The sequence below is a fragment of the Phreatobacter sp. genome, from assembly GCF_051860605.1.
In the GTDB taxonomy this organism is placed as follows: Bacteria; Pseudomonadota; Alphaproteobacteria; order Rhizobiales; family Phreatobacteraceae; genus Phreatobacter.
On the sequence record NZ_JBHYDR010000002.1, the window covers coordinates 272,299 to 384,546 of the forward strand.

At 68.0% G+C, this 112,248-nt stretch carries 105 protein-coding genes, 1 tRNA gene and 1 riboswitch (2 of these 107 cut by a window edge); of the genes, 48 read left to right on the forward strand and 58 right to left on the reverse strand.

All coding sequences use genetic code 11. The annotated features are described in order from the left end of the window. Positions 1–231: the end of a transporter substrate-binding domain-containing protein gene (locus ACTIFS_RS04135; protein WP_439572774.1), read on the forward strand. 639 nt of this gene lie to the left of the window's left edge; only the last 231 of its 870 coding nucleotides appear in the window; its start codon lies off the left edge, out of view; its stop codon occupies positions 229–231. A 15-nt stretch (positions 232–246) separates the two neighbouring features. Here ACTIFS_RS04135 and ACTIFS_RS04140 read toward each other — a convergent pair whose 3' ends face one another. The 5 genes from ACTIFS_RS04140 to ACTIFS_RS04160 form a co-directional block, all read right to left on the reverse strand. Then, entirely contained in the window at positions 247–612 is a 366-nt protein-coding gene (locus tag ACTIFS_RS04140) for a VOC family protein (RefSeq protein ID WP_439572775.1), read from the reverse strand. Positions 613–640: 28 nt separating this feature from the next. Beyond that, on the reverse strand, positions 641–1,492 hold the full coding sequence (locus ACTIFS_RS04145; RefSeq protein ID WP_439572776.1) for a helix-turn-helix transcriptional regulator: 852 nt from the start codon (positions 1,490–1,492) through the stop codon (positions 641–643). After that, entirely contained in the window at positions 1,489–2,079 is a 591-nt protein-coding gene (locus ACTIFS_RS04150) for a methylated-DNA--[protein]-cysteine S-methyltransferase (RefSeq protein ID WP_439572777.1), read from the reverse strand. The genes ACTIFS_RS04145 and ACTIFS_RS04150 overlap by 4 nt, the downstream gene beginning before the upstream one ends. 62 nt (positions 2,080–2,141) lie before the next feature. After that, a complete protein-coding gene (locus tag ACTIFS_RS04155) occupies positions 2,142–2,714 on the reverse strand; it encodes an ActR/PrrA/RegA family redox response regulator transcription factor (RefSeq protein WP_439572778.1) in 573 nt (190 codons plus the stop codon). 84 nt (positions 2,715–2,798) lie between these two features. Then, positions 2,799–4,187: an ActS/PrrB/RegB family redox-sensitive histidine kinase gene (locus tag ACTIFS_RS04160; RefSeq protein ID WP_439572779.1), complete on the reverse strand. Its 1,389-nt coding sequence runs from the start codon at positions 4,185–4,187 to the stop codon at positions 2,799–2,801. A gap of 106 nt (positions 4,188–4,293) precedes the next feature. On the opposite strand from ACTIFS_RS04160, the gene ACTIFS_RS04165 reads away from it, so the two are divergent. Beyond that, positions 4,294–5,007, forward strand: coding sequence for an extensin-like domain-containing protein (locus ACTIFS_RS04165; protein WP_439572780.1), 714 nt, complete (start codon positions 4,294–4,296; stop codon positions 5,005–5,007). A gap of 100 nt (positions 5,008–5,107) precedes the next feature. On the opposite strand, the gene hemW is transcribed toward ACTIFS_RS04165, so the two are convergent. From hemW to yghU, 4 genes are all read right to left on the reverse strand, one after another. Next, positions 5,108–6,292, reverse strand: coding sequence for a radical SAM family heme chaperone HemW (gene hemW / locus ACTIFS_RS04170; protein ID WP_439572781.1), 1,185 nt, complete (start codon positions 6,290–6,292; stop codon positions 5,108–5,110). A gap of 263 nt (positions 6,293–6,555) precedes the next feature. Next, positions 6,556–7,191 carry a non-canonical purine NTP pyrophosphatase gene (locus ACTIFS_RS04175; RefSeq protein WP_439572782.1) on the reverse strand — a complete coding sequence of 212 codons (636 nt, stop codon included), beginning with the start codon at positions 7,189–7,191 and terminating at the stop codon, positions 6,556–6,558. Beyond that, positions 7,188–7,901, reverse strand: a complete 714-nt coding sequence (rph, locus tag ACTIFS_RS04180; protein ID WP_439572783.1) for a ribonuclease PH — start codon at positions 7,899–7,901, stop codon at positions 7,188–7,190. Before rph ends, ACTIFS_RS04175 begins: the two co-directional genes overlap by 4 nt. Positions 7,902–7,990: 89 nt before the next feature. Further along, on the reverse strand, positions 7,991–8,866 hold the full coding sequence (gene yghU, locus ACTIFS_RS04185) for a glutathione-dependent disulfide-bond oxidoreductase (protein ID WP_439572784.1): 876 nt from the start codon (positions 8,864–8,866) through the stop codon (positions 7,991–7,993). A 209-nt stretch (positions 8,867–9,075) separates the two neighbouring features. On the opposite strand from yghU, the gene ACTIFS_RS04190 reads away from it, so the two are divergent. Then, the gene (locus ACTIFS_RS04190; protein WP_439573041.1) at positions 9,076–10,269 is read left to right on the forward strand and encodes a M20/M25/M40 family metallo-hydrolase; all 1,194 of its coding nucleotides are present in this window, start codon (positions 9,076–9,078) and stop codon (positions 10,267–10,269) included. A gap of 40 nt (positions 10,270–10,309) precedes the next feature. Here ACTIFS_RS04190 and ACTIFS_RS04195 read toward each other — a convergent pair whose 3' ends face one another. Next, positions 10,310–11,053 carry an SDR family NAD(P)-dependent oxidoreductase gene (locus ACTIFS_RS04195; RefSeq protein ID WP_439572785.1) on the reverse strand — a complete coding sequence of 248 codons (744 nt, stop codon included), beginning with the start codon at positions 11,051–11,053 and terminating at the stop codon, positions 10,310–10,312. 78 nt (positions 11,054–11,131) lie between these two features. Here ACTIFS_RS04195 and ACTIFS_RS04200 point away from each other — a divergent pair, with 78 nt between their 5' ends. From ACTIFS_RS04200 to ACTIFS_RS04220, 5 genes are all read left to right on the forward strand, one after another. Next, the gene (locus tag ACTIFS_RS04200) at positions 11,132–12,052 is read left to right on the forward strand and encodes an AraC family transcriptional regulator (RefSeq protein WP_439572786.1); all 921 of its coding nucleotides are present in this window, start codon (positions 11,132–11,134) and stop codon (positions 12,050–12,052) included. 137 nt (positions 12,053–12,189) lie between these two features. Beyond that, complete coding sequence (locus ACTIFS_RS04205) at positions 12,190–13,872, forward strand: thiamine pyrophosphate-binding protein (protein ID WP_439572787.1); 1,683 nt, start codon at positions 12,190–12,192, stop codon at positions 13,870–13,872. A gap of 3 nt (positions 13,873–13,875) precedes the next feature. Further along, positions 13,876–15,036: an acetylornithine deacetylase gene (gene argE, locus ACTIFS_RS04210; protein WP_439572788.1), complete on the forward strand. Its 1,161-nt coding sequence runs from the start codon at positions 13,876–13,878 to the stop codon at positions 15,034–15,036. A 232-nt stretch (positions 15,037–15,268) separates the two neighbouring features. Next, on the forward strand, positions 15,269–16,327 hold the full coding sequence (obgE, locus tag ACTIFS_RS04215) for a GTPase ObgE (protein WP_439572789.1): 1,059 nt from the start codon (positions 15,269–15,271) through the stop codon (positions 16,325–16,327). Between the two features lie 391 nt (positions 16,328–16,718). Continuing rightward, positions 16,719–17,786, forward strand: coding sequence for an NAD(P)H-dependent flavin oxidoreductase (locus ACTIFS_RS04220; protein WP_439572790.1), 1,068 nt, complete (start codon positions 16,719–16,721; stop codon positions 17,784–17,786). 7 nt (positions 17,787–17,793) lie between these two features. Here ACTIFS_RS04220 and dnaJ read toward each other — a convergent pair whose 3' ends face one another. Both dnaJ and dnaK read right to left on the reverse strand, forming a co-directional pair. Then, entirely contained in the window at positions 17,794–18,927 is a 1,134-nt protein-coding gene (gene dnaJ / locus ACTIFS_RS04225) for a molecular chaperone DnaJ (protein WP_439572791.1), read from the reverse strand. A gap of 82 nt (positions 18,928–19,009) precedes the next feature. Then, complete coding sequence (gene dnaK / locus ACTIFS_RS04230; RefSeq protein ID WP_439572792.1) at positions 19,010–20,908, reverse strand: molecular chaperone DnaK; 1,899 nt, start codon at positions 20,906–20,908, stop codon at positions 19,010–19,012. A 354-nt stretch (positions 20,909–21,262) separates the two neighbouring features. Between dnaK and ACTIFS_RS04235 the strand changes: the two genes are divergently transcribed. Next, complete coding sequence (locus ACTIFS_RS04235) at positions 21,263–22,159, forward strand: hypothetical protein (RefSeq protein ID WP_439572793.1); 897 nt, start codon at positions 21,263–21,265, stop codon at positions 22,157–22,159. After that, positions 22,156–22,779, forward strand: a complete 624-nt coding sequence (locus ACTIFS_RS04240) for an alpha-ketoglutarate-dependent dioxygenase AlkB family protein (RefSeq protein WP_439572794.1) — start codon at positions 22,156–22,158, stop codon at positions 22,777–22,779. The genes ACTIFS_RS04235 and ACTIFS_RS04240 overlap by 4 nt, the downstream gene beginning before the upstream one ends. Positions 22,780–22,788: 9 nt before the next feature. Here the strand turns inward: ACTIFS_RS04240 and ACTIFS_RS04245 are convergent, their stop codons facing one another. The 3 genes from ACTIFS_RS04245 to ACTIFS_RS04255 all read right to left on the reverse strand — a co-directional run bounded on the left by ACTIFS_RS04245 (position 22,789) and on the right by ACTIFS_RS04255 (position 25,653). Continuing rightward, the gene (locus tag ACTIFS_RS04245) at positions 22,789–23,166 is read right to left on the reverse strand and encodes a VOC family protein (protein WP_439572795.1); all 378 of its coding nucleotides are present in this window, start codon (positions 23,164–23,166) and stop codon (positions 22,789–22,791) included. A gap of 112 nt (positions 23,167–23,278) precedes the next feature. Beyond that, positions 23,279–24,361 (reverse strand): heat-inducible transcriptional repressor HrcA, encoded by a 1,083-nt coding sequence (hrcA, locus tag ACTIFS_RS04250; protein WP_439572796.1) that lies wholly within the window; start codon positions 24,359–24,361, stop codon positions 23,279–23,281. Positions 24,362–24,471: 110 nt separating this feature from the next. Further along, positions 24,472–25,653: a DNA recombination protein RmuC gene (locus ACTIFS_RS04255; protein ID WP_439572797.1), complete on the reverse strand. Its 1,182-nt coding sequence runs from the start codon at positions 25,651–25,653 to the stop codon at positions 24,472–24,474. 122 nt (positions 25,654–25,775) lie between these two features. Continuing rightward, positions 25,776–25,897, forward strand: a riboswitch (TPP riboswitch). On the opposite strand from ACTIFS_RS04255, the gene ACTIFS_RS04260 reads away from it, so the two are divergent. Both ACTIFS_RS04260 and thiC read left to right on the forward strand, forming a co-directional pair. After that, on the forward strand, positions 25,891–26,292 hold the full coding sequence (locus ACTIFS_RS04260; RefSeq protein ID WP_439572798.1) for a hypothetical protein: 402 nt from the start codon (positions 25,891–25,893) through the stop codon (positions 26,290–26,292). Its footprint overlaps the riboswitch before it by 7 nt. 19 nt (positions 26,293–26,311) lie before the next feature. Beyond that, positions 26,312–28,210 (forward strand): phosphomethylpyrimidine synthase ThiC, encoded by a 1,899-nt coding sequence (thiC, locus tag ACTIFS_RS04265; RefSeq protein ID WP_439572799.1) that lies wholly within the window; start codon positions 26,312–26,314, stop codon positions 28,208–28,210. A gap of 150 nt (positions 28,211–28,360) precedes the next feature. Here thiC and ACTIFS_RS04270 read toward each other — a convergent pair whose 3' ends face one another. Both ACTIFS_RS04270 and ACTIFS_RS04275 read right to left on the reverse strand, forming a co-directional pair. Then, entirely contained in the window at positions 28,361–28,774 is a 414-nt protein-coding gene (locus ACTIFS_RS04270; protein WP_439572800.1) for a hypothetical protein, read from the reverse strand. 90 nt (positions 28,775–28,864) lie between these two features. Further along, a complete protein-coding gene (locus tag ACTIFS_RS04275; RefSeq protein ID WP_439573042.1) occupies positions 28,865–29,371 on the reverse strand; it encodes an MmcB family DNA repair protein in 507 nt (168 codons plus the stop codon). Positions 29,372–29,605: 234 nt separating this feature from the next. On the opposite strand from ACTIFS_RS04275, the gene rpsO reads away from it, so the two are divergent. Both rpsO and pnp read left to right on the forward strand, forming a co-directional pair. Continuing rightward, positions 29,606–29,875 carry a 30S ribosomal protein S15 gene (rpsO, locus tag ACTIFS_RS04280; RefSeq protein WP_439572801.1) on the forward strand — a complete coding sequence of 90 codons (270 nt, stop codon included), beginning with the start codon at positions 29,606–29,608 and terminating at the stop codon, positions 29,873–29,875. Positions 29,876–30,137: 262 nt separating this feature from the next. Continuing rightward, on the forward strand, positions 30,138–32,288 hold the full coding sequence (gene pnp, locus ACTIFS_RS04285) for a polyribonucleotide nucleotidyltransferase (protein WP_439572802.1): 2,151 nt from the start codon (positions 30,138–30,140) through the stop codon (positions 32,286–32,288). 98 nt (positions 32,289–32,386) lie between these two features. Here pnp and ACTIFS_RS04290 read toward each other — a convergent pair whose 3' ends face one another. After that, positions 32,387–33,214 (reverse strand): alpha/beta hydrolase, encoded by an 828-nt coding sequence (locus tag ACTIFS_RS04290; RefSeq protein ID WP_439572803.1) that lies wholly within the window; start codon positions 33,212–33,214, stop codon positions 32,387–32,389. Positions 33,215–33,451: 237 nt separating this feature from the next. Here ACTIFS_RS04290 and ACTIFS_RS04295 point away from each other — a divergent pair, with 237 nt between their 5' ends. The 3 genes from ACTIFS_RS04295 to ACTIFS_RS04305 all read left to right on the forward strand — a co-directional run bounded on the left by ACTIFS_RS04295 (position 33,452) and on the right by ACTIFS_RS04305 (position 37,110). Then, a complete protein-coding gene (locus ACTIFS_RS04295; RefSeq protein ID WP_439572804.1) occupies positions 33,452–34,369 on the forward strand; it encodes a hydroxymethylglutaryl-CoA lyase in 918 nt (305 codons plus the stop codon). 23 nt (positions 34,370–34,392) lie between these two features. Then, positions 34,393–35,364 carry a threonine dehydratase gene (locus ACTIFS_RS04300; protein WP_439573043.1) on the forward strand — a complete coding sequence of 324 codons (972 nt, stop codon included), beginning with the start codon at positions 34,393–34,395 and terminating at the stop codon, positions 35,362–35,364. Positions 35,365–35,457: 93 nt separating this feature from the next. Beyond that, on the forward strand, positions 35,458–37,110 hold the full coding sequence (locus ACTIFS_RS04305; protein ID WP_439572805.1) for a lysine--tRNA ligase: 1,653 nt from the start codon (positions 35,458–35,460) through the stop codon (positions 37,108–37,110). A 9-nt stretch (positions 37,111–37,119) separates the two neighbouring features. On the opposite strand, the gene ACTIFS_RS04310 is transcribed toward ACTIFS_RS04305, so the two are convergent. From ACTIFS_RS04310 to ACTIFS_RS04325, 4 genes are all read right to left on the reverse strand, one after another. After that, on the reverse strand, positions 37,120–37,584 hold the full coding sequence (locus tag ACTIFS_RS04310; protein ID WP_439572806.1) for a low molecular weight phosphatase family protein: 465 nt from the start codon (positions 37,582–37,584) through the stop codon (positions 37,120–37,122). A 1-nt stretch (position 37,585) separates the two neighbouring features. Continuing rightward, a complete protein-coding gene (locus ACTIFS_RS04315) occupies positions 37,586–38,083 on the reverse strand; it encodes a UPF0262 family protein (RefSeq protein WP_439572807.1) in 498 nt (165 codons plus the stop codon). A gap of 24 nt (positions 38,084–38,107) precedes the next feature. After that, entirely contained in the window at positions 38,108–39,412 is a 1,305-nt protein-coding gene (gene hisD, locus ACTIFS_RS04320; RefSeq protein WP_439572808.1) for a histidinol dehydrogenase, read from the reverse strand. A 78-nt stretch (positions 39,413–39,490) separates the two neighbouring features. Then, positions 39,491–40,201, reverse strand: a complete 711-nt coding sequence (locus tag ACTIFS_RS04325; protein WP_439572809.1) for a GGDEF domain-containing protein — start codon at positions 40,199–40,201, stop codon at positions 39,491–39,493. Positions 40,202–40,429: 228 nt separating this feature from the next. Here ACTIFS_RS04325 and ACTIFS_RS04330 point away from each other — a divergent pair, with 228 nt between their 5' ends. The 3 genes from ACTIFS_RS04330 to ACTIFS_RS04340 all read left to right on the forward strand — a co-directional run bounded on the left by ACTIFS_RS04330 (position 40,430) and on the right by ACTIFS_RS04340 (position 43,259). After that, positions 40,430–41,233 carry a HugZ family protein gene (locus tag ACTIFS_RS04330; protein ID WP_439572810.1) on the forward strand — a complete coding sequence of 268 codons (804 nt, stop codon included), beginning with the start codon at positions 40,430–40,432 and terminating at the stop codon, positions 41,231–41,233. A gap of 69 nt (positions 41,234–41,302) precedes the next feature. Continuing rightward, complete coding sequence (locus tag ACTIFS_RS04335; protein WP_439572811.1) at positions 41,303–41,980, forward strand: TetR/AcrR family transcriptional regulator; 678 nt, start codon at positions 41,303–41,305, stop codon at positions 41,978–41,980. 139 nt (positions 41,981–42,119) lie between these two features. Then, on the forward strand, positions 42,120–43,259 hold the full coding sequence (locus tag ACTIFS_RS04340; RefSeq protein WP_439573044.1) for an MFS transporter: 1,140 nt from the start codon (positions 42,120–42,122) through the stop codon (positions 43,257–43,259). A gap of 107 nt (positions 43,260–43,366) precedes the next feature. On the opposite strand, the gene ACTIFS_RS04345 is transcribed toward ACTIFS_RS04340, so the two are convergent. The 24 genes from ACTIFS_RS04345 to ACTIFS_RS04460 form a co-directional block, all read right to left on the reverse strand. Further along, positions 43,367–44,974, reverse strand: a complete 1,608-nt coding sequence (locus tag ACTIFS_RS04345) for an isochorismatase family protein (RefSeq protein ID WP_439572812.1) — start codon at positions 44,972–44,974, stop codon at positions 43,367–43,369. A gap of 50 nt (positions 44,975–45,024) precedes the next feature. Then, positions 45,025–45,873, reverse strand: coding sequence for an MBL fold metallo-hydrolase (locus ACTIFS_RS04350; protein ID WP_439572813.1), 849 nt, complete (start codon positions 45,871–45,873; stop codon positions 45,025–45,027). Positions 45,874–45,890: 17 nt separating this feature from the next. Next, positions 45,891–46,760 carry an amidohydrolase family protein gene (locus ACTIFS_RS04355; protein ID WP_439572814.1) on the reverse strand — a complete coding sequence of 290 codons (870 nt, stop codon included), beginning with the start codon at positions 46,758–46,760 and terminating at the stop codon, positions 45,891–45,893. Further along, positions 46,757–47,887: a vWA domain-containing protein gene (locus ACTIFS_RS04360; RefSeq protein WP_439572815.1), complete on the reverse strand. Its 1,131-nt coding sequence runs from the start codon at positions 47,885–47,887 to the stop codon at positions 46,757–46,759. Before ACTIFS_RS04360 ends, ACTIFS_RS04355 begins: the two co-directional genes overlap by 4 nt. Continuing rightward, positions 47,884–48,768 carry an AAA family ATPase gene (locus ACTIFS_RS04365; protein WP_439572816.1) on the reverse strand — a complete coding sequence of 295 codons (885 nt, stop codon included), beginning with the start codon at positions 48,766–48,768 and terminating at the stop codon, positions 47,884–47,886. Before ACTIFS_RS04365 ends, ACTIFS_RS04360 begins: the two co-directional genes overlap by 4 nt. Positions 48,769–48,772: 4 nt before the next feature. Continuing rightward, positions 48,773–49,807: a xanthine dehydrogenase family protein molybdopterin-binding subunit gene (locus ACTIFS_RS04370; RefSeq protein WP_439572817.1), complete on the reverse strand. Its 1,035-nt coding sequence runs from the start codon at positions 49,805–49,807 to the stop codon at positions 48,773–48,775. Between the two features lies 1 nt (position 49,808). Then, positions 49,809–51,530, reverse strand: a complete 1,722-nt coding sequence (locus tag ACTIFS_RS04375; protein WP_439572818.1) for a xanthine dehydrogenase family protein molybdopterin-binding subunit — start codon at positions 51,528–51,530, stop codon at positions 49,809–49,811. A gap of 11 nt (positions 51,531–51,541) precedes the next feature. Next, positions 51,542–52,027: a (2Fe-2S)-binding protein gene (locus tag ACTIFS_RS04380; RefSeq protein ID WP_439572819.1), complete on the reverse strand. Its 486-nt coding sequence runs from the start codon at positions 52,025–52,027 to the stop codon at positions 51,542–51,544. A gap of 10 nt (positions 52,028–52,037) precedes the next feature. Then, a complete protein-coding gene (locus tag ACTIFS_RS04385; protein WP_439572820.1) occupies positions 52,038–52,859 on the reverse strand; it encodes an FAD binding domain-containing protein in 822 nt (273 codons plus the stop codon). A gap of 3 nt (positions 52,860–52,862) precedes the next feature. After that, entirely contained in the window at positions 52,863–53,315 is a 453-nt protein-coding gene (locus ACTIFS_RS04390) for an SRPBCC family protein (protein ID WP_439572821.1), read from the reverse strand. A 1-nt stretch (position 53,316) separates the two neighbouring features. Next, positions 53,317–53,754: an SRPBCC family protein gene (locus tag ACTIFS_RS04395; RefSeq protein ID WP_439572822.1), complete on the reverse strand. Its 438-nt coding sequence runs from the start codon at positions 53,752–53,754 to the stop codon at positions 53,317–53,319. Between the two features lie 11 nt (positions 53,755–53,765). Then, positions 53,766–56,381 carry a flotillin domain-containing protein gene (locus tag ACTIFS_RS04400; RefSeq protein ID WP_439572823.1) on the reverse strand — a complete coding sequence of 872 codons (2,616 nt, stop codon included), beginning with the start codon at positions 56,379–56,381 and terminating at the stop codon, positions 53,766–53,768. A 39-nt stretch (positions 56,382–56,420) separates the two neighbouring features. Next, complete coding sequence (locus tag ACTIFS_RS04405) at positions 56,421–57,269, reverse strand: phosphoenolpyruvate hydrolase family protein (RefSeq protein ID WP_439572824.1); 849 nt, start codon at positions 57,267–57,269, stop codon at positions 56,421–56,423. A 3-nt stretch (positions 57,270–57,272) separates the two neighbouring features. Beyond that, positions 57,273–59,498, reverse strand: coding sequence for an ABC transporter permease (locus tag ACTIFS_RS04410; protein WP_439572825.1), 2,226 nt, complete (start codon positions 59,496–59,498; stop codon positions 57,273–57,275). Further along, positions 59,491–60,279: an ABC transporter ATP-binding protein gene (locus ACTIFS_RS04415; RefSeq protein WP_439572826.1), complete on the reverse strand. Its 789-nt coding sequence runs from the start codon at positions 60,277–60,279 to the stop codon at positions 59,491–59,493. Before ACTIFS_RS04415 ends, ACTIFS_RS04410 begins: the two co-directional genes overlap by 8 nt. Then, positions 60,276–61,349 (reverse strand): branched-chain amino acid ABC transporter permease, encoded by a 1,074-nt coding sequence (locus tag ACTIFS_RS04420; RefSeq protein ID WP_439572827.1) that lies wholly within the window; start codon positions 61,347–61,349, stop codon positions 60,276–60,278. Before ACTIFS_RS04420 ends, ACTIFS_RS04415 begins: the two co-directional genes overlap by 4 nt. 3 nt (positions 61,350–61,352) lie before the next feature. Then, positions 61,353–62,369 (reverse strand): branched-chain amino acid ABC transporter permease, encoded by a 1,017-nt coding sequence (locus tag ACTIFS_RS04425; protein ID WP_439572828.1) that lies wholly within the window; start codon positions 62,367–62,369, stop codon positions 61,353–61,355. A 119-nt stretch (positions 62,370–62,488) separates the two neighbouring features. Beyond that, a complete protein-coding gene (locus tag ACTIFS_RS04430; protein WP_439572829.1) occupies positions 62,489–63,259 on the reverse strand; it encodes a helix-turn-helix domain-containing protein in 771 nt (256 codons plus the stop codon). 214 nt (positions 63,260–63,473) lie between these two features. Further along, entirely contained in the window at positions 63,474–64,529 is a 1,056-nt protein-coding gene (locus tag ACTIFS_RS04435) for a hypothetical protein (RefSeq protein WP_439572830.1), read from the reverse strand. A gap of 107 nt (positions 64,530–64,636) precedes the next feature. Next, a complete protein-coding gene (locus tag ACTIFS_RS04440; protein WP_439572831.1) occupies positions 64,637–65,908 on the reverse strand; it encodes an ABC transporter substrate-binding protein in 1,272 nt (423 codons plus the stop codon). Between the two features lie 222 nt (positions 65,909–66,130). Then, a tRNA-Lys gene (locus ACTIFS_RS04445) sits at positions 66,131–66,206 on the reverse strand. Positions 66,207–66,300: 94 nt separating this feature from the next. After that, positions 66,301–67,203, reverse strand: a complete 903-nt coding sequence (locus ACTIFS_RS04450) for an ROK family protein (protein WP_439572832.1) — start codon at positions 67,201–67,203, stop codon at positions 66,301–66,303. A 21-nt stretch (positions 67,204–67,224) separates the two neighbouring features. Next, positions 67,225–68,814 carry a 2-isopropylmalate synthase gene (locus ACTIFS_RS04455; protein WP_439572833.1) on the reverse strand — a complete coding sequence of 530 codons (1,590 nt, stop codon included), beginning with the start codon at positions 68,812–68,814 and terminating at the stop codon, positions 67,225–67,227. Positions 68,815–69,388: 574 nt separating this feature from the next. Continuing rightward, complete coding sequence (locus ACTIFS_RS04460; RefSeq protein WP_439572834.1) at positions 69,389–70,279, reverse strand: DMT family transporter; 891 nt, start codon at positions 70,277–70,279, stop codon at positions 69,389–69,391. A gap of 224 nt (positions 70,280–70,503) precedes the next feature. Here ACTIFS_RS04460 and rpsT point away from each other — a divergent pair, with 224 nt between their 5' ends. From rpsT to dnaA, 3 genes are all read left to right on the forward strand, one after another. Beyond that, the gene (gene rpsT, locus ACTIFS_RS04465) at positions 70,504–70,770 is read left to right on the forward strand and encodes a 30S ribosomal protein S20 (RefSeq protein WP_439572835.1); all 267 of its coding nucleotides are present in this window, start codon (positions 70,504–70,506) and stop codon (positions 70,768–70,770) included. 797 nt (positions 70,771–71,567) lie between these two features. Further along, complete coding sequence (locus tag ACTIFS_RS04470; RefSeq protein ID WP_439572836.1) at positions 71,568–71,972, forward strand: rhodanese-like domain-containing protein; 405 nt, start codon at positions 71,568–71,570, stop codon at positions 71,970–71,972. A 133-nt stretch (positions 71,973–72,105) separates the two neighbouring features. Then, a complete protein-coding gene (dnaA, locus tag ACTIFS_RS04475; RefSeq protein ID WP_439573045.1) occupies positions 72,106–73,509 on the forward strand; it encodes a chromosomal replication initiator protein DnaA in 1,404 nt (467 codons plus the stop codon). Between the two features lie 51 nt (positions 73,510–73,560). Here dnaA and ACTIFS_RS04480 read toward each other — a convergent pair whose 3' ends face one another. Beyond that, positions 73,561–73,968 carry a hypothetical protein gene (locus ACTIFS_RS04480; protein WP_439572837.1) on the reverse strand — a complete coding sequence of 136 codons (408 nt, stop codon included), beginning with the start codon at positions 73,966–73,968 and terminating at the stop codon, positions 73,561–73,563. Between the two features lie 120 nt (positions 73,969–74,088). Then, positions 74,089–74,838, reverse strand: a complete 750-nt coding sequence (locus tag ACTIFS_RS04485) for a thioredoxin family protein (protein ID WP_439572838.1) — start codon at positions 74,836–74,838, stop codon at positions 74,089–74,091. A 272-nt stretch (positions 74,839–75,110) separates the two neighbouring features. On the opposite strand from ACTIFS_RS04485, the gene dnaN reads away from it, so the two are divergent. The 5 genes from dnaN to ACTIFS_RS04510 all read left to right on the forward strand — a co-directional run bounded on the left by dnaN (position 75,111) and on the right by ACTIFS_RS04510 (position 79,517). Next, the gene (dnaN, locus tag ACTIFS_RS04490) at positions 75,111–76,229 is read left to right on the forward strand and encodes a DNA polymerase III subunit beta (RefSeq protein ID WP_439572839.1); all 1,119 of its coding nucleotides are present in this window, start codon (positions 75,111–75,113) and stop codon (positions 76,227–76,229) included. Between the two features lie 4 nt (positions 76,230–76,233). Continuing rightward, entirely contained in the window at positions 76,234–77,142 is a 909-nt protein-coding gene (folD, locus tag ACTIFS_RS04495) for a bifunctional methylenetetrahydrofolate dehydrogenase/methenyltetrahydrofolate cyclohydrolase FolD (protein ID WP_439572840.1), read from the forward strand. A gap of 15 nt (positions 77,143–77,157) precedes the next feature. Continuing rightward, on the forward strand, positions 77,158–78,213 hold the full coding sequence (locus ACTIFS_RS04500) for a 2-dehydropantoate 2-reductase (RefSeq protein ID WP_439572841.1): 1,056 nt from the start codon (positions 77,158–77,160) through the stop codon (positions 78,211–78,213). 72 nt (positions 78,214–78,285) lie between these two features. Further along, on the forward strand, positions 78,286–78,894 hold the full coding sequence (gene grpE / locus ACTIFS_RS04505) for a nucleotide exchange factor GrpE (protein WP_439572842.1): 609 nt from the start codon (positions 78,286–78,288) through the stop codon (positions 78,892–78,894). Positions 78,895–78,899: 5 nt separating this feature from the next. After that, entirely contained in the window at positions 78,900–79,517 is a 618-nt protein-coding gene (locus tag ACTIFS_RS04510) for a trimeric intracellular cation channel family protein (protein WP_439572843.1), read from the forward strand. A gap of 7 nt (positions 79,518–79,524) precedes the next feature. Here the strand turns inward: ACTIFS_RS04510 and lepB are convergent, their stop codons facing one another. The 3 genes from lepB to ubiE form a co-directional block, all read right to left on the reverse strand. Further along, positions 79,525–80,247 (reverse strand): signal peptidase I, encoded by a 723-nt coding sequence (gene lepB, locus ACTIFS_RS04515; RefSeq protein WP_439572844.1) that lies wholly within the window; start codon positions 80,245–80,247, stop codon positions 79,525–79,527. A gap of 72 nt (positions 80,248–80,319) precedes the next feature. Continuing rightward, positions 80,320–81,888: a 2-polyprenylphenol 6-hydroxylase gene (ubiB, locus tag ACTIFS_RS04520; RefSeq protein WP_439572845.1), complete on the reverse strand. Its 1,569-nt coding sequence runs from the start codon at positions 81,886–81,888 to the stop codon at positions 80,320–80,322. A 4-nt stretch (positions 81,889–81,892) separates the two neighbouring features. Next, positions 81,893–82,648 (reverse strand): bifunctional demethylmenaquinone methyltransferase/2-methoxy-6-polyprenyl-1,4-benzoquinol methylase UbiE, encoded by a 756-nt coding sequence (gene ubiE / locus ACTIFS_RS04525; protein WP_439572846.1) that lies wholly within the window; start codon positions 82,646–82,648, stop codon positions 81,893–81,895. 98 nt (positions 82,649–82,746) lie between these two features. Here ubiE and mutM point away from each other — a divergent pair, with 98 nt between their 5' ends. The 12 genes from mutM to ACTIFS_RS04585 all read left to right on the forward strand — a co-directional run bounded on the left by mutM (position 82,747) and on the right by ACTIFS_RS04585 (position 92,497). After that, positions 82,747–83,616 (forward strand): bifunctional DNA-formamidopyrimidine glycosylase/DNA-(apurinic or apyrimidinic site) lyase, encoded by an 870-nt coding sequence (mutM, locus tag ACTIFS_RS04530; protein ID WP_439572847.1) that lies wholly within the window; start codon positions 82,747–82,749, stop codon positions 83,614–83,616. 9 nt (positions 83,617–83,625) lie between these two features. Then, the gene (locus ACTIFS_RS04535) at positions 83,626–84,243 is read left to right on the forward strand and encodes a glutathione S-transferase family protein (RefSeq protein WP_439572848.1); all 618 of its coding nucleotides are present in this window, start codon (positions 83,626–83,628) and stop codon (positions 84,241–84,243) included. Between the two features lie 54 nt (positions 84,244–84,297). Next, entirely contained in the window at positions 84,298–85,044 is a 747-nt protein-coding gene (locus ACTIFS_RS04540) for a dienelactone hydrolase family protein (RefSeq protein WP_439572849.1), read from the forward strand. Positions 85,045–85,059: 15 nt separating this feature from the next. Next, positions 85,060–85,365 (forward strand): DUF6295 family protein, encoded by a 306-nt coding sequence (locus ACTIFS_RS04545; protein WP_439572850.1) that lies wholly within the window; start codon positions 85,060–85,062, stop codon positions 85,363–85,365. A gap of 236 nt (positions 85,366–85,601) precedes the next feature. Beyond that, positions 85,602–85,736, forward strand: coding sequence for a 50S ribosomal protein L34 (gene rpmH, locus ACTIFS_RS04550; protein WP_439572851.1), 135 nt, complete (start codon positions 85,602–85,604; stop codon positions 85,734–85,736). A 45-nt stretch (positions 85,737–85,781) separates the two neighbouring features. Further along, positions 85,782–86,195 (forward strand): ribonuclease P protein component, encoded by a 414-nt coding sequence (gene rnpA, locus ACTIFS_RS04555; protein WP_439572852.1) that lies wholly within the window; start codon positions 85,782–85,784, stop codon positions 86,193–86,195. Continuing rightward, positions 86,188–88,080 carry a membrane protein insertase YidC gene (gene yidC / locus ACTIFS_RS04560; protein ID WP_439572853.1) on the forward strand — a complete coding sequence of 631 codons (1,893 nt, stop codon included), beginning with the start codon at positions 86,188–86,190 and terminating at the stop codon, positions 88,078–88,080. Before rnpA ends, yidC begins: the two co-directional genes overlap by 8 nt. Positions 88,081–88,084: 4 nt before the next feature. Further along, entirely contained in the window at positions 88,085–88,741 is a 657-nt protein-coding gene (gene yihA / locus ACTIFS_RS04565) for a ribosome biogenesis GTP-binding protein YihA/YsxC (RefSeq protein WP_439572854.1), read from the forward strand. A gap of 174 nt (positions 88,742–88,915) precedes the next feature. After that, positions 88,916–89,722 carry an ABC transporter ATP-binding protein gene (locus ACTIFS_RS04570; protein ID WP_439572855.1) on the forward strand — a complete coding sequence of 269 codons (807 nt, stop codon included), beginning with the start codon at positions 88,916–88,918 and terminating at the stop codon, positions 89,720–89,722. A 5-nt stretch (positions 89,723–89,727) separates the two neighbouring features. After that, positions 89,728–90,513, forward strand: a complete 786-nt coding sequence (locus ACTIFS_RS04575) for an ABC transporter permease (protein WP_439573046.1) — start codon at positions 89,728–89,730, stop codon at positions 90,511–90,513. A gap of 48 nt (positions 90,514–90,561) precedes the next feature. Further along, a complete protein-coding gene (locus ACTIFS_RS04580; protein ID WP_439572856.1) occupies positions 90,562–91,593 on the forward strand; it encodes an ABC transporter substrate-binding protein in 1,032 nt (343 codons plus the stop codon). Between the two features lie 127 nt (positions 91,594–91,720). Beyond that, the gene (locus ACTIFS_RS04585; protein WP_439572857.1) at positions 91,721–92,497 is read left to right on the forward strand and encodes a hypothetical protein; all 777 of its coding nucleotides are present in this window, start codon (positions 91,721–91,723) and stop codon (positions 92,495–92,497) included. A gap of 21 nt (positions 92,498–92,518) precedes the next feature. Here ACTIFS_RS04585 and polA read toward each other — a convergent pair whose 3' ends face one another. The 5 genes from polA to ACTIFS_RS04610 all read right to left on the reverse strand — a co-directional run bounded on the left by polA (position 92,519) and on the right by ACTIFS_RS04610 (position 98,547). Further along, complete coding sequence (gene polA, locus ACTIFS_RS04590) at positions 92,519–95,548, reverse strand: DNA polymerase I (RefSeq protein WP_439572858.1); 3,030 nt, start codon at positions 95,546–95,548, stop codon at positions 92,519–92,521. Between the two features lie 189 nt (positions 95,549–95,737). Continuing rightward, positions 95,738–96,514, reverse strand: a complete 777-nt coding sequence (locus tag ACTIFS_RS04595) for a cyclase family protein (protein WP_439572859.1) — start codon at positions 96,512–96,514, stop codon at positions 95,738–95,740. A 74-nt stretch (positions 96,515–96,588) separates the two neighbouring features. Beyond that, positions 96,589–97,284, reverse strand: a complete 696-nt coding sequence (locus ACTIFS_RS04600; RefSeq protein ID WP_439572860.1) for a TetR family transcriptional regulator — start codon at positions 97,282–97,284, stop codon at positions 96,589–96,591. A 76-nt stretch (positions 97,285–97,360) separates the two neighbouring features. Then, positions 97,361–97,993 (reverse strand): NrsF family protein, encoded by a 633-nt coding sequence (locus ACTIFS_RS04605; protein ID WP_439572861.1) that lies wholly within the window; start codon positions 97,991–97,993, stop codon positions 97,361–97,363. Positions 97,994–97,998: 5 nt separating this feature from the next. Continuing rightward, complete coding sequence (locus ACTIFS_RS04610) at positions 97,999–98,547, reverse strand: sigma-70 family RNA polymerase sigma factor (protein ID WP_439572862.1); 549 nt, start codon at positions 98,545–98,547, stop codon at positions 97,999–98,001. 227 nt (positions 98,548–98,774) lie between these two features. On the opposite strand from ACTIFS_RS04610, the gene ACTIFS_RS04615 reads away from it, so the two are divergent. Then, complete coding sequence (locus tag ACTIFS_RS04615) at positions 98,775–99,497, forward strand: TVP38/TMEM64 family protein (RefSeq protein ID WP_439572863.1); 723 nt, start codon at positions 98,775–98,777, stop codon at positions 99,495–99,497. A gap of 25 nt (positions 99,498–99,522) precedes the next feature. Here ACTIFS_RS04615 and ACTIFS_RS04620 read toward each other — a convergent pair whose 3' ends face one another. Both ACTIFS_RS04620 and ACTIFS_RS04625 read right to left on the reverse strand, forming a co-directional pair. Beyond that, positions 99,523–101,463, reverse strand: a complete 1,941-nt coding sequence (locus tag ACTIFS_RS04620) for a TRAP transporter permease (protein WP_439572864.1) — start codon at positions 101,461–101,463, stop codon at positions 99,523–99,525. Between the two features lie 183 nt (positions 101,464–101,646). Beyond that, positions 101,647–102,630, reverse strand: a complete 984-nt coding sequence (locus ACTIFS_RS04625) for a TAXI family TRAP transporter solute-binding subunit (RefSeq protein ID WP_439572865.1) — start codon at positions 102,628–102,630, stop codon at positions 101,647–101,649. A 227-nt stretch (positions 102,631–102,857) separates the two neighbouring features. Between ACTIFS_RS04625 and ACTIFS_RS04630 the strand changes: the two genes are divergently transcribed. The 7 genes from ACTIFS_RS04630 to atpA all read left to right on the forward strand — a co-directional run. Next, positions 102,858–103,340 (forward strand): MerR family transcriptional regulator, encoded by a 483-nt coding sequence (locus ACTIFS_RS04630; protein ID WP_439572866.1) that lies wholly within the window; start codon positions 102,858–102,860, stop codon positions 103,338–103,340. A 72-nt stretch (positions 103,341–103,412) separates the two neighbouring features. Continuing rightward, a complete protein-coding gene (locus ACTIFS_RS04635) occupies positions 103,413–105,200 on the forward strand; it encodes an acyl-CoA dehydrogenase C-terminal domain-containing protein (protein ID WP_439572867.1) in 1,788 nt (595 codons plus the stop codon). A gap of 121 nt (positions 105,201–105,321) precedes the next feature. Continuing rightward, entirely contained in the window at positions 105,322–106,479 is a 1,158-nt protein-coding gene (locus ACTIFS_RS04640) for an acyl-CoA dehydrogenase family protein (protein WP_439572868.1), read from the forward strand. Between the two features lie 39 nt (positions 106,480–106,518). Continuing rightward, the gene (locus ACTIFS_RS04645) at positions 106,519–107,730 is read left to right on the forward strand and encodes an acetyl-CoA C-acetyltransferase (protein WP_439572869.1); all 1,212 of its coding nucleotides are present in this window, start codon (positions 106,519–106,521) and stop codon (positions 107,728–107,730) included. 14 nt (positions 107,731–107,744) lie between these two features. Beyond that, positions 107,745–109,955 carry an FAD-dependent oxidoreductase gene (locus tag ACTIFS_RS04650; RefSeq protein ID WP_439572870.1) on the forward strand — a complete coding sequence of 737 codons (2,211 nt, stop codon included), beginning with the start codon at positions 107,745–107,747 and terminating at the stop codon, positions 109,953–109,955. Between the two features lie 407 nt (positions 109,956–110,362). Continuing rightward, a complete protein-coding gene (locus tag ACTIFS_RS04655) occupies positions 110,363–110,923 on the forward strand; it encodes a F0F1 ATP synthase subunit delta (RefSeq protein WP_439572871.1) in 561 nt (186 codons plus the stop codon). After that, positions 110,923–112,248, forward strand: the 5' portion of a protein-coding gene (gene atpA / locus ACTIFS_RS04660) for a F0F1 ATP synthase subunit alpha (RefSeq protein WP_439572872.1). The gene runs 204 nt beyond the window's last position; 1,326 of the gene's 1,530 nt are visible here — the first part of the coding sequence; its start codon is at positions 110,923–110,925; its stop codon lies beyond the right edge, outside the window. The genes ACTIFS_RS04655 and atpA overlap by 1 nt, the downstream gene beginning before the upstream one ends.

The window sequence follows — 112,248 nt, forward strand, 5'->3', positions numbered from 1 at the left end:
GACGGCATCACGCTGGCCTTCTGGCTGAACGGCACCACCTCCGCCGATTGCTGCCGGTTCCTCGGGGCGGCCTTCAACGAGAGCCGCTTCTTCGGTGACGGGCTTGCCGTGGTCATGCGCCGCGGCAACGAGCCTCTGCGGACCGCCATCAATCACGCCCTTCGGCGAATCTGGGAGAAGGGCATCTATGCCGACCTCTATCTGAAGGCGTTTCCGGTCGGCATCTACTGAGGTTGCGCCGCCGTCTCACCCCGTGAACACCGCTTCCAGGTTGTTGTTGTCGGCGTCTATGACGAAAGCGGCATAATAGGTCGGCGAATAGTCGGCGCGGATGCCGGGCGCGCCATTGTCCCTGGCGCCGGCAGCAAGGGCGGCTGCGTGGAACGCGTCCACCTGCGCGCGGCTGGCGGCCCGGAAGCAGACATGCACGCCGGTCGTCCCGGCATTGACGGTCGGGTGCAGCCACAGCGGGGTGGTGTCGGCGTCCGGGCCGAAGCCGGCATAGCCCTCGCCGCGGGAGCCGGGCCGGATGCCGAGCGGTGCGAGGGCGGCGGCGTAGAAATCCACCGCCTTGTCGAAATCGCGCACCCTGAGGCCGATATGGTCGAACATGCTGGTCTCCTCCGTCGAAACGAGGAGGTCAGGCTAGGACGGTCCGGCCGATCCGGTCTTGGTAGAAATTGCGCCTGTCGCGCGAGGCCTTGCGGAAGCCGCGCGGCGACACGCCGGCCGCCCTGCGGAAAGCGTTGACGAAATTGGACAGGTCGCCGAACCCGACGTCGAAGGCGATGTCGGTGACGCTTCGGCCGGGATCGGCCAGCAGGCTTGCCGCCCGCCGCAGCCGGCAGCGCACGAGGTACTGGTGCGGCGTCGCTCCGGTGACGCGGCGGAACAGCCTGAGGAAATGGAACGGGCTGAGGCCGGCAAAGGCGGCGGTCGCCTCCAGGTCGATCGGGTCGGCCGACCGGGCCTCGAGCCAAAGCGCAGCCTCCACGCAGCGCCGGCGGTCCAGCGCGCGGATCGGGGTGCGGCACTCCTCGCGCCCGGTCGCCGTTGCGATGAAGCGCGCGGCAAGCACCTGCCCGACCTCGTCGAGCCCCATATCCGACCGACCGTCGGCGGCAGCCTGGCCGAGTTCCCCGAACACCGCGAGTTCGGCGATCGGCGGGATCGCGCGGGTGCGCCAGACCTCGCCGGCCGGGCCGATGACATCGATCGCCGCGTCGGTGAACTGGAACGACAGGCAGTCGTCGCCCCCGGAATGGTGCTCGTGGGTGCATTGATAGTCGTCGCCGGGGCGGCCGACGAGGAATGCGCCGGGGACGAGATCGTAGGTCGCGCCTCTGGCCTTCAGGCCGAAACTGCCGCGCCGGACATAGGACAGCGACAGGCACGTGTGCATCTCGGCAAAGGGCCGGTCATCGGGGCCGGCCATGCAGCGATAGTCCATCACGGCCAGAGCCGGGCAGCTGCACAGAAGCCTCGCGGTCACCGGCGGCTCCCTTCCGTCCGGGTGGCGAGGCAGAAGGCCGGGTCGTCGTCGAACAGGGTCGGACCGGAGGCGGTGCGCGCCCGCTCGATCGTCAGCAGCCGCAGCTTGGTCTCGACCCCGCCATTGGCGGAAAACCCGCCGGTGCGGCCGCCTGCCGCCAGCACGCGGTGACAAGGGACGACGATCGGGAAGGGGTTCCTGCCCAGAGCCTGGCCGACGGCCTGTGCCGCGTGCGGTTCGCCGATGCGCCGGGCGATCTCGCCATAGGTCAGCGTTTCGCCGGGCTGGATGGTGAGCGCGATGTCATAGACGCGCCGGTGGAAATCCGGCACGCCGGCAAGATCGAGCGGCACCTGCGACAGGTCCACCGGCTCTCCGCCGGTCAGCCGGACAACCGCGTCGATGACGCAACGCACGGCCGGCGGCGGCTCGGCCCGGGTGGCGTTCAGAAAGCGGCGCTCAAGGCGCCTGACCGCAGCGTCCACGCTCGCTTCGGGAAGCTGCAGGCCGCAAATGCCATCGTCGCCCCAGGCGATGCCGCAGGAGCCGATGGCAGTTTCGAACAGGGCATAGCCTGAGGCCGGCATGGCGCAAGACTAGCACGTCCGCCGCCCCCGATCCTGTCAGGAGCGGGCCAGGCGTCGCGCCCTCAGCGGGGCGCGCGCTTGGCCAGGATGCGCTGGAGCGTGCGCCTGTGCATACCGAGCCGGCGCGCCGTTTCGGAGACGTTGCGGCCGCAGAGCTCGTACACGCGCTGGATATGCTCCCAGCGCACGCGATCTGCCGACATCGGGTTCTCCGGCAGGTCGACGGTCTTGCCGGGCGTGGCAAGCAGCGCGGAAAACACCTCGTCGGCGTCGGCCGGCTTGGCCAGATAGTCGACGGCGCCAAGCTTCACGGCCGTCACGGCGGTGGCGATATTGCCATAGCCGGTCAGGATGACGCCGCGCGCCTCGGGGCGGGCGCTCTTCAGGGCCGAGATGACATCCAGTCCGTTGCCATCGGCGAGCCGCATGTCCACCACGGCGAAGGCCGGCGCATGGGCGCTGACGGCGGCGAGGCCTTCGGCCACGCTTTCGGCGGCTGTCACGTCGAAGCCCCGCGCCTCCATGGCGCGGCACAGCCGCTGCAGGAACGGCCGGTCGTCATCGACGACGAGCAGCGACCGGTCCGCTGGCAGCGCGACGGGCGTCGTGGCCTGAACGGTGTCGGTCTCGGGCATCGCGGTTGTCTCCCTCAAAGGTTCCGCCGGTCCTGCGACCGTGCGATCAATATGGCTTCAGATGTAGGGCTTCCGCCCCGGTTCTCAAGTCGGAAGCTGCTCAGCCGCTGGTTCCGCGGCACCGGAATGACGCGGACCGGCACGGTCGAAGGCGGCGCGGGGCCAGGCAACTTCCACCAGCGCACCGACGTCGGGACCGGGCCGGTTGCGGTAGGTGATGCGCGCGCCGGACCGTTCCAGCAGCGTCTTGGCGATGAACACGCCAAGCCCGAGACCGGTCTCGTCATCGCCCTGCGAATCCTCGCCAAGGCCGCGCCGCCGGCGGCCCTTGCCGCGTTGCGTGACATAGGGTTCGCCCATCCGGTCGATGATTTCCGGGGGGAATCCCGGGCCGTCGTCCAGCACGGTGACGGTGACCTGGCGCTCGTCCCAGCGGGCGGCGACGATGACGGTCGAGCGGGCGAAATCGACGGCATTCTCCACGATGTTGCCGAGCCCGTAGAGGATGCCGGGGTTGCGGGCGATCACCGGCCCGCCTTCGCGGATCTCCGGCAGGTCGACCCGGATGGCGACGCCGAAGTCACGGTGCGGCTGGACCACTTCCTCGACGAGCTGGGCGAGCGGCATGGTGTCGAAGGGCGCATCGCCGCCGGACAGGCTCTTCAGCTTGGCAAGGATGTCGCGACAGCGCTTCACCTGCTCCGCGAGCAGCGTCATGTCCTCGCCGACCGGCCCGTCCTTCGGCAGGGCGCGGGCAAGCTCCTTGACCACCAGCGCGATGGTGGCGAGCGGCGTGCCGAGTTCGTGGGCGGCGGCGGCGGCAAGGCCGTCAAGCTGGGAGAGGTGCTGCTCGCGAGCCAGTACAAGCTCGGTGGCGGCCAGCGCATCGGCGAAGGTGCGCTGGTCCTCTGCCACCTGCCAGGCATAGAGGCTGATGAAGAAGATGCAGATGACCAGCGCGCTCCAGACGCCGAGCAGGTAGAGCGGCGGCAGCCTCAGATCGACGCTCCATTCCCACGGCAGCGGCTGGTGCCAGAGGCCGACGACGGTGGCGAGCACCACGGCGAGCACGCCGACCATCAGCGTGATGCGCGGCGGCTGGGTGGTGGCGGAGATCAGGACCGGGGCGAGGAACAGGAACGAGAAGGGGTTCTCCAGCCCGCCGGTCAGATACAGCAGCAGCGCGAGCTGGGCGATGTCCCAGGACAATTGCCAGCCGGCCTCGCCCGGCGAGAGGCGGTGATTGGTCGGATAGCGCAGCCGCAGCCCGATGTTCAGCCAGGCCGAGGCCGCCACCGCCAGCAGGCAGAAGTCGATCGGCAGCGTCTCGCTCAGCGCCCAGTAGACGATGAGGATCGCGGAGGTCTGGCCGGCCACGGCAAACCAGCGCAGGCGGATCAGCGTTTCCAGCCGGAGATTGGTCTGCCAGTTGGCTGGTGCGGCCAGAAGCCGGTGACGAATGAGCTGCAGCATCGAGGCAAGCTAGGCAGCGCCGACGGAAAAGGCCACTGTGCAGCGACGCTCGGTCGCGGCGCCCGGCCGGAACCCCGCATCCGCCATTCCCGTTAGGCTGCGCGTTATGGTCGTCCGCCTCGCCCGCGCCGTGATCGGCGGTCTCGCCCTGCTCGTGCTTGCGCTGATGCTGCTGGCGGCCGCCGGCCGCGTGGCCGTTCCACCGGAACTCAATCCGTTCGCGCCCCTCGATATCCGCGACACGCCGGGCATCCTCACGTCCTTCAAGGTCGGCCGCGCCCGCTCGGACCCAGAGCTCTGCCGGGCGGCGCTGGACCGCGCCGGCCTGCGTTTCGATCCGGTCCCCGATCAGGTGACGGGCGAGGGCTGCGGCTTTTCCGATGCCGGGCGGATCGCGCGCCTCGGCCGGGCGGTCCTGTCCTCGCCGGTCGTGCTGTCCTGCCGCGCGGCCCTGGCGCTCGCACTCCATGAACGTCACGGGATCGGGGCTGCAGCACGCGACCATCTCGGCAGCGCGGTCGCGCGGATCGAGCATATGGGCACCTATGCGTGCCGCAACATCAACCACGCGGCCTCGGGGCGCCGCAGCCGGCACGCCACGGCGGATGCCATCGACATCGGTGCCTTCGTGCTGGCCGACGGCCGGCGGCTGACGCTGACCGCCGACTGGTCGTCGAACGATGCGAGCCGCGCGGCCTTCCTCAGGGCCGTCCGCGACGCCGCCTGCCGATGGTTCGACGTGACGCTGTCACCCGACTACAACCCGCTGCATTACGACCATTTTCATCTCGATGTCGGCGGCGGGCGGGCCTGTCGCTAGCGCGGGTTCCCGGCAAGTCGACCGCGGTTCGCCGACCGGAAATGCGACGACCCAAGACCCCGACGAGCGTGCTCCGGGCTCCGTTTGAACGGATCCCGCGCTAGTCGGTGCGGGCGAGGTCCGCGACCACCGCGTTCAGCACCGGAAAGCCTGCCGGCGTCACCTTCAGACGGCCGCCGGGCAGGCGTTGCACGAAGCCCTCCTGCGCGAGGAAGGCGATGCGTCCGGGGTCCAGCGGGTGGCCCGCGAGGGCCTCGTAGCGGGCAAGATCAATGCCCTCCGCGAGGCGCAGCCCCATGACCAGGAACTCGTCGGCATTTTCGATCTGGACGAGAGGGTCTTCGGCAACGATGCCGGAGCCCTGCCGCTCCACCAGCGACAGCCAGGTCTCCGGATGCTTCTCCGTGGCGGTGGCGATGCGGCCGTTGCCAAGCGTCAGTCTCCCATGCGCACCGGGGCCGATTCCGGCAAAGTCGCCCGAGCGCCAGTAGATCAGGTTGTGCCGGCACTCGGCGCCCGGCCGGGCATGGTTGGAGATCTCATAGGCCGGCAGGCCGGCTTCGGCGCAGACCTCCTGGGTCAGGTCGTAGAGCACGCGGCCCATCTCCGCGTCGGGCATGGCGAGCTTTCCGGCCCGGTGCAGCGCCTCGAACATGGTGCCGGGCTCGATGGTCAGCTGGTAGAGCGAGAGGTGCTCGGCGGCCTCGCCGATGGCGCGTTTCAGTTCGGTCTCCCAGTCCTGCGGGGTCTGGTCGGGACGGGCATAGATCAGGTCGAACGAGTAGCGGTCGAAATGGGCGCGCGCCACGGCCACGGCGGCCAGGGCCTCCTCGGCCGTATGACGGCGGCCAAGGCTTGCAAGGTCTGCATCGTCGAGGGCCTGCACGCCGAGCGAAACGCGATTGACGCCGGCGGCGCGATAGCCGGCGAAGCGCCCTGCCTCCACGCTCGTCGGATTGGCCTCCAGCGACACCTCGCAGTCGGGCGCCATCGTCCAGTGCCGGGCGATCGCCTCCAGGATGGCGCCGACGGTGGCCGGCGCCATCAGGGACGGCGTGCCGCCGCCGAGGAAGACCGAAGAGACGGTGCGGCCGGGGACACGGGCGGCGGTCGTGGCGATCTCGCGCGCGAAGGCTGCGAGGAAGCGCGCCTCGTCCGGTGGCTCATGCCGGACATGGCTGTTGAAATCGCAATAGGGACATTTGGAGGCACAGAACGGCCAGTGGACATAGACGCCGAAACCGGGGTCGTCCTTGGCGCCGGTGCCTGGGGGAGATTGAGACATGGCGCGAGCCGAACCTGTTGCCTTGCGAATATTGCGTCCTTCGAGGCTCGCCCTTCGGGCTCGCACCTCGGGATGAGGAATGTGGCGGGCTGCATCGGCCTCGCTTGGCGCTCATCCGTCGCGCCTTAGCCCGACGGCGCTGCAAGTCGCTCCCTCCTCATCCTGAGGTGCGAGCCGTAGCGAGAAGCGAACGCATCTCGCGTTCGCTCGATGCCCGGGCGAGCCTCGAAGGACGCAGAAACGTCATGCAGGTCGAATGTCTTCTAGGACTTCAGCAGCGTTCCCGCCAGCTTCAGGAACGCGCGGGCGCGGTGCGACAGGCCCTCGCCCTTCGGCGGCAACCCGTGCTTGGCCTCGGCGCTCATCTCTCCGAAGGTCAGGACATGACCGTCAGGCAGGAACATCGGGTCATAGCCGAAGCCTTCCGTGCCACGCGGCGGCCAGACCAGCGTGCCGAACACGCGGCCCTCGAAAATGGCCTCGCTGCCGTCCGGCCAGGTGACGGCCAGCGCGGACACGAAATGCGCCTTTGCGCCCGCCGTCTCCACGCCGCGCAGGGTCAGTTCCCGGTCCACCCGCGCCATGGCGGCGGCAAAGTCGCGCGGGTTCCCCGCCCAGTCGGCCGTGAACAGGCCGGGCGCGCCGTCGAGCGCATCGATGGCCAGCCCGGAATCGTCGGCAACCGCCGGCAGGCCGGTGGCATCGGTCGCGGCGCGCGCCTTGATGGCCGCATTCTCGGCATAGAGCGTGCCGGTCTCGGCCGGTTCCGGCAGGCCGAGGTCGCCGGCTGAGACGAGGTCGATGCCGTGCGGACCCAGCAGGTCGCGGAACTCGGCGAGTTTGCCCCTGTTGTGGGTCGCCACCACCAGCCGCGTGCCGGGACGCAAGGGCCCGCTCATGCCACCGCGGTCCGCTGCAGGTCGACGAGGCGGTTGCATCCGGCGCGCGCCAGCGCGAGCAGTTCGAGCAACTGTGCTTCGCTGAACGGCTCCTTCTCGGCGGTGCCCTGGATCTCGACGATGCCGCCCTTGCCGGTCATGACGAAATTGGCGTCCGTATCGGCCTCCGAATCCTCGGCATAGTCGAGGTCGAGCACGGGCGTGCCGCGATAGATTCCGCAGGAGACGGCCGCGACGTGATCGCGCAGCGGGTTCGCCTTCAGCATCGAGCGGGCGGTCATCCAGGCGATGCAGTCGGACAGCGCCACCCAGGCGCCCGTGATGGCGGCGGTGCGGGTGCCGCCATCGGCCTGGATCACGTCGCAGTCGAGCGTGATCTGCCTCTCGCCCAGCGCCTGCAGATCCACCACCGCGCGCAGCGAGCGGCCGATCAGGCGCTGGATCTCCTGCGTGCGGCCCGACGGCCGGCCCGAGGTCGACTCGCGCCGCGTGCGCTCCAGGGTGGCGCGCGGCAGCATGGCATATTCCGCCGTCACCCAGCCGCGCCCCTGGCCACGCAGCCAGGGCGGCGGCTTTTCCTCAAGCGTCGCCGTGCACAGCACATGCGTGCTGCCGAACTTCACCAGGCAGGAGCCTTCGGCATAGCGGGCCACCGCGCGCTCGATCGAGACGGGGCGAAGCGCATCGGGCGCACGGTTTGAAGGACGCATGGCGGGTTCCGGCAATCTGAAACGGGTTGCCGGGTCATAGGGCGTCGGGGCGGCGGCGGCAAGGCAGCCGCCCCGATCGCAGCGCTCGCTCAGCCGGCGGCCGCCTCGATCTTGTCCTGCGTCTTCGTCTCGAAGTCGGAGGCCTCGTGCCGCTCTCGCAGCTGGCTCGCCGGGTCGCCCTGGACGCGGTTGACCATGCGCCCGCGCTTCACCGCCGGCCGGGCGGCGATCTGGTCGGTCCAGCGGATCACGTTGGTATATTCATGCACCGACAGGAACTCGCCGGCCTCGTAAGCCAGGCCCTTGGCGAGATTGCCGTACCAGGGCCAGATCGCCATGTCGGCGATCGTGTAGTCCGGCCCGGCAATGAACTCGTTTTCGGCAAGGCGCCGGTCGAGCACGTCCATCTGCCGCTTCACCTCCATGGCGTAGCGGTCGATGGCATATTCGATCTTTGTCGGGGCATAGGCGTAGAAATGGCCGAAGCCACCGCCCAGAAACGGCGCCGAGCCCATCTGCCAGAACAGCCAGGACAGCGCCTCCGCGCGCTTCGCCGGCTCGGTGGGCAGGAAGGCGCCGAACTTCTCGGCCAGATAGACGAGGATGGCGCCGGATTCGAACACGCGGATCGGCTCCGGCCCCGAACGGTCCATCAGCGCCGGGATCTTGGAATTGGGGTTCACCCCGACGAAGCCGGAGGAGAACTGATCGCCTTCGGAGATGCGGACCAGCCAGGCATCATATTCCGCGCCGGAATGGCCGAGCGCCAGGAGTTCCTCCAGCATCACCGTCACCTTCACGCCGTTCGGCGTGCCAAGCGAATAGAGCTGCAGCGGATGCCGGCCTACGGGAAGGTCCTTCTCGTGGGTGGAGCCGGCGATGGGCCGGTTGATATTGGCGAAGCGGCCGCCGCTCGCCTTGTTCCAGGTCCAGACCTTCGGGGGCACGTAGTCGGATGCGGTCATGCGTCGGTCTCCGGGGCAGCTTCTGTGGATCGGGTCGAGAGCCTTGAGCCTACTGAGATGGGGCCGCCGGCGCGAGAGGACCAGACGGCGATCGCCTTGCATCGCTGCCAAACCGGCATTGCCGCCCTGCCGCTGGCGCACTCCTCGCACCGGCCGCAATCGGCATGATGCGCGGCTTCCCGGTTGTCCTTGCAGGCTCTCCTCCCATGATCACCCACGATTCCAAAGCGGCCCTCGATCGCCTGATGCGCTTCCTCGCCATCGAGGGCGTGACGGGACAGGAAAAAGCCATCGGTGAGGATGTCGCCCGTGCGCTGGTGGAGGTTGGCGTGCCGGCGGACGCCATCGCCTTCGACGATGCCCATACCCGCATTCCCGTGCCGACCGAGACCGGCAATCTCATCGTCAAGCTGCCGGGCCGCGGCGCGCTGGCGAACAGCCCGCCGGTGCTGTTCATGACCCATCTCGACACGGTGCCACTCTGCGCCGGCGCGAAGGCCCGCATCGTCGGCGACAAAATCGTGTCCGGCGGCGACACCGCGCTCGGCGGCGACAACCGCACCGGCTGCGCCGTGCTCGTCACCATGGCGGCGGAACTCGCTGCCCAGAACCTCGACCATCCGCCGCTCGTGCTGGTCTTCTGCGTGCGCGAGGAGAGCGGGCTGTGGGGCGCCCGCCACATCGACCTCGCCAATCTCGGCCCGGTCGCCTTCGGCTTCAACTTCGACGGCTCCAAGCCCTCGGACGTGGTGACCGGCGCGGTCGGCGGCGATGCCTGGACGGTGGAGATCACCGGCCGCGCCTCCCATGCAGGCGTCGCCCCCGAGCGCGGCATCTCCGCCTCCATGATCGCCGCCATGGCCCTGGCCGACGTGCAGGCCGGCGGCTGGTTCGGCAAGGTGGTGAAGGACGGGAAGACCGGCACCAGCAATGTCGGCACCATTGCCGGCCGCGACGGCCGCGGCGCAGGCGATGCCACCAATGTCGTCACCGACTACTGCTTCGTGGAGGGCGAGAGCCGCAGCCAGGACATGGGCTTCGTCGACGCCATCAACGCCGCCTACGAGGCCGCCTTCACCAAGGCCGCGAAGACGCTGGTCAGCAGCGAGGGCAAGACCGGTACGGTGTCGTTCAATGTGTTCCGCAAGTACCATTCCTTCGCGCTCGACCGGGGCTCGGAGGTGGTCAGGCGCGGCATCGCGGCGGTCGAGGCCATCGGCCTTGCGCCCAATCCGAAGCTTGCCAGCGGCGGGCTCGACGCCAACTGGCTGAGCCGCCACGGCATCCCCACCGCCACGTTCGGCGGCGGCCAGAACGAGCCGCACACCGTGGACGAGTGGGTGGATATTCCCGGCTTCCAGAACGCCTGCCGGCTGGCGGTGGCGCTCGCGACGGGGCGGTGAGGGGGCGGGCTGACAACAACCCTTCCCCGCCCGCTGCCGGTCAGTGCAGGCCGGCGAGTGCCACGGCGTCGGCTCCTGCCGGAAACCGCAACTGCCCTGTTCTGTCATGTGCAGCGCGCCATACGGCTTCCGCCACGTCCGTTTCCTTGGTCACCAGTGCCGGCGTGGCGAAGGCTGCGAAGATCGGCGCGGCAAAGGCTGCATAGGACTCGGGGATCAGGTCCTCGGCCCGCATGTCGGTGTTCTGCGCGAAGCGGGTGGTCGGCGCATAGCCTGGCTCGACCAGCTTGGCGGCCACGCCGAAGTTCTGCAGTTCGAAGGCCAGTGACCCCGTGAACCCCTCGATGGCCATTTTGCTCGCGGTGTAGGCGGCCGCAAGCGGCATCGGCGCCAGCGTGACACTCGACGTGACATTGATCACGACGCCGGACTGTCTTGCGCGCATCTGCGGGATGACGGCCTGTGTCATCGCCATGACGCCGAACGTGTTCGTCTGGAATATCTTGCGCACATGGTCCATCGGCGTGGCCTCGAAGGCGCCGACCACGCCGATGCCGGCATTGTTGACCAGCACGTCGATCGGTCCGGCCGCGGCGATCGCATCGGCGATGCTGGCGGCATCGGTCACGTCCAGCGCCAGCACGCGGACCCGCTCGGATGCGGGCAGAATATCCGCCCGCGGGCTGCGCATCGTGGCAATGACGTTCCAGCCATTGGCGTGGAAGTGGCGGGCGGTTTCAAGGCCATAGCCGGATGAGGAGCCGGTGATCAGGACAGTGGGCATGGAAAATCTCCTTGGCGGTTGACGCTGGAGACATATCGGCAGAGAACAGGACGATCATGATTGGTTCGTCCAAGATTTATGAGCGATAGTCCGGAATCCGCAGATCCGCTTGCGCAGGTCATCGCTCTCCTGAAACCCCGGGCGGTCGTTTCCAAGGGGATCAGCGGCGCGGGGCGGTGGGCGGTCACCTATGCTGCGTTCGGCCTGCCCGGCTTCTGCGTGGTGCTGGAGGGCGGGCGCCGGCTGGCGGTCGAGGGCCAGGTGGCCGTCGATCTCGCCGCGGGCGATTTCGTGCTCCTGCCGGCCACGCCGGCGTTCACGATGTCCAGCTTCGAGCCGGAGCGGCCGGTGCAGGTCGATCCACGATCCGCCGCGATGATCACCGAGGAGGTCCGCCACGGGCGTGCCGATGGCCCGCCGGACCTGCGGCTGCTCGGAGGCCACTTCGCCATCGACACGCCGGATCCGGTGCTGCTGGGATCGCTCCTGCCGGTCATGATCCATATTCGCGGCAATCCGCGCTTCTCCGCGCTGGTCCGTCTCATCCGCGAGGAAGAGGGGAGCAGCCATGCCGGGCGGGAACTGGTGCTTGCGCGTCTCGTCGAGGTGCTTCTGATCGAGGCGCTAAGGGTCAACCTGGGGAGCCACGCCTCGTCCGGGCTCATGCGCGGACTGGGCGATCCGCGCATCTGCGGCGCCCTGCGGCAGATTCACGCGCAGCCTCAGCGGCCCTGGACGGCCGGAGAGCTGGCGCATCTTGCCGGCATGTCGCGCTCGGCCTTCTTTGACCGATTTTCCCGGATGGTCGGTATCCGGCCGATGGAATATCTCGTCGCCTGGCGCATGGCGCTCGCCAGAGACCTCCTGAGGAGGAGGACATTCTCCGTCGACGAGGTGGCCCACCGGGTGGGCTACGGCTCTGCGAGCACCTTCAGCATCGCTTTCAGCCGGCATGTCGGTCAACCGCCCGGCCGCTACGCGCGCGCCACCCCCGCCTGACCCGGGCGGGCCCTCCCTCCCTCCGCCACCCCCTCCCGCGTTTCAGCCGCTTCCTCACTTCCGCGCGCACCGCTAAGGTCTCACCCGGACAGCGCCGCGACGTTAACGCGGCCGGCAACGACCCTTGAGGACATCCCATGCGCCCGGACATCGTCACCCGCACCGGCGGCCAGATTCTCGTCGACCAGTTGGTCGCACAAGGCTCCGACCATGTCTTCTGCGTGCCGGGCGAGAGCTATCTGGCCGTGCTCGACGCGCTGCACGACGCAAGGTGCAACGTCACCATCTGCCGGCAGGAGGGTGGCGCCGCCATGATGGCGGAGGCCCACGGCAAGCTCACCGGCCGCCCGGGCATCTGCATGGTCACCCGCGGACCTGGCGCCACGAATGCCTCGCCCGGCCTGCACATCGCCCAGCAGGATTCGACGCCGATGATCCTGTTCGTCGGCCAGATCGACCGCTCCATGCGCGGCCGCGACGCCTTCCAGGAGATGGACTACGTGCAGTTCTTCGGCGGCATGTGCAAATGGGTCGCCGAGATCGACGAGGCCGCGCGCATCCCGGAAATGGTTGCCCGCGCCTATGCTACCGCCATGCAGGGCCGGCCCGGCCCGGTCGTGCTGGTGCTGCCCGAGGACATGCTTACCGAGAGCGCCGACGTTCCCGATGCGCCGCGCATCGAGGCGGCCGAGACCTGGCCCGGCCTCACCGACATGGCCAAGTTCCAGAAGCTGCTCTGGGCGGCCAAAAAGCCGGTCCTGATCCTTGGCGGCTCGCGCTGGTCGGAGAAGGCGGTGGGCTCGGTCACCCGCTTCGCCGAGCGCTTCGACCTGCCCGTCGTCTGCCAGTTCCGCCGGCAGATGCTGTTCGACCACACGCACGCCAATTATGCCGGCGATCTCGGCCTCGGCGGCAATCCGGACATGCTGAAGCTGATCCGCGAGGCCGACCTTGTCATCGCGCTCGGCGGGCGGCTCTCCGAGATCGCCTCGCAGAGCTACACGCTGTTCGATATCCCCAAGCCCCAGATGACCTTCGTCCACGTCCATCCGGGCGCTGAGGAGATCGGCCGCGTCTATCAGGCGGACCTTGCCATCCAGGCGAGCCCCACCGCCTTCTGTGCCTCGCTGGAGGCCGTGCAGCCGCCGCAGACAATCGCCTGGGCGGGCACCGCCACGGCCGCTCACGAGAGCTATCTGGCCTGGACCGGCAATCCCGCTCGCCTGCCCGGCGAGTTCCAGTATGGCGAGGTCATGGCCTGGCTGCGCGACCAGCTGCCGGACGATGCCATCGTCTGCAACGGCGCCGGCAACTATGCCACATGGGTCCACCGCTTTGTCCGGTTCCGCAGGTTCGGCTCGCAACTTGCCCCCACCTCCGGCTCCATGGGCTATGGCACGCCGGCGGCGGTCGGCGCCAAGCGCGTGTTCCCCGAGAAGACCGTCATCGCCTTCGCCGGCGACGGCTGCTTCATGATGAACGGGCAGGAATTCGCCACCGCCTGCCAGTATGACCTCGGCATCATCGTGGTGGTGGTCGACAACGGCATGTACGGCACCATCCGCATGCACCAGGAGCGCGACTATCCCACGCGCGTGTCAGCCACCACGCTGAAGAACCCGGATTTCGCAGCCCTTGCCCGCGCCTATGGTGGCCATGGCGAGACGGTGCGCACCACTGCCGAGTTCGCCCCGGCCTTCGAGCGGGCCAGGGCCTCCGGCAAGCCGGCGATCATCCACTGCTTCCTCGACCAGCAGGCGATCACGCCCACCACCACCATCGACGCCATCCGGGCCAAGGCCATGGCGGGCAAGGCCTGAACCATGACGAAGCTCTCGACCGTCGACATCCTCGGCAAACTCGTCGCCTTCGACACCACCAGCCGCAATTCCAACCTGCCGCTGATCGACTGGGTGGAGGACTACCTTTCAGGCTTCGGCCTGACCGGCGAGCGCGTCTATGACGAGACCGGCACCAAGGCGAACCTCTGGGTCACCATCGGCCCGAAGGACGTGCCCGGCTACGTGCTGTCCGGCCATGTCGACGTCGTGCCCGTGGACGGCCAGGACTGGTCGACCGATCCCTTCTCGCTCGTCGAGAAGGACGGGCGCTATTTCGGCCGCGGCACCTGCGACATGAAGGGCTTCGTCGCCTCCTCGCTCGCGGCCGTGCCGGACATGCTGGCGGCGCCCCTGAAGAAGCCCATCCACTTCGCCATCTCCTATGACGAGGAGGTCGGCTGCCGCGGCGTGCGCACGCTGCTCGCCGTGCTGAAGGAGCGGCCGATGAAGCCCGAGGCCTGTTTCGTCGGCGAGCCGACCAACATGCAGGTGGTCATCGCCCACAAGACCGGCAGGCCCATGCGCGTGGTGGTGCGCGGCCACGAGGTGCATTCCTCTCTCAGGCCCACCGGCGTCAGCGCCATCGAGGAGGCGGCGAAGCTGATCGTGAAGATCAACGAGATCGGCCAGCGCATGGCCCGCCGCACCGATCTCGACCCGCTGTTCTCCGTGCCCTTCTCGACCACCTCGGTCGGCGTCATCCGCGGCGGCACCGTGCGCAACATCGTTGCCGGCGAATGCGTGGTGGATTTCGACCTGCGCTGCGTTCCCGGCGACGATCCGCTCGCCATCGTCGCTGAGATCGAGGCCTATGCGCGCGAGGTCCTCGAGCCGCCGATGAAGGCCATCGCGCCCGGGGCCGGCTTCACCTTCGAGGAACTGGCGCTCGTGCCCGGCCTCGACACGGCGCCCGAGGCCCCCGTCACCGTGCTCGCCAAGAGGCTTGCCGACCGCAACGACCATGCCAAGGTCGCCTATGGCACCGAGGGGGGCCTGTTCCAGGAGATCGGCATTCCGACCGTCATCGTCGGCCCCGGCTCCATCGAACAGGCGCACAAGCCCGACGAATATGTCGAGGCAGCAGAGCTTGCGAAGGCCGATGCCTTCGTCCAGCGCCTGATCGGCCACGCTGCTGGGGGCTGAGCCGTCCGGCCAATTGATCAGAATCAAGGCGCGGCCGCGCACCGCCCGGCATGGTGGTCCCAGTTCTATCGGGCTCCATCCATTCGGGGGAACGGTGGTGCCTGAGAAACCGGGCGGTCGCAGCAATGCGGCCGCCCGGCGCCGTTTCGGGCATTGTCTGCGGGCTTTCCTTGTTCCCGCCGCGCTTTTCGGGTTAGAGACCCGTCCGCCCTTCCGGCGGAGAGCGGAACCGATGAAATTCCTCGATCAGGCCAGGGTCTATGTGAAGTCCGGCGCGGGCGGCGCCGGCTGCGTGTCGTTCCATCGCGCCAAGTTCATCGAGTTCGGCGGTCCCGATGGCGGTGACGGCGGCCGTGGCGGCGATGTCGTGGTCGAATGTGTCGCCGGCCTCAACACGCTGATCGACTACCGCTACCAGCAGCATTTCAAGGCCAAGACCGGCGTCCATGGCATGGGGCGCAACCGCACCGGCGCGCGCGGGGCCGATGTGGTGCTGAAGGTTCCGGCCGGCACGCAGATCTTCGCCGAGGACGGCGAGACGCTGCTGGCGGACCTCACCGAGGAGGGGCAGCGCGTGGTGCTGCTGGAAGGCGGCAATGGCGGCTTCGGCAACGCCCATTTCAAGAGTTCGACCAACCAGTCGCCCCGGCGGGCCAATCCCGGCCAGGTGGCGAAGGAGGCGTGGATCATCCTGCGCCTGAAGCTGATCGCCGATGCCGGCCTGGTCGGCATGCCCAATGCGGGCAAGTCCACCTTCCTCGCCGCCACCACCGCGGCCAAGCCCAAGATCGCCGACTATCCCTTCACCACGCTGCATCCCGGCCTCGGCGTCGTGCGCGTGCGCGGGCGCGAATTCGTGCTCGCCGACATTCCCGGCCTCATCGCCGGCGCGCATGAGGGGCACGGCCTCGGCGACCGCTTCCTCGGTCATGTCGAGCGCTGCCGCGTGCTGCTGCACCTCGTCGATGGCACCTGCGACCATGCCGGCAAGGCCTACAAGCTGGTGCGCGAGGAGCTCAGCGCCTATGGCCATGGCCTTGCAGAAAAACCGGAGGTCGTGGCGCTGACCAAGGTCGATGCGCTCGATCCCGAGACGCGCAAGGAGCAGTTGGCCCGGCTGAAGCGGGCGGCGAAGAAGGCGCCGATCGTGCTCTCGGCCGCCTCCGGCGAGGGTGTGGAAACGGCGCTTGGCGCTTTGCTCGCCTATATCGACGATGCCCGCGCCGCCGAGCAGACGCCCGAGCCGGAAGAGGTGACACCCGGGCCGGCGGAGACGACCTGGCGGCCGTGAGCCGACAGGAGCGGTCGGGACGAGGGTCTGACGGCTTCCGGCAGGGCGAACCGCACCTGCGAAGCGAACCTACCTGCGAAGTGAACCTACCTGCGAAGTGAACCCACCCTCACCCTCCCCGCGCTGGCGCGCGGAGAGGGAGACTGTGGCGTGGCGCGCTTCCTGCTACGACTGCGCCTGGCACGACCGCATCGGCACAGACAAGGCGCGGTAGTCCCCTCTCCGCGCGCCAGCGCGGGGAGGGTGAGGGTGGGGCATGGCAGCGGCGCCGCCGCCAGGTTCGTGCCGCGCTCCCCCGACCCCCAAGGCGGCGGAAGGCTGCCGTGCCGAAGGCAGGGCTTTCCCCCGGCGCCATCGCGGCTAGTCTTCCCCCTCATCACGGGAGACCCCGATGACCCGCGACCGCCGCATCGAACAGCTTCTCGGCCTCGACATCCCGATCATCCAGGCGCCCATGGCGGGCGCGCAAGGCTCCGCCATGGCGATTTCGGTGTCGGAGGCCGGCGGCCTCGGCTCGCTGCCGGCAGCGCTGCTCTCCGCAGAACAGCTGCGCACCGAGATCGGCATCGTCCGCCAGCGCACGGCGCGGCCGCTGAATGTCAATTTCTTCTGCCACGTGCCCCCCGACCCCGACGCTGCCCGCGAGGCCGGCTGGCGCCGCCGCCTTCAAGGCTACTACGCAGAGTTCGGCATCGATCCGGCCGCCTCGATCCCGGCGTCCAGCCGGGCGCCCTTCGACTCGGCGTTCTGCGATCTGGTGGAAGCCTTCCGTCCGGAGGTCGTCAGCTTCCATTTCGGCCTGCCGGCCGAGGCCCTGCTCGCCCGCGTCAAGGCGACGGGGGCGAAGGTCCTGTCCTCCGCGACGACGGTTGCCGAGGCACGCTGGCTGGAGAGCCGCGGCGTCGACGCCGTCATCGCGCAGGGGTCCGAGGCCGGCGGCCATCGCGGCATTTTCCTTACCGATGCCATCGGCAGCCAGCCGGGCCTGTTCGCCCTTTTGCCGCAGGTGGTCGATGCTGTGACGGTGCCAGTCATTGCGGCCGGCGGCATCGCCGATGCCCGCGGCATCCGTGCGGCCTTCGCGCTCGGCGCCTCGGCGGTGCAGATCGGCACGGCCTATCTGTTCACGCCGGAGGCGACCATCACGCCGATGCACCGGGCGGCGCTGGCCGAGGCCCGCGACGACGGCACGGCGCTGACCAACCTGTTCACCGGCCGCCCGGCGCGCGGCCTGATGAACCGCCTCATGCGCGAGGTCGGCCCGATGGCACCGGACGCGCCCGCCTTCCCGACCGCAGGCGGCGCGCTGGCGCCCCTCAAGGCGCGCGCGGAAGCCGGCGGCAGTGCCGATTTCTCCTCGCTCTGGGCGGGGCAGGCGGCAGCGCTCGGGCGACCGATGGGGGCGGGGGATCTGACGGCGCGTCTGTGGGCGGAGGCCGGGGCGCCGGCAGGCGGGTGAGGCGACCTCACCCGTCCTTGCCCAGCCCCTCCCAGAAGGCCTTGGCCTTGGCGAAGAAGCCGGCGGTCTCAGGCTGGGTCGCGCCTGAGCTCTCCTTGTCGAACTCGGCCAGCAGCTCCTTCTGCCGCTTGGTGAGTGCGCGCGGGGTCTCGACGTCCACTTGAACATAAAGATCGCCGACGGCCTTGGACCGCAGCACGGGCATGCCCTTGCCGGACAGGCGGAAGCGCTTGCCGGACTGCGTCGCCTCGGGGACCTTCACCTGCGCACGTCCGCCGTCGATGGTCGGCACCTCGAAGGAGCCGCCGAGCGCCGCCGTCACCATCGACACCGGCGCGCGGCAGTAGAGGTCCTGGCCGTCGCGCTGGAAGAAGGGGTGCTGCTGGATCGACAGGAAGATGTAGAGATCGCCAGGAGGCCCGCCTCGGAACCCGGCCTCGCCCTCGTTGGCAAGGCGGATGCGCGTGCCGTCCTCGACGCCGGCCGGAATGCTCACGGACAGCACCCGCTCCCGGGTGATGCGCCCGGAGCCCGAGCAATTGCCACAAGGGTCGTCGATCACCTGGCCGCGGCCCTGGCAGGTCGGACAGGTGCGCTCGACCGAGAAAAAGCCTTGCGAGGCGCGCACCCGGCCCTGGCCTCCGCAGGTGCCGCAGGTCTTCGGCTTGGAGCCCGGCTTGGCGCCGGTGCCGGAACAGACTTCGCAGGAGACCGTGGTCGGGATGCGCAACTGGGCGGCCTTGCCGTTGAAGGCCTCTTCCAGCGTGATGTCCATGTTGTAGCGCAGATCCGCGCCGCGTTCGCGCCCGCCTGGGCCGCGCCGCCGGCCGCCCATGCCGAACAGTTCCTCGAAGATGTCGGACATTGAGGAGGCGAAATCGCCGCCGAAGCCGTGGGGACCGGCACCGCCGCCATTCTCGAAGGCCTGGTGGCCGAAGCGGTCGTAAGCGGCGCGCTTCTGCCCGTCCGACAGCACCTGATAGGCCTCGTTCAGCTCCTTGAACTGGGCCTCTGCCTCCGCATTGTCGGGATTCCGGTCGGGGTGATACTGCATCGCCTTCTTGCGGAAGGCGGATTTCAACGCCGCTTCGTCGGCGTCGCGGCCGACACCCAGGGTTTCGTAATAGTCGCGCTTGGACATCGACCGCGCTTTCGCCCCTCGTCAAGCGAAGACCCCCGGATCGCAGAAATCCGGGGGCCCGATGAAAAAGACCCGCCGGGTCTTACGCGCTCTTCTTCTTGTCGTCCTTCACTTCCGTGAAGTCGGCATCGACGACGTCGTCCTTCTTCGGCTCGGCGCCGTCGGTGCCACCGACATCCTGCTGGGCCGCATACATGGCCTCGCCGAGCTTCATGGAGGCCTGCGCCAGCGCGTTGGTCTTCTCCTTCAGCGCCTCGGCATCCTCGCCCTTGAGCGCTTCCTTGACCGCGGCGAGGGCATCCTCGATGGCCTTGCGCTCGGGCTCGCCCACCTTGGCGCCATGCTCGGCCAGCGCCTTCTCGGTGGAGTGGACGAGACCGTCGGCCTGGTTGCGCGCCTCGGCGAATTCGCGCCGCTGCTTGTCCTCGGCCGCATGCGCCTCGGCATCCTTCACCATCTTCTCGATGTCGGAGTCCGACAGGCCGCCCGAGGCCTGGATGCGGATCTGCTGCTCCTTGCCGGTGCCCTTGTCCTTGGCCTGGACGTTGACGATGCCGTTGGCGTCGATGTCGAAGGTCACCTCGATCTGCGGCACGCCGCGCGGCGCCGGCGGAATGCCGACGAGATCGAACTGGCCGAGCATCTTGTTGTCGGCCGCCATTTCGCGCTCGCCCTGGAAGACCCGGATCGTCACCGCGTTCTGGCTGTCGTCGGCGGTGGAGAAGACCTGGCTCTTCTTGGTCGGGATCGTCGTGTTGCGGTCGATCAGGCGGGTGAAGACCCCGCCCAGCGTCTCGATGCCCAGCGACAGCGGGGTCACGTCGAGCAGCAGCACGTCCTTGACGTCGCCCTGCAGCACGCCGGCCTGGATGGCGGCGCCGATGGCGACCACCTCATCCGGGTTGACGCCCTTGTGGGGCTCCTTGCCGAAGAACTGCTTCACCACGTCCTGCACCTTCGGCATGCGGGTCATGCCGCCGACGAGGACCACCTCGTCAATCTGGCCCGCCGAGATGCCGGCATCCTTGAGCGCCTTCTTGCAGGGCTCCATCGTGCGCTGGATCAGGTCGTCGACCAGCGCCTCGAACTTGGCGCGGGTGAGCTTCAGCTGCAGGTGCTTCGGACCCGAGGCATCGGCCGTGATGAAGGGCAGGTTGATCTCGGTCTGCGTCGAGGACGACAGCTCGATCTTGGCCTTCTCCGCGGACTCCTTCAGGCGCTGCAAGGCGAGCTTGTCCTTGCGCAGGTCGATGCCCTGCTCCTTCTGGAACTCGGCCGCCAGATAGTCGACGAGCCGCATGTCGAAGTCCTCGCCGCCGAGGAACGTGTCGCCATTGGTCGACTTCACCTCGAACACGCCGTCGCCGATCTCCAGGATCGACACGTCGAACGTGCCGCCGCCGAGGTCATAGACCGCGATCGTGCCGGTGGTCTTCTTGTCGAGGCCATAGGCGAGAGCGGCCGCCGTCGGCTCGTTGATGATGCGCAGGACCTCAAGGCCGGCGATCTTGCCGGCATCCTTGGTGGCCTGGCGCTGGGCGTCGTTGAAATAGGCCGGAACCGTGATGACCGCCTGGTCAACGGTCTGGCCGAGATAGGCCTCCGCGGTCTCCTTCATCTTCTGCAGGATGAAGGCCGAGATCTGCGAGGGCGAATAGGTCTTGCCCTCAGCTTCCACCCAGGCATCGCCATTGCCGGCGCGGGCGATCTTGTAGGGGACCAGCTGCTGGTCCTTCTTCACGGTCGGATCGTCGAAGCGGCGGCCGATGAGGCGCTTCACCGCGAAGATCGTCCGCTCGGGATTGGTCACTGCCTGGCGCTTGGCCGGCTGGCCGACCAGCCGTTCCTCGTCGGTGAACGCGACGATGGAGGGCGTCGTGTTGGCGCCTTCCGAATTGATGATGACTTTGGGCGTGGTGCCTTCCATGACAGCCACGCAGGAATTGGTCGTGCCGAGGTCGATGCCGATGACCTTGCCCATGGTCTTCTCCTTTTCAAGCGGGTCGGCCGGGCCCGAAGCACCCGTGACGCGCGCTGTCCTGCCGGATTGCGTTCCCGGCCGGATCCGCTTGCGCCGACCCCTTCGTCAGTCGGGGTTCCAGATGGCGAGACGGCTGCACATCAGCCATCGCACCGGTTGGGCCGGATATAGGAGGGGCGGCAAGTCGCCGCAAGCGGGACCGTCACATGCCCGTGAGGCTTTTCAGCGCGTCGGGGGTGCGTCGTTCCGGCAACATGACCTGCTCGAAGCGTGCGGTCCGCCAGCAGCGAGGATGACCGGCCGCCCGGCGCAGTCTATGTCTCCTGTCTGGTTTCATCCGGAGCTCCCATCGGAATGCCCTTGCGCCGCACGGCCCTGGTTCCTGTCCTTGCCTTCGCCGCGCTGTTTGCGGCGGCTGAGGCGCGCGCCCAGCTCCAGCTTCCTGGCGCCGTCGCGCCGACGCCGCGCGGGGGCACGGCGCCATCCGGTCCGCCGCGCGCGCCGGCCGGTCCGGACGGCAGCAGCCCGCGCGTGCCCAGCAGCGTCACCGCCTCGCCGCTCAGGCGCTGGGACGAGACGCTGCCCGGCCGCACCCTGCGCTTTCTCGGCCAGCAGGGCTCCCTGGTCATCACCCGCCAGGGTCAGGGCTACACCATCGCCGTCACCGGCGTCGGCCGGCGCGACAATGACCTTCGCAATGTCTGCACGCCCGATCTCAATGGCGGACAGACGGTGGCGCTCCGCCCGCTCGGCCGGCCGGACGGCCTTGCCCGGTTCGAGGCGACCTTCTCCGGCTGCACGCTGGTGATGGACCTGCTCTCCGACGTCGCCTTCGTCTCGGCGCCCGGTGGCGCCTGCCGGTTCGATGACGGCTGCGTCGTCGATCCCAGCGGATTGTGGGGACCGAACGATCGCGAGATTCCGGCCGATCGCGAGATCGAGCGTGCCCGCGGCGTCGCCGACCGGCGGCTGAACGATGCCCGCCGCATCCTGCAGACCCGGCTCAGGACGTCGCCGGAGGGTCGGGTCTTCCTGCAGCAGCAGGCGGCCTTCCCCGCCAATCGAGAGCGCGTGTGCCGCAATTACGGAACGTCCAATATCGGTCCGGTCTTCTGCCAGCTGAAATATACCGAGGCGCGGGCCGAGACCCTTGCCCATCAGGTCGGCGGCCAGCCGGCGGCCGAACAGCCGCGCCGACCGCACCGGCCCGCGCCGCCTCCCGCCGCGCCGCCTCCCGCCGCGCAGCGATGACCGCCATCGAGGTGCTGCCCGGCTGCGTCCTGCATCCGGGCTGGTTCCCGCCGGCCGATCAGACCGCGCTCGTGGATGACCTCCGTCGGGTCCTTGCCGAAGCCCCGCTGTTCCAGCCGGTCATGCCGCGCACCGGCAAGCCCTTTTCCGTCCGGATGAGCAATTGCGGCGCACTTGGATGGGTCTCCGATCGCGCCGGCTACCGCTACCAGCCCGGCCATCCCGCGACCGGCCAGCCCTGGCCGCCCATGCCGGACCGGCTGCTTGCGCTGTGGGATGCCGTGGCCGGCTATCCGCAGCCGCCCGAGGCCTGCCTGATCAACTGGTATGGTCCGGGCGCGAAGATGGGGATGCACCAGGACCGCGACGAGGAGGCGTTCGACGCTCCCGTCGTCTCGGTCTCGCTTGGCGACACGGCGGTGTTTCGCATCGGGGGGACGAGCCGGGGCGGGCCGACAAGGTCGGTCCGGCTCGCATCGGGCGACGTCATCGTCTTCGGCGGGCCGGCGCGGCTCGCCCATCACGGCATCGATCGGCTCGTGCCGGGCACGAGCACGCTTCTGAAGGACGGCGGCCGGATCAACCTGACCCTGAGACGGGTGACGAAACCGGCCGCCTGAGCCCCTGCCTCAGGCCTGCGGCGTGACCGGCGTCATGAGGCCGATGACGGCGCCAGCCGGGTCCTCGATGATCGCGATGCGGCCGACATTGGGAATGTCCATCGCCTCCTGCAGGATGTTGCCGCCGCCGCTGCGCACCGCATGCAGGCACTGGTCGACGCTGTCGACGGAGGTGTAGGACAGCCAGCCGGGCTGCGACTGGTCGTCGTCGGGCGCGATCGGCATGATGCCGGCCACGGCGGTTCCGTCGCGCGCCTTGGCGATCCAGTACTCGCCCTCCTCCATGGGGAACGGCTCGAAGGTCCAGCCCAGTGCCTGGCCATAGAAGGACTTGGCCTTGGCCAGATCATTGGTCATCAGTTCGTTCCAATTGAACCGTCCGTGCATGGAGGTCTCCCTAAGCGGCCTTGAAGGGCGGGGAGCCTCCTCCCTCTGTCCCCCGGCGCGCCGACCATGCTCTGTTTGCCGTCCGGCGACAATGAGGCGCTTTGCCGAAGCCTCAGCCGATCAGGCGGGAAATGACCCGGGCCGTGTAGTCGACCATCGGCACGATGCGGGCATAGTTGAGCCGGGTCGGCCCGATGACGCCGAGCACGCCGACGATGCGGCTCTGGCCGTCGCGATAGGGCGCCACCACCATGGAGGAGCCGGACAGCGAGAACAGCTTGTTCTCGGCACCGATGAAGATGCGCACGCCGTCGGCGGTCTCGGCCCGGCCGAGCAGATCGACCACCTCGCGCTTGGATTCCAGGTCGTCGAACAGCAGCCGGATGCGCTCCAGGTCCTCGAGGGCCTTCAGATCGCCGAGCAGGTTGGCCTGGCCGCGCACGATCAGCTTGCGGTCGGCCGGCTCGCCCCCCGACCAGGAGGCAAGACCCGCCTCGACGAGGCGCTGGGTCAGTCCGTCCAGTTCGGCGCGGGCCGAATCGAAGCTTTTCTGCAACTCGGCCTTCGCCTCCGCCAGCGTGCGGCCGCGCACATGGGCATTGAGGAAGTTGGACGCCTCAACCAGCGCCGAAGGCGGCAGCCCTGCCGGGATCGGCACGATGCGGTTCTCGACCTGCCCGTCCTCGGAGACCAGCACAACCAGCGCCCGCTCGGGCTCGATGCGCACGAACTCGATATGTTTCAGCCGGACATTGGACTTGGAGGTGAGCACCACGCCCGCCCCGCGCGACAGGCCCGAGAGAAGCTGGGAGGCATCGGCCAGCACGTTCTCCAGCGGACGGTCCTGCGAGGAGGCGGCAACCTGCGCCTCGATCTGCCGGCGCTCGTCCTCGGCGAGATCGCCGAACTGCATCAGGGCATCGACGAAGAAGCGCAGGCCCGTATCCGTCGGCAGGCGCCCCGCCGAGACATGGGGCGCATAGATCAGCCCGGCCTCCTCCAGATCCTGCATGACATTGCGCACCGAGGCCGGCGACAGCGTCATCGGCAACAGGCGTGACAGGTGGCGCGAGCCCACCGGCTCGCCGGTGGCCAGATAGGTCTCGACGATCTGGCGGAAGATTTCGCGCGAGCGCTCATCGAGCAGCGCCAGCGACGACAGGCTCGGGGTGGGACGCAGGACTTCGGCTGACAAGGCGGTTCTCCACTGCCGAATGTGGTCGGTCGCGCAGGGGAGATCAAGCGGTCGCAGGCGCTCCTGAATTGCGCGGCGGGTGATTCGGGGTGACGAGCCCGCACCCGCCGCTACTCTGCCGCCATCGACCCCTTCAGCGGCAGCTTGGCAAGCGGCGCCGCCGGCGGGCCCTCGTCGAACTCCAGCGCCTCGATCCGGCCGCTGCGCTTGCCGATCTTCTCGGCGGAGGTGAGAATCTGGCCGATATCGTCTTGCGCCTGGCCGAAATGCTTCTGCAGGTTCAGCACCCGGTCGGTCAGGCGGTTGACGTCGTCGAGCAGCAGCGAAACCTCCTTCTGGATGACCCGCGCCTCCTCGCGCATCCGCTCGTCCTTCAGGAGGCCCTGCACCACCTGAACCGCCAGCATCAGGAGGGAGGGCGAGACGAGCAGGACCCGGGCGCGGAAGGCGCGCTGCATCACGTCGTCGAAGAACTCGTTCAGATCGGCATAGATGCCCTCGGAGGGCACGAACATCAGCGCCATGTCCTGGGTCTCGCCGGGGACGAGGTACTTGTCGGCGATATCCTTGATATGGACCGTGACATCCTGTCTCAGCCGCTGGGCGGCGATGCGCCGGGCCTCATCGCCCTTGGCCTCGCGCCAGAGCGTGACGGCTTCCAGCGGGAACTTGGCGTCCACCACCAGCCCGCGCGGGTCGCCGGCCAGCCGGATGACCGCATCGGGCCGCTTGCCGGTGGAGAGCGTGGGCTGCAACTCGTAGCCGTTGCGCGGCAGCCCGTCCTGCAGGATCGCCTCCATGCGGCCCTGGCCGAAGGCGCCGCGCGCCTGCTTGTTGGCGAGCACGTCCTTCAGCGTCACCACCTGGCCGGCAAGGTCGGACAGGTTCTTCTGCGCGCTGTCGATGACCGCCAGCCGCTCGTTCAGCTTGCCGAGATTCTCCACCGTCGTCTTGGTCTGGCCCTCCAGCGACTGGCCGATGCGCGTCGACATGCCGTCGAGCCGTTCGGCCAGCGCGCGCGCCATGTCGGACTGGCGCGACCCCAGCCCCTCGGCCATGGCCTGCATCCGGCCGGTGAGCTCGGCCTGGATGCGCGTCATCTCGCCCATGCGCTCCTCGATCTCCTGGGCGTGGATCACCGCCCGCTCGGCCTCCAGCGCGCGCGCCGCTGCTTGCCGCCGCAGGCCGACGAACAGGACGAGTAGCAGGACGAGGGCAAGGCCGAGCAGCGCGAGGACGGTCTCGCCAGCGGTGACCGGCCGGCCGGAAATAACGAGAAGCACATCGGACATGGGACGAGCCTAGCCGATTCGCGCCCCGTTTTCGAACGAAGCGGGAACAGCAGAGCCCGCCCTCCGCGCGGTCCAGCCCTGCCGGCCACGCCTTGACTTCGCCGGCCAAGGGTCCAGATTGAACCTTGTCCAAGGGGGGCCCCGACGAGGGGGCTGAGAGGCTGCACCGTCCGCTATGGGCCCCGCAGCGACCCTTGAACCTGATCCGGGTCATGCCGGCGGAGGGATGGGACGCAAATGCTCACTTCGGTCTATCTGGCCAGGCTTATCGGCCCCGTCATGCTGGCGGTCGGCATCGGGCTGGCGGTCAATCCCGGCGCCTTCCGCACGCTTGCCCGCCAGTTTCTCGACAGCACGGCGCTGATCTTCCTGTCCGGCCTGATCACCATGACCGCCGGCGTCGCCATCCTTCTGGCGCACCGCGTGATCGCGCCCGACTGGCGGACCCTCATCACCCTCATCGGCCTCGCCATGACCGTTGCCGGTGCCGTCCGCATCGTCTTCCCCGATCGCATGGCCCGCCTCGGCCACGACCTGATCGCCCGCGACGGGCTGCTCGGGATCACCGCCGCCATCTGGCTGGTCATCGGCGCCATTCTCACCATTGCCGGCTACTGGCCGCAGACCCCAACACCATAAGAACGCTGCGAGGACCCCCATGAACGCCCCGGTCAAGGACATCAAGGCTGCCGTCACCACCGGCCCGCTGCCCGCCTCCACCAAGGTCTTCGCGGTGCCGGAATCCGCACCCGACCTGCGCGTGCCGCTGCGCGAGATCCAGCTCCAGCCGGGTGCCAACGAGCCGAATGTGGTGCTCTACGACACGTCGGGTCCCTATACCGATCCGAACGTTGTCATCGACGTCGAGAAGGGTCTCTCCCGCGCCCGCACCGCCTGGGTGCTCGAGCGCGGCGGCGTGGAGGCCTATGACGGCCGCGAGGTGAAGCCGGAGGACAACGGCAATGCCGGGCGGCACCTTGCCCGCGCCTTCCCGCTGCATAACCAGCCGCTGCGCGGCGTCGGCGATGCGCCGATCACGCAATACGAGTTTGCGCGGGCCGGCATCATTACCAAGGAGATGATCTACGTCGCGGAGCGCGAGAATCTCGGCCGCAAGGCCATGCTGGAAGGGGCGGACGCGAAGATCGCCGATGGCGAGAGCTTCGGCGCCGAGATCCCGGCCTTCATCACGCCGGAATTCGTGCGCTCGGAGATCGCCCGCGGCCGCGCCATCATTCCGGCCAACATCAACCACCCCGAACTCGAGCCGATGATCATCGGCCGCAACTTCCTGGTGAAGGTCAACGCCAATATCGGCAATTCCGCCGTGTCCTCCTCCATCGAGGAGGAGGTGGACAAGCTGGTCTGGTCGATCCGCTGGGGCGCCGACACGGTCATGGACCTGTCCACCGGGCGCAACATCCACAACACCCGCGAATGGATCATCCGCAACTCGCCGGTGCCGATCGGCACGGTGCCGATCTACCAGGCCCTGGAGAAGTGCGGCGGCGATCCCGTCAAGCTCACCTGGGAGCTCTACCGCGACACGCTGATCGAGCAGTGCGAGCAGGGCGTCGACTATTTCACCATCCATGCCGGCGTGCGCCTCGCCTATGTGCCGCTGACCGCCAACCGCGTGACCGGCATCGTCTCGAGGGGCGGGTCGATCATGGCCAAGTGGTGCCTCGCCCATCACCGCGAGAGCTTCCTCTACGAGCATTTCGACGAGATCTGCGACATCATGCGCCGCTACGACGTGTCGTTCTCGCTCGGCGACGGCCTGCGCCCCGGCTCCATCGCCGATGCCAATGACGCCGCCCAGTTCGCCGAGTTGGAGACGCTGGGCGAACTCACCCAGATCGCCTGGAAGAAGGGCTGCCAGGTGATGATCGAGGGGCCTGGCCACGTCCCGATCCACAAGATCAAGATCAACATGGACAAGCAGCTGAAGGAGTGCGGCGAGGCGCCCTTCTATACCCTCGGACCGCTGACCACCGACATCGCGCCGGGCTATGACCACATCACCTCCGGCATCGGGGCGGCGATGATCGGCTGGTTCGGCTGCGCCATGCTCTGCTACGTCACGCCGAAGGAGCATCTGGGGCTGCCCAACCGCGACGACGTGAAGGTCGGCGTCATCACCTACAGGATCGCGGCACATGCCGCCGACCTCGGCAAGGGCCACCCGGCGGCGCAGCTGCGCGACGACGCGCTCTCCCGTGCCCGCTTCGACTTCCGCTGGGAGGACCAGTTCAACCTCGGCCTCGATCCGGATACGGCGCGTGCGTACCATGACGAGACCCTGCCGAAGGAGGCGCACAAGGTCGCCCACTTCTGCTCCATGTGCGGGCCGAAATTCTGCTCCATGAAGATCACCCAGGACGTGCGCGACTATGCGGCGACGCTGAACGATCCCGACAAGCGGGCGGTGGCCGGCGCCGACGCGCTCACCGCCGAGCAGGGCATGGCGCAGATGAGCGAGAAGTTCCGGGAGATGGGCGGCAAGGTCTATGTCGAGGCCGCGGAGGCGGTGAAGGCGAGCAACAGGGTGTTGTGAGGCTGGTTCGCGATCCCGGCGACATCCGCCTCTTCGCGTCAATTCCGGCCTGAGCCAGCATCGGTGAGGCTTGGGCGGGCAAAGGAGGGGCTCGGGTCGCGCCGCAAGACCGATTCGCTGGCCTGTTCATCAAGCGTGCAGCGGTATTGTTCAGGGACCCGGAATCTCGTCCTGCCGTTCCGGCCTGAGGTCGCGGCATGTGAAACTGCGGTAGGGCTCGGGAAGAAAGCTGCGCCTGAGCCCGTCCAGCACCTCATCGCGGCGAATGCGAAGTCCCATGCGCGGCCAGCTCGTCTCGGTGCCGGGCTCCCAGAGGGCGAAGACGATCTCCCACTGCGGCCGTCTGGCAAGCAGTTCGCGCAGGGCCTCGATCACGTCCTCACGCAGCATCCGGAGATTGGCGTTCACGAGCACCTGCGGATGCCCCCAATAGTCGCCGAGAACGTAGTAGTCCCCCGGATTCAGGCCGTCGTGGCGGCCGAAGCGTGACAGGGCTGCCAGCACCAATTGGTAGAGACTCTCGAACAGGGCCGCCTCCACGTCCCGCTCTGCCTCCGTCTTCATCGCCCGCTTCCCGCCCGTCCGCCGCCGACCCGATGTTTATAGTTTGTTCCAGTTCACGATGCAAGACCAAAATCCTAAAACGGACCAAAATCACAAACCTGTGATTCCGATCGCCCCCGGATCGACCAGCAGCGTCATTCGGCCCGCCGCGACCCGCGCAAAGCGCAGCATCATCACCTTGCGGGTGGCGGCATGCAGCGACCCGGCCTGTCCCTCGCGGACGATCTCCGCGCCATGGGCATCGGCGAGGATCAGCCCGGCATCCCCGGGCAGGATCGCGGCCGGAAAGTCCGGCGCCACCGCGAACAGCACGCGGTCGGCATGGGCGCGGTAGTCGGTCCATTTGCGGTCGGCGCGGAAATCCTCGACCGAGGACTTGATCTCGACGATCCACAGCCGCCCGTCGCGGCCGAGCGCGGTCAGGTCCGCCCGCCGGCCGGAGGGCAGTTGCAGTTCCGGCACCACCGCGAAATCGAGCGCGGCGAGCAACCGCGTGACGCCGCGGGCGATCGCCAGCGCCCGTTCGGACTGGCGGCCGTCCACCGGCGGCGCAGGCAGGGCAGGGGTCGGGAGCATCGCAATCATCGGGGCAATCATCAGGTCGGGCTGCAGGGACACTGGGCCATCCTGCCCCGCCTCGGCGGGGAATGAAACGGGAACATGGCCCGCGCCTTTCCTTCCTGCCATTTTCGTGTATAAGCCGCGCCTTCGGCAGGCCTGACGGCCCGTCCGATCCATGGCTGCGCCGCGCGCGCACCCTGGCCATCCGACCGCGCTGGACGACATCCCGGCGCCGGCCGCATCCATCCCACCTGTTCAAAGGATCACCCGATGTCGGTTACCGACGCCCGCAAGGCCGAGCTCATCAAGGATTATGCGACCAAGCCCGGCGACACCGGATCGCCCGAGGTCCAGGTCGCCATCCTGACCGAGCGCATCACCAACCTGACCCAGCATTTCAAGACCCACGCCAAGGACAACCATTCCCGGCGCGGACTTCTGAAGATGGTCTCGCAGCGCCGCTCGCTGCTCGACTATGTGAAGAAGCAGGACGAGGCGCGCTACAAGTCGCTCATCGAGCGCCTTGGCATCCGCCGCTGACGCTGCTTCAAGGGGCCGGCCCCGCGCCTGAAGCGCCGGGGCCGCTTCCACATCCGGGCCACCTCACGACGGGGCGCCCGAACCCCCGAATGGGCCGCGTCCCGCGCGGCCTTAAGGTCCTCGAAGGGGCCAGTCCACTGACACGCCGACCGCCATGGCAGGATCGCAAGGGGCTCGGAAGCACCCGCTTCTGACACGAGCCCCTTGCCGTCTTGCCCATGGCCGTCCGTGTCCTGTCCGTACGAGAAAGGATAACAGAGCCATGTTCGACATCCATCGCGAGGAGATCACCTGGGGCGGGCGCAAGCTCGTGCTGGAGACCGGCAAGGTCGCCCGGCAGGCCCATGGTGCCGTGCTCGCCACCTATGGCGAGACCACCGTTCTGGCCACCGTGGTGTCCAACTACGAGCCGCGCGCCGGCATCGACTTCTTCCCGCTGACCGTCAACTACCAGGAGAAGTACTTCGCCGCTGGCCGCATTCCGGGTGGCTATTTCAAGCGCGAAGGCCAGCCGACCGAGCGCGAGACGCTCATCTCCCGCCTCATCGACCGTCCGATCCGCCCGCTCTTCGTGCCGGGCTACAAGAACGAGACGCAGGTCGTCATCACCACGCTCTCCCATGACATGGAGAACGATCCGGACGTCCTCGCCATGGTCGCCGCCTCCGCTGCGCTGACCCTCTCCGGCGTGCCCTTCATGGGCCCGGTGGGCGCCGCCCGCGTCGGCTATATCGACGGCGAATATGTGCTGAACCCCTATGTCGACGACATGAAGGAGTCGAAGCTCGACCTCGTCGTCGCCGGCACCGCCGATGCCGTGCTGATGGTGGAGTCGGAGGCGCAGGAGCTGTCCGAGGAGACCATGCTGGGCGCCGTCATGTTCGGCCACAAATATTTCCAGCCGGTCATCAACGCCATCATCGCCCTGGCCGAGAAGGCCGCCAAGGAGCCCCGCGACTTCACCCCGCCGGACCATTCGGCGCTGGAGACGGAAATGCTGGCGCTGGTCGAGAAGGACCTGCGCGCCGCCTATTCCATCCGCGAGAAGACCGCCCGCTACACCGCTGTCGGCGAGGTCAAGAAGAAGGCCATCGAGGCTTTCGCCGGCGAGGGCGAGGGCAAGCACGAAAAGCTGGTAGTCACTGGCGTGTTCAAGGACCTCGAGGCCAAGGTCGTCCGCTGGAACATCCTCGACACCGGCAGCCGCATCGACGGCCGCGACCTCGTCACGGTGCGCCCGATCGTCTCCGAGGTCGGCATCCTGCCGCGCACCCATGGCTCGGCGCTGTTCACCCGCGGCGAGACCCAGGCGATGGTCGTCACCACGCTCGGCACCGCCGAGGACGAGCAGTTCATCGACTCGCTGACCGGCACCTACAAGGAGAACTTCCTCCTGCACTACAACTTCCCCCCCTTCTCGGTGGGCGAGGCCGGCCGCATGGGCCGTCCGGGCCGCCGCGAAGTGGGTCACGGCAAGCTCGCCTGGCGTGCCGTGCATCCGATGCTGCCGGCCGCCCATGACTTCCCCTACACGATCCGCGTCGTCTCGGAGATCACCGAGTCGAACGGGTCCTCGTCGATGGCTACCGTCTGCGGCGCCTCGCTGGCGCTGATGGATGCCGGCGTGCCGATCAAGCGGCCGGTTGCGGGCATCGCCATGGGCCTGATCCTTGAGGGCGAGCGCTTCGCGGTGCTCTCCGACATCCTCGGCGACGAGGACCATCTCGGCGACATGGACTTCAAGGTCGCCGGTTCGGCCGAGGGCATTACCTCGCTGCAGATGGACATCAAGATCGCCGGCATCACCGAGGAGATCATGAAGGTCGCCCTCGACCAGGCCAAGGGCGGTCGCGAGCATATCCTCGGCGAGATGGCCAATGCCCTCACGGCGGCACGCGCCGAGCTCGGCGAGCATGCGCCGCGCATCGAGAGCTTCAAGATCCCGACCGACAAGATCCGTGAGGTCATCGGCACGGGCGGCAAGGTGATCCGCGAGATCGTCGAGAAGACCGGCGCCAAGGTGAACATCGAGGACGACGGCACCGTGAAGGTGGCGTCTGCCAACGGCGAGGCCATCCGCGCGGCGGTCAACTGGATCAAGTCGATCACCCAGGAGCCGGAACTCGGCCTGATCTACGAGGGCACCGTGGTGAAGGTCGTCGATTTCGGCGCCTTCGTGAACTTCTTCGGTTCGCGCGACGGCCTGGTCCACATCTCCCAGCTCGCCAACAACCGCGTCGGCAAGGTCACCGACGTGGTCAAGGAGGGCGACAAGGTCAAGGTGAAGCTGCTCGGCTTCGACGACCGCGGCAAGACCCGCCTGTCCATGAAGGTCGTCGACCAGGTGACCGGCGAGGACCTGGAGAAGAAGGCCAAGGACGCGGGCACCGAGGACGGCGCCGCGGCCGAGTGACCGGTTGGCCTCCTGGCCTCTCCGGATCCGTTGAATGCATCAAAGGGCGGCCCTCGGGCCGCCCTTGTCGTTGGCGGGGCGGTTATGCCCCGAAGCGGCTATGCCCCGAAGAAGCCCGCCAGATCGTCGAGCACCGGCGTGCCCCGGAAGAACGGCGCCAGCGCCAGAACCGTGCCGGCATGGCCGACGCCCTCATATTTGCGGACGGTGACCGGCACGCGTGCCGCCGAAAGCCGTGCCGCGAGCGAGTCCGTGTTGCGGGGCCTCACGGTGGTGTCGGCCGTGCCTGTCCCCAGGAAAATGGGCGGCGCGCCGCGGCGCGCGAAATTGATCGGCTGGGTCTCGGCAAGATTGCCCACCCCTGCGAAGGCGGCCTGCGTCGCCGCGGCATCCAGGGGCAGGAAGTCATAGGGGCCGGAGAGTCCGGCCGCGCCCGCGATCGACCGGCGCGACACGCCGGCCCGCGCAAGATGGCGCGGATCGAGAGCCAGCATCATGGCATTGTAGGCGCCGGCCGAATGGCCGAGCAGGAAGATGCGATCGGGATTGCCGCCGTAGCGGCCGATGCTGGCTCGCACCTGCGCCAGTGCCAGGGCGCCGTCGGCGATGAAGCCGGGAAAGCGCACGTCTGGAACGAGGCGATAGTCGGCGATGACCGTGACATAGCCGCGCGCCGCCAGAGCGTTGCCGACGAAGAAGTAGGTTCCCCGCGATCCGCTCGACCAGGAGCCGCCATAAATGAAGAAGACGACGGGTCGGCGCTGTCTCCCGCCGTCCCCCGGAATGTAGATGTCGAGGCGCTGGCGCGGATGCGGGCCGAAGGCGATGTCGCGGGTCGGCAGGCTTTGCGCGATGGCCGGGGCGGCGGGCAGGAACGCGCCGACGCAGAGGGCGCCGACGGCGTGTCGTCGTGACAGGGTTGGCACAATGCGATCCTTGTTCAGGGCGGGACTGTTCCAGATACCCGCCAGCCTGCCGATCGGTTGCAGACAGAACGCCGGAATGGCTCATGGCCTCCCCGTCGCTTAACGCGGGCATCGCTCCGGCAAGGGGCAACGGTGCTGCCAGACCACAGGCTGGGACTGGTCCGGCACCCCACCTCTGCTCTCGCCCGCCTTGCCAATCCCTGCCCAAGGCCCGAAAACGGCTGCCCGGAGGACGCCATGACCGCTGAAGCCCGTCACGTCACGCTGATCGAGGTCGCGCCGCGCGACGGCCTCCAGAACGAGAAGACGATGGTCTCGACCGCCGACAAGATCGCGCTGGTCGAGCGGGCGGTGACCGCCGGCTTCCGCCATGTCGAGGCGGTGTCCTTCGCCAATCCGAAGCGCGTGCCGCAGATGGCCGATGCGGAGGCCGTGATGGCCGGGCTTGCCGGCCGCTTCCCGGGCGTGAACCTGATCGGCCTCGCGCTCAATGCCCGCGGTGCCGAGCGGGCGGTCGCGGCCCGCTGCACCCAGATCAACTATGTCGTGGTGGCGTCCGAGACCTTTGCGGCCCGCAACCAGAATTCCAGCGTCGAGGACCTTGTCGCCGGCACCCGCGAGGTGGCGGCGATCGCCCGTGCCGCCGGCCTGCCGCTGTCGGTGTCGATTGCCACCGCCTTCGGTTGCCCGTTCGACGGCGAGGTGGCGCCGGAGCGGGTGATCGCCATCACCGAGGCGCTGCTGGCCAGCGATCCGGTCGAGATCGGATTTGCCGACACGATCGGCTGCGCCGTGCCGACGCAGGTCACCGACATGCTGGCGCGCGCGCGCGTGCTGGCCTCGGAGGTGAAGTGGCGCTGCCATTTCCACGACACGCGCAATACCGGGCTCTCCAATGCCATTGCGGCGGTGCTGGCCGGCGTCGATTTCCTCGATGCCTCGACCGGCGGCATCGGCGGCTGCCCCTTCGCGCCGGCCGCCACCGGCAATGTCGCCGCCGAGGACCTGGTCTATGCCTTCCACCGCATGGGCATCGCCACCGGCCTTGATCTCGACGCGCTGATCGACACCAACCGCTGGCTTGCCGGCGTGCTCGGCAAGCCCGTGCCGGCAGCGCTCGGCCGTGCCGGACCCTTCCCGCCCAAGGCCGTCTGACCCGAGGTTGAATGCCCATGGACCTGATCACGCTCGACGACATCAAGGCGGCCGAGGCGCTGGTGCGCACCGCCATGCCGGCCACGCCTGCCTATGCCTGGCCGCTGCTGGCCGAGCGCTACGGCCTCACCGTCGTGGTCAAGCACGAGAACCACACGCCGACCGGCGCCTTCAAGGTGCGCGGCGGGCTGGTCTACATGGATCGCCTGCGGAGGGAACGGCCCGGGGTCAGGGGCATCGTCTCGGCCACCCGCGGCAATCACGGCCAGAGCCTCGCCTTCGCCGCAGGCCGCGCCGGCCTGCCAGCGGTGATCGTCGTGCCGCATGGCAATTCGGTCGAGAAGAATGCCGCCATGCGCGCCTTCGGCGCCGAACTGGTCGAGCATGGCCGCGACTTCGACGAGGCGCGCGAGCGGGCGGTGGAGATCGCCGCCGAGCGTGGCTTCGAGTTCGCCGCCTCGTTCCAGCGCGACCTCGTCATGGGGGTTGCGACCTATGCGCTGGAACTGTTCACCGCTCATGGCGACCTCGACGTCGTCTACGTGCCCATTGGCCTCGGCTCGGGGATCTGCGGGGTCATCGCCGCGCGCGATGCGCTGGGGCTGACGACCGAGGTGGTGGCGGTGGTCGCGGAAAACTCGCCGGCCTATGCACTGTCGCTGGCCGCCGGCCGCGTGGTCGAGACCAACACGGCGGCGAGCTTTGCCGACGGCATGGCCGTGCGCATCCCCAATGCCGAGGCGCTTGCCATGATCGCGAAGGGCACTGCGCGCTGTGTCACGGTCTCGGACGATGCGATCGCCGAGGCCATGCGCGTCTACTGGACCGACACGCACAACGCCACCGAAGGGGCCGGGGCTGCGGCGCTTGCGGCACTGGCGAAGGAAGCGCCCGGTCTGAAAGGCGGCAAGGCCGGCGTCATCCTGTCCGGCCAGAACATCGATCTCCCCGTTTTCGCCGACGTTCTCTCGGGCAGGACACCGGTCGCGGCCTGATCGCCGCCGCAGCGGCGGCCCCTGCTTCATTGACCTTGCCGCGCCCCCGCCCTATGGCAACGCACCCTTGCCCGTTCCGCCCGGAAACCGTCCATGCTGCCCGCCCTGACCATCACGCCCGCTCTTGCGGAGGCCGCCCGCGTCTCCACTGCCTGGCCGTTCGAGGAGGCACGGAAACTGGTGGCGCGTCTGGAGAAGGCGCCGAAGGCAGGACCTGTCATCTTCGAGACCGGCTATGGTCCTTCGGGCCTGCCGCATATCGGCACTTTCGGCGAGGTGGCGCGCACGACCATGGTGCGCAATGCCTTCCGCCTGTTGACCGATGACGCGGTGCCGACACGGCTGATCTGCTTCTCCGACGATATGGACGGCATGCGCAAGATCCCGGACAACGTGCCGGATCGCGCCTTCCTGGAACCCTATCTCCAGAAGCCCCTGACGGCGGTTCCCGACCCGTGGACGAACGAGTTCCCGAGCTTCGGCGACCACAACAACGCGATGCTGCGCCGGTTCCTCGACCAGTTCGGCTTCGACTACGAGTTTGCCAGCGCGACCGAATACTACCGGTCTGGCAGGTTCGACGACGTGCTGCTGCGCGCAGTCGAACGCTACGACGCGATCATGGCGGTCATGCTGCCGACGCTCGGCGCGGAGCGGCAGGCGACCTATTCGCCGTTCCTGCCGATCTCGCCGATCTCGGGGCGCGTGCTCTACGTGCCGATGAAGGAGGTGAACCCGCGCGACGGCACCATCACCTTCGCCGACGAGGATGGCCGCGACGTCACCATGCCGGTGACCGGCGGGCGCACCAAGCTGCAGTGGAAGCCGGATTTCGGCATGCGCTGGGCGGCGCTTGGCGTCGACTTCGAGATGTTCGGCAAGGACCACCAGACCAACGCGCCGATCTACGACAGGATCTGCGAGATTCTCGGCGGCCAGGCGCCGGAGCACTTCGTCTACGAGCTGTTCCTTGACCAGGACGGCCAGAAGATCTCGAAGTCGAAGGGCAACGGCCTGACCATCGACGAATGGCTGACCTATGCCTCGCCTGAGAGCCTGTCGCTGTTCATGTACCAGAACCCGCGCAGCGCCAAGCGGCTGCACTTCGACGTCATTCCGCGCAATGCCGACGACTACCTGACCTTCGTCGAGAAATATCCCGTGCAGGACGAGAAGGCCCGGCTGATGAATCCGGCCTGGCACATCCATGCCGGCGCGCCGCCGAAGGTGGAGGTGCCGATCTCTTTCTCCATGCTGATGAACCTCGTCTCGGTGTCGAACGCGCACGAAAAGTCGGTTCTCTGGGGCTTCATCCGCCGCTACGCGCCGGACGCCTCGCCGGACAAGAACCCCAAGCTGGATGAGCTTGCCGGCTATGCGGTGCAATATTTCCACGCCTTCGTGCGGCCGACCAAGGTTTACCGGGCGGCCGACGACGTCGAGCGCGAGGCGCTGCAGGCGCTGGCCGCCAAGCTGATGGAGCTGCCGAAGGACGCGAGCGCCGAGGACGTCCAGGCCGCCGTCTATGACGTCGGCCGCGCCGTTCCGCGCTACCAGGACCTCAAGGCCAAGGGCGCGACGCCCGAAAAGCCCGGTGTTTCGTCGGAATGGTTCGGGGCGATCTACCAGATCCTGCTCGGCCAGGAGAAAGGCCCGCGCTTCGGCTCGTTTGCCGTGCTCTACGGCCTTGCGGAGACGCGCGCCCTGATCGGCAAGGCGCTGGCCGGCGAGTTCCTCAAGGCCTGAACGCCGGCCTCACTCGTTGCCCATTCCCCGGCGCGCGAAGCGCTGGCGGATGCGCTCGTAGAGCATGTCGCGCACCTGCCGGTAGGCGTCGAGCCGCTGCTCGCGCGAGCCCTGGGCCAGCGTCGGATCCGGAGTGGGCCAATATTCCACCTCCATGTCGAGCGTGCGGGTCAGGTCGAGCGCCTTGTGGTGGGCGTCCGGGGCAAGGGTCACCACCAGGTCGAAGTTCAGCCCTTCCCATTCCTCCAGTTCCTCGATGGTCTTCGGCCGCGTCTTCTGCGTGTCGATGCCGATCTCGTCCATCACCGCGTCGACGAAGCCGTCGTGCTCGCCCTTGTGGACGCCGGCGCTCTCGACGAAGACGCGGCTGCCGAACAGCTGCTGCATGATCGCCGCGGCCATGGGCGATCGCACCTGGTTCATGCCGCAGGCGAACAGCACGGCCTGGGGGTTCTTGCGCCGGTCGGAGACCACCTCAGCCCTTCCAGTGCAGGACCGAGATGAGGGTGAACAGCCGCCGCGCCGTGTCGAAGTCGAACTCCAGCTTGTCCTTCAGCCGCTCGCGCAGGGTCTCCGAGCCCTCGTTGTGCAGGCCGCGGCGCGCCATGTCGATGGTCTCGATCTGCGCGGGAGACGCGTGGCGGATCGCCTCGTAATAGCTGTCGCAGATCATGAAATAGTCCTTCACGATCCGGCGGAACGGCGTCAGCGACAGGATATGGGTGACCACCTGCTGGCCGCTCTCGTGCCGCACGTCGAGCACGAGCTTGCCCTCGGCGAGCGCGATATGCAGCGCGAAGGGACCATTCTCCATGCCGACCGGACAGAACGAATTGTCCTCGAGCAGATCGTAGATCGCGACAGCCCGCTCGTGCTCGACATCGGCCGAGGACCGGCCGATCGAAGCCTCGTCGATGGTGACCGCGACCAGGCGCCGCGTGGTGGTCGGGAGAGAAGGCTTGGGACCGGTCATGGCGCGTGCTCTCCGGCCGGGGTGTCAGTCGGCAGGGCCGGGGTTCATGCGGATGGCGACCGAGCGGGAATGGGCGGCAAGACCCTCCGCCTCGCCGAGCACAATCGCCGCAGGACCGAGCGCGCGCAACTGGTCCGGGCCGCATTTCAGGATCGACGTGCGCTTCATGAAGTCGAGCACGCCGAGACCCGAGGAAAAGCGCGCCGAGCGGGCGGTCGGCAGGACGTGGTTGGAGCCGCCGACATAGTCGCCGATGGCTTCCGGCGTATGGGCACCGAGGAAGATCGCTCCCGCATTGCGGATCCGGGCCGCGAGCGGCTCGGGATCGGCCGTGATGATCTCCAGGTGCTCGGCGGCCAGCCGGTCGGCGAGCGCGACGGAGGCGTCAAGATCGTCGACGATGATGATGGCGCCGAAGTCGCGCCAGCTCGCCCCGGCCACGTCGGCGCGCGGCAGGGTCGCGAGTTGCCGCGCAACCGCTGCCTCCACCGCATCGGCGAGGCCCGGATCGTCGGTGATGAGCAGCGACTGGGCCGCGGTGTCATGCTCCGCCTGGGCCAGCAGGTCGGCCGCGATCCAGTCCGGATTGGCCGTGCTGTCGGCAATCACCAGCACTTCGGAGGGGCCGGCAATCATGTCGATGCCGACCGTGCCGAACACCTGCTTCTTGGCGGCCGCGACATAGGCATTGCCCGGACCCATGATCTTGGCGACCGGGCGGATGGTCGTGGTCCCGAAGGCGAGGGCAAACACCGCCTGGGCCCCGCCGATCCGGTAGACCTCGTCGACGCCTGCCAGATCGGCCGCCGCCAGCACCAGCGGATTGAGGATGCCGCCGGGCGCCGGCACCACCATCACCACACGCGGGCAGCCGGCGACCTTGGCGGGGATGGCGTTCATCAGCACCGAGGAGGGATAGGCCGCCGTGCCGCCCGGCACATAGAGCCCGACAGCCTCGATGGCGGTCCAGCGATAGCCGAGCTCCACGCCGATGGCATCCGTGAAGCGGTCGTCCTTCGGCTTCTGGCGTTCGTGATAGATCCGGATGCGGTCGGCGGCGAGCTTGAGCGCCTCCAGCGTCCGCGGGTCGCAGGCGGCGACCGCCGCCGCGATCTCGCCGCGCGGAACGCGCAGCGTGGCGGGCGTCAGGCTCAGCCGGTCGAAGCGGGCGGTGTAGTCGATGACGGCGGCATCGCCGCGAGCGGCGACGTCGGCGCCGATGGCGCGCACCACCTCGTTCACCTCCTCCGAAACCTCGCGCTTCATGGCGAGCAGTTCGGTGAAACGGCTGGCAAAGTCGGGGTCGCGGGTGGTCAGGCGCAGGGGCATGGGGCTCGTTCCGGGTCGCAGCGAGCCATGGGGGAGCCCCGCCCGCACGTCAAGTCCCGACGGCCGGCTGGTGCTGCCTCAGGCGGCTTCCGGCCAGAACCGACCCATCACCACCCGGTTGCGGCCGTGCCGTTTGGCCTCGTAGAGCCGCCGGTCCGCCTGCCGCATCAGTTCCGCCAGCGGGCTGCCGTGCTGGCCGGCCGCACCGCCGATGCTGACGGTCAGGCCGCGCCTCTCGCCACCTTCCGCCGCAAGCGACAGGCGGGCGACGGCGGCACGGATGCGTTCGGCGATGATCGTCGCCTCGCCTTCGTCCGCGCCCGTCAGGAACACCGCGAATTCCTCGCCGCCGATCCGCCCGATCAGGTCGCCGTTGCGGATGCAGCCAGCAACGGCCGCGGCGATCATCTTCAGCGCCTCGTCGCCGGTCTGGTGGCCGAAACTGTCGTTGATCGACTTGAAGTGATCGACGTCGATGACCAGCAGCGTGCCGCCGGTTGCAGGCATGCGCGTGTCCCGGATCGACTGGAAGAAACCCTCGCGGTTGAGCACGCCGGTCATGCCGTCGCGCCGGGCCCGCTCGGCCAGCAGGCCATGAGCCTGGGCCAGCGCCTTGTGGGCATGGTCGAGCTCGATATGGATGCGCTCCATGGCCTGCTTCGCTTGTTTCAGCCGCTGGCGCTGGCCGAACTGGTAGACACTGACCGGGAAGGCGATCAGCAGCGGGCAGGCGACGCACATGACCAGGGCGACCCCGTCAAACTCCCTGCCGAGAAGCGGCAGGGCCACGTGGGCGATCATGAGGGAGGCGACGACGCAGAGGACTGCAACGATCGCGGAGTGAAGGAGGACCGGACGGATCGACAACGACATGCCCTTGGGTGACACGAAACCCTGAACGTCCGGTTTCCGCGACACGAAAAAGGGGCGTCAAGGGCATGTTGTCACCATGCGTTTACGCTGCGGCCTTGCTGTCCGGACGTCCGCCGGTCCATGGTCCGCGCCCGGAGACATGCCATGACCGCATCCCCACAGACTGCCCTTCCCGGCGCCATGCCGGGCAATGTCCCTGAGAACGCACCGCAGCCCGCTGATTTCCGCCCCGTCGAATGGGCGCGCGACCTGTTGCGGACCACCCGCGCCGGCGCCCTGGGCACGCTGGATCGCAACACCGGCCATCCGGTCTCCACCCTGACGACGGTGGCGACCGACAGCGATGGCTCGCCGGTCATCCTGATCTCGAACCTCTCCAGCCATACCGCCAACCTGAAGGCCGATCCGCGCGGCTCGGTGCTGCTCGCCCGCACCGGCAAGGGCGACCCGCTCGCCCATCCGCGTCTCACCGTCCTCGGCACATTCGCGAAGGTGGAGGACGAGGCCCTTCGCGCGCGGCTCAGGGGCCGCTTCCTCGCGCGCCATCCGAAATCGCAGCTCTATGTCGATTTCCCGGACTTCAGCTTCTGGCGGATGAGCGTGGCGGCCGGGCACCTGAACGGCGGCTTCGCCCGCGCCGCCGATCTTGCCGCCGCCGACCTGCTGCTGGACGTCGGCGATGCCGGCGACCTTATGGCCGCAGAGGCCAGTGCCATCGCCCACATGAACGAGGATCACGCGGATGCCGTTTCGCTCTATGCGACCGCCCTCGCCGGCGAGGAGCCCGGCCCCTGGCGGCTCAGCGGCACGGACCCGGAAGGCTTCGACCTGACCGCCGGCGACCGGACGGCGCGCGTGCTCTTTCCCGAGCGCGTCACCAGCGGCGACCTGCTGCACAAGACCCTTGTGCGCATGGTGCGCGAGGCGCGGGCGAGACAGGCGGGGTGAACGGGTCGCAGCGCAGGCTTGTCGTTTCGGCGGGCCAGGGTCGGCTTCCGTCGGAGAAGGTGCGGTCACATGAGGCAGACGAACAAGCCGGGCATCGGCACCCAAGCTTTGGCGGGAAGCCCCACGCGGTCCATCATCGTCGAGGCCGCCGATGCACTGTTCTATGAGCGTGGCCTGCGAAGCGTGAGCATGGACGAGATTGCCGAGCGGGCAGGGGTGACGAAGCGGACGCTCTACTACCATTTTGACAGCAAGGACGAACTGATCGCGGCCTATCTTGCCGCGCGGGATCTGCCGACCATGCAGCGCTATCGCCAATGGCTTGGCGGCAGCGACCGCCCGCTGCCCGAGCGCGTCAGCGCGATGTTTTCCAGGCTGGCGGCCCATGCTCGCAAGCCGAAGTGGCTTGGTTGCGGCTTCACCCGGGCCGCGGTCGAACTGGCCAGCCAGCCCGGTCATCCGGCCGTCGCGATGGCCGCGCGGCACAAGCAGCGCTTCGAGACGTGGCTCGAGGAGGAGTTCCGGCTCAGCGGTGTTGAAGACCCGGCCGCGGTGGCGCGACAGGTGATGATCCTGTTGGAAGGAGCGATTGCCCTTGCACTCGTCCATCGCGATGCGGCCTATGCGCGGTCGGCTGGCGATGCGGCTGCGCAGATTGTCGGCAATGCCATGACGGAACGCGGGGCAGGGGGCAGCAGCAGTGCCGCTCTGGACGCTGCGGCGGCGCGCCGCGCGTATACCGACTAGTGAGTATCACTGCCTTGGGCAGCCTCTATCGTGGGCGCGTCCTGACGAGGAGGCAGCTGTGCTCGCAAATCGACCCGGCGCGTGGTCCCGGTCCCTGATGGTTGCGCTTGTCGCGGCCGCCACCATTCTGTCCCTGTCCATGGGGCTGCGACAGAGCCTCGGCCTGTTCATGGAGCCGATGGTCCGGGCAACCGGCGCAACCGTCGCGACGTTCGGCCTTGCCATGGCCCTCCAGAACCTCGCCTGGGGGATCGGACAGCCCTTCATGGGTGCGCTTTGCGACCGCTTTGGAGGGCGTCTGGTGGTGATCGTCGCAGCGATGTTCTATTGCGCCGGCCTGTACCTGATGACGATCGACGGACAGGCCGGACTGTATCTCGGTGGCGGACTGCTGATCGGACTGGCCGTGGCCGGAACCTCCCACGGCGTGCTTGTCGGCATCGTCTCGCGGATCGCCCTGCCCTCGGTCCGCGCGACAGCGATATCGATTCTCGCCGCGACCGGATCGCTCGGCACCTTCGTCATCGCTCCGGCTGCCCAGACCATGATCGTTGGCTGGTCATGGAGTGCGGCACTGGTCGCCCTTGCGCTGCTGGCAGCCCTGATGGCCGGTGTCGCGCTTCTGTTCCGGGGGGATGGCTCGACCATGACGGCTTCTGCCTCGGCGCCACCGGTCAAGGCGGTGGAGGCAGTCGCGGCGGCGCTTGGCAACAGGGCCTTCGTGATCACCACCGTGGCCTTCTTTGCCTGCGGTTTCCAGTTGATCTTCATCGCGACCCACTTGCCGAACTTCATTGGCATGTGCGGTCTGCCACCATCGGTTGGTGCACAGGCGATCGCACTCATCGGGATCTGCAACGCTGTCGGCACCGTCCTGGCCGGGTACCTCTCCCAGCGCTGGGGAAACAGCAATGTGCTGGCCCTCATCTATCTGGCGCGGACGCTGTCCATCGGAGTGTTCTTCCTGCTCCCTGTCAGCGTCGAATCCACACTGATCTTCGCAGCCGCCATGGGCTTCCTTTGGCTGAGCGTCGTCCCGCCAGTCAGCGGGCTCATCAACGGGCTGTTCGGCCCCGCCAATTTTGGCGCGCTCTTCGGCGTCATGTTCCTGAGCCACCAGATCGGCGCCTTCCTCGGCGCCTGGCTAGGCGGCCTGAGTTACCAGATGACCGGCAGCTACGCGACCGGCTGGATATCTCTGATCGTCGTCGGCGTGCTGGCCACGATTCTGCAGGCTGTCGCGGACGATACGCGACCCCGTCGACTGCAGATGGGCTGAGTGTCCGGCCTGCGCGCCCCGGTTTGCCCCTGAGCGCGCGGGTCGGTTTCGCACCGGTTCAGGCCAGGGGACGCTGCTCGGATCGCCCGGCGCGGTGCGGCCGGCCCCTACCCGCCCCAGGCCGAGATGATCGCCCCGGAATCGGTCACCACCGCGACGTTCTGCAGCGCATAATTGACCGATGCCGTGTGCCACTCGGCATTCATGGTCGAACAGCAGTCTTCCGGGACCATCATGTAATAGCCCTTGTCGGCGCCGGTGCGGGCCGTGTGCTCGATCGACATGTTGGTCCAGGCGCCCGTCACGATGACGATGTCCCGGTCGAGCGCCTTGAGCACGGTCTCCAGCCGGGAGCCTTCCCAGGCGCTCATGCGCTGCTTTTCCACCACATGGTCGCCCGCCACGGCTTCGAGGCCCGGAACGGGTGCAACCCCCCAGGTGCCCCGCACCATGGCCTTGGCGTCGGCCAGCCCCTCGAACAGCGGGGCGTTCATGGTGACGCCCGGACAGCCGGGCTCGACGACGAACCAGACATGGATGACCGGCACGCCCCTGGCCCTTGCAGCGGCGGCGAGGCGTGCGCCATTCTGGATGGCGTTCTGCTCGCGGCAATGGGCCGGCGAGCCGGAGGACGCGAAAGCGCCGCCCTCCATCACCACGTCGTTCTGCATGTCCTGGACGATCAGGGCACAGCGGCTCGCATCGAGGGCATAGCCGGGTGCGCATTTCTGCGCGCCGTTTCGGGCAATCGTCGCGGCAGCCGCGCCGTCGGTCCTGGCTGCCGGACCGGGGCGCGATCCGCCGCCCGCCACCATATAGGGTTCCGATCGCGGGCCGACCTTGGTCTCGACGGCATAGACCGAATGGGTCGCGGTCAGGAACAGCGTGCGGAACTGCGGCCCGCCCCAGGTCAGGTTGCCGACCAGTTCGGGCACCCGCACCTTGCCGATCAGGTCGCCCGAGGGCGCATAGACCCAGACACCGCCGGGCCCGCAGACCCAGACATTGCCCATCGCATCGCATTTCATGCCGTCCGGCACGCCCGGCTCGGTGGGTGAGGCGATGCCGGTGGCGAAGACATGGCTCATGCCGAGCATGCCGCTGGGCAGCACCTCGAACACGCGGATCAGCTGCTGCACCGTATCGTTGATGTAGAGCTTCTTCTCGTCGGGCGAGAAGCACAGTCCGTTCGGCTGCTCGAACAGGTAGCGGTCGACGAGCAGCTGCGGCGGCCCGCCTCCCGGCGCGATTCGATAGACCCCCTGGAAGCCGAGCTGGCGCGGCCGCTCGACTCCATAGACCGGCATGCGGCCATACCAGGGGTCGGAGAAGTAGATGGCGCCATCGGACTTCACCACCACATCGTTCGGGCTGTTGAGTTCGCGGCCCTCGAAATGCGAGGCCAGCACCTCCCGCCGTCCGTCCGGCCGTTCGCGGACCAGGGTGGAGGTCGCATGCTCGCAGACGATCAGGTTGAGATCGCCGTCATACGTCATGCCGTTGCACTTGTTGGCCGGCCGCATCACCTCGCGGATGCCGCCGCCGTCCCAGCGTCGGCGAACGTCGCCGGGCATGTCCGAAAACAGCAGATACCCGTCCTTCGGGTGCCAGATCGGCCCCTCGGTGAACTGGAAGCCCGTGCCAAGCTGGCGCACGGGCGCCCAGAGATCGATGAGCTCGCCGAAGGCCGGCGTGACGGCAACGTGAGTTGTCATGGGTCGGTCTCGCTCGGTCGGCTCCACAAGGGTTCAGGGGTGAGGGAAGGTCAGGCGGGGAACCAGGGCCGTGACGGCAGGGTCTGCGTGACCGGTCCGGGCACCGCCATGTCGAGCCGTGCGACGACCTGTCCCGCCTCGATCTTGGCGGGCTTGTCGTGGATCGGCAGGAGAAAGCGGGAGCTGTTCAGCAGCTTCTTGATCGCCGCCTTCTCGTGCCGCTTGCTGACGCTGTGATTGCCGGTGACGCGGGGTTCGTCGGAATGGACCTCGTGATACGGATTGATGACCTGGTCGTTGAAGTCGTAGATCACGTCGCCGCAGATGGTCGCCCGGCCTTCGGCGGTGTCGACATGGACGTTCATCGAGCCTTCGGTATGGGCGCCGGCCGCCTCCAGGTAGCAGCCGGGAAACAGTTCGACCATTCCCGAGAGCTCGAGGTCCTCGAGCCTGAGCGCGCTCTTGGTGTGCAGCCGGTCGATCAGGTGTTTGATGTCCGGCAGGGGGTATTGCGGGTGCATCAGGCCGGAGACCGAATGTTCAAGCTCCCGGCGGTTGATGATGACCGTCGTGTTCATCGGGAACAGGTCGTCCTTGCCGGCATGGTCGATGTGCAGGTGGGTATGGGCGACATAGCGGACGTCGCCCATGCGCACGCCGTATTTCATCAGCTGGTTCTCGATCATGTTCTCGTGGAACTGGAGCCCGCGCATCCCCAGGCTTTCCATGATCTGGTTGTGGCGGTAGCCGGTATCGACCACCACCGGCCAGGGGCCGCCGAGGATCAGGAACCCGTAGGTGTAGGTGCGGCGGACCTGGCCGCAGCCCCGGCCGAGCACGAGGAAGCTCGATTCCAGTTCGATATCGCCATAGTCGAGAACCTTGATCTCAAGTGGCATCGTTCCCTCCGATTGTGTCAGGCCAGCCGGTAGACCCGCTTGGCGGTTGAAGAAAAGACGGCATCGCGATCCTGTGGAGGGATCGCGCCGTGATGGACGGCGAAGAGCTCCGCATAGCTGGTCCAGAGCTTCTCGATCGGGAAGTTCGAGCCGAACAGGCAGCGCTCCGCGCCGAACAGCGCCAGCGTCTCGCGCGCGATCATGGCCACATGGTCCGCATCGTTGCGGCGCAGGAACGTGCCGAGCCCGGACAGCTTGCTGACCACGTTGGGCCGGGAGGCGAGCTCTGCCATGCCGGCCCGCCAGGCCGCGATGCCGGCCGGCGAGAGGTCTTCCAGCATGCCCGCATGCTGAAGCACGAAGGTCACGCCCGGACAGGCCTCGGCAAGCGCGGCGGCCCCTGCCATCTGGCCGGCGAAGACCTGCAGGTCGAAGCTCCAGCCATAGTCGACGAGCCGCCCGACATTGCGCTGGAGCGTCGGATTGAGGGCCAGGTCGGGACCGCTGGCAAAGCGGTAGAGCGGGTTCTCGTGCCAGTGCAGCTGCATGCGCACGCCGCGGACGCGGCCGTTGCGGGCGAGCGCATCGAACTGCGGACGGGCATCCTCGGCCAGCATGTCGGCATAGGCGACGATGGCGATGGGAAAGCCGCTGTCCTCGGAAGCCTCCGCCACGAAGGCTGCCTCCTCGACGAAGCGGTCCACCGGCCAGTTGGCCTGGACATAGACCGCGCCCGTCATGCCCGAGGCCGTGGCATCGGCGAGATATTCGCTGACCGGATAGTCACGCCGGATCGGCTCGTAGGGCCCGAAGATGCGCGGCTGCATCGGCCCGACCAGCCACGGCAGGTCGGCCTGCCGCCAGATGTGGAAATGGGCGTCGATCATGCGGCGCGCTCCCGGCCGAGAGACAGGACGTGGCGACAGACGGCGGCGGTCGTCGCGCCATTCGCCAGCGAGGTGATGAAGGGCCGGATCGCGGCGAGCCCCTCGGTTTCCGGCCGGTAGCCGCTGTCGGCGGCAAGCGGCGACAGCCAGTCGATCCTGTGGGCACGCGCGGCCAGACGCTGCACGGAGCGGATCATGGCGCCGGGGTCGCCGCGCTCCAGCCCGTCGGAGAGGATCAGCACCACGGCGCCGCGGGCATAGCCGGCAAAGCGCGGCACCGCGAGGAAGGCCTGCAACGCATCGCCGATGCGCGTGCCGCCGTCCCAGTCGGCCACCAGATCGGCGGCAATTGCCAGCGCCCGGCTCCGGTTCCTGCGCTTGAGCGCGGTGGTCAGCCGCGTCAGCCGCGTTCCGAAGGTGAAGACCTCCACCCGGGGGGCGGCATGGACCAGGGCATGGGCGAGCGCAAGATTGGCATCGCTGCGCTGCTTCATCGAGCCCGACACGTCGATCAGCAGCAGGATCGGCCGCACCCGCGTGCTGCGCCGCCAGCGCTTCAGCGCCATGACCTCGCCGTCGTTGCGGATCGCGGCCTTGAGGCTCGCGGCAAGGTCGATGCCGGGCCCGCGCCGGGCGCGCCGGTGCCGGTAGCCGCGCCGCCGCGGCAGCGCCTCGGGCAGCGCGCGCGTGAACCGGCGAAGCGTGTCGCCGTCGTCGGGTGGCCGCAGCTGGCGCACGGCGAGGGCCTCGGCGCTGGTCGCCTCCCGACCGGTCTCGTGAACCTCCTCGCCGATCAGGATGTCCTGGCCGACACCCTCTTCCTCCACCTTCATGTCGTCGTCGGCCTGCCAGTCGTCGGCGTCCTCCGGCTCGCCAGCGGCGCCGAGGAAATGCGCGTCGAACAGCGCATCGAACGTGTCCCGTCGCTCGCGCGGCGGGGCGATCGTCGCCACCGCAGCCTTGCGCACATCCTCGATGGAACGCGGCCCCAGAAGATCCACGCCGGCGAGAAAGGCGACGACCTGCTCCGGCGCCACGGCAAAGCCGTTTGCACGCAGGAGGGAGGCGAACCCAACCAGTGGTCTGGCGGCCGCCGGCAGCGGCGACAGGGCGAGCGGCGCGGTCATGCCGCCACCGCCCGGATGAAGGCGTCCATGCGCGGGCGCATGAGGGCGAGGTCCTCCTCGTCCTTCAGGGCCGTGCCGATCGAGCGGCGGAAGGCTTCGGGCCAGGGCGCGCCGGTGCGGTGGAGGGCGGTCGCGGCTTCCGCCCAGTCCACGGCCTCGGCGACGCCCGGCGGCTTGGTCAGCGGCTCCTGCCGCAGCAGGCCGACCGCGTGCACGATCGCCCGTGCGGTGCTCTCGGCCACGGCGGAGGAGCGCAGCATGATGATGGCCGCCTCCCGCGCCGGATCGGGATAGGCGATGTAGTGATAGACGCAGCGGCGCCGCAGCGCCTCGTGCAGGTCGCGCGTCCGGTTGGAGGTGAGCACGACGACCGGGCGGTCGGCGGCGCTCAGCGTGCCCCGCTCGGGAATCGAGATCGAGAAATCGGACAGGAATTCCAGCAGGAAGGCTTCGAACTCGTGATCGGAGCGATCGATCTCGTCGATCAGCAGCACGGTCGATTCCGGCCTCCTGAGCGCTGCCAGCATCGGCCGCTCAATGAGGAAATCGTCGCGGTAGATGTCGATGGTCTCGCCCTCGCGCACCTGGCGGATGGCGAGCATCTGGCGCGGATAGTTCCACTCGTAGAGGGCCGCGGAGGCGTCGATGCCCTCGAAACACTGGAGGCGGATGAGCTGCCGGCCGAGAATGCCCGCCAGCGCCTTGGCGGCCTCGGTCTTGCCCACGCCCGGTGCACCTTCCAGCAGCAACGGCTTGCCGAGCGCCAGTGCCAGGAACCCGGCGGTGGCGATGCCGTCGTCGGCCAGATACAGCGCTGCCCTCAGCGCGTCCGCCAGCGCCTCGGGGCTCGACAGGCCGGCAATGGGAGGCTGCAGCGCCATCGCGTCAGCCCCCGCCGCCGCGGCGGGCCTGCGGCCTTGCACCGCCATTCGCCCTGATGCCGCGCAGCACCTTTTCCGGCGTGATCGGCAACTCGTTCACGCGCACCCCGACGGCGTTGTAGACGGCGTTGGCGATGGCGGGCAGCACGGGATTGGCGCACATTTCGCCGGGTCCCTTGCCGCCGAACGGGCCGTCCGGCGCGGGTCGCTCCAGGACGGTGATGGAATAGGGCGCGATATCGCCGGGCCCCGGCATCAGATATTCGTTGAAGTCGCGCGGCCCGTGGCTCGGGTCGGGGTAATAGGGCTCCGGCGTCTCGTAGAGCGCGTGGCTGATGCCCATCCAGGCGCCGCCGACCAGCTGCTGCTCGACCATCTTCGGATTGATCGCCCGGCCGAGCTCGTAGGCCGACGCCATCTTCAGCACCGTCACCTCGCCGGTCTCGTCGTCGACCTCGACATCGGCCACCAGACAGGCATGGGCAAAGGCGGTGTTGGGGTTCATCTCGCCGGTCTGCGCATCCACCGACGACAGCGGGATGAGGAAGATGCCGCGTCCGGCAATGGTCTTGCCCTGCTTGAACTGCGCGGCCTGGGCGGTCGCCTTGACCGTGATCGAGCGGGACGGCGCGCCCCGCACGTGAATATTGCCACGTCCGTCGGTGACGAGGTCGCTGGCATTGACCTCCAGCTCCTCGGCGGCCGCCTCCAGGAGCACGCCGCGGGCCTCGCGGGCGGCGGCAATGACGGCATTGCCCATGCGGTGCGTGCCGCGCGAGGCAAAGCTGCCCATGTCATGCGGGCCGGTGTCGCTGTCGGCCGTATCGACATAGACGTCTTCCATCGGCACGCCGAGCGTCTCGGCCGCCACCTGCCGCGTCACCTGCTTCATGCCCTGGCCGAGATCGATGGCCGACAGCGCGACGGTGAACTTGCCATCGGGATTGGAGTGGATCAGCGCCTGGCTCGGATCGCCCCCGAGATTCATGCCGATCGGATAATTGACGGACGCCATGCCGCGTCCCCGGTGCCGGGCCATGTCAGCGCCTCCTTGTGCCGAAGACGGAGGAAAAGCGGACGGCTCCGTGCTGCGTCTGTGGCGCAGGCGCCGGAGAGGCGGCCGGCGGCGGCGGTGCCGGGGGCGCTGCCGCTGCCGGTGGCTGATAGACCGGCTGGGCGCCTTGCGGCGTCGGCCGGTAGGGCTCGTATTGCGGCACGGCAGCGGGCAGGGGCCTTGCCTCGGCGGAGCCCTCCATCACCGGCTGGACGGTCAGGGGGATGCGCGTCGTGCCGGCCGGCAGGGTCTCGGTCGACTGCCCAACCCGGGTCTCGGGCCGGCCGATCCGGCCATTGTCGTCGAGCGGGGTTGCCGGGATGGCAGCGCGGGCGCCACCCCCGCCGGTCAGCGAGGACTGCCGCCGGGCCTCGTCGGAGAGCGGCCAGCCGGCCTTTTCCGCGGCAACCTGCACGCATTCGATCAGCGCCGTGTTCTTCGCGACGCGACGATGCGCCTTCATGTCGCCGTCGCGATAGGCGTTGAGGATGCGGAATTCCATCGGGTCCATGCCGCAGGCTTCCGCGCCCTTGTCCATGTGGACCTCGAGTGCGAAATCGACCGCCGTGATCCCGAAGCCGCGCATGGCGGTCGAGGGGCAGCGGTTGGTGTAGGCGACATAGATGTCGGCGCTGACATTCGGGATCGTATAGGGTCCCGGCAGATGCGCGGTGCACTTGATCGCGGCATAGCTGGACAGGCGTGTATAGGCGCCGGCATCGAAATAGCTGCGGATGCGGCGGGCGACGATGCGCCCGTCGCGCATGATGCCGTCCTTGATATAGATGCGCTCGGCACCGCGCGGCGAGCCGTAGAGCATCTCCTCTTCCCGGTCGAGCACGTAGCGCACCGGCCGTCCGGTCATCATGGCGCCGAGGATCGACAGCGGCTCGGTGAGGGAGTCCACCTTGCCGCCGAAGCCGCCACCCACCGTGCCGCCGATGAAATGCAGGCGGTTCGATTCCAGGTTGAGGATCTTGGCGGCCGTGCCGAGCGAGAAGAACAGCCCTTGCGCGCAGGAATGCACGACGTAGCGATCGTCCTGCTCGGGGGCGGCGATCGAGCCGTTCGTCTCGGTCGGCGCGTGCTCGATCGGCGACATCTGGTAGCGGTCCTCGACGATCAGGTCGGCGCTCGCAAAGGCCCGGTCCACGTCGCCGAAGCGCAGCTTCGAATGGTCGTATCGCTCGTGATACTCGAAGTAATTGTTCGGGTAGGTTTCGTTGACCACCGGCGCGCCCGGCTTCAGCGCCTCCTCGACGTCGAAGACATGCGGCAGGACCTCGTAGTCCACGCGCACGAGCGCGCGCGCGGCAAGCGCCTGCTGCTCCGTCTCGGCGATGATCGCCACCACCGGCTCGCCCTTGTAGGCGACCCTGCCGACGGCCAGCGTCGGCTCGTCGTCCTTGCCGAAATTGATCAGGCTGAGCAGCGTGTTCTTGTTCACCGGCACGTCGGCGCCGCGCAGCACCCGCTTGACGCCCGGAGCCCGTTCGGCTGCCGCCACATCGATATGGCGGATGCGCGCATGGTGATGGGGGCTGCGCACCACCTTCAGGTGCAGCAGTCCCTCGAAGGCATGGTCGTCGAAGAACGGCGAGCGGCCGGTGACGTGGCCCGGCATGTCCTGGCGCTGCGTTCCCTTGCCGACGATGTTGAGATTGTCGTCGCGCTCGGCGGCAAACAGGTCCTTGCGGAATTCCAGCATGGCGGCCTCCGTCAGGATGCGCGTTCGCCGCGCCCGCTGCGGGCGGCGGCAAGGATGGCCTCGATGATCGATTCATAGCCCGTGCAGCGGCAGATATTGCCGGCGATGCCGTCGATCACCTCCTCCCGCGTCGGGTTCGGATTGGCGGCCAGCAGGGCCCGTGCCGCCGTCAGCATGCCCGGCGTGCAGAAGCCGCACTGGGCGGCGAAATGGTCCATGAAGGCCTTCTGCAGCGGATGCAGCACCGGGCCGTCGGCCATGCCGGACACGGTCTCCACATGCTTGCCTTCGCAGGTTGCCGCCAGCGTCAGGCAGGAGAGCTGGATCTCGCCGTCGACCAGCACCGAACAGGTGCCGCATGTGCCCTGACCGCAGCCGTATTTCGGACCGAAATCGTTGAGGCCGCGGCGCAGTACGGTCAGGAGATTGTCGGTGGGGCCGACAAAGGTCGCCCGCTCGGACCCGTTGAGGCGGAATTGCACCGGAAGTTTTGCCACGCGCGCCTCCTCAGCCCTGGCCCGAAAGGAGCCGGGCCAGATGCACCGGCAGCACCTCCCGGCGATACCACTCGCTGGCGATGGCATCGGTGGCGGGCCGCGTTCCCTCCGCGGCCACCGCCCGCGCGGCGGCAATGGTGGCCTGGTCGAGGGGCCGGCCTTCCAGCGCCCGCTCGACGGCCTTGGCCCGCACCGGGGTCGAGGCCATGGCGCCAAGGGCGATGCGGGCCCCGGCCACGCGCCCGCCCGACAGCGGCAGATGGGCGGCGACCGACAGCACGGCCATGCCCTTCGGCCGGACACGGCTGACCTTCCTGAACCGGAGATCGGCGGCATTGTGCGGCGGCGTCACCATCACCGCCGTCACCAGGCCCTGTCCCCCCCGCGCGCGCGCGCCCAGGAATTCTTCCAGCGGCACGGCCCGCGCCGCCCCGAAGCCCTGCATCACCATGAGCTGCGTATCGAGCGCCAGCAGCGCGACCGTGAAGTCCCCATAAGGCGTTTCCGCGAACAGATTGCCGCCGACGCTTGCCATGTTGCGCACCGCCGGCCCTCCGACCGCCATGGCAGGGGCATGCAGGGCGGCAAGCTCGCGACGCTTCAGGATCTCCGCCATCGTGACCCCGGCGCCGATCTCGATCCTGCCGCCGGACGCGTTGATCTGCCGGTAGGCCGGTTCGGTGATCCGGACGAGCAGGCCGTCGGTCAGCCGCCCCTCGTTGATGTCACGCATGATGAGGGTGCCGCCGGACAGGAGCCGGGCATTGCGGTCGCCGGCCAGAAGTCCGGCAGCTTCCGACAGCGTGGATGCGGTGCGCAGCTCGATCGGCATGGATCAAAGACCTCCGGCTTCGAGCTCGGGCAGGCGGCGCACGGCCTCCATGCCGGCCGAATAGACGTCATTGCCGACCTTCTCGGCGAGTTCCGCCTCGCGGCCCGGCGGCGTCGTGAAGCGGCTCTCCCAGTGCCAGAAGCTGCGATTGCCGTCCGTGACCGGCAGCAGCCGGATATGGGCGACGTAGTTGAACAGCGGGATGGGCGTGTCGAGCAGGCAATAGCTGTAGGTCATTTCCAGGTCCGACAGAGCCAGCAACTGCTCGCGCAACTCGCTGCCGTCCTCCAGCGTGAAGCGCCGCACGCAGCCGATCCGGTCGGAGGGGTGGCCTCGCTCGATGGCGCTGGTCGCCACGATCGGGTGGTACTGGTCATGGCCGTTGAAGTCGCGCAGCACCGCCCAGAGGCGATCCACCGGCGCATCGATGATGGTGCTGCGGACGACCCTCGGCACATCACCCTCCGAAGGCGCGCTTGAGCGAGTCGAAACCCGCCTGGAACACGTTGGTGCCGATCCCGGAGACCAGGTCCTGTTCCTTGTCAGGCGCGCAGTCGAACTCGGCCGACCATTCCAGGAAGGTGCGGTCCTGGTCGGTGACCGGGGTCAGCCGCAGCGTCGCCACGTAATTGGTCAGCGGCATCGGGCTGTCGAGGATCGAATAGGTGCAGAACATATCGAAGTCGGACAGGCCGAGCAGCTTCTCGCGCAGCTTGTCGCCGTTGCGCAGCGAGAAGGCCCGGACGCAGCCCACCTTGTCGGCCGCCTCGCCGTTCTCGATCCGGCTCTCGGCCACCGGCGGGACCCAGTTCGGCAGGCCGTTGAAGTCGCGTACACGCGCCCAGACCCTTGCGGCCGGGGCATTGACAACACTGGAGACATAGACGCGCGCCATGGTCGATTGCCTCACTTCTTCTCGCCGTCGTCTTTGGGCTTGGGCGGCTGGGCGTCCTTGGCGACGCGCTGCATGTCGGAGGCTTCACGCATGAGACCTCCCATGCGGGCGAGATTGCCTCCCTCGATGCCGATCTCCTTGAGGACCTGATCGATCAGCGGGGCCTGGACGCGGTAGCGCAGGGCCGATTCGATCACTTCGTCGGTCGGCGTGCGCGATGATCCACCGCCAGCGCCGCTCGTGCCCTGCAGCCCGTCGACATGCAGGATGCGGATGCCCTCGATCTTCTCCATGGGCTTGACGCTCTCGCGCACGATGCCCTCGATCCGGTCGAGCAGGCGGCGACGGAACAGACCATAGCGGGCGCCGTCGGTGAGCACGTTCTCCGCCTCGTAGAGCAGCTTCTGCGCTTCGGCATCGACTGCCTTGCGCACCTTGTCGGCCTCGGCGGCGATGCGCACCTCCTCGGCTTCCTTCTCGGCGTTGATGACCTCGACGGTCTTGCGGCGCCTAGCGGCTTCGCTCTCCTTGACCGTCTGAACCTGCTCCGCGGCCTCGGCGGCCTTCGCCTTGGCGATTTCGGCCTTCACGGCAGCGGCGCTCTCCTCCAGGGATTTGGCATAGAGCGTGATCGCCTTTTCCATCGCGGCGTTCTCGACGTCGCGCTCGCGCTCGATCTCGAGCCTGCGCAGGTCGCGCTGGCGCCCGACACGGGCCTCGTCGAGCCCGCGATCGGAGGCGATGCGGGCGCGTTCAACCTCTTCGTTGGACGCGATCTGCGATTCCTGCAGGGCCTGCGCGCGGGCGATCTCCAGCTGCTCGATGGCGCGGCGGCGTTCCAGTCTGGCAGCCTCGAGCGCCTGCTCGCGCGCCACGTCGGCCTTCTCGACCTCCTGCTTGGCCACGATCTCGGTCTGGCGCAGCGACCTGTCGGCATCGGTGCGCTCGGCCCGCTTGGCGGCCATGACGATGGCGCGGTCCTCCTCCGCCACCTCCACCGCCTTCTTCTGCTCGATCTGCAGCACCTCGCGCGTCCGCGACGAGGCGATCCGCTCCTCATCGATCTTGAGCTCCGCCGCGATGCGCAGACGCTCGACCGCGTCGCGCCGCTGGATCTCCGCCGCATCGAGATGTTCGGTGCTCTTGATCTCCAGCTGCCGGGTGGCGAGCTGGGACGCGATGCGCTCGGCGGCCGTTGCCTTCTCCTGCGCGATCCGCGCGGCTTCGGTCGCCTCGCGGGCGGCGATCTCGGCCTCCTCGATCGACCGGTTGCGGGCGATCTCCAGCTTGCGCTTGCCCTCGTCGGAGGCAATTCGTTCCGCCGTGAGGGCGATGTCCTGGGCGATGCGGGCCTTCTCAACCGCCTCGCGGGCGGCGATCTCGGCCTCGTCGAGCGCCTTGTTGCGGGCGATCTCGAGGTTCTTGATCTCCTTTTCCCGGTCGATGCGTTCCGCGCTCACCTGCGCTTCCTGCGTGATGCGGGAACGCTCGACCGCCTCGCGCGCGGCAATCTCGGCCTGCTCGAGGGCCTGCGTGCGCTCGATTTCCCGCTGGCGCGTTTCGCGGTCGGACGCGATGCGGGCCGTCTGGATGGCCTGTTCGTTGGCGATCTTGGCTTTCTCGATCTCCTCGCGGGCGGCGATCTCGGCCGCTTCGACCGTTTTCGTCCTGGCGATTTCCTGCTGGCGGATATCCCGGTCGGAAGCGATGCGCGCCTCGCTGATCGACCGTTCGTTGGCGATCCTGGCCTTCTCGATCTCTTCGCGCGAGATGATCTGGGCCTGCTCGGCCTCGGTGTCGCGCGCGGCGCGCTCGCGCGCGATCTCGGTGCGCTGCATGGCGCGCTTGATCTCGATCTCTCGCTGCTGCTCGAGCCGGGCTGCCTCGCTCTCCCGCTCGATGTCGAGGGCCTTGCGCTCGGCCTCCAGATTGCGGGTCCGGATGCGGATCATCGATTCCTGCTCGATGTCGTTGCGGATCTTCCGCTTCTCCTCGATTTCTTCGATGATGCGTGTCAGGCCCTCGGCGTCGAACCGGTTGGACGGATTGAAATATTGCAGGTCGGTCTGGTCGAGGTCGGTGATCGCGACCGATTCCAGAACGAGGCCGTTCTGGTCGAGCGCCTCGGCAGCCGCTTCCTTGACCCGCTGGACATAGGTGCCGCGCTGCTCGTGCATCTCCTCCATCGACATTTCGGAGGCGACCGAACGCAGGGCGGAAATGAACTTGCCGGACAGCAGGATGTTCAGCTGCTCCGGCTGCAGGGTGCGCCGGCCGAGCGTTGCGGCCGCGATCGCCACCGACGGCTTGTCGGGCCTGACCCGCACATAGAACTCGGCGTCGATATCGACCCGCATCCGGTCGCGGGTGATCAGCGCCGTGTCCTTGCTGCGCGTCACCGCCATCTGCAGCACGTTCATGTTGACCGGCGTCACGTCGTGGATGATCGGCAGCACGAAGGCGCCGCCGTTGATCACCACCTTTTCCCCGAGAAGACCGGTCCTGACGAAGGACACTTCCTTCGACGAGCGCCGGTAGAGCCAGTTGACGAGGTAGACGATGATCGCGATGGCGATCACGGCCACGATCAGCCAGAGGATGAGGGCTCCGATGAGCTGTCCTGTCATGTCATGCTCCTCCCGACGTCAGCCCGTGGGTCAGGTCGTTCATTGTGCCGGGCCGCCTTGGCGGCTGATTGTCTTGAATGCCCGTGTCTGATCGCGGATCGCCACCTCCACCGGCAGGCGCTCCATCGACGACGCGCCGTAGAAGCCATGGCAATGGCGCGTGTTCTTCATAATGAAATCGGCATCGGCGGGCTCTGCGACCGGCCCGCCATGGACGAGAATGATCGCGTCCGGCTTGACCTCGAGCGCCGCCTGCGCCCAGGCATCGACGATGGCCGGGCAGTCCGCGAGCTTGAGGGCCGTTTCCGCCCCGATCGCTCCGCCGGTGGTCAGGCCGAGATGACAGACGATAATGTCCGCGCCGGCCGCCGCCATCCGCCGGGCATCATCCTCGCTGAAGACATAGGGCGTCGTCAGCAGGCCCTTGGCATTGGCGAGAGCCACCATCTCGACCTCGAGGCCATAGCCCATGCCGGTCTCCTCGAGATTGGCGCGGAACACGCCGTCGATCAGCCCGACGGTCGGGAAGTTCTGGACGCCGGCAAACCCGATGCGCTTCACCTCGTCGAGGAACACATCCATCTGCCGGAACGGATCGGTGGCGCAGACGCCGGCAATGACCGGCGTCCGCTTGACCACCGGCAGGACCTCGCCGGCCATCTCCATGACGATCTGGTTGGCATCGCCATAGGGCATCAGGCCGGAGAGCGAGCCGCGGCCGGCCATGCGGAAGCGGCCGGAATTGTAGATGACGATCAGGTCGATGCCGCCGGCTTCCTCGCATTTGGCCGAGAGTCCGGTGCCGGCACCGCCGCCGACGATCGGCTCGCCGCGGGCGATCATCGCCCGGTAGGTCTCCAGAAGCTCCGACTTGATGAACCGCGCCATGGGTCAGGGTCTCGTCCGTGCGGTGCCGCGTCGGCCCTGGTGCAGCGCGCGGAACTCGCGCACCAGCGCCTGGGCGAAGGCGGGATCGTTGATGTGAAGCGGCAGGCGTATCAGCTGGCGGTTCGCGCTGGTGCGGACCGTCGCGGTCAGGGCGTCGAACAGGGCCGCGTTGGCGTCCGGATCGAAGAACGGCTTGCCCGGCGCGTCGAGGGCCGAGACCCCGCCCTCCGGGATCAGGAAGCGCACGGGGCCGTCCATCTGGTTGAGCCGCTCGCCGATCCACCGGCCGATGCGGGCATTCTCCTCCGCGGTCGTCCGCATCAGCGTGATCTGCGGGTTGTGGGCATAGAGGTCGCGACCGATGAAGCGGGCGGGAACCGTGTCGGGCGCTGCGAAATTGACCATGTCGACCGCCCCGACCGAGCCGACATAGGGCAGCCTGGTGCGGATCACCGCCCCGAACCGGTCCTCGGTCGCCGGCAGGATGCCGCCCACCAGCATGTCGCAGACTTCCGTGGTCGAGACGTCGATGACCCCCTGGAGGAGCCCGGAATCGATCAGCTTCTCCATCGACCGGCCGCCGACGCCGGTGGCGTGAAAGACCAGCGGCTCCCATTCCGGCTCGATCAGTTTCGACACCTGCTGCACGCAGGGGGTCGTCACGCCGAACATGGTCAGCCCGACGAGCGGACGCTCCTGTCCGGGCCTCGCTCTGGCGGCCGCCATGTGCGAGCTGGCCATGGCGGCCATCGCATGCGCGGCATTGCCGAGCACGGCGCGCGAGATCCGGTTCAGGCCCTGAACGTCGGTGACCGAATGCATCATGGTGATGTCGGTCGAGCCGACATAGCTGGCGACATTCCCGGCCGCCATGGTCGAGACCATGAACTTCGGCACGCCCACCGGCAGCACCTGCATGGCGGCCGTGGCGATGGCGGTGCCCCCGGAGCCGCCCGCGGAAATGAGGCCGACAACCCCCTGCTGCGTCGTGATCCAGGCCCGGAACGCCTCGGTCATGGCCGCCACCGCTGCGCCGCGATCGCCCGAGCCCAGCGCGGACAGGCCGCGCGGCGAGGCAACGGCCACCTCATGCGCCGAGACGTCGGCCCCCTGGTTGTGCCCCTGCGTCGAAACATCGACCAGCCGGGTGCGCAGGCCCGCCGCCCTGATGATGTCGCGGATGTAGCGCAGTTCCTCGCCCTTGGTGTCGAGTGTGCCGGCGATGATCACATGCGGCTCGCTCGGGCTTCGGGCCGCGACGGCCGAGGTGTCGCCGATGCGCCGGCCATCGACCGTTGCCAGCGTCGGCCTGGAGATCGTCCGGGCCGCGGCCTCGATCTGGGCGGCCGGGACCTCACGGGACCAGCGTGTGGGAACGACCGGGTTCGCCATATAGACCCGGATCGGCCCCTCGCTGGCGGGCGCGGGTGAACCGGCGGGGGAGGGGGCCGCCCCGCCATCGCCGCCGCCCGGCTCCACGTCGTCGTGGCTATGCCGACCGACGCCAAGCAGGCGCTGCTGCAACTCGCGGTCGGCCGCCAGCGTGGCTGAGGCGATGATCCGGTTGATGCGCCCGTTGACCATGATCGCCACGGGGTCGGACATCTGGGTGGCGACGCCGATATTCTGCTCGATGACCAGGATCGAGACGTCGCCCTCCGCCGCGAGCCGCACCAGCGTCTCCTCGACATGGGCGACGATGACCGGGGCAAGCCCCTCGGTGGGCTCGTCCATGATCAGGAGACGTGGGTTCATCAGCAGCGCGCGGCTGATCGCCAGCATCTGCTGCTCGCCGCCGGAGAGCTGGGCACCGCCATTGTTGCGCCGCTCCGCGAGGCGCGGAAACACCTCGTAGATCCGTTCGGGCGTCCAGCGGCCCTTGGGCTTGGCGATCAGGCGCAGATGTTCGTGGACGGTGAGCGAGCGCCACAGGCGCCGGCCCTGCGGCACGTAGCCGACGCCGAGCCGGGCGATATCGGCCGGAGCCATACCGCCGATCTCCTCGCCCATGAAACGGACGGAGCCCGAGGCGATCGGCACCAGGCCCATGATGGCCTTGCACATGGTCGTCTTGCCCATGCCGTTGCGGCCGACGACGGACAGGACGCCGGAATAGAGGGACAGATCGACGCCCTGCACCGCGTGGCTGCGGCCATAGAAGACGTTGACGCCCTGAAGCTGCAGGATCGGCACGCCGGCCTTCGGCGGCGCGGGAAACGGCTCAACCATGTCCGCCCCCCAGATAGAGTTCCTGGACCTCCGGATCCTCCTCGATCTCGCTTGGCCGGCCTTCCTTGAAGACGCGGCCGTTGTGCATCATCGTGACGCTCTCCACGACCCGCAGCGCCACGTCCATGTCGTGCTCGATGATGATGTAGCCGATATGCGAGGGCAGCGAGGTCAGGATGGCGACGAGATCGCGGCGCTCGGTCGGCGACAGGCCCGCGGCCGGTTCGTCGAACAGGATGAACCGCGGCGCGCCCGACAGGGCGAGAGCGATCTCCAGCTGACGCTGCTGGCCATAGGCGAGTTCGCCGACGAGCTGGTCCTTCACGGCGGTCAGGTGAACCGCCTCCACCAGCGTCTCGGCCGCATGAACCAGCGTATCGTCGCTGCGCGGGCGCAGCAGCGAGTAGCGGTTCCGCGACACGCCGCGGCAGGCCAGATAGACGTTGTCGAGGACGCTGAGGCCGGCGAACAGCGAGGAGATCTGGTAGGTCCGGCGCAGGCCTCGGCGAATCCGCTCATAGGGCGGGAAGGACGTCACGTCCTCTCCGAAGAACCGGATGATGCCGGAGGTCGCCGGAAAGTCGCCCGTGATGCAGTTGAACAGCGTGGTCTTGCCGGCCCCGTTGGAGCCGAGCACGGCACGCCGCTCGCCCGGCCGCACCGACATGGTCACGTCGGCGATGGCGGCCAGCGCCCCGAACATCTTGGTGATGCCGCGCAGCTCCAGCGCATTGCCGGCGTTCATCTGGGCGAGGGGTTCCGAGGTGCCGGGCGGGTTCATCGCGGTGCCCCGGTCAGAGGATCGACCTTTCGCGCGGTCCGGGCGCGCCAGCGGTCCCACAGGCCGAGAACGCCGTCGGGCGAGAACAGCACCACGGCCAGGAAGCCGATGCCGATGATGAGCTTGAACCGTTCGGCCGAGAAGCCGAAGGCGCCCAGCACGTCGGGCGAGAACACCTGCAGGATGACGTAGATGAAGGCGCCGACGAAGGCGCCGAGCGGGCGGCGCATGCCCCCCACCACCGCGACGACCAGGACGTCGATCGCAGCGGGAATGCCGACCGTGCCGGGCGCGATCTGGGCGTTCTGCCAGACCAGCAGGATGCCTCCGAGCGAGGCGAAGATGCTGGCAAAGGCGTGGGCGGCAACCCGATGGGCCGTGACATTGAAGCCCAGCGCCGCCATGCGCCGGGGATTGTCGCGCACGCCCTGGAGGGCGAGGCCGAAGGGCGATCGGGCGGCATAGACCACGGCGCCGTAGCAGAGCGCCGCGGAGCCCAGGCACAGATAGTAGAACGGCACCGGATCGCGCCAGTTCACACCGAAAAGCTGCGGCGGCAGAACGAGGTTGAACCCCGAATAGCCGTTGAAGATCGAGTAGTTCTGCCGGCTGAAGTAGAAGAACGCCGCCGCGATGGCGAGCGTGATCATGATCGTGTAGATGCCCTCGGTCCTGACGGCCAGAGCGCCGGACAGCGTGGCGAAAAGGGCCGCGATGATGAAGGCCGCCGGCAGGACCAGCCACCAGGACAGGCCGAGGCTGATCGTCGTGGTTCCCGACGGGCCGAGGATTGCGACCATGTAGCCGGCAAGGCCGGCGACGGTCATCTGCAGCAGGCTGACCATGCCCCCGTAGCCGGCGAGAAAGGTCAGGCTGACCGCGATCATGCCCATGATGAAGGTCCAGCCCATCACCTGGAACAGCCAGAAATTGTTGGCGAACAGCGGCATGGCCAGGAGGACGATGATGGTCGCCCACCAGCCCGCCGGGATCCGCTCGAACCAGCTGCGATGGGCGGCGCTGGCGGCCTTCGCGGAGGGGCGGGAGGAGGCGTGTTCAGCCAGCGACATCGCTTACCTGCCCGCGCCCATCAGGCCCTGCGGCCGGAAAGCCAGAACCGCTGCCATGATCAGGAAGGTGAAGACCACCGAATAGGTGGGTGCATAGACGAGACCCATCTGTTCGGTCAGGCCGATGACGACAGCGCCGATGGCTGCGCCCACGATCGAGCCCATGCCGCCGACGATCACGACGACGAGGCTCGCGAGCAGGAAGCGCGTGTCCTCGCCTGGCGAGAGCGACTGGAACGTGCCGCCGACGATACCGGCCATGCCGGCAAGCCCTGCGCCGAACACGAACACAGCGAGAAAGACCAGTTGCACCCGCACGCCTGAGGCCGCGAGCATTTCGCGGTCGTCCACGCCGGCGCGGATCAGCATGCCGAGCGAGGTGCGGTTGAGCACCAGCCACATGGCCACGCCGATGACGATGGCGGCGATGAGGATCCAGATGCGCACCGACGGATAGCGGATGAAGATGGCCTCGCCGCTGGTGGGATTGATCGACGAGATCAGCGGCAGTTCCATCGGGCCGCGCAGGAAGGCGGGCGCGAGCGTCGTGTAGGACTGTCCCCCCCAGTACCAGAGCATCAGGTCGGCAATCACCACCGACAGTCCGATGCTGACCAGGGTCTGGCGCAGTTCCTCACCCTCCATATAGCCGAAGATGAAGCGCTGCATGGCGAGGCCGACGAGGCCGACCACGACGAAGACGATGGGAAAGGCCAGGAACCAGGAGCCGGTATAGGTGGCGATCTCGTAGCCGAGATAGCCGCCGAGAAGGAACAGCGAGCCGTGGGCCAGGTTGACGATGCGCATCAGGCCGAAGATCAGCGTGAACCCCGATGCCACGAGGAAATAGAGGGCGCCGAGCGTCACGCCCCCGAGGATGGCGTTGAGGAAGACGCGCTTGCGCCCGACCATCGCTTCCAGCTCGACCGGCCAGGGCGCGAGCACGAGCCACAGGAACCCCACCACGACCAGCGCGATCAGCAGGGCCCAGGCCGGACGATTCTTGGCGAACTGTTCCATTTCACCGTCGACATGCGGATTCGCGCGGCAACCACGCCGCTGGCTTGACGCAAGCTATGCCCATCGATCACCGGCGACGTTACCGAGGGTCTTTTCTTTCGCCGCCCCGCAATGGCTGGTCATTGCGTCGCGTGGGCGAGCACGCTGCGCCGGTATGTGCTTGGCGGCACGACGCCATTGGCGATGAAGAAGCGCGAGAAGCTGGCCGGCGTCGAGAAGCCGAGATCCAGGCCGATATCGGCCACCGTCTCGCTACCCAGCGCCAGACGCTGGATGGCGCGCTCCATGCGCAGCGCGTTGACATAGATGGTGGGCGGCAGCCCGATCTGTTCGCGGAACAGCTTGAAGAAGTGCGGTCGGGACAGGCCGGCCGCGCGCGACAGCCGCGTCAGATCGATCGGCTCGCCCAGCGTCTCGTCAAGCAGCCGGATCGCCCGGCGAATGCGGAAGTCGCGCAGCGGCCGCTCCTGGCCGATGAATCCATGCCCCTCGTTCGTCCATTGCCAGGTCTGGTCGAAGCAGGTCTGGGTGAGTGCGCTCACGCGGTCCTCGAAGCCGCCGTCGGTGCCGCCATGCGCCGAGAGCAGCCGGCCGGTATCGGCGACCAGGCGGGCGATCCGGTCGGTGACCTCGACGCCGACGCGCCCGAACCGCAGGATCTCGGTGGCCTGGCAACTGGCCTGCACGAACCAGCCCGGCCGGACATAGAGCACCAGAACCAGCGCGCGGTCGTCCTGCTTCAGGGGCCGGTAGAAATGCGGCTGCCACGGGCTGATCGCCACCGCCTGTCCGTGCGACAGCGGAAAGGCCCGCCCCTCGACCACAACCTCGGCCGGCGGTCCGTGCAGGTGAAAGATCAGGTGACCTTCCCGATGCGCATGCGGCGCCATGGTCTTGTCCATCACATAAAGACAGACACGACCAAACACGCCGTGCGCGACAGCGTGAGCAACACTCACAACGCTCCTCCCTGATGAACGGGCGTCTTTTCTTGGTTTTCAATCGTTCTTGTAGGGCCAAGCTTATCGCAGGCCCTGCCGCTGGCAACCGGCGATTCGCCGCGCCGGAGAACCGCTGCCGTCAGATCACGATCTGCGGTCGCACTCACCATGCGGCCTCCAGGATCCGCCGGCAGTCGCCGGGCGTCAGGAGGCGGGGATTGGCAAGGGCCGCAGGGTCGTCGGCCGCCATCTCCGCGACGCGCGCGAAGCGGCTGGGGTCGGTCCCCGTTTGGCGCAGGGCGGTGGGCAGGCCGAGGCTGCGGGCAAAGGCGGCGAGTTGCGCATCCAGCCCGACGGAAGGGTCGGCCGGCCCCATGGTGGCGGACAAGGCGCCATAGCGGTCGCCGACCGCTCGGGCATTGAACCCGACGAAGGCAGCCAGCACCGGCGCATGCAGTTCGCCCGGCAGGCCCGTTTCCGCGAGGTCATATTCCAGCGGATGGGCAAGCGCATCCACGCCGCCAATGCTCTTCTCCATGGCCAGTCCGGCCGTCAAGGCGCCCGCCAGAGCTTCACGGCGGGCCTCGCAACTGTCCGGAGATGCAACGGCGACGGGAAGCCACCGCGCCAGGCGCCGCACGGCCTCCAGCGCCAGGCCATCGGCCGGCGGGTTGTAGCTGGGGCTGGCATAGGCCTCGATGGCATGGACAAGGATCTCCATTCCGGCCGCCGCCAGCCGCCGGGGGGGCGCATGGGCAAGGGCACTTGGGTCGGCAATCACCCGGTCGGGACGCGGGCAAGCGACCGGCTCCCCGTCGCGCGGGCGGACCTGCCGGCACAGGCCGAGGTCGAACAGGCTCACCGGAATGGCGATGACCGAGCAGCCGGCTCCGCGCCGCCCGGCCGCCTCCGCGACGAGCCGCGCCTGTCCGATCGCCACCGCCCCGCCAATCGCCAGGATGGTGGATGTGCCGGCCTCCTCCAGCATTGCCGTCAGCCGCTGGACCTTGCCGCGCATGGGTGCCCGAGAGCGAAGGGTCTCGGCCGCGATCAGGACGCGCGGCAGGGCATCGCGAACGCGGGCAAGCGCCGGGGCCGCGCCGGGTTCCGTGTCGATGAGCGCCAGCGCCCTGCCGAGCCGGGAAGCCTCTTCTGGCAGGGCATCGTCGATGGCGCCATCCGCGAACTGCGTCCGCGTGAGATAGCCGATCAACGTCATGCGGGCCGCCTTGTCACCCTGGATTCCGCGAGGAAATCCGCCGAGGCGAATGGCTTGGGAGGCCGGCATGGCAGCCGGCCTCCCGCGCATTGCTGCCTTGGTTCGGGTCAGCCCCCGGCGCGAAGCCGGGCGCAGTCGACCGCGGTACGGGACGGCAGGCCGATCGCCCGGAACTGCTCGGCCGTCATGCCGAGCGTCTGGGTGACGTTGTCCGTCCTGCCGGCCATCTTCAGCGTCAGGGTGCCACCGGGGCCCTCGACCACCTCGTTGATGAACACGCTGCCGGTGGCCTGGCGGTTCTCATTGAGGGTGATGCGGCCGATGGGGCTGTCGAGCTGCAGCGTGTTGAGCGCCGCCTTGAACCGCGCCTGACCGTTGCTGAGGTCGCCGCCGGCGGCTTCCAGTCCGCGGATCGCGGCAAGGGTCGCCACGTAGTAGCCGATGCCGAAGAGCGACGGCGTCGGGAAGCGCTGGGCGGCCGGGAAGGCATCCTGGTAGAGCTTCACATAGGCCTGCCAGGCGGCTTCCGGATTGTCGACGGCGAAGGGCCCGGAGGTCGGCGTGCCGACGAGCGCGTCCTTGGCGCGGCCGCGGGCGGTCAGCACGGTCTGGTCGGCCATGATCGTGCCGCCGATGAGCCGCGTGCGCTCGCCGGCCTGCTGGTACTGGTTGAGGAAGTTGATGGCGTCCGTGCCGCCGAGGCCGAGATAGATGGCATCGACGTTGTCCGGCAGCTGGGCGATGATGGCGCCGAAGTCTGACTGGCCAAGCGGCTGCCAGAACCGCTGCACGATGTCTCCGCCCGCTTTGCAGAAGTCGACGGCGAAGCCCATGAAATTGGTGTAGCCGAAGGAATAGTCGGCCGCGATCGTGACGACGCGGCGCCAGCCCTTGGTCTTGACCACATAGCTGCCGAGGCCAAAGCCCCACTGCGAGCCGTCAAGGTTGAACCGGTAGAAATTGGGTGCCGGGTCGACCCAGGTGGTCTCGAGCGCGCCGGAAATGCCGTTGATCACGACATGGCCGGGGATGGTCTTGGCGAAATCGCGCATGGCGATGCCTTCGGAGCCGGACAGCGGCCCGATGATGAAGTCCACGCGATCCTGCTCGATGAGCTTGCGGGCCATGCGGATGGTCGTGTCGGGCCGCGTGTCGGTCGGCGCGACGACGATCTCCACCCGGCGGCCGGCGATCATGTTGTTGACCTGCTTCAGCGCCAGTTCGACGTTGCGGACGCCGTCGGCGCCGCCGGCAGCGAAGGCGCCCTCGAGAGCGACCAGGATGCCGATCTTGATGGGGGGGGCGGTGCCCTGGGCCATGGCAACGCCCGGCAGGGCGAGGCCTATGGCCGCTATGAAGGCCAGAATGGTCTTGCGCATTGGTGATCCTCCCAGTTCGACGCTCGTCTCTACTGCGGTTCGCCCGCAGGCGGCGACGTCTCTCGCAAAGGCACGTCAGGTCGCGCGGACCGAACAGCCGCGCCCTGGACAAAGCTGCTTTGCGGAAGGGTTATGGCCCATACCCAAGCGTCTGCTTTTCAGCAGAGCGCAAGAGCGTCACGACGCGCGCAAGGTTTGGGGAAGGCATTTGGGGAAAGACAATGGTGGGTGATGAAGGACTCGAACCTTCGACCCGCTGATTAAGAGTCAGCTGCTCTACCAACTGAGCTAATCACCCGCCGCCGCGCGGCCGGGCCGCACGGGAGCCGGGTGACTAGCAGACAGGATGCGGCCTGTCCAGAATGCCGCCGGCAAAAAGCGCCCTGCCCCTCTTAATCCGCCGGCCAGAGCCACGCGGCGCCGCGCACGCCGGAGGAATCGCCGAAGCGTGCCTTGACGATGGGCGTGGTGAAGGCATCGGAGAAGACATAGGGGCGCATCGCGCCCGGCAGGTCGGCATAGAGGCTGTCGACATTGCTCATGCCGCCCCCCATCACGATCACGTCCGGGTCGATCAGGTTGACGACATGGGCAAGCCCGCGGGCGAGGCGCGAGACATAGCGCCGGTAGGCCGAACCGGCCGCCCCGTCGCCGGCCATGGCCCGGGTCGCGATCTCGGGCGCGGGCAGCGCCTTACCCGTGGCGCGGGCGAAGTCGTCGGCAAAGCCGGTGCCGGAGACCCAGGTCTCCAGGCAGCCCTTCTGGCCGCAATAGCAGGAGGGGGCCGTCTCGACCTCCTCCACCGACGGCCAGGGCAGGGGGTTGTGGCCGAACTCGCCGGCGATCAGGTGCCGCCCGCGCAGCACCTTGCCGCCGATCACGATGCCGGAGCCCGCCCCGGTGCCGACAATCACGCCGAACACGGCATGGGCACCGGCCGCCGCCCCGTCCACGGCCTCGGACAGGGCAAAGCAGTTGGCGTCGTTCTCGATGCGCACCGCGCGCCCCAGAGCCGCCTCCAGATCACCGGTCAGCGGCTCGCCGATCAGCACCGTCGTGTTGGCATTCTTGACCAGACCGGTCGCCGGCGAGACGGCACCGGGAATGCCGATGCCGACCGTGCCGGTCTGCCCTGTTTCGGCCTCCGCCCCACGCACGAGCCCGGCGATCGCCTCGACGATCGCGCGGTAGTCGTGGCGCGGCGTGGGAACCCGGCGGCGATGAAGCTCCTCGCCCCGCTCGCCGAGGGCGACGACCTCGATCTTGGTGCCGCCGAGATCGATGCCGATGCGCATGGACGCTTTCCCCATCGGCACTTATTCGGCGGCCTCGATGCCGCGCTGGGGGTGCAGCCGCTCGCGCCGGGCGGTCAGCTTGTTGAGCGCCGAGAGATAGGCCTTGGCCGAGGCGACCAGGGTGTCCGGATCGGCGCCCTTGCCGGTATAGGTCTGACCGCCCGACTGCAGGCGCACGGAAACCTCGGCCTGGGCATCCGTGCCGGCGGTGACGGCATGGACCTGGTAGAGCTCGAGCACCGCCTCGTGCGGCACGATGGCCTTGATGGCATTGAACACGGCATCCACCGGGCCGTTGCCCGAGGCCTGGACGGTCTTGTGCGTGCCGTCGAGGTCGAGTGTCAGGGTCGCGGCCTGCGGGCCCATCGTGCCGGCAACGACCAGCAGCGAGATGACCTTCATGCGGTCCTGCGCATGGGCGATCTTCTCGTCCACCAGCGCCTCGATATCCTCGTCGTAGATCACCTTCTTGCGGTCGGCCAGGTCCTTGAAGCGGACGAAGGCGTCTTCCAGCTGGTTGTCGGACAGGCCATAGCCCAGATGCTTCAGCTTGTCCTTGAAGGCGTTGCGGCCGGAATGCTTGCCCATGACCAGCGAGGTCGATTTCACGCCGACCGATTCAGGCAGCATTATCTCGTAGGTCTGCGTGTTCTTCAGCATCCCGTCCTGGTGGATGCCGCTCTCGTGGGCGAAGGCGTTCCGCCCGACGATGGCCTTGTTGTACTGCACCGGGAAGGAGGTGACGGTGGAGACCAGCTTGGAGGCGCGCGTCAGCATCTTCGCGTCGATATTGGTGTCATAGGGGAAGATGTCGTTGCGCGTCCGGATCGCCATGACGATCTCTTCCAGCGCCGCATTGCCGGCCCGCTCGCCGATGCCGTTGATGGTGCATTCGATCTGGCGGGCGCCGCCCTCGATGCCGGCAATCGTATTGGCCACCGCCATGCCGAGATCGTTGTGGCAGTGCACCGAAAAGATCGCCTTGTCGGAGTTCGGCACGCGGCTGCGCACCATCTCGAACAGCGCCCTGTATTCCTGGGGAGCGGTGTAGCCGACCGTGTCGGGAATGTTGATGGTGGTGGCGCCCGCCTTGATCGCCGCCTCCACGCAGCGGCACAGGAAATCGTGCTCGGTGCGGGTGCCGTCCTCGGCCGACCATTCCACGTCATCGACCAGATTGCGCGCCCGGGTGACCGAGGCCACCACCATGGCCAGCACCTCGTCCGGCTCCTTCTGCAGCTTGTGCTTCATGTGGACGGGAGAGGTGGACAGAAAGGTATGGATGCGCGGCCGGCGCGCCTTGCGCACGGCCTCTCCGGCGCGCTCGATATCGGCCATGCCGGCGCGGGCGAGGCCGGCGACCACGGCGTTCTTCACGCGCATGGCAATCGCCTCGACCGCCTCGAAATCGCCGTTGGAGGCGATGGGGAAGCCGGCCTCGATGATGTCGACACCCATTTCGTCGAGGAGGTCGGCGACCTGCAGCTTTTCCTCCAGCGTCATGGTGGCGCCGGGGCACTGCTCGCCGTCGCGCAGCGTGGTGTCGAAGATGAGGACGCGGTCCCTGGCGGATACGGGCGTGCCAGAAGCGTTCGAAGCGGTGCTGGTCATGGGTCTTGTCCTTCTGCTGCGGCCGGCGGGGGCGGACTGACGCGCCTCACAGCACCGGCCCCTTGCGGGTGGGTGGTCGTGGCGGTGATCCCCTGAGCGCCAGGGCCGATCCGGCCCGGACGGTGCTCAGGGGCGGGTAAGCAGAAGAAGGGACAGCGAGGCCGTGGCGCTGAAAGCGCGGACGCTGATCGGTGCAATGGCACGGACGATCGGCACGGACGGTTCCTCGACAAGGCGGCGTAGCAGCCGCTGATAACCCAGTTTCGTAGCCGATCCGGGGGGACCGGCGCAAGCGGAAAGGGCCGCGTGGCCGTTTGCCGTTCGTCCAGCCTGGGGCCTGTATGGTTTCTGCCCGGTTAAGACGGGTCGGCCAGGAGGCGCGCGCTTAACCTTCCGCACGCAAGGCGAACGGAACGGGCCCGAATCGGCTTCCCCGCCGTGTTGGCGCTTCGTTCCGTCGCCAAACGGGGCGATCCGGCTCAGGAAACAGGCAGAGGGACAAGCGCCACGAACGGCGTCGGCCCGCCTGGCCGAGCCTTCAGGTTAACGGATCCGTGCCGATCCGGGACGAACCTTACGTGCGCGCGCGCGTTTCCATCGTCAGGTTCACCACCACGCCGCTGACCACGACAAGCCCGCCGATCAGCACCGCAAGTTCCGGCTGCTCGCCATAGACCATCCAACCGATAGCGGCGATCAGCGGCACGCGCATGAAATCGATCGGCGTGACGACGATGGCATCGCCATGCCGGAAGGCATTGGTCAGGCAGTAATGCGCCGTGAAGCCGCCGATCATGATGCCAGCAAGCGGCAGCCACTGGGTCAGGTCCAGCCGGTCCCCGAACCAGACAGGCCCGCCCGCCACCACATTGGCGATCAGGTTGAGCGGCAGCTGGATGACATTCATCCAGAACATGATGGTCCAGGTGGAATCCCGGCCGGTGAGAAACTTGGTCGTCGTCTGCTGCACGCCGAAACAGACGGCGGCGGCGGCGACCAGCAGCGCCTCGGGACGAAAGCCGTCAAGGCCGGGCCTCAGAATGATCAGGACGCCGGCGAAGCCGAGCAGCAGGGCGATGGTGCGCGCCGTCGTGAGCCGCTCGCCGAGGAACAGGATGGCAAACACCGCGACCCATGCCGGGGTGGTGAACTCGATGGCGAAGACCGTCGCGAGCGGCAGCAGCGTGATGCCATAGGCCCATAGCGCCTGTCCCGCCGTGTGGATCGAATTGCGCAGGAAATGGATGCCCGGCCGGGACGGCTTCAGCCGCCGGTCCGGGCCCGGCGTCGCGAGCGCCATGGCGGCGAGGATGACCAGGCCGCCGAGATTGCGCAGGGCCAGGATCTCGAAGATCGAAAGGGTGCCATGCAGGGCGCGGATCGACAGGGCGATCGCGCTGAACGACAGCAGTGAACCGGCCATCCAGGCGACGACGAGAAGGAAGCTGCGTGTGGCGGCGGTCATCGGTCTCGGCGGCCAGATGGGGCGGGGCCTCACGTTCTAGAGGGGAGAGGCAGCCGGGTCCCGCGCCAATTTCGCAGGGCCGCCCGAAAAATCCCGCTGTATCCCGCGCGGCGGTTGACGGCCCGGGCGGCCGCGACTATACACGCCGATCCGTGGCGGCCGAGGGGCCGCCGCTCTCGTTTTCCTGCGCCCTGATCGGGGCGCCATCCGCCGGGACCGCACCCATGGCCAATACGTCATCCGCGAAGAAGGCCGCCCGCGTCATCGCGCGGCGCACCGCCGTCAACCAGGCCCGCCGCTCGCGCATGCGCACCTATCTGCGCAAGGTCGAGGAGGCGATTGCCTCCGGCGACAAGTCGGCCGCCGCCGATGCGCTGAAGGCAGCCGAGCCCGAGATCATGCGGGCTGCCCAGAAGGGCATTCTCCATCGCAACACGGCCTCCCGCAAGGTCTCGCGGCTTGCCCATCGCGTGGCCGTGATCGGGGCCTGATCGACCCCTCCGACGACCATCCATTCGACGCTTTCAGACCCGGCCGCGAGGCCGGGTTTTTTGTTGCACGATCTGTCCGTGACCCGCTCCACGGTACCCCTGCAGCTGACCTAGGGGATGCCCCAAGGGAGCCGTTGCCGGATGGCAACAGGGGCACGCAGACCCGATCCCACGCAGGCCAGATTCATTGGCCGAAGGACAGAAGCTGATCCGGCTCAAAAGTCACGCCCCCGAAAGCGCCTTTTCTTCAAGGGCTTGGCGAGGGGACGTTTCGTTCCGGAATCGAAACGGGCCGATTCGCTCCTCTCGGGACGACCTCCGGTGCCGGCCCAAATCAGGCGGACCCGATGGCCGGCTCGCGGCAGTCTCATCGATTCAGGCGATTCGTCAGGGGGTTGAAAGCCGGCTCACGGGCGGTCGGGAAAACGGGGTGAGTCAAGCGCCAGGCGTTAACTCTTCCTTAATCAAAATCCGTTGCCCGCGGCGCGTCCGCTGTGTATCAATCAACCCACTCGGGGGGGCCACCTCGGGTTTCAACGACGAACCGGACTGAAACGCCTGTATTGTGCGGGTCGGAGAAGCATTGTCTCGAAAGACGCATGTCTTTCAAGGAGAATGCCGGTGCGTTCGACATGAGACCCTGGTGTGTCGACCTGCATCAATCGCGTTGCTGATTGATGCAGGTCGGACAAACGAGCAAAAGACAAAACCATAGACTGGGGCGCGCGGTCCTTCACTGGACCGTGTGAGAAGAGATGCTGTCTGCAAATGAAGCCGGTTATGCTGGGGATGCCACCGTGGAGACGACCTTCGAGGCGATCTCCCGCGAGGCCGATGCCCAGCTGATCGATGTGCGCACCACCGCCGAGTGGGCCTATGTCGGGTCGCCCGACCTGAAGGGCCTGGACAAGGATGCCATTCGGATCGAATGGCAGGTCTTCCCGCATATGGGGGTCAACCCGGATTTTGTGGCGCGGCTTGCCGCAGCGCTTGCGGCGCGCGGCGTTCAGCCCTCCGCCAAGCTCTATTTCCTGTGCCGTTCGGGCGTGCGCTCGAAGGCTGCCGCCATCGCAGCGACGGAGGCGGGCTTTGCGTCCTGCTTCAATGTTGCCGGCGGCTTCGAGGGGCCCCCCGATGCCGGGGGCCACCGCGGCAGGGTCGCTGGCTGGAAGGCCGCTGGTCTGCCCTGGATCCAGCCCTGATCCCTACCGCGTCCCCCGTTTCCACGCTTTCCCCGCCTTACACCCCGCTTCAACCATGGAGAACATTGTGTTCGCCACTCCCGAACCCATCCGCGAACCGATCGGCAACGACACCGATGCCACGAGCGATGCCATGCGCGCCGGAGCCATCTGGGGTCGCGTCAGGCGGCGCCTGAGCGTCGAATTTGGCGAGGATGTGTTCTCGAGCTGGTTCAAGAGCATCGAGATCGACCGCGCGGACGGTAATGACGTGCGCCTGTCGGTGGCGACACGGTTTCTGAAGAGCTGGATCGACGCCAATTACAAGGACCGGATCGTCGATCGCTGGAGCGAGGAGGCGGGCCGCCGCGTCAGCATCGAGTTCTGCGTGCGCTCGGCTGGTGGCGCCCGTCTGCCGGTCCGGCCGCGGGCTGCCGGGGAGGTGGCGCCGCGTCCGATGACGGCGGCCGCCTCGCCGCAGCCGGTCGTGCCGGCCATGTCCGGTGTCGAAGGTCTGCCGGGCTCGCCGCTGGACCCGCGCCTGACCTTCGACAGCTTCGTTCAGGGCCGCTCGAACACGCTGGCGCGCGCTGCCGCGCTGCAGGTCGCCCAGTCGCGGTCGAGCGATGCCGTGCTGTTCAATCCGCTCTACATCCATGCCGGCGTCGGTCTCGGCAAGACCCACCTGCTGCAGGCGGTCGCGGGCGCGGCCCAGGCGTCCGGCCGGCGGGTGCTCTATCTCACCGCGGAGAAGTTCACCTTCGGCTTCGTCGCCGCCCTGAAGAACCAGACCGCCATCGCCTTCAAGGAAGCGCTGCGCAGCATCGACCTTCTGGTCATCGACGACCTGCAGTTCCTGCAGGGCAAGCAGACCCAGGCCGAGTTCTGCCACACCCTCAACGCCCTTATCGATGCCGGCCGGCAGATCGTGGTCGCCGGCGATCGTCCGCCGTCCGACCTCGACGGCATGGACGAGCGGGTGCGCTCGCGTCTTGCAGGCGGCCTGACCGTGGAGATCGGCACGCTCGACGAGGGGCTGCGCCTCGATATCCTGCGCCAGAAGCTCGATCAGGCGCGGGTGCAGCACCAGGGCTTCGACGTGCCCCAGCAGGTGCTTGCCTATATCGCCCGCAACGTCACCCAGAATGGTCGCGATCTGGACGGCGCCTTCACCCGCCTCCTGGCCAACAACCGGCTGACCAGCCAGCCGGTCACGATCGAGATGGCTGAGCGGTCGATCCGGGATCTGGTGCGCGTGGCCGAGCCGAAGCGCATCAAGATCGAGGACATCCAGAAGGTCGTGGCGCAGCACTACAATGTCAGCCGCTCGGACATCCTGTCCGCCCGCCGGACCGCATCCGTGGTCCGCCCGCGGCAGGTCGCGATGTATCTGTCCAAGACGCTGACCCTGCGCTCGCTGCCGGAGATTGGCCGGCGCTTTGGCGGTCGTGACCACACCACCGTTCTGCACGCGGTGCGCAAGATCGAGAATCTCGCCGGCCAGGATCGCGCGCTGAACGAGGAGATCGAGACATTGAAGCGCCGCCTCAATGATTGAGGCGGCGCCGGGTCGTTCAGTCAGAATCCGGCGGCAGGCCGCCGGATCGGTTCAGCATTCACCGCGGCCGCGGCGATAGGGAGCGGCATCGTGCTGGCCGGCGGCCAGCGCGCGCACCGCATCGCCCTCGGTCCGGGCACCGGAAAAGGCGTTCTCGAACGCCACCACGCCGAGCGAGGTGATCGGGCCGGAATCGAAACGCACGCGATAGAGCCTGCGGTTCAGCCGCGGATCGTAGCCGACGGCTTCCACGGCCCTGACACAGAACTCGCCGACCGGAACCGTTCGGATCGACACCGTCTGGCGGTTGCGGCTGTCGTCAAAGCGCTCGAGAATCGGCCCGCCGCCATGGTCGCGATTGCCCCACTGGGCGGCGGCCGGCCCGGCCGCAAGGGCTCCGAGGCCGAGCGCCGCGGCGGCTGCGAGCGTGACCGGGCGGATCATCTTCAGTTTCGTCATCACTGTCTCCTGTTCCGACGAGGTTGGGGCCCCCTGGTCGTCCTGAGTGTCGCAGTGAGCGATAAAGGTTCAAGACGAGCCTAATATAGGTGCGCCTTCCCGCCGCGTTAAGGCGTCAGATCAAACGGCCACCTCCCGGCACCTGTGGGCGCTGTCCGGGCAACGCGACAGGATGCGATACTCGTCGACTGCCTCGTCCATCAGATCCGTGTAGGCCCTGAGCGCCTGTCGTTCGGCACGGTCGAGCGCGTCGAGTTCGGAGCGGATCGGCTGGAACGCGGCCTCGAAGGTGGCGCTGCGCTGCTCCATCTCCATGTCGTCGTCGATGCGGCCGGTCGCGCGGTCGGCTGCAAGCTTCAGTTCCAGCGCCTCCAGAGTCGGGGCTATCCGGTCGAGATGCGGCCGGAGCGCCCGGTTGGCCGGCTCGGTCATGTCATGGAACAGGCGCTTCGCCCTGGCATGGACCTCGTGGAAGAGATGCTCGGCCTCGCCGCACGGACCGGCGGCCGGCAGCCGCATGACCTTGCGCAGGCGCAAGCGCACAAGACGGGGGTCGTCGAGATCGGTGAGCCGGTCGATGAGCACTCCGTCCTCGAACACCAGGATCTGCGGGATGCCGGAAATGGCATGGTCGCGGCGAAAATCGAGGGCAAGATCGCCGTCCACCCGCGCAACCGCAGCCTTGCAGGCAAATTCGATCGCGAGCTTGTCGATGATCGGACTCAGCAGGCGGCAGGCCAGGCTCCAGGCGGTGGAATAGGCGATGACAACGAAACCGGGCGTCGAGGCGACCAGATGGCGCGCGCCGGCATCGTCGAGCGACGTGCCCGGAGGGCGGGGGCCGAAGCCGGCTGCGGTTCTCGTGGTCATGCTCATGCCCTTTCCAGATGTCCGACCGGCCACGGTTCACGCTGCGGTCGGTGCCGGCGTAGCGGCGACCGGCTTCGGCGGGCATTGCGCCGGGTTGCAGGATGTTGCGGCCGCTTGCGCAGCGGCCGTCCGGCCGTCCCGGTGATTTGCCGGGGGATGAGCCGGGTGGCATGCGGCACCGGCCTTGCAACGGAGTGAACGGCAAGCTTGACTGTCCGGCCTCTTTCCGGGCATCGGCTAGTGCCCGAACGTCCCTATCTGGAGCAGCATTGATGAAGGTGACCGTCGAGCGGGCCCAGCTCCTCAAGTCGCTCGGCCATGTCCATCGCGTGGTCGAGCGGCGGAACACGATCCCCGTGCTGTCGAACGCGCTGATGCGCGCCGAAGGCGCTTCGCTCAGGCTGAAGGCCACCGATCTCGATATCGAGGTTGTCGAGACCCTGCCGGCGGAGGTGGCGACCGGCGGTGGCATCACCGTTCCGGCGCACATGATCCACGACATCGTCCGCAAGCTGCCCGATGGGTCGCAGGTCCAGATCGAGACCGTCGGGGACAAGGGGACGCTGGCCGTGCGGGCCGGGCGCTCGCGCTTCACGCTGCAGACCATCCCGGAGGGCGATTTCCCCGACATTGCCGCCGGCGAGATGAGCCATCGCTTCGAACTGCCGGCCGGTCACCTGAAGCGCCTGATCGACAAGACACAGTTCGCCATCTCCACCGAGGAGACGCGCTACTACCTCAACGGCATCTACCTGCACGTTGTCGACAAGGGCGGCGCGGCCATGCTGCGGGCGGTGGCGACCGACGGTCACCGGCTCGCGCAGGTGGAGTTCGGGGCGCCCGAGGGGGCTGCCGGCATGCCCGGTGTCATCGTGCCGCGCAAGACGGTCGCCGAGGTGCAGCGTCTCGTGGAGAATCCGGAGGAGAGCGTGACGGTCGAACTGTCGACCGCCAAGATCCGCTTCCGCTTCGGCGAGACCGTGCTCACCTCCAAGCTGATCGACGGCACCTTTCCCGACTATGCGCGGGTGATCCCCGCTGCCAACGACAAGGTGCTGACGGTGGAGAAGGGCGAGTTTGCCGCTGCCGTCGATCGCGTCTCCACGGTGTCCTCCGAGCGCGGCCGGGCCGTGAAGCTGTCGGTTGCCGACGGGCGGCTGACCCTATCGGTGACCAATCCCGATTCGGGCAGCGCGACCGAGGAGATCGAGGTCTCCTATGAGGCCGACGCGCTCGATATCGGCTTCAACTCCCGCTATCTGCTCGACATCACCGGCCAGATCGACGGCGACACGGTAGAGCTCAAGCTCGCCGATCCCGGTTCGCCCACGCTGATCCGCGATCCGGCTGGTCCCGGCGCGCTCTACGTGCTCATGCCCATGCGCGTGTGAGGGCATGACTGCGGCCATCATCGACGGCAAGGCTGTTGCCCGCGAAGTGATCGCCCGGGCGACCACGCTCTCCGGCGCCTTCGTGAAATCCGCCGGCCGCCCGCCCGGCCTGGCCGTCGTGCTGGTTGGCGAGGACCCGGCGAGCCAGGTCTATGTGCGCAACAAGAGCCGCGAGGCGGAGGCCTGCGGCTTCCGGTCCGAGCAGCACAGCCTGCCGGCCGATACCTCGCAGGCCGACCTTCTGGCCCTCGTCGCCCGGCTCAATGGCGACCCCGGCATCGACGGCATCCTGGTGCAACTGCCCTTGCCAGGTGACATCGATTCGGGTGCCGTGCTGACCGCCATCGATCCGGCGAAGGACGTCGATGGCTTCCACCCGGTCAATGTCGGCCTGATCGCCAGTGGCGAGACAGCGCGGGCGCTGGTCCCCTGCACGCCCGCCGGCGTCATGATCCTCATCGAGGGCGCTACCGGCCGTTCGCTTGCCGGCCGCCATGCCGTGGTGCTCGGCCGCTCGAACATTGTCGGCAAGCCGGTCGCCCAGCTTCTCCTCCAGCGGGACGCGACCGTCACCATCGCCCATTCGCGCACGCATGACCTGCCCGAACTCTGCCGGCAGGCGGATGTGCTGGTGGCCGCTGTCGGTCGCCCGCGCATGGTGCGCGGCGACTGGGTGAAGGAAGGCGCCGTTGTCATCGATGTCGGCGTCAATCGCATTCCGGCGCCCGAGCGCGGCGAGGGCAAGACACGGCTCGTCGGCGATGTCGCGACCGACGAGGCCATGGAGCTGGCCTCCGCGATCACGCCCGTTCCGGGGGGTGTGGGGCCGATGACGATTGCCATGCTCATGGCCAATACGGTGACGGCCGCGCATCTGAGGTCCGGCCTGCGCCGTCCCGATTTCACGCTCTGACCACGGGAGGTCGCGATGGCTGTGCCGGCCGGTCGTCCCGCGTTCATCGTTGTCGGTGCCGGCGCCATCGGCTGTCATGTCGGCGGGCGGCTGGCAGCGTCCGGCGCGCGCGTGGTCTTTCTCGCCCATGATCGCAGCCGCATGGCCCTTGCCGCGCGCGGACTGTCCGTCACGGATCTCGACGGCTCTCGCTTCGACCTTGCCCCGCAGAGCCTGCACCTGGCCGGAACCCCCGCCGAGGCAGCCCTGCAGGCAGGCGGCGGGCCCTTCGTCCTCCTGTGCGTCAAGGGCCCCTCGACGGAGGCCGCGGCGGCTGGGATTGCCGCTGTTCTTCCTCCCGGGACACCGGTCCTGTCGCTGCAGAACGGCGTGGATAATCCCGCCCGCATCCGCAGCGCCGCGCCCGGTCTCGTCGTGCTCGCCGGCATGGTGCCGTTCAATGTGGCGCTGAGCATGGAGGATGGCGCGCCTGTCACCGCCCATCGCGGCACTTCGGGCGATCTCCACGCCGAGGACCACCCGGCCGTGCGGGCCGTGGCACCCGCTTTTGCAGCCGCCGGCCTGCCGCTGACCCTTTCGTCCGACATGGCGGCGGTGCAGTGGGGCAAGCTCCTTCTGAACCTGAACAATCCGGTCAATGCGCTGTCCGGCCTGCCATTGAAGCGCCAGCTTCTCGACCCGGACTACCGGCGCGTGCTGGCCGCCCTGCAGGCCGAGGCGCTGGCCGTCATGAAGGCCGCCGGCATCCGCCCGGCAAAGATTGGCGCCGCCCCGCCAGCCCTGATCCCGACCATCCTGCGCCTGCCGACCTGGGCCTTCTCGCGCATCGCCGCCAGCATGCTGTCCATCGACGAGCGTGCCCGCTCTTCCATGCTCGACGATATCGAGGCCGGCCGGCCGACCGAGATCGACGACCTGTGCGGCGCCATCGTCCGGATGGCGGAACGGGCGGGAGCGGCTGCGCCCCTGAACAGTCTCATGATTGAATGGATCAGGCATCTGCGCGCGGGCGAGCATGCCGCAGGCGCTGACCTGCTCGCCCGCATTGCCGGCCCGAAGGCTCCCCTGTGATCACGCAGCCTTGATTTCTGCGCGCGAAGCCTCGATATCCGGCCCAACCCGTTCCATGACAGGCGAGACGCCATGACCGATCCGAAGGACACGCGCACGGAAGCGCAGAACGACGACATGATGGCAGACGAGACGCCGGCAGGCGCAGCAGCGGCTGACGAGATTGCGCCGGTCGATCTCATCGAGGAGGTGAGGGCAGAGGCGGCGATGATGAAGGATCGCCTGCTGCGCACGCTTGCCGAGATGGAAAACATCCGCAAGCGCACCGAGCGCGAGGTGGCCGATGCCCGCACCTATGCGGTCAGCAGCTTTGCCCGCGACCTGCTCAACGTGGCCGACAACATCCGCCGCGCCTTCGAGAGCCTGCCGGCCGAGGCGCTGCCGGCCGACGGTCCGCTGAAGGCCTTTGCCGACGGCGTCGACCTCACCGAGCGCGAATTGCTGAAGACCCTGGAGAAGCACGGCATCCGCCGGATCGAGCCGGACGGCCAGAAATTCGATCCCAACCTGCACCAGGCCATGTTCGAGATGCCGAACGACCAGGTGCCCGCCGGCATGGTCGTCCAGACCGTGCAGGCCGGCTACACGATCGGCGAGCGCGTGCTGAGGCCAGCCCTCGTCGGCGTCTCCAAGGGCGGGCCGAAGGTGGCGCCGGCGCAGACCCCGTCCGAGAGCAAGTAGGGGCGATGACCGGGCTCCTGCCCTGGCTGGAATGGGCAGGCGTCGCGGTTTTTGCGCTGACCGGCGCGCTGGTGGCCGCGCGCAAGCAGATGGATCCCTTCGGGTTCGCGCTGCTCGGCACGGTCACCGGCATCGGCGGCGGAACGCTGCGCGACATCCTGCTCGGCATCCGGCCGGTGCCGTGGATCCTCGACCCGACCGTCGTGGTCATCTGCCTCGTCGTCTCGCTCGCAGCGTTCTTCACCGCGCATCTGTTCGAGCGCGAGGGCCGGGCCAAGGCGATCCTGTGGGCCGACGCGCTGGGCCTCGCCCTGTTCACGGTTACCGGCACTGCCAAGGCCCTCGGCGCCGATGCCCCCGCCATTTCCGCGGTGATGCTCGGCGTCGTCACGGCGACGTTCGGCGGCATCATCCGCGACATCCTGGCCGGCGACGTGCCGCTGGCGCTGCGCCGCGACATCTACGTGACCGCAGCCTTGGCGGGAGCCATCGTCTTCGTTCTGGCCAACCGACTGCTGTCGCCCGAGGTCGATGACCTGCTCGGCTTCGCGGTGGTCTTCTTGATCCGCGGTCTCGCCATCGCGCGCGGCTGGTCGCTGCCGCAATATGGCGGCAGAGGCTGACGGACGGTCAGTCCACCCGTTCCAGCAGCCGCCGCGGCGCGCAGCGCAAACCCGCTTCCCCCGCACAGCTCGCAAACGAATAGAGGATGGCGTCGGCCCGCCCGACCAGGTTCTCCACCGGTACGGACCCCATCGCGGCAAAGCGGCTGTCGGCGGAATTGTCCCGATTGTCCCCGAGCATGAAGAGCCGGCCCTCGGGCACCACCAGTTCGGCCATGTCGGAATCAACCGGACGCCGGTCGCGCAGGATCACCGTGTGCGGCCGGCTTGAGCCGGGAAGCATCTCCCGATAGGCGGTGACGGCGACAACCGCGCCATCGGTGGTCCGGTAGGTCCAGCGGCCCGACTGGGTGAGCGGCACTTCCTCGCCGTTCAGCCAGACCCTGCCGTCGCGAATCGCAACCCGGTCGCCGGGCAGGCCCACCACGCGCTTGACGAAATCCTCGCCCGACACGGGATGGCGGAAGACGGCGACGTCCCCGCGACCGGGCATGGCGGCAGGCACCCGGCCGGTCTCGCCTGGAAAGCGCGGCAGGTAGTCGCCGCCCACCAGCGAATAGCGGCTGTAGCCGAAGGGATACTTCGTCGCGGCCACGCGGTCGCCGATCTCGAGCGTCGGAACCATGCTCTCCGACGGGATGTGATAGGTGGCAAACGCGAAGGATCGCAGCACCACCACGATGACCAGCGCGCTGAACAGCGTGTTGGCGAGATCGCGAAGCTTCGTCATGTGGCCCGTCTTGTGGGGGATGAAGCCGCTGGATGCCTGTGGATTGCGGCTGACTTGCGGCGGAAGCCCGGCCTATCGCCAGATGAGGTGCGCGGCGAGCAGGAGCGCGATGGCCCAGAGGGCCACGGTCGAGGCACGGTTGCGCCGGGCTTCCGCCTCGCCGATGCCCTTGAGCGAATCCGGGGCGAGCACGAAGCCGTCCTTCGTCAGCTCGTCGATCCGCTCCGACAGCATTGCCGCACGGCCGAGCAGGGCTGGTGCCTCGGAAATCACCCGGCCGACCGTGCGGGCCCCTTCGCCCATCTCCTCGATGCGCCCGACGGGCCCGAGATTGCGCGTGATCCAGTCGCGCACCACCGGTTCGGACGTCGTCCAGATGTCGAGGCGCGGGTCCAGCGACCGGGCGACGCCTTCGACCACCACCATGGTCTTCTGCAGCAGGATCAGTTCGGTGCGCGTCTTCATCTCGAAGATGCCGGTCACCTCGAACAGCAGGGACAGGAGCTTCGCCATCGAGATCTGGTCGGCCGTGCGCGAATGGATCGGCTCGCCGATAGCGCGGATCGCCTGGGCGAACTCGTCGATGGAATGGTGCCCCGGTACATAGCCGGCCTCGAAATGCACCTCCGCCACGCGCCGGTACTGCTTGGTGATGAAGCCGAGCAGGATCTCGGCCAGGAAGCGGCGCTCCTTCGGCCCGATCCGGCCCATGATGCCGAAATCCACCGCGACGAGATTGCCGGCCGGATCCGCGAACAGGTTGCCCTGGTGCATGTCGGCATGAAAGAAGCCGTCGCGCAGTGCCTGGCGCAGGAAGCTCTGGATCACGATCTGGCCCAATGCGCGGGCATCCACGCCGGCCTTTGCCAGGCCCTCCCGGTCGCCGAGGCGGATGCCGTCGATCCATTCGGTTGTGAGCACGGACTTTCCCGTGCGAATCCAGTCGACGGAGGGCACGCGAAAGCCGGGATCGTCCTTCGTGCGCTCGGCGAGTTCCGAGGCGGCGGCGGCCTCCAGCCGGAGGTCCAGTTCCATCCCCATCGAGCGGGCCAGCGTGTCGACCACGCCGACCGGCTTGAGGCGCCGGCTGTCCGGCACCAGCCGCTCGGCGAGCCGGGCGGCGAAATAATAGTCGGACAGGTCGGCGCGGAAGCGGTCGGCCACGCGCGGCCTCAGCACCTTCACGGCCACGTCGCGCAGGCTGTCGCCCTCGCGGACCGTAGCGCGATGCACCTGCGCGATGGAGGCTGCCGCGATCGGCGGGCCGAACGAGGCGAAGATGGCGGCGACGGGTTCCCCGAGGTTCTCGGCGACAATGCGCTCGGCCTCCGCCTGGTCGAAGGGCGGCACCTTGTCCTGCAGGGCCTCAAGGTCGGTGGCGATCGCGGCGCCCACCACGTCTGGCCGTGTCGACAGGAACTGGCCGAGCTTCACATAGGTCGGCCCGAGCCGGGTTAGCGCGGCGGTCAGCCGGTCGGCGCGCGTTCCGGTGCTGCGCCGTTCGATGAGGCGCGCGAGCCGTAAGGCCAGGCGGGCCGGCGGCGGCAGGGCCTCCGGATCGACGAGGCCGAACACGCCCTCCCGGGCGAAGACGAGGCCCGCACGCGCCAGCCGCAGGATATGGACGAAGCCGGTGATCACGGGCTCAGAGCTTCCAGCCGCCGGTGAGGCAGACGATGCCGCCGGTCATGGGTGTGATGTCGACGCGGGAGAAGCCCGCCTTGCGGACCATGCCGGCGAAGGTCTCGTTCCGGGGGAACTTGCGGATCGATTCGACGAGATACTGGTAGGGCTCGGCATCGCCGGTCACCATGCGCCCCATCGGCGGGATGACGTTGAAGGAATAGGCGTCATAGACCCGGTCGAGGCCGGGCAGCACGTCGGGCGAAAATTCGAGAACCAGCAGCCGGCCTCCGGGCCGCAGCACGCGGAAGGCCTCGTCCAGCGCCTGCTGGATGCGCGGCACGTTCCGGATGCCGAAGGCGATGGTATAGCCGTCGAAGGACGAGGCCAGGCAGGGCAGCGCCTCTGCATTGCCCTGAATGAAGGCGACGCGCTCGCCAAGGCCGCGTTGGCCGGCCCGCTCGCGGCCGACCTTGAGCATCTCGCCGTTGATGTCGCAGACCGTGGCGGAAGCGGCTGAACCCGCCGCGACCACCTTGAAGGCGACGTCTCCCGTTCCGCCGGCAACGTCGAGATGCCGGAACGGACGCTGCTTCGGCACGCCGAGACGGGTCACCATCACGTCCTTCCAGACGCGATGCAGGCCGGCCGACATCAGGTCGTTCATCAGGTCGTAGCGGCCGGCGACCTTGTGGAACACCTCGTCGACGAGCCCCTGCTTGGCGTCGAGATCGACGCGGCGAAAGCCGAAATCGGTGTCGGTGGGCGCTGCTGACATGAAAGGGTCCCGCGAATTCGGCCGGACCATAGCGGAAGCCTCCGGCCGGCGCTATGTCGGGGCAGGCCGGCCGATGCGGCCGGGAGACGATCAGCGCCATGCCGGAACTGCCAGAGGTCGAGACGGTGCGGCGGGGCCTGGCGCCGGTCATGGAGGGCGCGACCATCCTGGCCGCAGAGCTGCGCAGGCCGGACCTGCGCTTTCCCTTTCCCGAGCGCTTCGCCGAGCGGCTTGCCGGCCGGCGCATCGCCTCACTCGGCCGCCGCGCCAAATATCTCCTCGCCGATCTCGACGACGGCGAGGTGGTCATCATGCACCTCGGCATGTCCGGCTCGTTCCGGATCGAGGGCGCTGTGGTCGGCGACTTCCACCACGAGCGCTCGCGCGCCGCGGCCCATGACCATGTCGTGTTCCGCCTGTCGTCGGGTGCGACCGTCACCTACAATGATCCGCGCCGCTTCGGCTTCATGCTGATGGCTGCGCGCCCGGCGCTCGCCGAACATCCGCTCATCGCCCATCTGGGTGTCGAGCCGACCGGCAACGACCTCTCCGCGGAGCATCTGGCATCCGCCTTCCGCGGCAAGTCCGCGCCTCTCAAGGCCGCGCTGCTCGACCAGTCGATCATTGCCGGTCTCGGCAACATCTATGTCTGCGAGGCGCTGTTCCGCGCCGGCCTGTCGCCTGAGCGCGCCGCCGGCACGCTGGTGACGAAGGCCGGCAGGCCCACGGCCCGGCTGGAACGGCTGGTGCCCGTCATCCGGCAGGTGATCGCCGAGGCGATCGAGGCCGGCGGCTCGTCGCTGCGCGACCATGCGCAGCCCTCCGGCGAGCTCGGCTATTTCCAGCACAGCTTCCATGTCTATGACAGGGAGGGCGAGGCTTGCGTCACGCCCGGCTGCCGGACCATTGTTCGGCGCATCGTGCAGTCGAACCGCTCGACGTTCCTCTGCCCGACATGCCAGCGATAGGAACCGGTCATGCTGAAGGTCTGGGGACGGAACAATTCGTCCAACGTGCAGAAGGTCATGTGGTGCGTCGGCGAACTCGGCATCGCCCATGAGCGCGTCGATGCGGGCCGCCAGTTCGGCATCGTCGACGGAGCGGACTACCGGGCCATGAACCCGAACGGCAAGATCCCGACAATCGAGGATCAGGGCGTGGTCCTGTGGGAATCCAACGCCATCTGCCGGCACCTTGCCCGCAGGCATGGCCGGCTGATGCCGGCCGCCCTCGCCGACCAGGCCCGTGTCGACATGTGGATGGACTGGCAGCAGACCGAGCTCGGCATGGGGGTCGGACCGGTCTTCATCGGCATGGTGCGGACGCCGCCCGAGCAGCGCGACAATGCCGCCATCGACCGCGCGCGGAAACTCGCCATCGCCTCGATGAAGATGCTCGATGACGAACTCGGCCGGCATCTCTACGTGGTCGGCAACACCTTTTCGGTGGCCGACATTCCGATCGGCGTCATGGTCTTCCGCTACAAGGCGCTGATCCCGGAAAGCCCGGCCTATGCGCATGTCGACCGCTGGTATTCAGCGCTCATGGAGCGGCCGGCCTTCCGCGAGCATGTCACCGACATCCCGCTGACCTGACCCTTCGCTTGTCCGGCAGGCTGACGAGGGGCTGACAACGACAAGGGAGGAACCATGGCGTTCTATCGGGGCATGACCTGCGAGACGGTGACCCTCAGCGGCGACGGCGGCACGCCCGTCTCCGCCTATGTCGCCCGGCCGGAGGGCGCCGGGCCGTTTCCGGGCGTGGTGCTGATCCATCACCTGCCGGGCTGGAGCGAGCTCTATATCGAGACGACGCGGCGCTTCGCCCATCACGGCTACATCGCCATCTGCGCCAACCTCTACGAGCGGGCCGGCCCGGGCGATCCCGACGACGTCGCAGCCCGCGTCCGCGCCGAGGGAGGCATCGCCGACGCGCAGATGGTCGGTGACACGGCCGCGGCCGTCGCGTGGCTGCGATCCCAGCCGGGCCACAACGGCAAGGTCGGCCTGTTCGGCTCCTGCTCGGGCGGTCGCCATGCCGTCATCTATGCCAGCCGCAGGACCGACGTGGACGCCTGTGCGGACCTGTGGGGCGGGCGCGTCGTCATGGCCGCGGAGGAGCTCAACGGGAAGACGCCGGTTGCGCCCATCGACCTGACGGCTGACCTGTCCTGCCCGCTCATCGGCATCTTCGGCAATGACGACCGGGCGCCGAGCCCCGAACAGGTCGACCGCCACGAGGCCGCCCTGAAGGAGCACGGCAAGGCCTACGAATTCCACCGCTATGACGGCGCCGGCCACGGCTTCTTCTACTGGCACCGGCCGCTCTACCGGCCCGAACAGGCGATGGATGCCTGGGGCAAGGTCTTTGCGTTCTTCGGCCGTCATCTGGCCTGACGGGAGGCTCAAGCCATGTGCACGTCCATCGTCGAGATCGTCCCGGCCGAGGGCATGGCCAAGCGCGGCGAGGCCTGGTTCCCGCTTACGCAGGCGGTGGTGGCCTATGACCATGCGCGTCACGCGCCGCTGGACGACGTCATCACGCTCGACTTCGTCAATGCCGGGCTCGACCCCGGTGCGCGCGCCGGCATTGAACTGACGCTGGACAGCGCCCGTGAGTTGCGCGATGCGCTTGCGCGCGCCATCCTTGCCGCCGAGTTCGAGGAGGCGGAGGTCCGGGGCAAGACGGCCGCGCCCGGCTTGCGTCAGGTCGCCTGACGCCGGCGCTCACGGTGAGGCAGCCAGCCGGGCATTGTTCCGCGCCCTCGCGCGCTGGATCGCCCGTTCGGCGTCGGGTTTCTTGCCGCGTTGACTTTTCGCGCGGTCGCGGCCTATAACCCGCGCCGACTTGGGAGCGGCCCGCGCCCGAGAACGCTGTCCGTTCGCGGAAGGCGTCCCGCAGGCCGTTTCCGACATTTTCCGATCGAACGATCCAGACCGCGCGGAGACGTCCCGTGAAACGCACTTTTCAACCCTCCCGGCTCGTGCGCAAGCGCCGCCATGGCTTCCGTGCCCGCATGTCGACCGTTGGCGGCCGCAAGGTGCTGGCTGCCCGCCGCGCCCGCGGCCGCAAGCGCCTGTCCGCGTGAGCCGCTCCGGCCGAAGTCTCGGCTGAGTGGATCGGGGAGGCGCCGATGACCGATGCACCATCGCTCCGACGCCTCGTCCGCCGTGCCGACTTCGTCGCCTGTTCAAAAAAGGGCCGCCGTGTTCCCACGGCGGCCTTCGTGCTGCAGGAACGTCCGCGCGGTGATGATGCACCGCCCCGCTTCGGCTTCACCGTGACGAAGAAGACGGGCGGCGCCGTCGAGCGCAACCGCATGCGCCGTCGCCTCAAGGAGGCGGTCCGCCTGTCGGCGGCCGGCCGGGCCCGTTCCGGTTCCGACTATGTTCTGATCGCCAGCCGCGCCGCGCTGACCCGCCCCTTCGAGACCTTGCAGGTCGACCTTGAGGAGGCTTTGCAGCGCGCCGGCCGGCAGAGGCCGCGCGACGTGCCGCGCAGCCCCGCTCCCGAAACACCGACCGCATCCGGACGGACCGATGGCTGACAACCGCAACTTCATCCTCGCGATCGTGCTCTCGATCCTGGTTCTGGTGGGCTGGCAGTATTTTGTCGGCATGCCGCAGATGGAGCGCCAGCGCGAGGCCCAGCGCCAGCAGCAGCAAGCGCAGCAGCAGGCCGGTCAGGCACCGCAGCCGCAGGCGCAGGCGACGCCCGGAGCCCCGCCGACGCCCGGCGCGCCGCCGGCCCCCGCAACTGGCCAGACCGCGACCCCCGCAGCCCCCGGCGCAGCCGTTCCCGCCGCGCCCGCCCCGGCTGGTGCCGCCAGCCGCGAGACGATTCTCGCCGCGACCCCGCGTGTCGGCATCGAGACCCCGCGCCTGACCGGCTCCATCAACCTCGTCGGTGGCCGTGTCGACGACCTCGTTCTGACCAACTATCGCGAGGGGATTTCGCGCAACAGCCCGAACGTCGTGCTGTTCGCCCCGCAGGGCTCGCCGGTCGATCCGCTCCAGAACCGCCACCCGTTCTATGCCGAGTTCGGCTACGTGCCAGGTGCCGGAGCCGCCATTCCGGTGCCCACCAACCAGACCCTCTGGACCCAGCAGGGGACCGGCCGGCTGACGCCTGCAACGCCTCTGGTCCTGACTTGGGACAATGGCCAGGGCCTGACGTTCCGCCGCACCTTCGAGATCGACCAGAACTACATGATCACGGTGAAGGACGGCGTGACCAATTCCGGCTCCGCACCGGCCGTCCTCCACGCCTATGGCCTGATCTCGCGGCACGGCACGCCCCACACCTCGGGCTTCTACATCCTGCACGAGGGCCTGATCGGCGTGTTCGGCCAGGCCGGCCTTCAGGAGGTGAGCTATTCCGGGATCGAATCGGCTCCGAACCGGACCCAGACATGGAAAGCCGCGGGAAGCTGGCTCGGCATCACCGACAAGTACTGGGCGGCAACGCTGGTCCCTGATGCGGCGACCGAGACGGATGCCAGCTTCAAGTTCTTCCAGGCCGGGACGCTGAAGAGCTACCAGGCCGATTTCCTCAAGCCGGCCCAGACCATCGCGCCGGGCGGATCGTCCGAGACCGTGACGCGCCTGTTCGCCGGCGCCAAGGAGGTGCGGGTCGTCGACGGCTATTCCGACACCTACCGGATCGACCGCTTCGACCGGCTGATCGACTGGGGCTGGTTCTATTTCATCACCAAGCCGCTGTTCATCGTCATGGACTGGTTCTTCGTCCAGACGGGCAATTTCGGCATCGCCATCCTGCTGGTGACGCTGCTCATCAAGGCCCTGTTCTTCCCGCTCGCCAACAAGAGCTACGCCTCCATCACCATGATGAAGAAGGTGCAGCCGGAGATGATGGCGATCCGCGATCGCTACGCCGAAGACAAGATGAAGCAGCAGCAGGAGCTGATGGCGCTCTACAAGCGCGAGAAGATCAATCCGCTCGCCGGCTGTTGGCCCATCCTTATCCAGATTCCGGTGTTCTTCGCGCTCTACAAGGTGCTGTTCATCACCATCGAGATGCGGCACGCGCCGTTCTTCGGATGGATCCAGGACCTGTCCGCGCCGGACCCGACCTCCATCTTCAACCTGTTCGGCCTGCTGCCCTTCGCCGTCCCCGCCTTCCTGCTGGTCGGCATCTGGCCGATCATCATGGGCATCACGATGTGGGTCCAGATGCAGATGAACCCGGCCCCGACGGACCCGATCCAGGCCGCGTTCTTCAAGTGGATGCCGATCCTGTTCACCTTCATGCTGGCCTCGTTCCCGGCGGGCCTGGTCATCTACTGGGCCTGGAACAACCTGCTCTCGGTGCTGCAGCAGGGCCTGATCATGCGCAAATACGGCGTGAAGATCGAACTCTGGGACAATCTGCGCAGCATGTTCGGGCGAGGGCCGGCCAAGCCGGCCGGCTGAGGACATGGGCACCCAACCGGGCGATGACCTGATCGAGGCCGGGCGCAAGCTCTTCGCCCGGCCCTGGACCTTCTGGCGCGGCACGCCGGACATGAAGCATCTGCCGCCCATGGCCGGGGTGGAGATCGCCTTTGCCGGCCGCTCCAATGTCGGCAAGTCGAGCCTGATCAACGCGCTGGTCGGCCAGAACCAGCTCGCCCGCACCTCCAATACGCCGGGCCGCACGCAGGAACTGAACTTCTTCCATGTGACCGGCGACCAGGCCGTCGACCTCATCGTGGTCGACATGCCGGGCTATGGCTTCGCCGCCGCCCCCGAGGCCAAGGTGAAGGCCTGGACCGCGGTGATCCACGAATATCTCCGTGGCCGGCAGAGCCTTGCCCGCGTCTATGTGCTCGTCGATGCCCGGCATGGGCTGAAGCCGGTCGATACCGACGTGCTGGACATGCTCGACAAGGCCGCGGTCTCCTATCAGGTCGTGCTGACCAAGGCGGACCAGATCGACGCTGCGGCGCTGGAGAAGCTCGAGGTCGCGACGCTGGAGGCGCTGCGCAAGCGCCCGGCGGCCTTCCCCCAGATCATCGCGACCTCCAGCCGCAAGGGCGCCGGAATGCCGGACCTGCGGGCGGCCATCGCCCAGGTCCTGGCCGAGCGCGCCTGAGCCGGGCGTCGCGTCTGCACCGTGCGGCGCGCCAGCAGCAATGACCAGCGCTGCGACAGGTCTTCCCTTCTCAAGCCGATGTCCCGCCGATAATGTGCCCCGAGCCGGGAGACAATCCCGAAGGTCTGTGTCCGCCAGGTGGGCGCGCGACTTCAGAAACGCCGGGGAGGCGACGTGACAATTGCCGTGCACCTCAAGGGTGTTTCGGTCGCATACGCTTTGGCGGGCGGCGGAAAATACGAGGCGGTTCAGCCCGTCGACCTGTCGGTGAGGGACGGGGAGTTCGTGGCCCTGCTCGGCCCGACCGGCTGCGGCAAGTCGACCCTGCTCAATATCGCCGCCGGCCTGATACCGCCGTCCTCCGGCACCTGCGACATCTTTTCCGCGCGCCTGTCGGGCCTCAACGGACAGGCCGGCTACCTGTTCCAGCAGGACGCGCTGATGCCGTGGAAGACGGCCCTCGACAATGTCTCGATCGGTCTCGAGGTGGCAGGCCTCTCGCGCGCGGCAGCCTATGACAAGGCCCGCGCCTTTCTCGCCAGGGTCGGGCTTGCCGCCTTCGGCGACCGTTATCCGCATCAGCTCTCCGGCGGCCAGAAGAAGCGCGTGGCGCTTGCCCAGGTCCTTGTGCGCGAACCGAAGATCCTGCTGATGGACGAGCCCTTCGGGCCGCTCGATGCGCAGACGCGCCTGATCATGAGCGAGCTCCTGCTCGACCTGTGGCATCAGGACCGCAAGGCCGTGATGTTCGTCACCCATGATCTGGACGAGGCCATTGCCCTGTCGGACCGGGTGGTGGTCATGTCGGCTGGCCCCAGTTCGCGTTTCATCGGCGAGTTCGACGTCAACCTTCCGCGGCCGCGCGACATTGCCGAGGTGCGTTCCGAGCCGGCCTTCCACCGCCTCCATGCCGAGATCTGGGCCTGCCTGCGCGACGAGGTTCGCAAGACCTACGGCCTCACCGACAAGGGAGCCGCCTGATGCCGATCTCGCGTCCGAAGCTCCTGGCGCTGCAGGTTCTCGTCGCCGTCGCGGTCCTCGCCTTCTGGCACGTCATGACGCACTGGCCGCTGTTCGGCGACGTGCGCACGATGCGCTTCTTCTTCTCCACGCCCATCGACGTCATCGTGCGCGTCTACACGATGTTCGCCGACGGCTCGGTCTACCGGCACCTGTGGATCACGCTGATCGAGACCATTCTCGCCTTCATCATCGGGGCGACGCTCGGCATCGTCATCGGCTTCTGGTTCGCCCGAAAGCCGCTGGTTGCCGCCGTCTTCGACCCCTATGTCAAGATGATGAACGCCCTGCCGCGTGTCGTGCTGGCGCCGATCTTCGCCCTGTGGTTCGGCCTCGGCATCTGGTCCAAGGTCTGGCTCGGCGTCACGCTGGTCTTCTTCATCGTCTTCTTCAACGTCTACCAGGGCGTGCGCGAGGTGCCGCAGGTCGTGCTCGCCAATGCCCGCATGCTGGGCATGAACGAGCGTCAACTGCTGCGCCACGTCTACTGGCCGGCGGCCCTTGCCTGGCTGTTCTCCTCGCTCCACACCTCCGTCGGCTTCGCCGTGGTCGGCGCTGTGGTGGGCGAGTATCTGGGCTCGGCGGCCGGCCTCGGCTACCTCATCCATCAGGCCGAGGGCGTGTTCGACGTCACCGGCGTGTTCGCCGGAATGGTCATCCTGATGGGCTTCGTCATGGTCATCGACGGGGTCGTGACGCTGGTCGAGAAGCCCCTGCTTGTCTGGAAGCCGGGGGAGACTAAAACAGTCTGACATCAAGGTGCCGGGCAAGGCACCGCAACCCGATCGGGAGGACATACCATGGATCGCAGACAGGTTCTGTCGCTGATGGGCGCGGGCGCCAGCCTCGCCCTGCCGCTGCCCGCCGTCGCGCAGGGCGCGCTGGAAAAGCCCAAGGTGGTCCTGGGCGTCGGCGGCAAGTCGCTGCTCTACTATCTGCCGCTGACCATTGCCGAGCGCCAGGGCCACTTCAAGGAGTTCGGCCTCGACATGGAGATCAATGACTTTGCTGGCGGCGCGCGGTCGCTGCAGGCACTGGTCGGGGGGTCGGTCGACATGGTGGCCGGCGCCTATGAGCACACCCTGCGCATGCAGGCGCGCGGCCAGGACATCCGCGCCACCATCGAGATGTTGCGCTTCCCGACCATCGTCATCGCCGTCCGCAAGGCCATCGCGGACCGGGTGAAGTCGGCAGCCGACTTCAAGGGCCTCAAGGTCGGCGTCACCGCACCGGGATCCTCGACCTGGATCACCGTGGTCCATGCCATGTCGAAGCACGGCCTGACGGCTGCCGATGCCAGCTTCATCGGTGTCGGAGGCGGGGCGAGTGCGGTGGCCGCCATGAAGCGCGGCGAGATCGACCTGATCTCCCACCTCGACCCGGTGATTGCCAAGCTGGAGGCCGATGGCGACGTCGTCACGCTGATCGACACGCGTACGGAAGCCGGAACGAAGGCCCTGTTCGGCGCTACCAATCCGGCGGCCTGCCTCTACCTGCGCCAGGACTTCATCGAGAAGAACCCCAACACCACGCAGGCTGCGGTCAACGGCCTCTACAAGGCGCTGCGCTGGATCGACAAGGCAACGCCCGCGCAGATCGCGGATGCCGTGCCCGAACAGTACCACCTCGGTGACAAGGCCCTCTACATGCGCGCTGTCCAGTCCTCCAAGGAGGCCTATTCCAAGACCGGCGTGATGGCGCAGGACGGCATGAACGCGGTCTTCGCCATGCTGAAGGCGCTCGACAAGGACATGCAGACCGTCCCGGCGGACGTGGTCGGCAAGTCGTTCGAGGGGCGGTTCGCGCAGCGGGCGGCGACGATCGTCGGGTGAGGCGCGGGGGAACCGCCACCGGGCCAGCGCGGCGGCAGGCTCCGGGGCATGACCCGCGGAGCCTGCCTTCCGGAACAGCGCTTGTCTGCCGTGCGGGACGGAGGCGGCCCGACGCAAGGGTCTGGCCATGACGCCGGCACCGTTTCGTGACGACACCTGCGTCTACGAATCCACCTATCGCCGGTCTGAGGTCGCAGTTCCCGCCCTCTTCGGCGTGGTCGCACTGGTGGCCGCCGCCGCCGTCGCGGTCGTGCGGCTTGTCGAGGATCGCCATCTCGAGACCGCGGTGATCGCCCTGGCCATCACCACGGTCCTGCTTCTCGGCCTGGTGCTCGTGACGGCCTTTCGCGTTCATCGCTGGACGGTCGGACCGGGCGGCGTCGAGATCCACCAGCGCCCCAGGGTTCCGCTGACCGGCCTGTCCCGCAGGATCTGCGTGCCGTTCCCGGACATTGCCGCGTTCCGCAATGTCGAGAATGGCCTCGATCGGCTGATCGAAATCACCACGCGCGCGGGGCAGCGGTTCCGCCTGTCGCAGGCCATGACGGGAGGCCCGAGCGACCTTGCGCGTCCCGATCCCGGGGCGGACCTTGGCGCCTTTGCTGTGGCGATCCGCACCGCCGCAGAACGTGCCGGTCACGGGCTTCCCGCCACGGCGGAAGGGATGAGCTTCTGGAACGGGCCCATCGGCCTGGCGTTCCTCGCGGCCATGCTCGCCGTGTCGCTGGTGATCTCGGGCGGCGTCGCCTTCGCCCTGTGGCAGGGCATGACCACCGGTCCGCGCCCGCGCAGCGGCGAGGCGATCGCCATCCTGCTCCTGCTGCCGGTCGGTGCAGGCTATCTGCTGCTCAGATCGCTGAGGCGGCGCGCCGCCGTCCGTGCGTCGCAGGCCCGCAAACGGTAGCGCCCCGCCGCCGGCAGCCCCTCAATGCGCCTCGTCCCAGTTATGGGCGGCGCGGGCATCGACCTGCAGCGGCACCTTCAGCTCCAGCGCCGGCATCGGCGCTTCCTCCATCACGCGGCGGATGACGGGCAGGGTGCGATCCACCTCGTCATCCGGCACCTCGAAGACCAGTTCGTCATGGACCTGCAGCAGCATCAGCGCGCCAAGTCCGGCCGCCTCCAGCGCCGCATCCATCCGCACCATGGCGCGGCGGATGATGTCGGCCGCCGAGCCCTGGATCGGCGCATTGATCGATTGCCGTTCGACGAAGGCACGTTCCGATGGATTGCCGGACCTGATCGCGGGAAAGTGGCAGCGCCGGCCGAAAACGGTCTCCACATAGCCGTGCTCGCGCACGAAGGCCTTGGTTGAATCCATGTAGTCGCGGATGCCCGGGAAGCGCTCGAAATATTTCTTGATATAGGCGCCGGCCTCCTCGCGCGGGATGGACAGCTGGTTGGCAAGGCCGAAGGCCGAGATGCCGTAGATGATGCCGAAATTGATGGCCTTGGCGCGCCGTCGCACCAGCGGGTCCATGCCCTTCACCGGCACGCCGAACATCTCTGAGGCCGTCATCGCATGGATGTCGATGCCGTCGGCGAAGGCCTGCCTCAACTGCGGGATATCGGCGATATGGGCGAGGATGCGCAGTTCGATCTGCGAATAGTCGGCCGAGACCAGCTTGCGCCCCTTCGGCGCGATGAAGGCCGTGCGGATCTTGCGGCCTTCCTCGGTGCGCACCGGAATGTTCGGGATATTGGGGTCGGAAGACGACAGCCGCCCGGTCGTCGTCGCCGCAAGTGCGAAGGAGGTGTGAACCCGTCCGGTTTCCGGATTGATGTAGGTCGGCAGCGCATCGGTATAGGTCGATTTCAGCTTGGTCACGGTGCGCCAGTCGATGATCCGGCGCGGCAGTTCGTGGCCCTCGTCTGCGAGATCCTCGAGCACGCCGGCGGCCGTCGACCAGGCCCCGGTCTTGGTCTTGGAGCCGCCCGGCAGGCCCATCTTGCCAAACAGGATGTCACCGAGCTGCTTGGGCGAACCGGGATTGAGTGGCTCGCCGGCCAGGTCCTGGATCTCCGCCTCCACCCGCGCCGCAACCTGGGCAAAATCGCCGGACAGGCGCGAGAGCACCTGCCGGTCGATCAGGATGCCGCGCCGCTCCATGGTGGCGAGGACCTCGACCAGCGGCCGCTCCAGCGTTTCATAGACGGTGGTCTTGGCCTCGGCCGGCAGGCGGGGTTTCAGCACCTGCCAGAGCCTGAGCGTCACGTCGGCATCTTCCGCCGCATAGGCGGTGGCGCGGTCCAGCGGCACGCGGTCGAAGGTGATACGGTTTTTGCCCGTGCCGGTCACCGCATCGAAGCTGATCGGCTGGTGCCCGAGATGCCGTTCGGAGAGCGCATCCATGCCGTGCGTCCCGCGCCCGGCGTCAAGAGCATAGGAAATCAGCATGGTGTCGTCATAGGGCGCAATGGCGATCCCGTGGCGGGCGAGCACGAGCAGGTCGTATTTCAGGTTCTGCCCGACCTTCAGCACGCCGGGATCGGCCGCGAGCGCCTTGAGCCGGCCGAGCGCCTCGCCCATCGGCAACTGGCCTTCCACGAGCCCGGAATCGAACAGGCCGGCTTCGCCTGCCTTGTGCGCGAGCGGGACGTAGCAGGCCTTGCCCGGTGCATAGGCCAGCGAGAAACCGACCAGATCGGCGCTCATGGCATCCAGCGAGGTCGTCTCGGTATCGAGCGCCACCACGCCCGCCTCGCGGGCCGCGGCGATGAAGGCATCGAGTGCCTCCACGGTGGTGATGCACTGGTAGCTGCCATGGTCGACGGAAAGACCCTTCAGCGCGGCCAGCGCGGCAGCGGCCCGGCTGGCGGGGGAGGGGCCATCTGCGGAGGGGCTGCCGGGGGCTGCATCGGTGACTTCGGATGGGTCCGCCGCCGCTGCGGCAGGCGCAACCGCCACGCCCTTGCCTGCCGCCAGCGCCGGGTCGGGCTCGACCTTGGCCGGATCGACCCCGTAGAGCTCCCCCGCCTTCTTCGTGATGGTGGTGAACTCCATCGCCTTCAGGAAGGCGACCAGCGTATTGCCGTCCGGCTTTTCCAGCCCGGTCTCGTCCAGAGGCACCTCGAGCGCGACATCGCGGACCAGTTCGACCAGCTTGCGCGAGATCAGCACCTTCTCGATGACCTCGGGATTGGTCAGGGTCTCGCGCCGCTTGGGCTGCTTGATCTCGTGGGCGCGGGCCAGCAGCGATTCGAGGTCGCCATATTCGGCGATCAGTTGCGCGGCGGTCTTGCGACCGATGCCCGGCGCACCCGGCACGTTGTCGGAGGTGTCGCCTTCGAGCGACTGGATGTCGACGATCTTCTCGGGCGGCATCCCTTCCCAGTATTCGGTCACGTCACCGACCTTGCCGGGGGGCACATTCCAGCGCTCGAACCTGTCGCCGTGCGTCAGCAGGCGCTCCGGCCGGTAGCCGGGCTTGCCCCGGATGCCGCTTTCGGGATCGTAGAAGGCGACGCAGGGGCGCACGAGCTGCATCAGGTCCTTGTCGGCGGAAATGATCAGCACGTCGGCCCCGCGCGCGCAGGCCTGTTCGGCATAGGTCGCGATCAGGTCGTCGGCCTCATAGCGATCCTGTTCGATCGGATGCAGGCCGAAGGCGCGGATGCAATGGCGCATCAGTGGAAACTGCGGCACCAGGTCCTCTGGCGGCGGCGGCCGCTGGGCCTTGTAGAGCGGGTAGAGCTCCTTGCGGAACGACTGTTCGCTCTTGTCGAGAATCATGGCGAGATGGGTGGGCTTCACGCCGAGCGCCCCCTCCTCGACGAATTGCAGCACCTTGGTGGCGAAGAGCCGGACAGCCCCGGTCGGCAGGCCGTCGGACCGGGCATTGTATTTCCGGTCCTGGTTCATCGACTGGAAATAGGCCCGGAACACGAAGGACGAGGCATCGACCAGGAAGACGCGGTCTCCCTTGGTCACGGGGCGATGGTGCTCTTGGGACATGGAACCTTCGGCAACGCGGACGGTGTCTTTGCCATTATGGCGGGACGCGCGCCCGCCGTCATGTCGCACCTGTGCGCAAGCGTGCGGCTGCTGCCGCCGGGCGGCTGCATCCGGCCGTCATGCCCGAAGAAATGTCGGGCATGACGGGGACGGGCGGGCTTCACCCCCGCCGGGCGCCTGCAGGCCGGTTCAGTCCTGGAAGATCGCGACCGCCCGGCAGAAGCCGGCCGAGGCCTTGTGGATCTTGTAGGGGAAGCAGGAGATCATGAAGCCGGTGGCGGGAAGCTGGTCGAGATTGGTCAGCTTCTCGATATGGCCATAGGCGCGCACCATGCCGGCGCGGTGCCCCTCCCAGATGAGCCCTGCATCCTTCGTCTCGGCATATTTCTTGGCGGTGTGAACGAACGGCGCATCCCAGCTCCAGGCATCGGTGCCGGTGATGCGCACGCCCCGCTCGGTCAGCCACAGCGTCGCCTCGCGCCCCATGCCGCAGCCGCGCGCGACATAGTCGGGCTGGCCGTAGCGCTCGCCCGCAGCCGTGTTCACCACCACGATGTCGAGCGGCTGAAGCTCCACGCCGGCGCGCTTGAGTTCCGCCTCCACGTCGCCGGGCGTTGCCACATAGCCGTCGGGCAGGTGACGGAAGTCGAGTTTCACGCCGCGCTGGAAGCACCAGTCCAGCGGCATCTCGTCAATGGTCCAGGCCGGCTTGCCGCCATCCGTCGTCGAGTGGAAGTGGTAGGGCGCGTCGAGGTGCGTGCCGTTATGGGTGGAGATCTGCAGCCGCTCCACGGCCCAGCCATCGCCGCCGGGCAGGTCCTCGGCAGTCAGTCCGGGGAAGAACTGCAGGATTTGCTGAACCGATGCCTTGTGGTCGATATAGGTAATCTCGGGGAGCGCGCCCGGCGGATCGGAGGCGATGTCGGCGCGCAGCGCCACGGACAGGTCGACGATTCGTCGGGTCATGGGTCTCTCCCTTGTGTTGGTTCTGCCGGGCGCTCGGGAGCATCATGCTCCCGCCCGGTGTTTCGGCGCGGTTCTCACGCATGACCGCCATCCCCCGCGCGAGGGCCGGGGCGCGCTGCATCGGCGGCCAGTGCCCTCAGCCCCGCTGCTGCAAATGTCGTGGCGCGGGCGATGAGGGTTTCCGTGTCGCTGTCCGACGTTTCGCCATCCGACAGGCGGTCGGCTCGCCCGGTCGGCGACATATGCGTCAGCGCCGCGCCGATGACGAACAGGTAGCCCCAGGTCGCGTCGGCCAGTGACAGGCCGGGCACGGCCTTGCCGATAGCGGCGATATAGCGCCGCGCCATGGCGTCGTAGCTCGCGGCGATCAGCGCCCTCTGCCAGGCGTGGCTGGACGCGCCCGTGGTCAGGATCAGCCTGGCAAACGTCGCCCCGCCGCGCGCCGGGTCGTGGCCGGCCTCGAGGGTCGGGCGCAGGAGCGCATCGATGATCTCCTCGATGCGCGGCGTGCCGGCATCCAGAATCTGGTCGAGCCGGGCGAGGCGGCTGCTATTGATGGCGTCGGACCGGCGCTGGAACATGGCCTCGAACAGGCCTTCCTTGGTCCGGAAATGGTAGTGCAGGAGCGCCTGCGCGACGCCCGCCTCCTCAGCGATCTCGCGCATGCTGGTGCCGTCGAACCCGCGCAGGGCGAACAATTGTTCGGCAGCGTCGAGGATGTCGTCCTTCGACGTGGCCCTGACGCGCGATGCGGCGGCCGCTGCGACCATGAAGCCTCACTGACTGTCTGATCAGTCGATCAGCTTTCAGGGGCCCTCGCAAGCCGTCCGCGTTGCCGATGCCGGCTTACCAGACCAGCAGGCGCCGGCCCGCAAGGGCACCGAGCGCAGCCACCAGGCCGATGCCGATCGGGTACCAGGTGGCGACGAAGAGCGGCGAGTCGTCGGTGCAGTGGAAGGCGTAGAACAGCGCGGCGACCGAGCCGGCGGCGAGGCCGGCAATGGCACCGGCGCGCATCGGGTCCGCGGGCGCGCCCGCGCGCAGCAAGGCCAGGAAGGCGCCGAGCGGCACGATCGACATGAGCGGGATCCAGGTCAGGCAGGCGGAGGCGTTGCGCCCGACAAGGCGGGTGACGTAGCTCTGCGGCAATTGCGTCGCGAGTTCGTGGCCGATGCCGAAGGCGAGCAGGATGAGCGGCACGGCAAGCACGGGCAACGGCAGACGCGCCTCCGGCCGGAAGCTGGCCGCCAGCAGGGCCAGCATCGCCACGGCAAGCGTTGCCACCAGCGCGATCTTCAGGTCGAACAGCAGCGTGCGGATCGCGGCGGCAAGATCGGGCCGTGGCGCGATGGCGAACCACAGGAGGATCATGGCCGAGGCCAGCGCCACACCGACCGCCAGTGCCATCCGCTGGCGGAATGCGGGGCCGGCGACCGTTGCGTCGCGCGACAGGGCCTCGATGAGATCGTCGGTCTTCATGGTCGTCAGATACTCCCGCGCAGCATGCGCGCAAGGCCGGACAGGGCCCTGTGAAGGGCAACCCGCACCGCGCCCTCGCTCATCGACAGCGCTGCGGCAGTCTCCGCCGTGTTGTGGCCGTCCACGAACATCGCGCGGATCACCGCCCGCTGGCCGTCGGGCAGGCTCTCGGCGAGCCTGACGACATCCCGCGTGGCGATCTCCGGCGCGTCGTTCGGCGCGGCGATCACCTCGGACAGGTCGTCGATATTCACCGCGCCCGAACTGCCGCGCCGCCTCAGCGCGTCGATCAGCTTGTGCTTCAGGATCGCCCGCACCCATGGCAGAACGGGCTGGTCCTGCATCCAGCTGGTCCGTCGCGTGTGAATGGCGATCAGCACTTCCTGCACGATGTCTTCCGCCTCTGCCGTCGACCGGCCGGCCCGCGACAGGCCCGAGCGCGCAAGGCCGCGCAGAAACGGCGCGAGATCACGCAGGAACCGTCGATAGGCCCCCTCGTCGCCCGTAAGGCCCGCACGCAGCCAGGCACTCCATTGCTCGTCTCGGTCTGTCACGGCCGAACCATAAGTTCCTACGCGGGCAATGGGCGGAATGTTACACACGGATCGGGTCGCGCAGCCGGAAAAGCCCTGCACGGCGGCATCACACGTCGACGTGATGGGGTTTAGCATCGGAGCGTTCCCGCGCGAAGGGCTGGTCGCTTGATCGCGTTTGCGATGTCGCAGACAGTATTCAGCCCTTGGACCCAACCGGCTTCCAGCCGCATTCAGGCGCCATGCCGATGGACGTCCGCCGCTTTCGACCCGACCGCCGCCTTGTCGTGCTCGTGCTGGTGGTCGCATTGGTGGTCGGCCTCAAGCTGTCGGGCATCGCCGACCTCCTGTCCATCGAGACCCTCCGGCAGCACCGCGCCGCCATTGCCGGCTGGGCCGCCGCCCATCCGGTCGTCGCGCCTGCGGCCTATGCCGCCATCTACGCCGCCGTCGTGGCGCTCGCCGTGCCGGGGGCGGTCTGGCTGACGCTGGCCGGCGGCTTCCTGTTCGGAGCGGTCATGGGAACGGGCCTTGCGGTCCTGGCCGCGACCACCGGCGCCGTGCTGGTGTTCCTCGCGGCCCGGCGGCTGTTTGGCGCCGACGCGGTGGACCGGCTCGGGCCGAAGGCGGCGCGGCTGGCCGCCGGCCTGCGCAACGATGCCTGGTCCTATCTGCTGGTGCTACGTCTCGTGCCGGTCTTTCCCTTCTTCCTGGTCAACCTCGTGCCCGCCTTTTCCGGCGTGCGGCTGCCGGTTTTCGCGGCGACGACCCTGGTCGGAATCGTGCCGGCGACGGCAGTCTTCGCCACGGCCGGATCCGGACTTGGCGATGTGCTGGACCAGGGTGGCGCCGTCACCATCGGCTCGATCCTGACGCCCAAGGTGGCCCTTGGCCTTGCCGGGCTGGGGCTCCTGTCGCTGGCCGGCATCCCGCTTCGACGCTATCTCGATCGTCGTCAGCGCGACGCCTGAAAACCGCCGTGGCGGCCGGTCCGCATCAGGCGTGGACCCGGCCCGGTGCGAAGCCGGGCATCAGCCGGGCGACCGCGAAAACCGCAACCGCGATGCCGATGCCGATGATGTCCGAGATGCCCTCCGGCACGATCAGGAACAGCGCGCCCGCCAGCAGCGGCAGGCGCAGGAGCCAGCCGATCGGCCGACCTGCCCAGCCCTCGGTCGCGCAGGCGAGCAGCATGACGCCGATCACTGCGGTGGCGAACACCGGCGCCACCTGCAGGAACGATCCCTGGCCAAGCAGCAGTGGCGAGTAGAAGAACATGAACGGCACGATGAACACGGCAAGGCCCATCTTCACCGAGATGAAGGCCGTCTTCCATGGATCGGCCTTGGCGATGGCCGCCGCCGCGAAGGAGGCGAGCGCGATGGGCGGGGTGATCGCCGAGACCACCGCGTAGTAGAAGATGAACATGTGCGCGACAATGGGCTGCACGCCGAGCCGCTGCAGGCCGGGCGCCAGAACGGCGGCGCCGATGGCATAGGCGGCCGTGGTCGGCATGCCCATGCCGAGGATCAGCGCGACGACCATGGTGAAGATCATCGCCCACAGCACGTTCTCGCCGGCCAGTTGCAGCAGCAACTGGGCGAAGCGGCCACCGATGCCGGTCAGCGCGATGACGCCGACGATGATGCCGGCCGCTGCGCAGACCGAGATCAGCTGGAGCGAGTCGCGGGCGGCGCGGTGCAGGGCGTCGAGCGTGCGCATCGGCCCCATGGCATTCTGCCGGTCGAGCCAGCTGACGATCACGGCCGTGATGATGGCGAGCGTTCCGGCGCGGAACGGCGAATAGCCGGACATCAGCAGCCAGACCATCACCACCAGCGGGGTGAACTGGTAGGCCTTCTTGAGGAGGCCGAAGAGCGGCGGCAACTCGCTGCGCGGCAGGCCGTGAAGCCCGCGCAGGCGGGCGTGAAGCTCCACATGGGTGTAGCAGGCGACATAGAACAGCAGGCAGGGAATGATCGCGGCAAAGGCGATGTCGGCATAGGGAATGCCGGTAATCTCGGCCATCAGGAAGGCGCCGGCTCCGAGCACCGGCGGCGTGATCTGCCCGCCGGTCGAAGACGTTGCCTCCACCGCGCCGGCGGTCGCGCGGTCATAGCCGACGCGCCGCATCATCGGGATGGTGATGGCCCCCGAGGCGGCGACATTAGCCACCGACGAGCCGGAGATCGAGCCGAACAGCACGCCCGAGGCAATGGTCGCCTTGGCCGGGCCGCCACGCAGGAAGCCGAACAGCGACAGCGACAGGTCGTTGAAATAATCGCCCACCTTCGACATCTGCAGGAAGGCGGCGAAGGCGACGAACAGCACGATGAAATTGGCCGAGGCCTCTGTGGTCGTGCCGAAAATTCCAAGGTCCGAATAGATGTAGGCGAAAAACCGCGACCACTCGAAGCCGCGATGATGCAGCACGCCCGGCATCCACGGGCCGACGAAGACATAGAGAATGAACACGCCGGCGATGATCGGCAGGGCAATGCCGGCGCTGCGGCGGGCAAATTCCAGGATCAGCAGCGTGCCGACGAGACCGACCACGGTGTCGATCGGATCGGGGATGGCGCCGGCGCGGAACAGCAGCCCGTCCAGTTCCCAGTAGATATAGGCGCAGCAGGCGATGGACAGGACGATGCAGACCCAGTCATACCACGGGATGCGGTCGGCCCGGGCCCGTCCGAAGGGGCGGTAGAGCGCAAAGCCCAGCGCGGTCGCCCAGGCGACGTGGGTCGAGCGGAACAGCAGCGCTTCCTGTGGGAACAGGTTGAGCACGGCCAGATGGTACAATGTGAAGCCCGCGGCGCAGACGAAGAACAGCCATTTCTCCATGCCGCCGAGCTGCCGCATGTAGCCGGAGAATTCCTCCTCGGGAATCGTCACCGGCTTGTCGTCCGCGTCCACCGTCTCTGGCTTCGCCGTCATCCCGCCCCCCGGAAGGTTCTTCACCCTGGTCCGACCTGTTCGCGCTGGCCGGTCCGATCGTTTCGTGTCGGACCCGCAGATTGCCTGCGGGTGGGCTCATGTGTCGATCAACCCGAGGCTGCCGCCCAAACGAAAACCGCGACCGCTGGCAAGAGCGGTCGCGGCATTTCCGATCCGGAACTCTTAGCCGACCAGATTGTCCGGAATGGTCAGGCCCTTCTCGCGGTAGTAGCGGGCCGCCCCCGGATGGAACGGCAGGAAGGCGTTCTTCGCGACGTTCTGCGGGATGGTCTCAGACGCGGCGGCATGGCCCTTGACCATTGCGTCGTGGTTCTCGTGGACAGCCTTGACGATGGCGTAGGCGAGCGAGTCCGGCAGACCCTTGTTGGTGATGGCGAAGTTGAACAGGCCGATGGTCTTGTCGGCGCTCGCCATCTGCTTGTAGGTGCCGGCGGGAATCGTCGAGGGCGACAGCTCCGGCATGGCGGCCTTGAGCTTCTCAAGTTCACCGTCGTTGAACCCGAAGAACACCATGTCCTGGGTGTTGGCCAGTTCGGTGTAGGCGGCGATCGGCAGGCCGGCGGCGAAGGCGAAGCAGTCGATCAGACCGTCGCCGAGCTGAGAGCCCATGTCCGAGGCCTGGCCGTTGCGGATCGTGACGTTCTGCACGCCCAGCGCCTGGAAGATCAGCGGGAAATAGGTGCCGGGGGTGCCGGCGCGCGGGCCGACGCCGACGCGCTTGCCGGCGAGATCGGCCACCTTCGTGATGCCCGAGCGCTTCAGCACGGCAAAGTGGAAGGGCGTGTCGTACATCGGGAACAGGGCGCGCACGTCGCGCATCTGCTGCCCGCGCGTCCAGTCGCCGCGACCGTGCCAGGCCTGCAAGGCAACGCCCATCGTGGTCATGCCGAGGTCGATCTGCTTGCCCTGGACGAGCAGCAGGTTCTGGTTCGGACCCTGGGTCTGCTGGGTGTTGATCTGCAGGCCGATCTTCTCGCCCACGAGGCTCGCCCAGGCCTGGCCGTAGACGAAATAGGTGCCGCCGACCGAGGCGGTGCCCAGCGTCACATTGGCGGGCCAGCTCGGATCGCGCGTCTGGGCGCTGGCCAGCGAGACGAATGGCGTGGCAGCGGCTCCGGCAAGAAGCGTGCGGCGGGTAAAGGACATGGCGGAACTCCTGGCGTTTCCCTTGGAAATCTGTCGGCCCGTTCAGGCTCGATGTGGTCGGCACTATAGAGCACCGACCGATGTCGTCCACCCGCCTGCGACCGCGGATGTTGCCGGATGCCCGTCCCTCGCACCGTCCACAGAAGGCCACCGAGGTTGACGTTTACGTAAACGTAGGCTATGAGCGTTCGGTATCCTGCACGGGCAGGACAGGCTTGCGGAGCGGCATGAGCACGACACAATCCCGGGACGGCGCCGACCGCGGCGGCCCCATGCTTGCCGACCTTCTTGCCGGCGTCGGGACCGATGTCGATGCCAGGGATATCCTGACGATTCGCGAGATGACCCGCACCTTCGGCGTCACCGCCCGCGCGCTGCGCTTCTACGAGGAGAAGGGGCTGATCGCCCCGCAGCGCGTCGGACAGGAGCGCCTCTATTCGCGCCGCGACCGCGGCCGCCTGCGGCTGGTGCTGATGGGCAAATGTGTCGGCTTCTCGCTGGAGGAGATCGGCGCCATGCTCGACCTCTACGACCTCGGCGATGGCGGCGTCACACAGATGAAGGTCGCGCGCGGGAAATATCGCGAGCAGATCGGCCGGTTGAACGACCAGAAGCGCGACATCGACCTTGCCATCGGTGAACTCGAACGGGCGATCACCGTGATCGACGCGCGGCTGGGAGGGCTCGGCCCCGGCGCCGACAGGGAATGAGAACCGGCCCCAGCGGCCAATCAGTGAACCCGTCCGGCTGACGCAAGGCCCGGACCTGAGGAGGAGAACACCATGCCGGTCTACAAGGCCCCCGTCGATGACTCCCTTTTCGTGCTCTTCGACGTCCTGAAGATGGAGGGCTACGGGAACCTGCCGGGCTTCGCCGACGCGCCCCGCGATCTTGTCGAGGCGGTCGTCACCGAGGGCGCGAAGCTGTGCGAGGAAGTGCTTCAGCCGCTCAATCTCTCCGGCGACGCGAAGGGCTGCCATCGCAACGATGACGGCACGGTCACGACCCCGCCGGGCTTCAGGGAGGCCTACAAGCAATATTGCGAGGGCGGCTGGATGGGCCTGTCCTTCGACCCCGCCTATGGCGGCCAGGGCCTGCCGGCGGCGCTGCATGCCATCATCGGCGAATACATGTCCTCCGCGAACCTTGCCTGGGGCATGTATCCGGGCCTGACCCAGGGCGCGATGGCGGCCCTGCACGTCCATGCCAGCGACGCGATCAAGGACACCTACCTGCCAAAGATGGTGAGCGGCGAATGGACCGGCACCATGAACCTGACCGAGCCGCATTGCGGCACCGATCTCGGCATGCTGCGCTCCAAGGCCGTGCCGAACGGCGATGGTTCCTACGCCATCACCGGCCAGAAGATCTTCATCTCGGCCGGTGAGCACGATATGTCGGAGAACATCGTTCACCTCGTGCTCGCCCGCATCGAGGGAGCGCCCGGCGGCACGAAGGGCATCTCCCTCTTCGTCGTGCCGAAATTCCTGCCCAATGCGGACGGCTCGATCGGCGAGCGCAATCCGGTCTCCTGCGGCAAGATCGAGGAGAAGATGGGCATCCACGGCAATGCCACCTGCGTGATGAACTATGACGGCGCGAAGGGCTGGCTGGTCGGCGAGGAGAACAAGGGCCTTGCCGCCATGTTCGTCATGATGAACGAGGCGCGCCTGTCGGTCGGCATCCAGGGCCTCTCGCAGTCCGAGGTCGCCTATCAGAACGCCGTGGCCTACGCGAAGGACCGCCTCCAGGGCCGCTCGCTGTCCGGACCGAAGGCGCCCGAGAAGCCCGCCGACCCGATCATCGTCCATCCGGACGTGAGGCGGAACCTCATGACCCTGCGCGCCATCAACGAGGCCGGCCGGGCGCTGGTCATCTGGACCGCGCTCCAGGCCGACGTCCTGCATCGCTCGGAGGATGCCGCCGAGCGGCAGAAGGCCGAGGACCATCTCGGCCTGATGACGCCGATCATCAAGGGCGTACTCACCGATCTCGGCTTCGACAATGCCGTCAAGGCCCAGCAGATGTTCGGCGGCCACGGCTATATCGACGAATGGGGCATGGGCCAGTTCGTCCGCGACGCCCGCATCACCATGATCTACGAGGGCGCCAACGGCATCCAGGCGCTCGACCTCGTCGGCCGCAAGCTGCCGGCCAATGGCGGCCGCGCGGTCATGGCCTTCTTCAACGAGGCCGGCACGTTCTGCGCCCAGAACAAGGACGACGCGACGGTCGGCCCGATGGTCGCCTCGCTGTCGAAGGGCCTGAAGGACCTGCAGGCGGCCACCATGTGGTTCATGCAGAACGCCCTCGCCAAGCCCGACAATGCCGGCGCGGGTTCGACGCCCTACATGCACATGTTCGGCCTCGTCGCCATGGGCTACATGCTGGCCCGCATGGCCAAGGTTGCCGGCGAAAAGCTCGGCAACGGCGCCGACGACCGCATGACCGCCAAGATCGCCACGGCGCGCTTCTTCTTCGAGCAGATGATGCCGGAAACGGGTGCGCATCTGGCCCGCATCTCGGCGGGCGCCGACTCGATGATGGCCCTGCCCGCGGAAGCCTTCTGACGCATCCGGGAGGCGGCCATCAGGCCGTCTCCCCCATATGTCCGTCTGGCGGGTGGCGCGGCTTCGATGGTGTAACAGCACGCCCCCGCCCGACAGCGAAGAACGATCAGGGAGACCCCGCATGAGTGCGCTCGATCTGCCGAAGCCGGCCTGGTGGACCGACGAGCATTCGATGCTCGCCGAGAGCACCCGGTCGTTCCTTCACAAGGAATTCGTGCCCCATCTCGACCGCTGGTCGGAGGCGGGCATTATGGACCGCGAGGCCTGGACCAAGGCCGCCGATGCCGGCCTGCTCTCGGCCTCGATCCCCGAGGAATATGGCGGCGCCGGCGGCGACTACAGCCATGAGGCGGTCATCGCCCACGAGATCGGCCTTGCCGGTGCGGATTCGTGGGGCTGGGCCATCCACGGCCCGATCGTCGCGCCCTACATCCTCCACTACGGCACGGAGGAGCAGAAGAAGAACTGGCTGCCCAAGATGGCGACCGGCGAGCTTGTCGCGGCCCTCGCCATGACCGAGCCGGGTGCCGGCTCCGACGTGCAGGGCATCCGCACCAAGGCCGAGCGCTCCGGCAACGGCTGGGTGCTCAACGGCTCGAAGACCTTCATCACCAACGGCCAGCACGCCAACATGGTCGTGGTGGCGGCCAAGACCGATCCGTCTGCGGGGGCGAAAGGCACCTCGCTTTTCGTCGTCGAGACCGACAACGCGCCCGGCTTCCGGCGCGGGCGCAAGCTCAAGAAGCTCGGCCTCGACTGGGCCGACACATCCGAACTGTTCTTCGACGACATGAAGCTGCCGGCCGAGGCCCTGCTCGGCCCCGAACCCAACCAGGGCTTCTACCAGATGATGCGCTCGCTGCCGCAGGAGCGGCTGACCATCGGCGGCGCTGCGGTTGCGATGATGGAGCGTGCGCTCACCCTGACCATTGCCTATGTCAAGGAGCGCAAGGCCTTCGGCAAGCCGGTGATGGACTTCCAGAACACCCAGTTCGAACTGGCCGACATGAAGACCGAGGCCACCATGGCCAAGGCCTTCTACGACACCTGTGTCGGGCTCCATATCGAGGGCCGCTGCGACACCGCCACCGCGTCCATGGTCAAGTACAAGCTGTCCGACCTGCAGAACACCATCGTCGACCGCTGCCTCCAGCTGTTCGGAGGCTACGGCTTCATGGACGAATATCCGATCTCGCGCATGTACCGGGACGCGCGCATCCAGCGCATCTATGGCGGCACCAACGAGATCATGAAGCTGCTCATCGCGCGCACGCTCTGACGCCGCGCCCCCACGATCCGAACGGGAGAGGAACCCGCCATGACCGACGTCTTCGTCTATGACCATGTCCGCACACCGCGCGGCAAGGGCAAGTCCGATGGCTCCCTCCACGAGGTGACGGCCGTCGAACTCGCCGCCACGGCGCTGCGCGCAATCCGTGACCGCAGCGGCCTCGACACCGCCCGCCTGCTCGACGACGTGGTCATGGGCTGCGTCGATCCGGTCGGCGAGGCGGGCGGCGACATCGCCCGCATCGCCGCCCTGAAGGCCGGCTATGGCGACGAGGTCCCCGGCATCCAGATCAACCGCTTCTGCGCCTCCGGCCTCGACGCGGTGAACTTCGCGGCGGCCCAGGTCATGGCCGGCCAGCACGACCTGGTGATCGGCGGCGGGGTGGAGAGCATGTCGCGCGTCGGCATGGGCGCCTCTGGCGGCGCCTGGCCGGTCGATCCGTCGGTCGCGATCCCCACCTATTTCATGCCGCAGGGCATCTCGGCCGACCTGATCGCCACCAAATACGGCTTCTCGCGCGACGACGTGGACGCCTATGCCGTGGAGAGCCAGAACCGCGCCGCCCGCTCCTGGCAGGAAGGCCGGTTCAAGAACTCGGTCGTGCCGGTGAAGGACATCAACGGCATCACCATCCTCGACCGCGACGAGCACATGCGGCCCTCGACCACGATGCAGTCGCTGGCGAGCCTCAACCCGTCCTTCGTGATGATGGGCGAGGCGGCCGGCTTCGACGCGGTGGCCGTCCAGGCCCATCCGGATGTTGAGAGCGTCATCCACGTTCACCACGCCGGCAATTCCTCCGGCATCGTCGATGGCGCGGCCGCCGTCCTCATGGGCAATGCCGAGGCCGGCAAGGCGGCGGGCCTGAAGCCCCGCGCCCGCATCCGCGCCTTTGCCAATATCGGCTCCGAGCCGGCGATCATGCTCACCGGCCCGATCGACGTGACGCGCAAGCTTCTGAAGAAGGCCGGCATGACGCTGGCCGACATCGACCTGTTCGAACTGAACGAGGCCTTTGCCTCGGTCGTGCTGCGCTACATGCAGGCGCTCGACATTCCGCACGACAAGATGAACGTCTGCGGTGGCGCCATCGCCATGGGCCATCCGCTCGGCGCGACCGGCGCTATGATCCTCGGAACCGTGCTCGACGAACTGGAGCGCACCGGCAAATCCACTGCCCTCGTGACGCTCTGCATCGGCGCCGGCATGGGCACCGCCACGATCATCGAGCGCGTGTGAGAGGAGACAGGACCATGAACCTCAAGAACTTCACCTGGTCTGTCGATGCCGACGGCATCGCCCTTCTCACCTGGGACATGAAGGACAAGTCGATGAATGTCATCGACGAGTCCGTCGGCCATGACCTGAACGCGGCCATCGACGGGGCCGTCGCCGACCCGGCGGTCAAGGGCGTCGTCATCGCCTCGGCCAAGGACACTTTCTCGGCCGGCGCTGACCTCACCATGCTGGAGGGGCTCGGCAAGACCTTCCGCGAGGCCATCAAGGCCAAGGGTCCGGAAGCGGCGATGGTCGATTTCTTCGAGCAGAGCCGGTCCTACTCGCTGGTGCTGCGCAAGCTCGAGACCTGCGGCAAGCCCTTCGTGGCAGCCATCAACGGCATGTGCCTTGGCGGCGGCTTCGAGATCGCGCTCGCCTGTCACGCGCGCGTCGCCTCCGACAATCCAAAGCTGCGCGTCGGGCTTCCCGAGGTGAAGGTCGGGCTCTTCCCCGGCGCCGGCGGCACCCAGCGCGTGCCGCGCATGGCCGACATCCAGTCGGCGCTGCAGATGCTCCTGAAGGGCGACCAGCTCAAGGCCGACCGGGCCAAGGCGATGAACCTGATCGACGACGTCGTGCCGGCTGCCAACCTCGTGGAGGCCGCAAAGGCGCGCCTGAAGGCCGGTGTCGATCCCGTCAAGCCCTGGGACAAGCCGAAGTTCAAGCTGCCCTCCGGCCCGATCTATTCGGCCGGCGGCATGATGGTCTGGCCGCCCGCCAGCGCGCTCTACCGCAAGGAGACCTACGACAATTATCCGGGCGCGCGCGCCATCCTCAGCTGCGTCTATGAAGGCCTGCTGGTGCCGATGGACACGGCGCTGCGGATCGAATCGCGCTATTTCGCCCATGTGCTGCGCCAGCCGCAGGCGCAGGCGATGATCCGCTCGCTGTTCGTCTCCATGGGCGCTCTGGCCAAGGGCCTGCGCCGGCCTGCCGGCGTTCCCGCCAGCCAGTTGAAGACGGTCGGCGTGATCGGGGCCGGTTTCATGGGCGCGGGCATCGCCTATGTCTCGGCGCAGGCCGGCATGGACGTGGTGCTCGTCGATCGCGACGTGGAGGCCGCCGAGAAGGGCAAGGCCTATTCGCACAAGCTGATGACCGACCAGGTCAACAAGGGCCGCGCCACCTCGGCGCAGCGTGAGGCGCTGCTGGCGAAGATCACCACCACCGCCGATTTCGCCGACCTGAAGGACGTCGACCTCGTCATCGAGGCGGTGTTCGAGGACCCGGCGGTGAAGGCCGACGTGATCCGGAAGGCCGAGGCCGCCATCCGTCCGGACGTGGTCTTTGCCTCCAACACCTCGACCCTGCCGATCACCGGGCTGGCGGAAAGCTCGGTCCGGCCGGATCAGTTCATCGGCATCCACTTCTTCTCGCCGGTCGACAAGATGATGCTGGTCGAGACGATCCTGGCCGAGAAGACCGGCGACAAGGCGCTGGCGGTGGCGCTCGACTACGTCAAGGCGATCCGGAAGACCCCGATCGTGGTCAATGACACCCGTGGCTTCTACGTGAACCGCTGTGTCGGCAACTACATCAAGGAAGCCCACCTGATGGTGATGGAGGGCGTGCCCCCCGTCATGATCGACAATCTTGCCAAGCAGGCCGGCATGCCGGTCGGCCCGCTCACCCTCAACGACGAGGTCGCCATCGACCTCGGCCTCAAGATCCTGAAGGCCACCAAGGCGCAGGTCGGTGCCCAGTCGGTCGACCCGCAGCAGGAGAAGCTGCTCACCTTCCTGGTGGAACAGGAGGGCCGGGTCGGCAAGAAGGCGCAGAAGGGCTTCTACGACTATCCCGCCGGCGGCAAGAAGAAGACGATCTGGCCGGGGCTGAAGGCCTTCGTCGGCATGCAGCAGGACCCCGACACGGTCGACCGGCAGGAGATCATCGACCGCCTGCTCGTCACCACCGCGCTGGAAGCAGCCCGCTGCGTCGAGGAGGGCGTGGTCACCGATCCGCGCGAGGCCGATGTCGGCTCCATCCTCGGCTTCGGCTTCGCGCCCTGGTCCGGCGGCACGCTGAGCTATATCGATTCGATGGGGGCGAAGGCCTTCGTCGCGAAATGCGACGCGCTGGCGTCGAAGTTCGGCGACCGCTTCACCCCCAACGCGCTGCTGCGCGAGATGGCGGCCAGCGGCGAGACCTTCTATGGCCGGATGGCGCCGAAGAAGGCCGCGGCCTGACGCCATCGGACGACGAATAGCGATCGGCGCGGGCGGCTTCGGCCGCCCGTGGTCGTTTCAGGGCCCGCCAGCGAACCGACGTCGCGCGCGGTCCGATGCGGCTGGGGCGTCAGGCCCTGGGCCCGCCAGCCTGACGTGGTCATTTCCGTCCGATCGCCGGCATCGCCGCGTCATTCCGCCGCTGACCCGGCGCTTTGCACCCTGCAGTGCACAGGAACCCGGCTTTCGTGGCGTTGCACCATCGAAATGCCTGTGCTAACGGACACGCGGCTTCCGGGGGCAGGCTTACGCACGCAGGGTCCCGGGACAGGATTTTCCCAGTCGAGCCAACGGTTTGTGATCATGCTGCAGCGTCTCTGCGGCAGTTGCGCAAGCCGCGGCCCGGCGCCTGATGCGCGAGAGACGCGGTGGCTGGCGAAGACAAGACCGTTTCCGGCATGGCGGGGCGTTATGCCTCAGCCCTTTTTGATCTGGCGACCGAAGCGGGTCAGGTGGATCAGGTCCAGGCCGATCTCGGCCGGTTCCAGACGCTGCTCGAGGGTTCCGACGATCTCAGGCGGCTGGTGAAGAGCCCGGTCTTCTCGGCGGAAGACCAGCTCAAGGCGATCAAGGCCGTCATCGACAAGGCCGGCATCGGCGGGCTCGCTGGCAATCTCCTCAAGGTCGTGGCCTCGAACCGGCGCCTGTTCGCCGTCGAGGGCATCATCCGCGGCTATTCCGCCCTCGTCGCCCAGTCGCGCGGCGAGGTGACGGCCCAGGTTACCGTGGCCGAGGGACTTTCGGCCGCCAATGCAAAAACGCTCTCCGCCGCGCTCAAGGACGTGCTCGGCAAGGAGCCCAGGATCGACGTGAAGGTAGACCCGGCCATTCTTGGCGGGCTGATCGTGAAGGTCGGCTCACGGATGGTCGACACGTCCCTTCGCACCAAGCTCAACGCGATTAGAACCGCCATGAAAGAGGTCGGCTGATGGACATCCGCGCCGCTGAAATCTCTGCGATCCTGAAGGACCAGATCAAGAACTTCGGCCAGGAGGCGGAGGTCTCCGAGGTCGGCCAGGTGCTGTCCGTCGGTGACGGTATCGCCCGCGTCTACGGCCTCGACAATGTCCAGGCCGGCGAGATGGTCGAGTTCGACAACGGCATCCGCGGCATGGCCCTGAACCTCGAGGTCGACAATGTCGGCATCGTGCTGTTCGGCGCCGACCGCGACATCAAGGAAGGCGACACCGTCAAGCGCACCGGCGCCATCGTCGACGTGCCGGTCGGCAAGGGCCTGCTCGGCCGCGTGGTCGATGCCCTCGGCAATCCGATCGATGGCAAGGGCCCGATCGTCGCCGACAAGCGTTCGCGCGTCGACGTCAAGGCGCCGGGCATCATTCCGCGCAAGTCGGTCCACGAGCCGATGGCCACCGGCCTGAAGTCGATCGACGCGCTGATCCCGATCGGCCGCGGCCAGCGCGAGCTGATCATCGGCGACCGCCAGACCGGCAAGACCGCGATCGCGCTCGACACCATCCTCAACCAGAAGCCGCTGAACGTGGAAGGCGCCGACGAGCAGCAGAAGCTCTACTGCGTCTATGTCGCCATCGGCCAGAAGCGCTCGACGGTCGCCCAGTTCGTCAAGGCGCTGGAGGAGAACGGCGCCCTCGAATATTCGATCGTCATCGCCGCAACCGCTTCCGACCCGGCGCCGATGCAGTTCCTGGCGCCCTTCTCGGGCTGCGCCATGGGCGAGTTCTTCCGCGACAACGGCATGCACGCCGTCATCATCTATGACGACCTGTCCAAGCAGGCGGTCGCCTATCGCCAGATGTCGCTGCTGCTGCGCCGCCCGCCGGGCCGCGAGGCCTATCCGGGCGACGTGTTCTATCTGCACTCCCGCCTGCTCGAGCGCGCCGCCAAGATGGGCGACGAGGCCGGCAAGGGCTCGCTGACCGCGCTTCCCGTCATCGAGACGCAGGCCAACGACGTCTCCGCCTATATCCCGACCAACGTGATCTCCATCACCGACGGCCAGATCTTCCTGGAGACCGACCTGTTCTTCCAGGGCATCCGCCCGGCGGTGAACGTCGGCCTCTCGGTGTCGCGCGTCGGCTCCTCGGCCCAGACCAAGGCGATGAAGAAGGTTGCCGGCAAGATCAAGGGCGAGCTCGCCCAGTATCGCGAGATGGCCGCCTTCGCCCAGTTCGGCTCGGACCTCGACGCCACGACGCAGCGCCTGCTCAACCGCGGCGCGCGCCTGACCGAGCTGCTGAAGCAGAATCAGTATTCGCCGCTCAAGATGGAAGAGCAG

Excerpts from the sequence above, each read along its gene's own strand:
- ACTIFS_RS04140 (WP_439572775.1), bottom strand. The coding sequence starts at position 612 with ATGTTCGACCATATCGGCCTCAGGGTGCGCGATTTCGACAAGGCGGTG.
- ACTIFS_RS04150 (WP_439572777.1), bottom strand. The coding sequence starts at position 2,079 with ATGCCGGCCTCAGGCTATGCCCTGTTCGAAACTGCCATCGGCTCCTGC.
- ACTIFS_RS04155 (WP_439572778.1), bottom strand. The coding sequence starts at position 2,714 with ATGCCCGAGACCGACACCGTTCAGGCCACGACGCCCGTCGCGCTGCCA.
- ACTIFS_RS04160 (WP_439572779.1), bottom strand. The coding sequence starts at position 4,187 with ATGCTGCAGCTCATTCGTCACCGGCTTCTGGCCGCACCAGCCAACTGG.
- ACTIFS_RS04165 (WP_439572780.1), top strand. The coding sequence starts at position 4,294 with ATGGTCGTCCGCCTCGCCCGCGCCGTGATCGGCGGTCTCGCCCTGCTC.
- hemW (WP_439572781.1), bottom strand. The coding sequence starts at position 6,292 with ATGTCTCAATCTCCCCCAGGCACCGGCGCCAAGGACGACCCCGGTTTC.
- ACTIFS_RS04175 (WP_439572782.1), bottom strand. The coding sequence starts at position 7,191 with ATGAGCGGGCCCTTGCGTCCCGGCACGCGGCTGGTGGTGGCGACCCAC.
- rph (WP_439572783.1), bottom strand. The coding sequence starts at position 7,901 with ATGCGTCCTTCAAACCGTGCGCCCGATGCGCTTCGCCCCGTCTCGATC.
- yghU (WP_439572784.1), bottom strand. The coding sequence starts at position 8,866 with ATGACCGCATCCGACTACGTGCCCCCGAAGGTCTGGACCTGGAACAAG.
- ACTIFS_RS04195 (WP_439572785.1), bottom strand. The coding sequence starts at position 11,053 with ATGCCCACTGTCCTGATCACCGGCTCCTCATCCGGCTATGGCCTTGAA.
- ACTIFS_RS04200 (WP_439572786.1), top strand. The coding sequence starts at position 11,132 with ATGAGCGATAGTCCGGAATCCGCAGATCCGCTTGCGCAGGTCATCGCT.
- ACTIFS_RS04205 (WP_439572787.1), top strand. The coding sequence starts at position 12,190 with ATGCGCCCGGACATCGTCACCCGCACCGGCGGCCAGATTCTCGTCGAC.
- argE (WP_439572788.1), top strand. The coding sequence starts at position 13,876 with ATGACGAAGCTCTCGACCGTCGACATCCTCGGCAAACTCGTCGCCTTC.
- obgE (WP_439572789.1), top strand. The coding sequence starts at position 15,269 with ATGAAATTCCTCGATCAGGCCAGGGTCTATGTGAAGTCCGGCGCGGGC.
- ACTIFS_RS04220 (WP_439572790.1), top strand. The coding sequence starts at position 16,719 with ATGACCCGCGACCGCCGCATCGAACAGCTTCTCGGCCTCGACATCCCG.
- dnaJ (WP_439572791.1), bottom strand. The coding sequence starts at position 18,927 with ATGTCCAAGCGCGACTATTACGAAACCCTGGGTGTCGGCCGCGACGCC.
- dnaK (WP_439572792.1), bottom strand. The coding sequence starts at position 20,908 with ATGGGCAAGGTCATCGGCATCGACCTCGGCACGACCAATTCCTGCGTG.
- ACTIFS_RS04235 (WP_439572793.1), top strand. The coding sequence starts at position 21,263 with ATGCCCTTGCGCCGCACGGCCCTGGTTCCTGTCCTTGCCTTCGCCGCG.
- ACTIFS_RS04240 (WP_439572794.1), top strand. The coding sequence starts at position 22,156 with ATGACCGCCATCGAGGTGCTGCCCGGCTGCGTCCTGCATCCGGGCTGG.
- ACTIFS_RS04245 (WP_439572795.1), bottom strand. The coding sequence starts at position 23,166 with ATGCACGGACGGTTCAATTGGAACGAACTGATGACCAATGATCTGGCC.
- ACTIFS_RS04255 (WP_439572797.1), bottom strand. The coding sequence starts at position 25,653 with ATGTCCGATGTGCTTCTCGTTATTTCCGGCCGGCCGGTCACCGCTGGC.
- ACTIFS_RS04260 (WP_439572798.1), top strand. The coding sequence starts at position 25,891 with ATGCTCACTTCGGTCTATCTGGCCAGGCTTATCGGCCCCGTCATGCTG.
- thiC (WP_439572799.1), top strand. The coding sequence starts at position 26,312 with ATGAACGCCCCGGTCAAGGACATCAAGGCTGCCGTCACCACCGGCCCG.
- ACTIFS_RS04270 (WP_439572800.1), bottom strand. The coding sequence starts at position 28,774 with ATGAAGACGGAGGCAGAGCGGGACGTGGAGGCGGCCCTGTTCGAGAGT.
- ACTIFS_RS04275 (WP_439573042.1), bottom strand. The coding sequence starts at position 29,371 with ATGATTGCCCCGATGATTGCGATGCTCCCGACCCCTGCCCTGCCTGCG.
- rpsO (WP_439572801.1), top strand. The coding sequence starts at position 29,606 with ATGTCGGTTACCGACGCCCGCAAGGCCGAGCTCATCAAGGATTATGCG.
- pnp (WP_439572802.1), top strand. The coding sequence starts at position 30,138 with ATGTTCGACATCCATCGCGAGGAGATCACCTGGGGCGGGCGCAAGCTC.
- ACTIFS_RS04295 (WP_439572804.1), top strand. The coding sequence starts at position 33,452 with ATGACCGCTGAAGCCCGTCACGTCACGCTGATCGAGGTCGCGCCGCGC.
- ACTIFS_RS04305 (WP_439572805.1), top strand. The coding sequence starts at position 35,458 with ATGCTGCCCGCCCTGACCATCACGCCCGCTCTTGCGGAGGCCGCCCGC.
- ACTIFS_RS04315 (WP_439572807.1), bottom strand. The coding sequence starts at position 38,083 with ATGACCGGTCCCAAGCCTTCTCTCCCGACCACCACGCGGCGCCTGGTC.
- hisD (WP_439572808.1), bottom strand. The coding sequence starts at position 39,412 with ATGCCCCTGCGCCTGACCACCCGCGACCCCGACTTTGCCAGCCGTTTC.
- ACTIFS_RS04330 (WP_439572810.1), top strand. The coding sequence starts at position 40,430 with ATGACCGCATCCCCACAGACTGCCCTTCCCGGCGCCATGCCGGGCAAT.
- ACTIFS_RS04335 (WP_439572811.1), top strand. The coding sequence starts at position 41,303 with ATGAGGCAGACGAACAAGCCGGGCATCGGCACCCAAGCTTTGGCGGGA.
- ACTIFS_RS04340 (WP_439573044.1), top strand. The coding sequence starts at position 42,120 with ATGGGGCTGCGACAGAGCCTCGGCCTGTTCATGGAGCCGATGGTCCGG.
- ACTIFS_RS04345 (WP_439572812.1), bottom strand. The coding sequence starts at position 44,974 with ATGACAACTCACGTTGCCGTCACGCCGGCCTTCGGCGAGCTCATCGAT.
- ACTIFS_RS04350 (WP_439572813.1), bottom strand. The coding sequence starts at position 45,873 with ATGCCACTTGAGATCAAGGTTCTCGACTATGGCGATATCGAACTGGAA.
- ACTIFS_RS04355 (WP_439572814.1), bottom strand. The coding sequence starts at position 46,760 with ATGATCGACGCCCATTTCCACATCTGGCGGCAGGCCGACCTGCCGTGG.
- ACTIFS_RS04360 (WP_439572815.1), bottom strand. The coding sequence starts at position 47,887 with ATGACCGCGCCGCTCGCCCTGTCGCCGCTGCCGGCGGCCGCCAGACCA.
- ACTIFS_RS04365 (WP_439572816.1), bottom strand. The coding sequence starts at position 48,768 with ATGGCGCTGCAGCCTCCCATTGCCGGCCTGTCGAGCCCCGAGGCGCTG.
- ACTIFS_RS04370 (WP_439572817.1), bottom strand. The coding sequence starts at position 49,807 with ATGGCCCGGCACCGGGGACGCGGCATGGCGTCCGTCAATTATCCGATC.
- ACTIFS_RS04375 (WP_439572818.1), bottom strand. The coding sequence starts at position 51,530 with ATGCTGGAATTCCGCAAGGACCTGTTTGCCGCCGAGCGCGACGACAAT.
- ACTIFS_RS04385 (WP_439572820.1), bottom strand. The coding sequence starts at position 52,859 with ATGCCGATCGAGCTGCGCACCGCATCCACGCTGTCGGAAGCTGCCGGA.
- ACTIFS_RS04395 (WP_439572822.1), bottom strand. The coding sequence starts at position 53,754 with ATGGCGCGCGTCTATGTCTCCAGTGTTGTCAATGCCCCGGCCGCAAGG.
- ACTIFS_RS04400 (WP_439572823.1), bottom strand. The coding sequence starts at position 56,381 with ATGACAGGACAGCTCATCGGAGCCCTCATCCTCTGGCTGATCGTGGCC.
- ACTIFS_RS04405 (WP_439572824.1), bottom strand. The coding sequence starts at position 57,269 with ATGGCGCGGTTCATCAAGTCGGAGCTTCTGGAGACCTACCGGGCGATG.
- ACTIFS_RS04410 (WP_439572825.1), bottom strand. The coding sequence starts at position 59,498 with ATGGTTGAGCCGTTTCCCGCGCCGCCGAAGGCCGGCGTGCCGATCCTG.
- ACTIFS_RS04415 (WP_439572826.1), bottom strand. The coding sequence starts at position 60,279 with ATGAACCCGCCCGGCACCTCGGAACCCCTCGCCCAGATGAACGCCGGC.
- ACTIFS_RS04420 (WP_439572827.1), bottom strand. The coding sequence starts at position 61,349 with ATGTCGCTGGCTGAACACGCCTCCTCCCGCCCCTCCGCGAAGGCCGCC.
- ACTIFS_RS04425 (WP_439572828.1), bottom strand. The coding sequence starts at position 62,369 with ATGGAACAGTTCGCCAAGAATCGTCCGGCCTGGGCCCTGCTGATCGCG.
- ACTIFS_RS04430 (WP_439572829.1), bottom strand. The coding sequence starts at position 63,259 with ATGGCGCCGCATGCGCATCGGGAAGGTCACCTGATCTTTCACCTGCAC.
- ACTIFS_RS04435 (WP_439572830.1), bottom strand. The coding sequence starts at position 64,529 with ATGACGTTGATCGGCTATCTCACGCGGACGCAGTTCGCGGATGGCGCC.
- ACTIFS_RS04440 (WP_439572831.1), bottom strand. The coding sequence starts at position 65,908 with ATGCGCAAGACCATTCTGGCCTTCATAGCGGCCATAGGCCTCGCCCTG.
- ACTIFS_RS04450 (WP_439572832.1), bottom strand. The coding sequence starts at position 67,203 with ATGCGCATCGGCATCGATCTCGGCGGCACCAAGATCGAGGTCGTCGCC.
- ACTIFS_RS04455 (WP_439572833.1), bottom strand. The coding sequence starts at position 68,814 with ATGACCAGCACCGCTTCGAACGCTTCTGGCACGCCCGTATCCGCCAGG.
- ACTIFS_RS04460 (WP_439572834.1), bottom strand. The coding sequence starts at position 70,279 with ATGACCGCCGCCACACGCAGCTTCCTTCTCGTCGTCGCCTGGATGGCC.
- rpsT (WP_439572835.1), top strand. The coding sequence starts at position 70,504 with ATGGCCAATACGTCATCCGCGAAGAAGGCCGCCCGCGTCATCGCGCGG.
- dnaA (WP_439573045.1), top strand. The coding sequence starts at position 72,106 with ATGCGCGCCGGAGCCATCTGGGGTCGCGTCAGGCGGCGCCTGAGCGTC.
- ACTIFS_RS04480 (WP_439572837.1), bottom strand. The coding sequence starts at position 73,968 with ATGACGAAACTGAAGATGATCCGCCCGGTCACGCTCGCAGCCGCCGCG.
- ACTIFS_RS04485 (WP_439572838.1), bottom strand. The coding sequence starts at position 74,838 with ATGACCACGAGAACCGCAGCCGGCTTCGGCCCCCGCCCTCCGGGCACG.
- dnaN (WP_439572839.1), top strand. The coding sequence starts at position 75,111 with ATGAAGGTGACCGTCGAGCGGGCCCAGCTCCTCAAGTCGCTCGGCCAT.
- folD (WP_439572840.1), top strand. The coding sequence starts at position 76,234 with ATGACTGCGGCCATCATCGACGGCAAGGCTGTTGCCCGCGAAGTGATC.
- ACTIFS_RS04500 (WP_439572841.1), top strand. The coding sequence starts at position 77,158 with ATGGCTGTGCCGGCCGGTCGTCCCGCGTTCATCGTTGTCGGTGCCGGC.
- grpE (WP_439572842.1), top strand. The coding sequence starts at position 78,286 with ATGACCGATCCGAAGGACACGCGCACGGAAGCGCAGAACGACGACATG.
- ACTIFS_RS04510 (WP_439572843.1), top strand. The coding sequence starts at position 78,900 with ATGACCGGGCTCCTGCCCTGGCTGGAATGGGCAGGCGTCGCGGTTTTT.
- lepB (WP_439572844.1), bottom strand. The coding sequence starts at position 80,247 with ATGACGAAGCTTCGCGATCTCGCCAACACGCTGTTCAGCGCGCTGGTC.
- ubiE (WP_439572846.1), bottom strand. The coding sequence starts at position 82,648 with ATGTCAGCAGCGCCCACCGACACCGATTTCGGCTTTCGCCGCGTCGAT.
- mutM (WP_439572847.1), top strand. The coding sequence starts at position 82,747 with ATGCCGGAACTGCCAGAGGTCGAGACGGTGCGGCGGGGCCTGGCGCCG.
- ACTIFS_RS04535 (WP_439572848.1), top strand. The coding sequence starts at position 83,626 with ATGCTGAAGGTCTGGGGACGGAACAATTCGTCCAACGTGCAGAAGGTC.
- ACTIFS_RS04540 (WP_439572849.1), top strand. The coding sequence starts at position 84,298 with ATGGCGTTCTATCGGGGCATGACCTGCGAGACGGTGACCCTCAGCGGC.
- ACTIFS_RS04545 (WP_439572850.1), top strand. The coding sequence starts at position 85,060 with ATGTGCACGTCCATCGTCGAGATCGTCCCGGCCGAGGGCATGGCCAAG.
- rnpA (WP_439572852.1), top strand. The coding sequence starts at position 85,782 with ATGACCGATGCACCATCGCTCCGACGCCTCGTCCGCCGTGCCGACTTC.
- yidC (WP_439572853.1), top strand. The coding sequence starts at position 86,188 with ATGGCTGACAACCGCAACTTCATCCTCGCGATCGTGCTCTCGATCCTG.
- yihA (WP_439572854.1), top strand. The coding sequence starts at position 88,085 with ATGGGCACCCAACCGGGCGATGACCTGATCGAGGCCGGGCGCAAGCTC.
- ACTIFS_RS04580 (WP_439572856.1), top strand. The coding sequence starts at position 90,562 with ATGGATCGCAGACAGGTTCTGTCGCTGATGGGCGCGGGCGCCAGCCTC.
- ACTIFS_RS04585 (WP_439572857.1), top strand. The coding sequence starts at position 91,721 with ATGACGCCGGCACCGTTTCGTGACGACACCTGCGTCTACGAATCCACC.
- polA (WP_439572858.1), bottom strand. The coding sequence starts at position 95,548 with ATGTCCCAAGAGCACCATCGCCCCGTGACCAAGGGAGACCGCGTCTTC.
- ACTIFS_RS04595 (WP_439572859.1), bottom strand. The coding sequence starts at position 96,514 with ATGACCCGACGAATCGTCGACCTGTCCGTGGCGCTGCGCGCCGACATC.
- ACTIFS_RS04600 (WP_439572860.1), bottom strand. The coding sequence starts at position 97,284 with ATGGTCGCAGCGGCCGCCGCATCGCGCGTCAGGGCCACGTCGAAGGAC.
- ACTIFS_RS04605 (WP_439572861.1), bottom strand. The coding sequence starts at position 97,993 with ATGAAGACCGACGATCTCATCGAGGCCCTGTCGCGCGACGCAACGGTC.
- ACTIFS_RS04615 (WP_439572863.1), top strand. The coding sequence starts at position 98,775 with ATGGACGTCCGCCGCTTTCGACCCGACCGCCGCCTTGTCGTGCTCGTG.
- ACTIFS_RS04620 (WP_439572864.1), bottom strand. The coding sequence starts at position 101,463 with ATGACGGCGAAGCCAGAGACGGTGGACGCGGACGACAAGCCGGTGACG.
- ACTIFS_RS04625 (WP_439572865.1), bottom strand. The coding sequence starts at position 102,630 with ATGTCCTTTACCCGCCGCACGCTTCTTGCCGGAGCCGCTGCCACGCCA.
- ACTIFS_RS04630 (WP_439572866.1), top strand. The coding sequence starts at position 102,858 with ATGAGCACGACACAATCCCGGGACGGCGCCGACCGCGGCGGCCCCATG.
- ACTIFS_RS04635 (WP_439572867.1), top strand. The coding sequence starts at position 103,413 with ATGCCGGTCTACAAGGCCCCCGTCGATGACTCCCTTTTCGTGCTCTTC.
- ACTIFS_RS04640 (WP_439572868.1), top strand. The coding sequence starts at position 105,322 with ATGAGTGCGCTCGATCTGCCGAAGCCGGCCTGGTGGACCGACGAGCAT.
- ACTIFS_RS04645 (WP_439572869.1), top strand. The coding sequence starts at position 106,519 with ATGACCGACGTCTTCGTCTATGACCATGTCCGCACACCGCGCGGCAAG.
- ACTIFS_RS04650 (WP_439572870.1), top strand. The coding sequence starts at position 107,745 with ATGAACCTCAAGAACTTCACCTGGTCTGTCGATGCCGACGGCATCGCC.